The organism is Mesorhizobium calcicola (assembly GCF_042682105.1).
Lineage (GTDB): Bacteria > Pseudomonadota > Alphaproteobacteria > Rhizobiales > Rhizobiaceae > Mesorhizobium > Mesorhizobium calcicola.
In genome coordinates this window covers 1-113,037 of record NZ_JBHUGY010000035.1, presented here as the reverse complement: position 1 = coordinate 113,037, position 113,037 = coordinate 1, and the positions used below count along the sequence as shown (strand labels likewise).

The 113,037-nt window shown below is 62.2% G+C and carries 104 protein-coding genes and 4 pseudogenes (1 of these 108 only partly in view); 61 read left to right on the top strand and 47 right to left on the bottom strand.

From position 1 onward, the window contains the following. Positions 1–300 (bottom strand): annotated as a pseudogene (locus ACFSQT_RS23675) (NAD(P)-dependent oxidoreductase) (its annotated part extends 113 nt beyond the left edge of the window); the annotation flags it as partial. 114 nt (positions 301–414) lie between these two features. On the opposite strand from ACFSQT_RS23675, the gene ACFSQT_RS23670 reads away from it, so the two are divergent. The 3 genes from ACFSQT_RS23670 to ACFSQT_RS23660 all read left to right on the top strand — a co-directional run bounded on the left by ACFSQT_RS23670 (position 415) and on the right by ACFSQT_RS23660 (position 3,447). Next, positions 415–1,179: an HpcH/HpaI aldolase family protein gene (locus ACFSQT_RS23670; RefSeq protein WP_379022687.1), complete on the top strand. Its 765-nt coding sequence runs from the start codon at positions 415–417 to the stop codon at positions 1,177–1,179. A 14-nt stretch (positions 1,180–1,193) separates the two neighbouring features. Next, positions 1,194–2,411: an NAD(P)/FAD-dependent oxidoreductase gene (locus ACFSQT_RS23665; RefSeq protein WP_379022685.1), complete on the top strand. Its 1,218-nt coding sequence runs from the start codon at positions 1,194–1,196 to the stop codon at positions 2,409–2,411. Between the two features lie 790 nt (positions 2,412–3,201). Further along, positions 3,202–3,447 (top strand): type 2 periplasmic-binding domain-containing protein, encoded by a 246-nt coding sequence (locus tag ACFSQT_RS23660; protein ID WP_379022683.1) that lies wholly within the window; start codon positions 3,202–3,204, stop codon positions 3,445–3,447. Positions 3,448–3,709: 262 nt separating this feature from the next. Here the strand turns inward: ACFSQT_RS23660 and ACFSQT_RS23655 are convergent, their stop codons facing one another. The 8 genes from ACFSQT_RS23655 to ACFSQT_RS23620 all read right to left on the bottom strand — a co-directional run bounded on the left by ACFSQT_RS23655 (position 3,710) and on the right by ACFSQT_RS23620 (position 12,232). Continuing rightward, entirely contained in the window at positions 3,710–4,585 is an 876-nt protein-coding gene (locus ACFSQT_RS23655; protein WP_379022681.1) for an aldose 1-epimerase, read from the bottom strand. A gap of 5 nt (positions 4,586–4,590) precedes the next feature. Then, positions 4,591–5,391, bottom strand: coding sequence for a FadR/GntR family transcriptional regulator (locus ACFSQT_RS23650; protein ID WP_379022679.1), 801 nt, complete (start codon positions 5,389–5,391; stop codon positions 4,591–4,593). A 2-nt stretch (positions 5,392–5,393) separates the two neighbouring features. Beyond that, positions 5,394–6,395 carry an ABC transporter permease gene (locus ACFSQT_RS23645; RefSeq protein WP_379022677.1) on the bottom strand — a complete coding sequence of 334 codons (1,002 nt, stop codon included), beginning with the start codon at positions 6,393–6,395 and terminating at the stop codon, positions 5,394–5,396. After that, positions 6,392–7,912 (bottom strand): sugar ABC transporter ATP-binding protein, encoded by a 1,521-nt coding sequence (locus ACFSQT_RS23640; protein WP_379022705.1) that lies wholly within the window; start codon positions 7,910–7,912, stop codon positions 6,392–6,394. The genes ACFSQT_RS23645 and ACFSQT_RS23640 overlap by 4 nt, the downstream gene beginning before the upstream one ends. Before the next feature lie 107 nt (positions 7,913–8,019). Then, a complete protein-coding gene (locus ACFSQT_RS23635) occupies positions 8,020–9,003 on the bottom strand; it encodes a substrate-binding domain-containing protein (RefSeq protein ID WP_379022675.1) in 984 nt (327 codons plus the stop codon). 22 nt (positions 9,004–9,025) lie between these two features. Next, positions 9,026–9,802: an SDR family oxidoreductase gene (locus tag ACFSQT_RS23630; protein ID WP_379022673.1), complete on the bottom strand. Its 777-nt coding sequence runs from the start codon at positions 9,800–9,802 to the stop codon at positions 9,026–9,028. Between the two features lie 5 nt (positions 9,803–9,807). Further along, entirely contained in the window at positions 9,808–10,980 is a 1,173-nt protein-coding gene (gene dgoD, locus ACFSQT_RS23625; RefSeq protein WP_379022671.1) for a galactonate dehydratase, read from the bottom strand. 301 nt (positions 10,981–11,281) lie between these two features. Beyond that, positions 11,282–12,232 (bottom strand): LysR family transcriptional regulator, encoded by a 951-nt coding sequence (locus tag ACFSQT_RS23620; RefSeq protein WP_379022669.1) that lies wholly within the window; start codon positions 12,230–12,232, stop codon positions 11,282–11,284. Between the two features lie 93 nt (positions 12,233–12,325). On the opposite strand from ACFSQT_RS23620, the gene ACFSQT_RS23615 reads away from it, so the two are divergent. From ACFSQT_RS23615 to ACFSQT_RS23485, 27 genes and pseudogenes are all read left to right on the top strand, one after another. Then, the gene (locus ACFSQT_RS23615) at positions 12,326–13,231 is read left to right on the top strand and encodes a dioxygenase family protein (protein WP_379022667.1); all 906 of its coding nucleotides are present in this window, start codon (positions 12,326–12,328) and stop codon (positions 13,229–13,231) included. 3 nt (positions 13,232–13,234) lie between these two features. After that, on the top strand, positions 13,235–14,194 hold the full coding sequence (locus ACFSQT_RS23610; protein ID WP_379022665.1) for a VOC family protein: 960 nt from the start codon (positions 13,235–13,237) through the stop codon (positions 14,192–14,194). Next, positions 14,191–14,850 carry an alpha/beta hydrolase gene (locus ACFSQT_RS23605; protein WP_379022663.1) on the top strand — a complete coding sequence of 220 codons (660 nt, stop codon included), beginning with the start codon at positions 14,191–14,193 and terminating at the stop codon, positions 14,848–14,850. The genes ACFSQT_RS23610 and ACFSQT_RS23605 overlap by 4 nt, the downstream gene beginning before the upstream one ends. Then, positions 14,847–15,911, top strand: coding sequence for a maleylacetate reductase (locus tag ACFSQT_RS23600; RefSeq protein WP_379022661.1), 1,065 nt, complete (start codon positions 14,847–14,849; stop codon positions 15,909–15,911). The genes ACFSQT_RS23605 and ACFSQT_RS23600 overlap by 4 nt, the downstream gene beginning before the upstream one ends. A gap of 25 nt (positions 15,912–15,936) precedes the next feature. Then, on the top strand, positions 15,937–17,208 hold the full coding sequence (locus ACFSQT_RS23595) for an ABC transporter substrate-binding protein (RefSeq protein ID WP_379022659.1): 1,272 nt from the start codon (positions 15,937–15,939) through the stop codon (positions 17,206–17,208). A gap of 59 nt (positions 17,209–17,267) precedes the next feature. Beyond that, positions 17,268–17,984, top strand: a complete 717-nt coding sequence (locus tag ACFSQT_RS23590) for an ABC transporter ATP-binding protein (protein ID WP_379022657.1) — start codon at positions 17,268–17,270, stop codon at positions 17,982–17,984. Beyond that, entirely contained in the window at positions 17,981–18,688 is a 708-nt protein-coding gene (locus ACFSQT_RS23585; protein ID WP_379022703.1) for an ABC transporter ATP-binding protein, read from the top strand. The genes ACFSQT_RS23590 and ACFSQT_RS23585 overlap by 4 nt, the downstream gene beginning before the upstream one ends. Positions 18,689–18,755: 67 nt before the next feature. Then, a complete protein-coding gene (locus ACFSQT_RS23580; RefSeq protein ID WP_379022655.1) occupies positions 18,756–19,619 on the top strand; it encodes a branched-chain amino acid ABC transporter permease in 864 nt (287 codons plus the stop codon). An 8-nt stretch (positions 19,620–19,627) separates the two neighbouring features. Next, positions 19,628–20,677, top strand: coding sequence for a branched-chain amino acid ABC transporter permease (locus tag ACFSQT_RS23575; RefSeq protein ID WP_379022653.1), 1,050 nt, complete (start codon positions 19,628–19,630; stop codon positions 20,675–20,677). Continuing rightward, entirely contained in the window at positions 20,677–22,431 is a 1,755-nt protein-coding gene (locus tag ACFSQT_RS23570) for an FAD-dependent oxidoreductase (protein WP_379022651.1), read from the top strand. The genes ACFSQT_RS23575 and ACFSQT_RS23570 overlap by 1 nt, the downstream gene beginning before the upstream one ends. Positions 22,432–22,440: 9 nt before the next feature. Then, complete coding sequence (locus tag ACFSQT_RS23565) at positions 22,441–23,331, top strand: intradiol ring-cleavage dioxygenase (protein ID WP_379022649.1); 891 nt, start codon at positions 22,441–22,443, stop codon at positions 23,329–23,331. A gap of 67 nt (positions 23,332–23,398) precedes the next feature. Continuing rightward, a complete protein-coding gene (locus ACFSQT_RS23560; protein WP_379022647.1) occupies positions 23,399–24,217 on the top strand; it encodes an SDR family NAD(P)-dependent oxidoreductase in 819 nt (272 codons plus the stop codon). Between the two features lie 74 nt (positions 24,218–24,291). Continuing rightward, positions 24,292–25,596: an ABC transporter substrate-binding protein gene (locus ACFSQT_RS23555; protein ID WP_379022645.1), complete on the top strand. Its 1,305-nt coding sequence runs from the start codon at positions 24,292–24,294 to the stop codon at positions 25,594–25,596. Positions 25,597–25,621: 25 nt separating this feature from the next. Beyond that, on the top strand, positions 25,622–26,350 hold the full coding sequence (locus ACFSQT_RS23550; protein WP_379022643.1) for an ABC transporter ATP-binding protein: 729 nt from the start codon (positions 25,622–25,624) through the stop codon (positions 26,348–26,350). Continuing rightward, positions 26,347–27,075 (top strand): ABC transporter ATP-binding protein, encoded by a 729-nt coding sequence (locus tag ACFSQT_RS23545; RefSeq protein WP_379022641.1) that lies wholly within the window; start codon positions 26,347–26,349, stop codon positions 27,073–27,075. Before ACFSQT_RS23550 ends, ACFSQT_RS23545 begins: the two co-directional genes overlap by 4 nt. After that, positions 27,062–27,922 carry a branched-chain amino acid ABC transporter permease gene (locus ACFSQT_RS23540; RefSeq protein WP_379022639.1) on the top strand — a complete coding sequence of 287 codons (861 nt, stop codon included), beginning with the start codon at positions 27,062–27,064 and terminating at the stop codon, positions 27,920–27,922. Before ACFSQT_RS23545 ends, ACFSQT_RS23540 begins: the two co-directional genes overlap by 14 nt. Beyond that, on the top strand, positions 27,919–28,947 hold the full coding sequence (locus ACFSQT_RS23535) for a branched-chain amino acid ABC transporter permease (protein ID WP_379022637.1): 1,029 nt from the start codon (positions 27,919–27,921) through the stop codon (positions 28,945–28,947). The genes ACFSQT_RS23540 and ACFSQT_RS23535 overlap by 4 nt, the downstream gene beginning before the upstream one ends. A gap of 14 nt (positions 28,948–28,961) precedes the next feature. Then, a complete protein-coding gene (locus tag ACFSQT_RS23530) occupies positions 28,962–29,978 on the top strand; it encodes a zinc-dependent alcohol dehydrogenase (RefSeq protein ID WP_379022635.1) in 1,017 nt (338 codons plus the stop codon). 54 nt (positions 29,979–30,032) lie between these two features. Next, positions 30,033–30,836, top strand: coding sequence for an alpha/beta fold hydrolase (locus ACFSQT_RS23525; RefSeq protein WP_379022633.1), 804 nt, complete (start codon positions 30,033–30,035; stop codon positions 30,834–30,836). 12 nt (positions 30,837–30,848) lie between these two features. Then, a complete protein-coding gene (locus ACFSQT_RS23520; protein WP_379022631.1) occupies positions 30,849–32,069 on the top strand; it encodes an acyl-CoA dehydrogenase family protein in 1,221 nt (406 codons plus the stop codon). Positions 32,070–32,129: 60 nt separating this feature from the next. After that, positions 32,130–32,678, top strand: a complete 549-nt coding sequence (locus ACFSQT_RS23515; RefSeq protein ID WP_379022629.1) for a flavin reductase family protein — start codon at positions 32,130–32,132, stop codon at positions 32,676–32,678. Between the two features lie 244 nt (positions 32,679–32,922). After that, positions 32,923–33,030 (top strand): annotated as a pseudogene (locus ACFSQT_RS23510) (N-alpha-acetyl diaminobutyric acid deacetylase DoeB); the annotation flags it as partial. 111 nt (positions 33,031–33,141) lie between these two features. Continuing rightward, complete coding sequence (locus ACFSQT_RS23505) at positions 33,142–34,068, top strand: ArsR/SmtB family transcription factor (RefSeq protein ID WP_038653432.1); 927 nt, start codon at positions 33,142–33,144, stop codon at positions 34,066–34,068. Between the two features lie 104 nt (positions 34,069–34,172). Further along, positions 34,173–35,678, top strand: a complete 1,506-nt coding sequence (gene arfA / locus ACFSQT_RS23500) for an arabinosylfuranosidase ArfA (protein ID WP_379022626.1) — start codon at positions 34,173–34,175, stop codon at positions 35,676–35,678. 114 nt (positions 35,679–35,792) lie between these two features. Continuing rightward, positions 35,793–37,067, top strand: coding sequence for an extracellular solute-binding protein (locus tag ACFSQT_RS23495; RefSeq protein WP_379022624.1), 1,275 nt, complete (start codon positions 35,793–35,795; stop codon positions 37,065–37,067). Positions 37,068–37,125: 58 nt separating this feature from the next. Next, the gene (locus tag ACFSQT_RS23490) at positions 37,126–38,010 is read left to right on the top strand and encodes a carbohydrate ABC transporter permease (protein ID WP_379022622.1); all 885 of its coding nucleotides are present in this window, start codon (positions 37,126–37,128) and stop codon (positions 38,008–38,010) included. Continuing rightward, entirely contained in the window at positions 38,007–38,849 is an 843-nt protein-coding gene (locus ACFSQT_RS23485) for a carbohydrate ABC transporter permease (protein WP_379022620.1), read from the top strand. The genes ACFSQT_RS23490 and ACFSQT_RS23485 overlap by 4 nt, the downstream gene beginning before the upstream one ends. 64 nt (positions 38,850–38,913) lie before the next feature. Here the strand turns inward: ACFSQT_RS23485 and ACFSQT_RS23480 are convergent, their stop codons facing one another. From ACFSQT_RS23480 to ACFSQT_RS23470, 3 genes are all read right to left on the bottom strand, one after another. Next, positions 38,914–39,987: an ABC transporter ATP-binding protein gene (locus ACFSQT_RS23480; protein ID WP_379022618.1), complete on the bottom strand. Its 1,074-nt coding sequence runs from the start codon at positions 39,985–39,987 to the stop codon at positions 38,914–38,916. 111 nt (positions 39,988–40,098) lie between these two features. Continuing rightward, positions 40,099–40,350, bottom strand: coding sequence for a hypothetical protein (locus tag ACFSQT_RS23475; protein WP_379022616.1), 252 nt, complete (start codon positions 40,348–40,350; stop codon positions 40,099–40,101). A gap of 2 nt (positions 40,351–40,352) precedes the next feature. Then, the gene (locus ACFSQT_RS23470) at positions 40,353–41,114 is read right to left on the bottom strand and encodes an SDR family NAD(P)-dependent oxidoreductase (protein WP_379022614.1); all 762 of its coding nucleotides are present in this window, start codon (positions 41,112–41,114) and stop codon (positions 40,353–40,355) included. A 101-nt stretch (positions 41,115–41,215) separates the two neighbouring features. On the opposite strand from ACFSQT_RS23470, the gene ACFSQT_RS23465 reads away from it, so the two are divergent. Continuing rightward, a complete protein-coding gene (locus ACFSQT_RS23465) occupies positions 41,216–42,499 on the top strand; it encodes a class-III pyridoxal-phosphate-dependent aminotransferase (RefSeq protein WP_379022612.1) in 1,284 nt (427 codons plus the stop codon). 117 nt (positions 42,500–42,616) lie between these two features. Then, the gene (locus tag ACFSQT_RS23460; protein WP_379022610.1) at positions 42,617–43,624 is read left to right on the top strand and encodes a phosphotransferase enzyme family protein; all 1,008 of its coding nucleotides are present in this window, start codon (positions 42,617–42,619) and stop codon (positions 43,622–43,624) included. 6 nt (positions 43,625–43,630) lie between these two features. Here the strand turns inward: ACFSQT_RS23460 and fabG are convergent, their stop codons facing one another. From fabG to ACFSQT_RS23430, 6 genes are all read right to left on the bottom strand, one after another. Next, the gene (fabG, locus tag ACFSQT_RS23455; RefSeq protein WP_379022608.1) at positions 43,631–44,395 is read right to left on the bottom strand and encodes a 3-oxoacyl-ACP reductase FabG; all 765 of its coding nucleotides are present in this window, start codon (positions 44,393–44,395) and stop codon (positions 43,631–43,633) included. Between the two features lie 80 nt (positions 44,396–44,475). Beyond that, the gene (locus tag ACFSQT_RS23450; RefSeq protein ID WP_379022606.1) at positions 44,476–46,002 is read right to left on the bottom strand and encodes an APC family permease; all 1,527 of its coding nucleotides are present in this window, start codon (positions 46,000–46,002) and stop codon (positions 44,476–44,478) included. 99 nt (positions 46,003–46,101) lie between these two features. Next, positions 46,102–46,800 (bottom strand): cysteine hydrolase family protein, encoded by a 699-nt coding sequence (locus ACFSQT_RS23445; RefSeq protein ID WP_379022604.1) that lies wholly within the window; start codon positions 46,798–46,800, stop codon positions 46,102–46,104. 8 nt (positions 46,801–46,808) lie between these two features. Further along, positions 46,809–47,228, bottom strand: a complete 420-nt coding sequence (locus ACFSQT_RS23440) for a diol dehydratase small subunit (protein WP_379022602.1) — start codon at positions 47,226–47,228, stop codon at positions 46,809–46,811. Then, the gene (locus ACFSQT_RS23435) at positions 47,225–49,495 is read right to left on the bottom strand and encodes a propanediol/glycerol family dehydratase large subunit (RefSeq protein ID WP_379022600.1); all 2,271 of its coding nucleotides are present in this window, start codon (positions 49,493–49,495) and stop codon (positions 47,225–47,227) included. The genes ACFSQT_RS23440 and ACFSQT_RS23435 overlap by 4 nt, the downstream gene beginning before the upstream one ends. A gap of 171 nt (positions 49,496–49,666) precedes the next feature. Next, positions 49,667–50,575 carry a LysR substrate-binding domain-containing protein gene (locus tag ACFSQT_RS23430; RefSeq protein ID WP_379022598.1) on the bottom strand — a complete coding sequence of 303 codons (909 nt, stop codon included), beginning with the start codon at positions 50,573–50,575 and terminating at the stop codon, positions 49,667–49,669. Between the two features lie 92 nt (positions 50,576–50,667). On the opposite strand from ACFSQT_RS23430, the gene ACFSQT_RS23425 reads away from it, so the two are divergent. The 3 genes from ACFSQT_RS23425 to ACFSQT_RS23415 all read left to right on the top strand — a co-directional run bounded on the left by ACFSQT_RS23425 (position 50,668) and on the right by ACFSQT_RS23415 (position 54,701). Next, positions 50,668–52,218 carry a trimethylamine methyltransferase family protein gene (locus ACFSQT_RS23425; RefSeq protein WP_379022596.1) on the top strand — a complete coding sequence of 517 codons (1,551 nt, stop codon included), beginning with the start codon at positions 50,668–50,670 and terminating at the stop codon, positions 52,216–52,218. Between the two features lie 45 nt (positions 52,219–52,263). Beyond that, the gene (locus ACFSQT_RS23420; protein WP_379022594.1) at positions 52,264–53,913 is read left to right on the top strand and encodes an ABC transporter substrate-binding protein; all 1,650 of its coding nucleotides are present in this window, start codon (positions 52,264–52,266) and stop codon (positions 53,911–53,913) included. A 92-nt stretch (positions 53,914–54,005) separates the two neighbouring features. Beyond that, entirely contained in the window at positions 54,006–54,701 is a 696-nt protein-coding gene (locus tag ACFSQT_RS23415) for a corrinoid protein (RefSeq protein ID WP_379022592.1), read from the top strand. Here the strand turns inward: ACFSQT_RS23415 and ACFSQT_RS23410 are convergent. Genes ACFSQT_RS23410 through ACFSQT_RS23400 form a run of 3 tightly spaced genes read right to left on the bottom strand, consistent with a single transcriptional unit; the run spans position 54,696 to position 58,169 of the window. Beyond that, positions 54,696–56,681 (bottom strand): oxidoreductase, encoded by a 1,986-nt coding sequence (locus ACFSQT_RS23410; protein WP_379022590.1) that lies wholly within the window; start codon positions 56,679–56,681, stop codon positions 54,696–54,698. The two genes, ACFSQT_RS23415 and ACFSQT_RS23410, sit on opposite strands and share 6 nt — an antisense overlap. Positions 56,682–56,729: 48 nt before the next feature. Continuing rightward, positions 56,730–57,524: a pyrroline-5-carboxylate reductase family protein gene (locus ACFSQT_RS23405; protein WP_379022588.1), complete on the bottom strand. Its 795-nt coding sequence runs from the start codon at positions 57,522–57,524 to the stop codon at positions 56,730–56,732. A 15-nt stretch (positions 57,525–57,539) separates the two neighbouring features. Continuing rightward, positions 57,540–58,169, bottom strand: coding sequence for a TetR/AcrR family transcriptional regulator (locus tag ACFSQT_RS23400; RefSeq protein ID WP_379022586.1), 630 nt, complete (start codon positions 58,167–58,169; stop codon positions 57,540–57,542). A gap of 148 nt (positions 58,170–58,317) precedes the next feature. Between ACFSQT_RS23400 and ACFSQT_RS23395 the strand changes: the two genes are divergently transcribed. After that, the gene (locus ACFSQT_RS23395) at positions 58,318–60,354 is read left to right on the top strand and encodes an oxidoreductase (RefSeq protein WP_379022584.1); all 2,037 of its coding nucleotides are present in this window, start codon (positions 58,318–58,320) and stop codon (positions 60,352–60,354) included. 136 nt (positions 60,355–60,490) lie between these two features. Here the strand turns inward: ACFSQT_RS23395 and ACFSQT_RS23390 are convergent, their stop codons facing one another. Continuing rightward, positions 60,491–63,067 carry a glycosyltransferase gene (locus ACFSQT_RS23390; RefSeq protein ID WP_379022582.1) on the bottom strand — a complete coding sequence of 859 codons (2,577 nt, stop codon included), beginning with the start codon at positions 63,065–63,067 and terminating at the stop codon, positions 60,491–60,493. Between the two features lie 87 nt (positions 63,068–63,154). Here ACFSQT_RS23390 and gmd point away from each other — a divergent pair, with 87 nt between their 5' ends. Next, positions 63,155–64,195 carry a GDP-mannose 4,6-dehydratase gene (gene gmd, locus ACFSQT_RS23385; RefSeq protein WP_379022580.1) on the top strand — a complete coding sequence of 347 codons (1,041 nt, stop codon included), beginning with the start codon at positions 63,155–63,157 and terminating at the stop codon, positions 64,193–64,195. 15 nt (positions 64,196–64,210) lie between these two features. Here gmd and ACFSQT_RS23380 read toward each other — a convergent pair whose 3' ends face one another. Then, entirely contained in the window at positions 64,211–65,002 is a 792-nt protein-coding gene (locus ACFSQT_RS23380; RefSeq protein ID WP_379022578.1) for a sulfotransferase family protein, read from the bottom strand. Between the two features lie 141 nt (positions 65,003–65,143). On the opposite strand from ACFSQT_RS23380, the gene ACFSQT_RS23375 reads away from it, so the two are divergent. From ACFSQT_RS23375 to ACFSQT_RS23365, 3 genes are read left to right on the top strand one after another with little or no spacing between them, the layout of a single operon-like run. Continuing rightward, positions 65,144–67,891, top strand: a complete 2,748-nt coding sequence (locus ACFSQT_RS23375; protein ID WP_379022576.1) for a hypothetical protein — start codon at positions 65,144–65,146, stop codon at positions 67,889–67,891. 50 nt (positions 67,892–67,941) lie between these two features. Further along, positions 67,942–68,802 (top strand): UbiA family prenyltransferase, encoded by an 861-nt coding sequence (locus ACFSQT_RS23370; RefSeq protein ID WP_379022574.1) that lies wholly within the window; start codon positions 67,942–67,944, stop codon positions 68,800–68,802. 52 nt (positions 68,803–68,854) lie between these two features. Next, positions 68,855–69,625 (top strand): glycosyltransferase family 2 protein, encoded by a 771-nt coding sequence (locus ACFSQT_RS23365; protein WP_379022572.1) that lies wholly within the window; start codon positions 68,855–68,857, stop codon positions 69,623–69,625. Positions 69,626–69,768: 143 nt separating this feature from the next. Here the strand turns inward: ACFSQT_RS23365 and ACFSQT_RS23360 are convergent, their stop codons facing one another. Then, positions 69,769–71,865 (bottom strand): sulfotransferase family protein, encoded by a 2,097-nt coding sequence (locus ACFSQT_RS23360; RefSeq protein WP_379022570.1) that lies wholly within the window; start codon positions 71,863–71,865, stop codon positions 69,769–69,771. Positions 71,866–72,085: 220 nt separating this feature from the next. On the opposite strand from ACFSQT_RS23360, the gene ACFSQT_RS23355 reads away from it, so the two are divergent. Further along, complete coding sequence (locus ACFSQT_RS23355) at positions 72,086–72,799, top strand: class I SAM-dependent methyltransferase (RefSeq protein WP_379022568.1); 714 nt, start codon at positions 72,086–72,088, stop codon at positions 72,797–72,799. 223 nt (positions 72,800–73,022) lie between these two features. Further along, complete coding sequence (locus tag ACFSQT_RS23350; RefSeq protein ID WP_379022566.1) at positions 73,023–73,559, top strand: hypothetical protein; 537 nt, start codon at positions 73,023–73,025, stop codon at positions 73,557–73,559. 65 nt (positions 73,560–73,624) lie between these two features. On the opposite strand, the gene ACFSQT_RS23345 is transcribed toward ACFSQT_RS23350, so the two are convergent. The 11 genes from ACFSQT_RS23345 to ACFSQT_RS23295 form a co-directional block, all read right to left on the bottom strand. Then, positions 73,625–74,221, bottom strand: coding sequence for a hypothetical protein (locus ACFSQT_RS23345; RefSeq protein ID WP_379022564.1), 597 nt, complete (start codon positions 74,219–74,221; stop codon positions 73,625–73,627). Continuing rightward, positions 74,218–74,808, bottom strand: a complete 591-nt coding sequence (locus ACFSQT_RS23340) for a L,D-transpeptidase (protein WP_379022562.1) — start codon at positions 74,806–74,808, stop codon at positions 74,218–74,220. Before ACFSQT_RS23340 ends, ACFSQT_RS23345 begins: the two co-directional genes overlap by 4 nt. Further along, the gene (locus ACFSQT_RS23335) at positions 74,792–75,955 is read right to left on the bottom strand and encodes an AAA family ATPase (protein ID WP_379022560.1); all 1,164 of its coding nucleotides are present in this window, start codon (positions 75,953–75,955) and stop codon (positions 74,792–74,794) included. Before ACFSQT_RS23335 ends, ACFSQT_RS23340 begins: the two co-directional genes overlap by 17 nt. Then, positions 75,952–76,575: a TadE/TadG family type IV pilus assembly protein gene (locus ACFSQT_RS23330; RefSeq protein ID WP_379022558.1), complete on the bottom strand. Its 624-nt coding sequence runs from the start codon at positions 76,573–76,575 to the stop codon at positions 75,952–75,954. The genes ACFSQT_RS23335 and ACFSQT_RS23330 overlap by 4 nt, the downstream gene beginning before the upstream one ends. Before the next feature lie 2 nt (positions 76,576–76,577). Then, complete coding sequence (locus tag ACFSQT_RS23325; protein ID WP_379022556.1) at positions 76,578–77,099, bottom strand: TadE/TadG family type IV pilus assembly protein; 522 nt, start codon at positions 77,097–77,099, stop codon at positions 76,578–76,580. Between the two features lie 5 nt (positions 77,100–77,104). Then, positions 77,105–78,604: a TadE/TadG family type IV pilus assembly protein gene (locus ACFSQT_RS23320; RefSeq protein WP_379022554.1), complete on the bottom strand. Its 1,500-nt coding sequence runs from the start codon at positions 78,602–78,604 to the stop codon at positions 77,105–77,107. A 77-nt stretch (positions 78,605–78,681) separates the two neighbouring features. After that, positions 78,682–78,966 carry a hypothetical protein gene (locus ACFSQT_RS23315; RefSeq protein WP_379022552.1) on the bottom strand — a complete coding sequence of 95 codons (285 nt, stop codon included), beginning with the start codon at positions 78,964–78,966 and terminating at the stop codon, positions 78,682–78,684. A 4-nt stretch (positions 78,967–78,970) separates the two neighbouring features. Continuing rightward, positions 78,971–80,416, bottom strand: coding sequence for a type II and III secretion system protein family protein (locus ACFSQT_RS23310; protein ID WP_379022550.1), 1,446 nt, complete (start codon positions 80,414–80,416; stop codon positions 78,971–78,973). 54 nt (positions 80,417–80,470) lie between these two features. Next, positions 80,471–81,532 carry a Flp pilus assembly protein CpaB gene (cpaB, locus tag ACFSQT_RS23305; RefSeq protein ID WP_379022548.1) on the bottom strand — a complete coding sequence of 354 codons (1,062 nt, stop codon included), beginning with the start codon at positions 81,530–81,532 and terminating at the stop codon, positions 80,471–80,473. An 83-nt stretch (positions 81,533–81,615) separates the two neighbouring features. Further along, a complete protein-coding gene (locus tag ACFSQT_RS23300) occupies positions 81,616–81,795 on the bottom strand; it encodes a Flp family type IVb pilin (protein WP_379022546.1) in 180 nt (59 codons plus the stop codon). Between the two features lie 43 nt (positions 81,796–81,838). Next, positions 81,839–82,018: a Flp family type IVb pilin gene (locus tag ACFSQT_RS23295; RefSeq protein ID WP_379022544.1), complete on the bottom strand. Its 180-nt coding sequence runs from the start codon at positions 82,016–82,018 to the stop codon at positions 81,839–81,841. 671 nt (positions 82,019–82,689) lie between these two features. On the opposite strand from ACFSQT_RS23295, the gene ACFSQT_RS23290 reads away from it, so the two are divergent. The 7 genes from ACFSQT_RS23290 (at position 82,690) to ACFSQT_RS23260 (ending at position 88,931) form a co-directional block, all read left to right on the top strand. Beyond that, a complete protein-coding gene (locus ACFSQT_RS23290) occupies positions 82,690–84,072 on the top strand; it encodes a CpaF family protein (protein WP_379022542.1) in 1,383 nt (460 codons plus the stop codon). After that, positions 84,072–85,043: a type II secretion system F family protein gene (locus ACFSQT_RS23285; protein ID WP_379022540.1), complete on the top strand. Its 972-nt coding sequence runs from the start codon at positions 84,072–84,074 to the stop codon at positions 85,041–85,043. The genes ACFSQT_RS23290 and ACFSQT_RS23285 overlap by 1 nt, the downstream gene beginning before the upstream one ends. A 12-nt stretch (positions 85,044–85,055) precedes the next feature. Further along, on the top strand, positions 85,056–86,012 hold the full coding sequence (locus ACFSQT_RS23280; RefSeq protein WP_379022538.1) for a type II secretion system F family protein: 957 nt from the start codon (positions 85,056–85,058) through the stop codon (positions 86,010–86,012). Positions 86,013–86,072: 60 nt separating this feature from the next. Next, complete coding sequence (locus ACFSQT_RS23275; protein WP_379022536.1) at positions 86,073–86,618, top strand: tetratricopeptide repeat protein; 546 nt, start codon at positions 86,073–86,075, stop codon at positions 86,616–86,618. 1 nt (position 86,619) lies between these two features. After that, positions 86,620–87,144, top strand: a complete 525-nt coding sequence (locus tag ACFSQT_RS23270; protein WP_379022534.1) for a prepilin peptidase — start codon at positions 86,620–86,622, stop codon at positions 87,142–87,144. 131 nt (positions 87,145–87,275) lie between these two features. After that, on the top strand, positions 87,276–88,022 hold the full coding sequence (locus tag ACFSQT_RS23265) for a methyltransferase family protein (protein ID WP_379022532.1): 747 nt from the start codon (positions 87,276–87,278) through the stop codon (positions 88,020–88,022). Positions 88,023–88,499: 477 nt separating this feature from the next. Then, positions 88,500–88,931 (top strand): hypothetical protein, encoded by a 432-nt coding sequence (locus tag ACFSQT_RS23260; RefSeq protein ID WP_379022530.1) that lies wholly within the window; start codon positions 88,500–88,502, stop codon positions 88,929–88,931. Between the two features lie 78 nt (positions 88,932–89,009). On the opposite strand, the pseudogene ACFSQT_RS23255 reads toward ACFSQT_RS23260, so the two are convergent. Then, positions 89,010–89,180: pseudogene (locus ACFSQT_RS23255) on the bottom strand (KTSC domain-containing protein); the annotation flags it as partial. A gap of 122 nt (positions 89,181–89,302) precedes the next feature. Here ACFSQT_RS23255 and gspD point away from each other — a divergent pair. The 3 genes from gspD to gspG are packed head-to-tail and all read left to right on the top strand — an operon-like array spanning position 89,303 to position 92,435. Beyond that, positions 89,303–91,426 (top strand): type II secretion system secretin GspD, encoded by a 2,124-nt coding sequence (gene gspD, locus ACFSQT_RS23250; protein WP_379022528.1) that lies wholly within the window; start codon positions 89,303–89,305, stop codon positions 91,424–91,426. A gap of 2 nt (positions 91,427–91,428) precedes the next feature. Beyond that, entirely contained in the window at positions 91,429–91,923 is a 495-nt protein-coding gene (locus ACFSQT_RS23245) for a prepilin peptidase (RefSeq protein WP_379022526.1), read from the top strand. Beyond that, positions 91,923–92,435 (top strand): type II secretion system major pseudopilin GspG, encoded by a 513-nt coding sequence (gene gspG / locus ACFSQT_RS23240; RefSeq protein WP_379022524.1) that lies wholly within the window; start codon positions 91,923–91,925, stop codon positions 92,433–92,435. Before ACFSQT_RS23245 ends, gspG begins: the two co-directional genes overlap by 1 nt. Before the next feature lie 24 nt (positions 92,436–92,459). Here the strand turns inward: gspG and ACFSQT_RS23235 are convergent, their stop codons facing one another. From ACFSQT_RS23235 to ACFSQT_RS23195, 9 genes are read right to left on the bottom strand one after another with little or no spacing between them, the layout of a single operon-like run. Continuing rightward, on the bottom strand, positions 92,460–93,191 hold the full coding sequence (locus ACFSQT_RS23235; protein ID WP_379022522.1) for a hypothetical protein: 732 nt from the start codon (positions 93,189–93,191) through the stop codon (positions 92,460–92,462). Next, positions 93,188–93,559: a PulJ/GspJ family protein gene (locus tag ACFSQT_RS23230; RefSeq protein WP_379022520.1), complete on the bottom strand. Its 372-nt coding sequence runs from the start codon at positions 93,557–93,559 to the stop codon at positions 93,188–93,190. Before ACFSQT_RS23230 ends, ACFSQT_RS23235 begins: the two co-directional genes overlap by 4 nt. Then, positions 93,556–94,029, bottom strand: a complete 474-nt coding sequence (locus tag ACFSQT_RS23225; protein WP_379022518.1) for a GspH/FimT family pseudopilin — start codon at positions 94,027–94,029, stop codon at positions 93,556–93,558. Before ACFSQT_RS23225 ends, ACFSQT_RS23230 begins: the two co-directional genes overlap by 4 nt. After that, positions 94,026–95,243: a type II secretion system F family protein gene (locus tag ACFSQT_RS23220; protein WP_379022516.1), complete on the bottom strand. Its 1,218-nt coding sequence runs from the start codon at positions 95,241–95,243 to the stop codon at positions 94,026–94,028. The genes ACFSQT_RS23225 and ACFSQT_RS23220 overlap by 4 nt, the downstream gene beginning before the upstream one ends. After that, a complete protein-coding gene (locus ACFSQT_RS23215) occupies positions 95,243–96,910 on the bottom strand; it encodes a GspE/PulE family protein (protein WP_379022514.1) in 1,668 nt (555 codons plus the stop codon). Before ACFSQT_RS23215 ends, ACFSQT_RS23220 begins: the two co-directional genes overlap by 1 nt. Beyond that, a complete protein-coding gene (locus ACFSQT_RS23210) occupies positions 96,907–97,830 on the bottom strand; it encodes a hypothetical protein (RefSeq protein WP_379022512.1) in 924 nt (307 codons plus the stop codon). The genes ACFSQT_RS23215 and ACFSQT_RS23210 overlap by 4 nt, the downstream gene beginning before the upstream one ends. Then, positions 97,827–98,417 (bottom strand): hypothetical protein, encoded by a 591-nt coding sequence (locus tag ACFSQT_RS23205; protein ID WP_379022510.1) that lies wholly within the window; start codon positions 98,415–98,417, stop codon positions 97,827–97,829. The genes ACFSQT_RS23210 and ACFSQT_RS23205 overlap by 4 nt, the downstream gene beginning before the upstream one ends. Beyond that, positions 98,414–99,013, bottom strand: coding sequence for a type II secretion system protein GspM (gene gspM / locus ACFSQT_RS23200; RefSeq protein ID WP_379022508.1), 600 nt, complete (start codon positions 99,011–99,013; stop codon positions 98,414–98,416). The genes ACFSQT_RS23205 and gspM overlap by 4 nt, the downstream gene beginning before the upstream one ends. A 2-nt stretch (positions 99,014–99,015) precedes the next feature. Then, positions 99,016–100,065: a PilN domain-containing protein gene (locus ACFSQT_RS23195; protein WP_379022506.1), complete on the bottom strand. Its 1,050-nt coding sequence runs from the start codon at positions 100,063–100,065 to the stop codon at positions 99,016–99,018. A 595-nt stretch (positions 100,066–100,660) separates the two neighbouring features. Here ACFSQT_RS23195 and ACFSQT_RS23190 point away from each other — a divergent pair. The 9 genes from ACFSQT_RS23190 to ACFSQT_RS23150 all read left to right on the top strand — a co-directional run bounded on the left by ACFSQT_RS23190 (position 100,661) and on the right by ACFSQT_RS23150 (position 112,230). Then, entirely contained in the window at positions 100,661–101,263 is a 603-nt protein-coding gene (locus tag ACFSQT_RS23190; RefSeq protein WP_379022504.1) for an ANTAR domain-containing response regulator, read from the top strand. A 2-nt stretch (positions 101,264–101,265) separates the two neighbouring features. Continuing rightward, positions 101,266–102,504: a CmpA/NrtA family ABC transporter substrate-binding protein gene (locus ACFSQT_RS23185; protein WP_379022701.1), complete on the top strand. Its 1,239-nt coding sequence runs from the start codon at positions 101,266–101,268 to the stop codon at positions 102,502–102,504. A gap of 345 nt (positions 102,505–102,849) precedes the next feature. Then, positions 102,850–104,178 carry a CmpA/NrtA family ABC transporter substrate-binding protein gene (locus ACFSQT_RS23180; protein ID WP_379022502.1) on the top strand — a complete coding sequence of 443 codons (1,329 nt, stop codon included), beginning with the start codon at positions 102,850–102,852 and terminating at the stop codon, positions 104,176–104,178. A 103-nt stretch (positions 104,179–104,281) separates the two neighbouring features. Continuing rightward, positions 104,282–105,172 (top strand): nitrate ABC transporter permease, encoded by an 891-nt coding sequence (gene ntrB / locus ACFSQT_RS23175; protein WP_379022500.1) that lies wholly within the window; start codon positions 104,282–104,284, stop codon positions 105,170–105,172. Between the two features lie 10 nt (positions 105,173–105,182). Continuing rightward, positions 105,183–105,980 carry an ABC transporter ATP-binding protein gene (locus ACFSQT_RS23170; protein ID WP_379022498.1) on the top strand — a complete coding sequence of 266 codons (798 nt, stop codon included), beginning with the start codon at positions 105,183–105,185 and terminating at the stop codon, positions 105,978–105,980. A gap of 4 nt (positions 105,981–105,984) precedes the next feature. Further along, the gene (nirB, locus tag ACFSQT_RS23165; RefSeq protein WP_379022496.1) at positions 105,985–108,435 is read left to right on the top strand and encodes a nitrite reductase large subunit NirB; all 2,451 of its coding nucleotides are present in this window, start codon (positions 105,985–105,987) and stop codon (positions 108,433–108,435) included. Positions 108,436–108,595: 160 nt separating this feature from the next. Continuing rightward, the gene (nirD, locus tag ACFSQT_RS23160) at positions 108,596–108,925 is read left to right on the top strand and encodes a nitrite reductase small subunit NirD (RefSeq protein WP_379022494.1); all 330 of its coding nucleotides are present in this window, start codon (positions 108,596–108,598) and stop codon (positions 108,923–108,925) included. 3 nt (positions 108,926–108,928) lie between these two features. After that, positions 108,929–111,799 (top strand): nitrate reductase, encoded by a 2,871-nt coding sequence (locus ACFSQT_RS23155; protein WP_379022492.1) that lies wholly within the window; start codon positions 108,929–108,931, stop codon positions 111,797–111,799. Positions 111,800–111,963: 164 nt separating this feature from the next. Further along, positions 111,964–112,230, top strand: a complete 267-nt coding sequence (locus tag ACFSQT_RS23150; RefSeq protein WP_379022488.1) for a BrnA antitoxin family protein — start codon at positions 111,964–111,966, stop codon at positions 112,228–112,230. A 13-nt stretch (positions 112,231–112,243) separates the two neighbouring features. On the opposite strand, the gene ACFSQT_RS23145 is transcribed toward ACFSQT_RS23150, so the two are convergent. Both ACFSQT_RS23145 and ACFSQT_RS23140 read right to left on the bottom strand, forming a co-directional pair. Continuing rightward, a complete protein-coding gene (locus ACFSQT_RS23145) occupies positions 112,244–112,600 on the bottom strand; it encodes a cupin domain-containing protein (RefSeq protein ID WP_379022486.1) in 357 nt (118 codons plus the stop codon). Positions 112,601–112,659: 59 nt separating this feature from the next. Continuing rightward, positions 112,660–113,037 (bottom strand): annotated as a pseudogene (locus ACFSQT_RS23140) (FAD-dependent oxidoreductase); the annotation flags it as partial.

Below are 113,037 nucleotides of genomic sequence, written 5' to 3'. Positions count from 1 at the left end.
ACTCGGCCGTGGCGATCGGCTGATCGAACTCATGTCGATATCCAGCTTGCCAGCCGATATCCCCTCCAGCACGCCGTCCTGCCCAAGCAGGACTCGCTCACGTCGGGCGTGTCGGGCAGCATGGTCACGATGATCTCGGATGTCCGCGCCACTTCGGCTGCTGACGCGAACGACCGATGCGGTCAGCTCCTTCGGGAGAGGGGAACAGTTCAGCACGGTGACGATCTCATGCCCGGCATCGGCGAGATGACGCGCCATCGGCGCTCCCATGACGCCAAGCCCGATGAAACCGATCTTCATTTTCAACTCCCTTGCGGACCTCGCGTAACTGGCCTTGCAGCCAAAGTCAGCCATATGATATAGGACATCATACAAATTTCAATGGACCTTCTCTCACGGGAGACCGATCGCAAAATGCAGGAGCGCCGCAACACGTTGAAGACCGCCGTGACGGCCGGTCGGGCTCACATCGGCATCTGGTGCTCGCTGGCTTCGGCCCTCACCACCGAGATCGTCGCCGGCTCCGGAGCCGGCTGGGTGCTGATCGATGGCGAGCACAGCCCCAACCATCTGCGCAGCATCATGGCGCAGCTGCAGGTGATGGGCGGCTTCGACAGCGAGGCGGTGGTGCGGCTGCCCTCCGACGACGCCAATCTGATCAAGCAGGCGCTGGACATCGGCGCGCGCAGCCTGATGATCCCGAATGTGCGGACGGCCGATCAGGCCCGCGCCATCGTTGCGGCGATGACCTATGCCCCGGGCGGCTTCCGTGGCTTCTCCGTTGGCCACCGCGCCAACGCCTTCGGCCGCATCGCCGGCTACCATGCCAATGCGCGCACCCAGCAGCTTCTCGCGGTGCAGATCGAGGACGAGACGGGCGTGCCGAACGCCGCCGAGATCGCCGCGGTCGACGGTGTCGACGTTCTCTTCGTCGGCCCCGGCGACCTCTCGACCAATATGGGCGCCATGGGCAATCCCAATGCCCCCCATGTGCAGGAAGCCATCGCCTCCGTGCGCAAGGCGGCAGCAGGCGCAGGCAAGGCCAGCGGCATCCTGGCGCCGGCAAAGGCAGATGCCGACCGCTATCTCGCCGACGGCTTCACCATGGTGGCGGTCGGTTCGGACCTCGGCCTGCTGGCGCGGGGCTCGGATGCCCTGATCGCATCATTCAACCAGTAGACCGGAGACAGACCGTGGCAATCCCCTCTTACAAAGCGCCGTCACGCAGCGCCTACGATATCGTCATCGTCGGTGGCGCGGTCATCGGTTCGTCGACGGCCTATTGGCTGAGCCAGGCGCTGGGCAGCGGCGCCTCGATCCTCGTCGTCGAACGCGACTCAAGCTACGAGTTTTCCTCGACGGCGCTCTCCACTAGCGCCATCCGCCAGCAATATTCCAACCCGATCAATGTGAAGATCAGCCAGTTCGGCATCGAGATCATCCGAACCTTCCAGGAGCGGATGGCGCCCTTCTACAAGGACGAGCCGGCACCTGACCTCGGCTTTCGCGAGCATGGCTATCTCTACTGCTGCTCGCCCGAGGGCGTGGAAGCGGCGCGTGAGCGTGTCGATCTGCAGCGCAGTCTCGGCGCCCATACGGTCTTCCTCGAGCCGGGTCCGCTGAAGGAGCGCTTTCCCTGGCTGAATGTCGAGGATCTCGGCGGCGGTTCGTGGGGCTCCCGCGAAGAGGGCTGGTTCGATTCCATGGGCATGATGAACGGCTTCCGCCGCGCTGCCCGCGCCAGCGGCGTCGAGTATATCGACAATGCCGTGACCGCACTGGATCTTGCCGATGGGCGAGTCGGCTCGGTGCGCCTCGCGACGGGCCAGACGGTCGCATGCGCCACATTGGTCAACGCCGCCGGCCCCCGCGCGCAACAGGTCGCGGCCATGGCCGGTCTCTCCATCCCGGTGGCACCCTACAAGCGCTACAGCTTCGTCTTCGCCAGCGCCAATCCGATTCCCGGCCGCATGCCCAACGTCATCGACCTTTCCGGCACCTTCGTGCGTCCCGAAGGCGAGCTCTTCCTCACCGGTAACACGCCGCAGGGCGACGGGCCGGCCGGCTATGACGATTTCGAAATGCACTTCGAGGAGTTCGACGACTACATCTGGCCGGCACTCTGGCACCGCATCCCGGCCTTCGATGCGCTGAAGGTCCAGACCAGCTGGACCGGTCACTACGAATACAACATGCTCGACCACAATGGCATTGTCGGCTTCCACCCCGGAGTGACCAACTTCATGTTCGCCAACGGCTTCTCTGGGCACGGCCTGCAGCAGTCGCCGGCCGTCGGCCGGGCGGTGTCGGAACTGATCGTCCACGGCGCCTTCCAGACGCTCGACCTGTCGCCATTCTGCTACGAGCGCATCCTGCGGAACGCACCGTTCCTGGAAGAAGCTGTGATATGAGAAGGCGAGGAACCGCTGATCGTCTAGTTGCCTAGTTCGGGCTCGGCGACGTCTTCAGTCGGACCTAGCATTACGTGTCTGAGCAAGGCATATTGGCTTGGCATATTGGCCTGCATTTAAGGGGTCACCAATGAAAACTCCCCATCATATCCAATTGATGACGGACAGGATGGTTGAAACGGGTGCCCTTGCGCGAAAAGCGTCGGCAGGCGCACCAAGTATTCGTGCGCCATCGTTTGATACACTAAGCTGGACCACTCTCTTTTTCTCCTTGTTCTGCCGATGGGGTCGCTGATCGCTAGCGTCGAGGCGTAGTGATTTGGACCAGATCGTTGGGCTCACCTTCTGTCCCAGCTGAGCCATTGCTCCCACAGCGGATGTCCGAATCGAGTCAGGTCACGACGACGTTCGCGACGATCCTGAATGTCCGCTCTCGTGTATCCCAGCCTAAGCGGACCGTCCGCAATCGGCCCAAACCGGCCGCGTGTTCATCGCTATGGTCAACACCCGCTCATAGACCCTCGTTGTGGGAAAGGCACAGACAACGCTTGCAGGGAAACTAGGCCTCGTCATGGTCCTTAGGTTCGCCAGACCATACGAGAGAATACGAAGGAAATGGGTTGGCGAACCATTCGCTAACGTATTGATTTCCTATAGGAAACGCCGACCCTCCGGGCCTACCATGACTTATTGATTTTATTGGTAAAAATGTGGCTTTGCCTACGGCTTGCCCACGGGTCACACGGAATACGACCAAAGGCGCTTCCCCGGCGTCAAGCCCGACATACTGGTGGAGTTCGATTGCAACGGGCATGAAGCCGGATACGTTTCAGTTGGCCTCGGCATTTCGATAACCAACGAAATCATTGCGCGTGAATACGCTGCGTTCCACCTCGAAGCAAAGCCGGTGGAACCGTCCGCGCTCTATCACTACGTTGCGATCTGGCAGAATGGCAGGACCTTCTCCAACGCGTTGAATGTATCGCTTGAGGCGATCGTCGCCGCGTTTTCAAAAATGAAGGCTGCGACAGGGTGATAGCTATCATCATGGGCTGGTGCCCCTCGACGGAAAGCTGTCTCTCTAGGCAATCCGAAGCCTCCGACACGCGCACTGGTGTCAGACAAGACTAACCCAGTTTGGTCCTCACTCCCGCCGGCTAGATGCCGCCGGCGACTAAGCTGGTGCACGCGCGAGCGGGCATAGTGCGCGACGGTCCGCTGGGGCCGGTCGTGCCAGCAGATCGCGGCAACACCTTCCGAGGCGCCTGCTTTTGGATTTGTTGGTGAGGGTAGTCGCTCTACATGACAGCGAAGCTGCAACCGGCCACCAAGCTCTCGCCAGGGCCAAGCACCGACAATCCGTTCCACTTGTCGACCGAACCGCGGTTGTGGGCATCTACGACATGACTGACCGGCTCGAAACAGACGAAGTCGCTCACCTGCGATGGCGAATAGACCAGATAGAAGCTCAGGGCCGGGGATGCTTCGATCCTGAGGCCGCAATTTTGCTCTGGCCAACAGATGGAAGCGACGCCGGCCCAGCCGGCAAAAGCATTGTTGATCCAACCGCTGGGCAAGGCGGCCGGCGTGGCGAAATCCCAATTGGGACAGGTTCCGACATCCTCGAACCTGTCGGGGAGATGGCTGGGCAGTTCGAGGCAAACCTGTGACGCTGGGGCGTGAAGCGTTGTCAGGGCCGTTCTTGGGAACCACGGATGGATGCCAAGCCCGAACGGCAGCCTGATCGGCGCCCTGTTGAGGACCTGAAGCTGCAGATCGAGCGCCTGTCCGGTCAGGGCGTAAGCCACCTCGGCGCGATACCGATATGGACCGGGTCCTTCGCTAACGAGCGACAGCCTGGCTTTATCCGGCATCAAGCTGTCGACGTCCCATTCGCTTGAAAATCCATTGCCGTGAATGGGAAAGGGCTCGCCGGCAACGTTGGGGAGCAATTCGTGGAATTTGTTGTCGAAGGTGAAGCCGCCACCCGAGATGCGATTTGACCATGGCAGCAGCAGGTTGCAGGCGAGATCGAATGGGTTCGTGCTGCCGCCGTCAGGCCATGGCCTGAACAGCGGCGTGCGGCCACGGTCGAACCGCGCCAGACCGGCGCCAAGCGACGGAACGATTTCGGCGGACAGGTCGCCATTTCGAATTTCAATGGTCCGGGTCATCAAACTCAGATGGGATCGGCACTGGCAGTGGAGACCGGCTGTTGGTGGCGGCCCTTGCGAGCGACAGCGAGAAGGTCGTTCGAGGCGATGCCGATCAGCGCTTTCATCTGGTCGTGAGCGTCGTCGACCCTACGCATCCGGATTGCTTCCAGCACATCGCCATGGGCGCTGAGCGTCTGCTGATAGTTGGCGGTGGCCGATGTGGTCAGTCGGAAAGAGAAGCTGAGTGCGGCTGCCAGCATATTGCCGAGATTGGCGAAAACCGGGTTGCGGCTGGCGCGCAGGATGGCGGTATGAAAGCGGACATCGGCATCGAGACAGGCCGCGAGGTCGTCCTCCGGCGCAATGCGCATGGCCTCATAGGCGGCTTCGATCACCGCGAGATCGCCCGAGGTCGCCATCCTGGCCGCTAGCTGGGCGGCAGCCGGCTCGATGACCAGCCGCGCCTCGATCAAGCCGCGGACGAAATCGAGATCAGGCTCGATATCGCGCATCCATTCGAGAACCTGCGCATCAAGCCTGTTCCATTCGCTCGACACGCGCACACGCGTGCCAGCCCGCTTGCGCGCCTCGATCAGTCCCTTGGCCGAAAGCGTCAGCAGCGCATCGCGTAGCGCCGTGCGGCTGGCGCCGTAGATGACGCACAGTTCAGCCTCCGTCGGCAGGACCGCGTGCTGCGCGTAGGTGCCGACGAGAATGCGCTGTCCAAGATCGCGTGCGATGCGATCCTTCAGGGACAAATTGGCGCCATCCCCGGCAGGAAGGTCCTGCTTGCCTTGATCGATTGCAGCGGTCGCCGCGTCCATCGTCATGTCCTGTTCAAGTGGTACTCGGCAATGACCACAGCAAGGATCAGCAGTGAGCCTTTTGCCAGCAATTGATAGAAGGTTGGCACGGACGTCAGTATCATTCCGTTGTTGAGCACGCCAATGATGGCGACACCGAGCAGCGCGCCGACAATCGTGCCCTTGCCGCCTTGCAAGGCACAGCCACCCAGCACGGCCGCCGTGATAGCCTCGAGTTCCAGGCCCTGGGACCCGGATACGGGCTGACCCGAACCGGTACGGGCAGCCAGCAGGATCCCGGCCAATCCGGCGGCAACACCACTCATGATGTAGATGCCGACGCGGTAGCGGTTGATGTTGATGCCGGAGAAGCGGGCGACAACGGGATTGCCGCCCAGGGCATAGATGTTGCGGCCGACAATCGAACGCGCGAGGAAGAGGTGGAATACGATCGCGGTCAGCACCAGAATCCAGACCAGCAACGGCAGGCCGAGGATGCGTCCAATGCCTATGAACCGGAACGTGTCGCTGAAGATGGCGATCGACTGGCCGTCGGACATGATGAAGGCGATGCCGCGAAAGATCGCCATGGTGCCGAGCGTGGCAATGACCGCGTTGACTCGCCCGTAGGTGATGATGATGCCGTTAACGAGACCGGCAAGACCACCGAGCACCAGGCCGGCAACGATGCCGGCCGCCGGCGACCCGGTCGCCTGGATGGCCATTGCCGTCGAGACTGTGGTCAGACCGACAGTGGCGCCGACGGCGATATCGAGACCGCCGCCGACGATGACCACAGTCTGGCTCATCGCCAGCACGCCGAGAATGGTGATGCCGAGACCGATGTTGAGCAGGTTCCGGCTGGAGAAGAACACATCGCCGCGTAGCGAACCGAAGATGACAACGAGAATGGCGAGCGCCACCAGAAGGCTGATGTTGTGAACGCCAAGGCGCTCCACAAGGCGCGTGAAAGCGCCCCTGGGGTCGGTCTGCGCTTTCGATGCGCGAAGCTCGAGGCTGTTCATTGAATGTGGTCTCCGGGCGATGGTGCGGATTGCGGCATGGCGTGTTTGAGGATCGTCGCTTCGTCAATGTCGGGGCGGGACAATTCGGCCGTGATGCGGCCTCCTGCCATGACAAGAACCCTGTCGGCGAGACCGATCAGTTCCGGCATTTCCGAGGAAATCAGGATGATACCAATGCCGCTTGCCGCGAGTTCATCGATCAGCCGATAGATTTCCGCCTTGGCGCCGATATCGATGCCGCGCGTCGGTTCGTCGAGGATGAGCAGCATCGGCTGCCGGGCAAGCCAGCGCGCCAGAACGACCTTCTGCTGATTGCCGCCCGACAGTTTCGAAACCTGCTCGTCGAGGTTGGGTGCCTTGATCGACATCTTGGCTGCCAGCGGCGAGACAATCTCCAGCGCCTTGCGCCGGTTGAAGAAGCCGAAGCTCGACGTCTTGTCGGGCACGCAAAGCGCAGCGTTGTCGAGAATGCTTCGGAACAGGAGCAACGCCTCGTGCTTGCGATCTTCGGGAGCAAAACCGATGCCCGCGACGATCGCCGCATGCGGACTGTTGGGGAGAACGGGCACGCCGTTCATGGCTATGGTGCCGGCGATGCGCCGGTCATAGCCGACAATCGCCTTTGCCAGTTCGGAGCGGCCCGCACCCATAAGGCCGGCGATGCCGAGTACTTCGCCGCGACGAACCCTGAGGCTGACATCGCTGACGCGGTCGGTGGTCAATCCCGCCACGTCCAGCAATTGTTCCCCAGACCGCCAGGTCTCGCGGGTGAACAGATCGTCGATGCCGCGGCCGACCATGAGCTTGGCGATGGTCTGCTCGCTTGCGCCGGCCGCCGGCGAATCGTCGACCAGCCTGCCGTCGCGCAAAACGACAATGCGGTCGGCAAGGTCGATGATCTCGTTCAGCCGGTGCGAGATGTAGATGATCGACGTGCCCTCCTCGCGCAGCCGGCGGATGACGGAAAACAGGCGACGCGCTTCATCATCGGTCAGCGACGAGGTCGGCTCATCGAAGGCGATCAGCCGGCCGCCGGCACGGATGGCGCGCATGATCTCGATCATCTGGCGTTGCGCCGGGCCGAGCGTGCCGCAGAGTTGGCGTGGCCGCATGTCCTGCTGCATGCCGAAGGTCGCAAGCACCCGATCGGTCTGCTCCTCCAGCTTGCGCCAGTCGAGCAGGACGCCTGCCAGGCGCGGCAATTCGCCGACGAAAATGTTCTCGGCCACCGTCAGGTTCGGAACGATCTCCGGCTCCTGATGGATGACGCGTATTCCGGCCCGGTGGCTGTCGCGCGGTTCGCCGAAAACGATCGGCGTAGAGCCATGCCGCACGGTGCCGGTGTCCGGGCCGAACACGCCCTCGAGAATGCGCATCATCGTCGATTTGCCGGCCCCGTTCTCGCCGACCAAAGCGAGCACCTCGCCTGGCCGGAAGGCGATCGAAACGTTGTCGAGCGCCTGCACGACGCCGAAGCGTTTCGATATGCCGTCGAGCGAGAAGAAGTCCGATTGCATCAAGGCTCACTCCCAAGGATCGATCCGTGTTCGGTGGCGTGGCAGCCAGCGAACCTGCCGACTGGAAAGTGTCATGCGACCTTGGGGACGCATGACGCAGGTCCGGCTCAGTGGCAGAGCTTGGCCTTGTAGTCCGATGCAAAATTGTCGGCGGTGATGTATTCCGGGTCGGTGAAGGACTGAACGGGCAGCTTCGTTCCGTCCTTGATCGAGGCCAGCAGGATCTTCACCGCCAGCGCGCCATGGTTTGCCGAATTGAGCCACATCGTACCACGGAATGCCGAAGGCTTTCCTGATCCGAAGGCTTCGCAGGCGCGGCTGCCGTCAATGCCGATGCCCATGCCCTGGTCCGGGGCATAGCCGGCGTTTTCCAGCGCTCGCGCCGCACCCAGCACGCCGTCATCGTTGCAGGAATAGAAGATCCAGTTGGTGACGCCGGGATTGGCCGTCAAAGTGGTGGTCATGACGTCGATGGCGTTGACCATCGTGTTGTCGTAGGGGACGCGAAGGATGTTTGCCGGCTTGAAATCGGGCACCGCCTTCAGGAACGCTTCCCCGGCACCCTTGTTGCGCTGCATGCAAGTGTCGGCTTTGCGGTCCTCTATCGAGGCGATACGCACCTCCTTGCTGGCCCAGCCGCCGGCCTTGTAGAGCTTGGCCAGTTCGTCGCCTACCCGCGCACCGATATTGTAGGCATTCATGCCGACATAGGGCACCTGGGTGCCATCCTGGTAGTAGATATCGTCATCGACCGCCACCAGGGGGATTTTCGCCGCCTTGGCCTTCTCGGCGATGACCGGCCCCAGCGCCTTGTCGGGAACGACGATGGCGATTCCCTTGACGCCGTCGCCGACCATCGTGTCGAAGGTGGTGATCGTCAGATTGGAGTCGAACTGGACGTCTTGCGACACGAAGGTGGCGCCGGCAGCCTCAGCCGCTTTCTTGGCGCCGCCGACTTCGGCGACGAACCATGGATGCTCGCCCATCTTGTTGATGTAGCCGATCTTGATGTCGTCGGCGCTTGCCGCGCCAGCCATCAGTCCGGCAGCCAGTATCGCCAATGTTGCCAGAGCCTTTGTCGTCGTTTTCATGTGGATCCTCCCTGCTTGGTTGTCAGTCGTGGTAGAGAACCGAGCGTCCACCATCGATGGTGATCGTCTCGGCATTGATGAACGGCGCTTCGTCCGAAGCGAGGAAAACCGCCGTCAGTGCAACTTCGTCCGGCCGGCCAATGCGCTTGGGCGGATGAAGGTCGTAGGCCCGCCGCTTCTCCTCGGCAGGGTCTGGAAAGGTGTTCCAATAGGCTTCCGCGATCGGCGTCTCGACGTAGCCAGGGGCGATCGCATTCACGCGGATGCCGCGCGCCGCATATTCGATGGCGAGCGAGCGGGTCAGGCCGACAAGCGCATGCTTGGCGACCGGATAGGGAAATGTGTGGGGAATGATCTTGAAGGCGTGGCAGCTGGCTATGTTGACGATCGACCCCGAACCGTTAGCCAGCATCGTCGGCAACACCGCCTTGGCGCAGAACCACGCGGCCTGGAGGTCGAGCCTGAGACAGCGGTCCCATTCCTCGTCCGGCATCAGCAAAGGTTCGTGGAAGACATTGGCGCCGGCATTGTTGACGAGAACATCGACGCCGCCATAGGTCGCGATCGTCTTTGCCACCATGTCGGCCACTGCCGCTGTGTCGGTGACGTCGGTTTCGACGAAAAGGGCGCCGGCGCCCTTGGCACGCAATTCGTCGGCGATCGCCTTGCCGGTTGCCGCATTCAGCTCGGCAATCACGGTCTTTGCCCCCTGCATCGCAAAGGCTCGGGCGGTGGCGGCACCAATGCCCTGGCCGGCGCCGGTGACGATTGCGATTTTTCCCTGAAGCCTGCCTGTCATGGCGCTCACCAATCGACCACAGTGCCGTCGGGCATGACGGCGTTGCGAGCATGCAGCACTTCCTGCTTGAAGGGATGGCGCGCGATGACATCTTCATTCACGGTGACGCCAAGGCCCGGCAGATCGGGCACGTCCCAGCGGCCGGGTTTGCGATCGATCGGCCAGGTGACGACGTCGTCGTACCAGGCGACCGCGCCCGACATCTCCTCCTGGATGATGACGTTCGGCGTCGATATGCCGAAGTGAAGCGCTGCGACGCCGGCGATCGGGCCGAGCGGGTTGTGCGGCGCAAGGCCGATGCCAGCGGTTTCCGCCAGAGCCGCGATCTTCTTGGTCTCGAGCAGACCGCCAGTATGGCAGATATCGGGCTGGGCTATGTTGAACGCACGCGCCGCGATCGATTGCGTGAACTCGCGGCGTCCGATCAGCCGCTCGCCGGACGCTATGGGGACCGCCGATCGTGCGGTGATATGCGCCAGGCCGGCGACATCTTCGGGCGGCACCGGCTCTTCGGCGAACATGATGCGGGCCGGTTCGATCGCCTTGAGATAGTCCATCGCCGCGTTGACGGAGGCCGGGCGTCCGTGAAAGTCGACCATGATGTCGATATCGGGACCGACGGCCTCGCGCAGCGCGCCAACCATGTTGGCAACGGAGTTGACCGCCTTCGCCGGCGAGACATAGTGGGTATAGGGAATGCAGACGACCTTGACCGCGTCGTAGCCGGCCTGCGCGACGATGCGTCCGCGTTCGACGATCGTGTCCGCCGACCCGCTCTCATAGACCGCCTTCATGTCGCCGAGGCCGAGATGCGTGTAGGTGCGCAGATAATCGCGGACCTGGCCGCCGAGAAGCCGCCAGACCGGGACGCCCAGCGACTTGCCCAGAATGTCCCAGAGCGCGATCTCGATGCCGCTGACGGCCGACATTCCCTCGACGCCGAGACGCCAGAAACCGTGGCGCGTCAGGATCTGGTAGCACTGCTCCACATTGCGCGGATCCTGCCCGATGAGCAGTGCCTCAAGATCCTGAAGCGCGCCAACGACGGCACGCGTCTTCCATTCCAGCGTTGCCTCGCCCCAGCCAAACAGACCGGCCTCATCCGTTTCGACCCGAACGAAAACCCAGTTGCGCATCTCCGCATTACAGACGAGCGCCTTGATGGCCGTAATTTTCACAGGTGCTCCCCGACGTTCTGTCTTTTTTACCGTTATTATGTATGATTTATTATGAATAATATGAGCAAGTCAAGCCGACATCGGGCTGCACCGGCTTCGCGGTCGTATTTCTGCTGCCCGTGCCTGCGGCTAACGACCGTTGGATAGATTCAGAATGGTCAGGTCCGCCATTCGCTTCCGCGCCGGGAACCCCCGATATGACTGTGTCGCGAAGTTCGTAGGGTTCCTGAGCGGCCGAGTTGAGAGGCTGGTGAATACTTCCGACCAGATGAAGGAACCAAACGAAAGCGTACGAGCGAGACTAGCGCCCCCAGACCACGGCATTCTCGTGCCGCTTGATGATGTGCTTCAGATTCTCGAAGGCGGTCGTGACATGGCCCGCGAAGCGCTCTGCCGCAGGCGAGCGTGGCCCGCTGACCCGGCGCAGGATGCCGAGTGAGCGGCTGGGTTGGGGGATTTCATAGGGGAGCACGGTCACCCGGTTCTCCTTGCGCTGCGCAAAGACCACGGAGAATGGCAGCACGGCCAGGGCATCGGTTTCGGCGAGGAAGTTGATCACGCTCATCAGCGAGCCTCCCGAATAGCGCACGTTCAGGTCAGACATGCCGATGCTCATCAAGATCATCTGCAGGTCCGACATCAACGGGGAGCCGGGCAGGGGCGCCACCCACGGAAAATTGGTCAGGTCATGCGCCCTGAGGCGGCGATTCCGCAGCAGAGGATGGTCCGGCCGGCAAGCCACGACATTGCGTCCGGGCAGGATCTCGGTGAATTCGAAGCCGGGTCCCAGGTCAAGCACGCCGATCGGCACGATCCCGAGGTCGATCTGGTTGCTCTCCAGCGCAGCGACCATCTCGGGCAGGTTCATATAGCTTTGCTGGACTGTCACCTCGGGTTCGAGCTTCTGGAATTCTCCGATCATCCGGCTGATCATCGCATCCATGAAGAAAGGCACGCCGCCGACACGGACGACACCCTTGGTGCCTTTCATGAAGCCCTGCACTGCATCCGACGCCTTGCGCGAGGCTGTGATGATCGTGCGCCCTTGCGCCGCCAGTTGGAAGCCGAGTGGCGTCGCCTGCAGCGGCCGGCGGCCCTTGAGGAAGAGTGGCTCGCCGACCCGTGCCTCCAGCATTGCCAGCGATCGGCTGACCGCGGGCTGGGTCAGGCCCAGCATGGCGGCTCCTTCCGATACGCCGCCGGCATCCAGCACCGCGGCGAGCTGCATCAAGTGGCGCTCGTTCAGCTTCATAGCAAAACGCTATACAAGGGACGTCACATCTCATCAAGCATCGCGTCGGGGCGTGCTATCCCGCTTGGCAAGGGGAAGGGAGGCCCCGGTGGAATGGACGGTCAGCACGACCCCCAGAGGGATCAACTCCCCAAGGCGATCTCGACGCAGGCCGGGGAATTCTCCCGGCGCCTGGCGGCAATGGACCAGTCCCGCCTGGCAGCGGCGGCGCAGGCTGCCGTCGATGGTTTGCACGCGCTGATCGTGGAGTTGCGACCCTCTGGCGACGAATTCCGGCTGGCGATCGACTTTCTGACCGAGGTCGGCCACTACGCCGATGCGCGGCGCCAGGAATGGGTGCTGTTTGCCGATGTCCTGGGCGTGTCCTCGCTGATCGAGGATCAAAACACCCCGCGCCCCCCTGGTGCAACCCCCAACACCCTGGCGGGACCTTTCTACCGAGCCGACGTGCCGGAGATGCCGCTCGGCGGGAGCATCTCGCGCGATCATAAGGGCGAGCCGCTGGAGGTTACGGGCCGGATCGTCGCGCTCGACGGGGAGGGGATCGGCGATGCGATGGTCGAGATTTGGCAGGCCAATGCCGAGGGTCTCTATGAGAACCAGGAACCGGACAGGCAGCCGGAATTCAACCTGCGCGGACGCTTCCGTTCCGATCCGCAGGGACGCTTCCGCTTCATGACGGTGAAGCCGAAGGGCTACACGCTGCCTGCGGACGGCCCGGTCGGTCAATTGATGTCAGCGCTTGGCCTTGGCCTTGAGCGGCCGGCCCACATTCATTTTCGCATCTCGGCGCAGGGCTTCGAAACGCTGACGACCCACATCTTCGACCAGTCGGACCCTGCGATCGGCCGGGATGCCATTTTCGGGGTCAAACCCGAACTCATGGCCGAGTTCCGCGCGCTGCCGCCCCATGGAGGAAAGCGGAAGCACGCGCTCGACCTCAATCTCGTGCTCTGCCCGCAGCGGCGGGGCGAAACCGAAACCTCTGGGAGGAGATGACCGATGGCCCGTGTCAGCGGCTACCACCATCTGACGCTGTCGACTGACGGCGCTCAGGAAGATTTTGATTTTTATACCAAGGCACTGGGCCTGCATTCGGTGAAGCGCACCGTCTTGTTCGATGGCGTCATCCCGGTCTATCACCTCTATTACGGCTCACCCAACGGCGATGCCTCGACGATCATCACCACCTTCCCGTTCCGCAAGCCAGGCGTCTATGGCCGCCGCGGCACCAACCAGTCGCGCACCATCATGCAATCCATCCCCAAGGGGGCTGCGGATTTCTGGGTGGACCGGCTGAACGCGCGCGGCATCGAGGCCACCAAGGTCACACGCTTTGGCGCCGACCGGGCAGCTTTCGCACATCCCTGCGGCATTTCGCATGAGCTGGTGGAAAGCGACAGCGATCCGCGCGCGCCCATCACCAACGAGGCGCAGGGCATCGGCAAGGCTCACGGCATCAAGGGCATCTACGGCGCCGTCGTGGCGGTGATGGATCGCACCGCAATGGACGACTTCTTGACCGTCGCATTGCCGCTGGAGAAGGAGGCTGACAATCATGAGGGGCTCGTGTTCCGCGTGCCGGACGCGACCGGTGTCAATCAGCGGGTCGAGGTGATCGTCGATCGCGACAGCGCACAGGGCACCTGGACGCTGGCTGGCGGGACGATCCACCACCTCGCCCTCAACACGGGCGACGAAGAGAACCAGCTGAAGTTGCGCGCTCATATCGAGGGCCTCGGCTTCACCGACATCTCGGAGCAGAAGGACCGCAACTATTTCAAGTCCTGCTATGTCCGCTCGCCCGGCGGCGCGCTGTTCGAACTTGCCTGGACCACACCGGAAGGCTGGGCCAAGGACGAACCCCCGGGCCAGATCGGCAAGACGCTGGTCTTCCCGCCATGGTTCAAGGACCGCGAGGGCGAATTGCAGACCGGTCTGGAACAGGCGGATTTCGCGTGAGCTCAGGCATCGGTCCACTCCGGCTCGGGCCAAAGGGCGCGGAAGCGAAGGCGATTTGCGTCTTCGTCCACGGCCGCGGCCAATCGCCGGAGGAGATGCAATCCCACGTGCTGTCGCGGCTTTCCGCGCCGTCCGTGGCATTCGTCCTGCCGCGCGCGCCGCTCGGCATGTGGTGGGAGGCGCGTGCTGTCGACCCGTTGACGCCGGTCGCCCGTGCCCACCTTTCCGACGCGCTCGACCACCTGGCGACCGCTGTGGTGGCGGCACGGGCGGAATTGCCCGGACTGCCGCTGCTTCTGGCGGGCTTCTCGCAAGGGGCGTGTCTGTCGATCGAGTATCTCTGCGCGGGGCTGCCGCCGCCGGACGCACTGGCGGCCTTCACGGGCTGTCGCGTGGGTGTTCCAGCGGACGGGCGATCGGAAGCCATGCCAGCCGGCGTGCCGGTCTATCTTTCCGGCAGCGACTCCGATCCCTGGATTCCGGTTTCGGCCTTTGCCGACACGGCGCAGTCGCTGGGCCGCGGTGGCGCGAGCCTGCGGGCCGATCTGTTCCCTGGCCGGAGCCATGAGGTTTCGGATGCCGAGATTGCAATGCTGGGCACCATCATCGCCGACCTGGAGGCCGGCCGGGGCGCACGCATGGGGGCGGCGCGATGATGGACAGTTTCACCTTTCCGGGTCTGACGACACGGGTGGTCTTCGGCTCAGGCACCATGGGGCGTGCCGAGGAGGAAGTCCGGCGACTTGGCCATGACAAGGTGCTGGTGCTTTCGACGCCGCATCAGAAGGCCGATGCGGAAAAGCTGGCCGATAGCCTCGGCGGCCTCGCCGCCGGGGTCTTTGCCGGCGCGGTCATGCATACCCCCGTCGAGGTTACGGAAAAGGCCGTCGATGCCTTCCGCGCCAGCGGCGCCACGGCGGTCGTCAGCCACGGCGGTGGCTCGACCACCGGGCTGGGCAAGGCCATCGCCGCCCGCACCGGCGCCGATCAGGTGGTGATCCCGACCACCTATGCCGGCTCGGAAATGACCGACATCCTCGGCGAGACGGCGGCCGGCGAGAAGACCACCCGCCGCTCGCCGGACATCCGTCCCGAGACGGTGATCTACGACGTCGATCTGACACTGAGCCTCCCGGTTGGTCTCACCGTCACCTCGGCGATGAATGCGATCGCCCACGCCATGGAGGCCTTCTACGCCCCCGACCGCAGCCCCGTGATCGTGCTGATGTGTCGGGATGCCATGGTTGCCTTCCGTGACGGCATTCCACGGCTGATCGATGATCCACGGGATCGCGGGGCGCGGACGCAGGCGCTCTATGCGGCCTGGTGCTGCTCGACCGCGCTCGGCTATGTATCGATGGCGCTGCATCACAAGTTGGCGCATGTCTTCGGCGGCTCGTTCGACACGCCGCATGCCGAAACCCACGCCATCCTGCTGCCCTACACGACCGCCTTCAACGAAGTGGTGGTGCCCGATCTGCTGCGCCCGATCGCCGAAACATTCGGTGGTGGCTCGGCGGGCGGCGGGCTCTGGGATTTCGCGCAGTCCGTCGGCTCACCGCTGAGCTTGAAGGAGATCGGCATCAAGGAAGCCGATCTCGACCGCGCGGCGGCGATCGCGGTGAAGAACGCCTATGCGAATCCGAGGCCAATCGACCCGGGATCGATAAGGGAACTCCTCCAGGTGGCGTTTGAGGGACGCCGCCCGGGGGACTGACAGAGGCAAGAGGGAGGAAGAGCAAATGATTACGAGACGGAGCTTACTGAAAGCGTCGGCGGCGACAGGCCTTGCGCTTGCTGGTTCTCGGCTGGCGACGCCGGCCCTCGCGCAGGGCGCCAAGATTCGCCTGGGCTATGTTTCGCCGCAGACGGGGCCGCTCGCCGGCTTCGCCGAAAGCGATGCCTACAACATCAAGGCTTTCCTCGCGTCCGAGGCGGGCAAGAATTTCGACGTCATCGTCAAGGACAGCCAGTCGAACCCCAATCGCGCGGCTGAAGTGGCGAAGAGCCTGATCGTCGATGATGAGATCAACCTGATGCTGGTTGGCTCGACGCCCGAGAACACCAACCCGGTCGCCACGACCTGCGAGGCGGAGGGCGTGCCGGTCATCTCGACCATGGCGCCGTGGCAACCCTGGTTCATCGGCCAACAGGGCAATCCGGCCGATCCGTCGTCGTGGAAGCCTTTCAACTTCGCTTACCATTATTTCTGGGGTCTCGAAGATATCATCGCCGTCTATACCGGCATGTGGAAGCAGCTTTCCACCAACGGCAAAGTGGGCGGCCTGTTCCCCAACGATGCCGACGGCAATGCCTGGGGCGACGCGAGAAATGGGCTCAAGCCCGGCCTTGGTGCCGCCGGTTTCAGCCTTGCCGATCCAGGTCGCTATCAGAACCTCTCGGACGACTTCACCGCGCAGGTCAACGCCTTCAAGGCGGCCGATGCCGAGATCGTCACCGGCGTGGTCATCCCGCCCGACTTCACCACCTTCTGGAACCAGGCCCGCCAGCAAGGCTTCAAGCCCAAGGCGGTGACGGTGGCCAAGGCCATCCTCTTCCCGCAATCGGTCGAGACGCTCGGCGACACCGGCCACAACCTGTCGTCCGAGGTCTGGTGGTCGGCCTCGCATCCGTTCAAGTCGTCGGTGACGGGCCAGAGTTCGGCGGACCTTGCGGCGGATTTCACCGTCAAGAACGGGCGTCCGTGGACCCAGCCGATCGGCTTTGTCCATTCGCTGTTCGAGGTGGCGGCCAATGTCATGGGCCGCGTTTCGGATCCGACGAATGCCGAGGCGATCGCGGCAGCCATAGCGGCCACCGACATGACGACCGTGGTCGGCAAGGTGGCCTGGAGCGGCGCGGGGCTGCCGCCTTTCGCCGCGAAGAACGTCTGCAAGACGCCGCTCGTCGGCGGCCAGTGGCGCAAGAAAGCCGGCGGCTTCGATCTGGTGATCGTTGAAAACGCCGGCGCGCCCGAGATCCCCACCGCCGGCAAGATGGAAGCCCTGGCCTGACGCTTCCGGGGCGGCGAATGCCGCCGCCCTCGTTCAGCGCGACCCCGAGGATGACCGTGATGATACTCAGGCTGCAAAACGTCTCGAAGTCCTTCGGCGCCATGAAGGTTGCGGATCGCGTGACCGTCACGGTGCCGCGTGGCGAGGCACTGGGCATCATCGGTCCGAACGGGGCAGGAAAGTCGACGCTGTTCAACCTGATCACCGGCAATCTGCTCGCGAATGAGGGCCGCATCGAATTCCTCGGCCGCGACGTAACCCGCGCACCCGCTATGGAGCGGGTGCGCATGGGCATCGGTCGCAGCTTCCAGATCCCACAGCCTTTCGAGGGGCTGACCGTGTTCGAGAACCTCTTGACCGCCGCCGCCTTCGGCCGGGGTGGACGCGAGGCCGAGATGGTCGACGATTGCGCGCGTATCCTTGCGGAGACCGAGCTTCTCAGCAAGGCCAATGTCCTGGCCGGATCGCTGAGCCTTCTCGACCGCAAGCGCCTGGAACTCGCTCGCGCCTTGGCGACGGGACCCGAGCTTCTGCTTCTGGACGAGATCGCGGGCGGGCTGACCGAGGGCGAATGCAAGGCGCTGGTCTCGACGATCAAGGCGATCCACGCCAGGGGCACGACGATCATCTGGATCGAGCATGTCCTGCATGCTTTGACCTCGGTGGTCGAGCGGCTTCTCGTGCTGGATTTCGGGCGCGTGATCGGGATCGGCGCGCCGGACGAGATCATGGCCTCGAAGGAGGTTCGCGAAATCTATCTGGGGCTCGAGGTCTGATGCTGCTGGAAACGCGCGCCCTCACAGCGAATTACGGCCAGTTCCGGGCACTGTTCGGCGTGGATATAGCCGTGGCGGCGGGCGAATGCGTGGCGATCATCGGCGCCAATGGCGCCGGAAAATCCACGCTGATGCGCTCGATCACGGGCGTGATCCGCAACGGGGCCGCCATGGTTCTGCACCGGGGCGAGCCCATTGGCGTGCTGTCCTCGGCCGAGGTCATGAAGCGCGGCATCGCCATGGTGCCGGAGGGGCGCAAGCTCTTTCCTTCGCTGAGCGTCGAGGAAAACCTGTTGGTCGGCGGGCAGGCGCGCAAGGCGCCAGGGCCGTGGAGCCTGGAGGCGGTCTACGACCTCTTCCCGATCCTGCGCGAGCGGCGCAAAAGCCCAGGCACGGCGCTCTCGGGCGGCCAGCAGCAGATGGTCGCGATCGGCCGGGCGCTGATGTCGAACCCGGAATTGCTGCTTTGCGACGAGATCAGCCTCGGCCTCGCGCCTGTCGTCATCCGCGATATCTACGCAGCACTTCCCAGGATCCGCGCAGGCGGCGCCGCGATCGTGCTGGTGGAGCAGGACATCGGCAAGGCGCTGGCCGTGGCCGACCGCGTCTACTGCATGATGGAGGGTCGCGTCACGTTGGTCGCCAAGGCGGCCGAGGTCACGCGCGAAGAAATCCATTCTGCCTATTTCGGAGTGGCGGCATGACGATGGAATCGAGGCACCATCGTTTGCCCGCGCAGCGTTGTTGTGGCCCAACAGAGGTGGCGCGGCGATGATCTGGCTGGACACCCTCGTTCAAGGGATTCTGCTGGGCGGGCTCTACGCCCTGTTCGCCGCCGGGCTAAGCCTCGTCTTCGGAATCATGCGGCTGGTGAACCTTGCCCATGGCGACCTCATCATTTTTGCCGCCTATCTGGTGCTGCTGGGCGTCACGCTGCTCGGCCTGTCGCCCTGGGTCGCCGCGCTGATCGCCATGCCGGCGATGTTCGCGCTCGGCTGGCTGCTGCAGGCCGCCGTGCTGAACCGGGTGCTGGGCAAGGACATCCTGCCGCAGCTTCTCGTCACGTTCGGCCTGTCGGTTGCCCTGCAGAATGGGCTGCTCGAGGCCTTTTCCGCCGACAGCCGACGCATTCCGGCAGGCGCACTGGAGGGGGCATCGCTCGACCTCGGGCTCGTCTCGGTGGGGGTGATGCCGCTGATGACCTTTGCGTCCGCGATCGTCGCCATCGTTGCCTTGAACGGGCTCTTCTATCACACCGCCCTCGGCCGTGCCTTCCGCGCCACCTCGGACGACGCCGTGACGGCGGGTCTGATGGGGATCGAGCCGAAGCAGGTGTTCGCCATCGCCACCGGTATCGCGATGGTCGTGGTGACGCTGGCGGCGCTCTATCTCGGCATGCGGGCGAACTTCGATCCCTCGATTGGACCGGCGCGGCTGATCTATGCCTTCGAGGCGGTGATCATCGGCGGTCTCGGCAGCCTGTGGGGAACGCTTGCGGGCGGGATCATCATCGGCGTGGCCCAAACGGCCGGCGCGGCGGTGAATCCGGAATGGCAGATCCTGACGGGCCACATCGCCTTTCTGGCCGTTATGCTGCTCAAGCCGCGGGGCCTGTTCCCGCGGGCAGTGGATTGAGGGGCGGCATGTATCGGCTGACAACCCGCACCCGCGCCGGAACTGCCACCGAGATCGCAGTGCTCGTTCTCGTCGTGGCCGGGCTCGCCTTGCCCGCCGTGACCTCGCGCGGTGTCATACAGGATCTGTTCTTCATCCTCACCATGCTGACGCTGGCGCAGATCTGGAACTTGTTGGCGGGTTATGGCGGCTTGGTCTCGGTGGGCCAGCAGGCCTTCGTCGGCATCGGCGCCTATGCGATGTTCGCGGGCGTGATCCTGCTGGGCTGGAACCCGGTTGTGGCGATCCTGCTGGGCGGTCTTGCGGCGCTGGCTCTGGCCGTTCCCACGGCCTTCTTCGCCTTCCGTCTGCAGGGCGCCTATTTTGCCATCGGCACCTGGGTGATCGCCGAGGTGATGCGCCTGCTGATCGCGCAGTGGAAGGCGCTCGGCGGCGGCACCGGCACCTCGCTGCCACGCGAGGCGACCAGCAACATCATGGGCACGGATGCGATCCGGGCGCTGTTCGGTGTGCGCGAAGCAGCCGCGCGCGACATTCTCGCCTATTGGCTGGCGCTGGCGCTGGTCGTGGCCGTCACAGCCTGCATCTACTGCCTGCTGCGCAGTCGCCTCGGGCTGGCGCTGGCGGCTGTGCGCGACAATGTCGGGGCGGCCCAATCGGTCGGCGTCAATGCCGGGCGGCTCAAATGGGCGGTGTTTCTGATCGCCGCGGCCGCCACCGGACTGACTGGCGCGCTGATCTTTGTGCAGACGGCCCGCATCTCGCCGGAAGCTGCCTTCGCCGTCACCGACTGGACGGCCTACGTCATCTTCATCGTCGTCATCGGCGGCATCGGCACCATCGAGGGCCCCATCGTCGGGGTGCTGGTCTTCTTTGTGCTGCGTTCGGCGCTGGCTGACTACGGCAGCTGGTACCTGATGACACTCGGCCTCGCCGCCATCGCGGTGATGCTGTTCGCACCGAAGGGGCTGTGGGGGCTGATCTCGGCCCGTAGCGGCCTGCACCTGTTTCCGGTCCGCCGCAGGCTGGCCGGTCCGAATATTAAGGGAGGAGATTGATGGCGGATATCGAAACCGACGTGCTGATCGTGGGCACAGGCCCGGCCGGCTCGGCCACGGCGGCGCTTCTATCCAGCTCCGGCGTGGCCAACATGGTCGTGAACCGCTACCGCTGGCTGTCGAATACGCCGCGCGCCCACATCACCAACCAGCGCACCATGGAGGTGCTGCGCGACCTCGGGCCGGAGGTCGAGGCCGAGGCCGTGATGCACGCCTCGCCGCAGGAGCTGATGGGCGAGAACGTGTTCTGCGAAAGCCTGGCCGGCGAAGAGCTTGGCCGGATGAAGAGCTGGGGCACGGACCCGCTCTCCAAGGCTGAACATCTCCTGTCGTCGCCGTCCTTCATGAACGATCTGCCCCAGACCTTCATGGAACCGATTCTGTTCAAGACGGCATGCGCGCGAGGAACGCAGGCACGCATGAGCACCGAATACGTCAGCCATGTTCAGGATGCGGACGGCGTGACCACGACCTGCCGCGACCGGCTGTCGGGCAAGGACTTCACCGTACGGTCGCAGTTCCTTGTCGGTGCCGATGGCGGCAATTCGCTGGTGGCCGAGCATCTGGGTCTGCCGTTCGAGGGCAAGATGGGCGTCGGCGGGTCGATGAATATCCTGTTTCGAGCCGATCTTTCGAAATACGTCGCTCACCGGCCAAGCGTCCTCTACTGGGTCATGCAGCCCGGTGCCGACGTCGGCGGGATCGGCATGGGACTCGTTCGCATGGTGCGGCCGTGGAACGAGTGGCTGATCGTCTGGGGCTACGACATCAACCAGCCGCCGCCGGACGTGACGCCGGAACTGGCCACCGGTGTCGCGCGTCAGCTGGTCGGAGATCCCGAGCTCGAGATCGAGCTTCTGGGCGCCAACACCTGGACCGTGAACAACTGCTTCGCCACCCGGATGCAGAAGGGGCGGGTGTTCATCATGGGTGACGCCGCGCACCGGCATCCTCCCTCGAACGGGCTCGGATCCAACACTTCGATCCAGGACGGGTTCAACCTCGCCTGGAAGCTTGCCAATGTCGTCAAGGGGCAGGCGGGCATCGGGCTTCTGGACAGCTTTTCGGCTGAGCGTGCGCCGATCGCGCGCCAGATCGTGACGCGCGCGAACCAGTCCATCGCCGAATTCGGACCCATCTTCGAGGCGCTCGGCATGGATGGCGGCGTGGATCACGACAAGATCCAGAGGAACATGGAGGCCCGCGCCGACGCGACCCCAGCGGCCGAGGCGCAGCGCGAGGCACTCCGCAGGGCCATTGCCTTCAAGAGGTACGAGTTCGATGCCCATGGCGTCGAGATGAACCAGCGCTATGCGTCGGGAGCGGTGGTGACCGACGGCCAGCCCGAGCCGGCTTTCGAGAAGGATTGCGAGCTGCACTATGCGCCGACGACCTGGCCCGGCGCGCGCTTGCCGCACGTCTGGGTCTTTGAGCGCTCCGGCAGGAAGGTCTCGACACTCGACCTTTGCGGACGTGGCGAGTTCACGCTGTTGACCGGCATTGGCGGCGAGGCGTGGGTTGCCGCTGCCGGGACGGTGGCCGCGGAACTCGGTCTGCCGATCCGCACGCATGTCATCGGCCCGCGTCGAGCGATCGAGGACCATACCGGCGACTGGGCGCGCCTTCGCGAAATCCGCGACGCAGGCTGCCTGCTCGTGCGTCCCGACCAACACGTCGCCTGGCGCTCGCAGGCGCTGGCCGCCGATCCGGCGGGCGAGTTGCGCCGGATCCTCAAATCCATTCTCGCTCGCTGAGGAATGTCCATGATCGACGAACACGAATACGGCTACTTCACGGAAGCGAACTCGGCCGAAGTCGTCGTGGCGCGCAACAAGAACGCCAAGGACCAGCGGCTCATCCAGGTGATGGAAGTCATCACCCGCAAGCTGCATGAGGCGGTGAAGGAGATCGAGCCGACACAGGAGGAATGGTTCGGCGCGATCATGTTCCTCACGCAGACGGGCCAGATCTGCAACGAATGGCGCCAGGAGTACATCCTGCTGTCGGATGTCCTCGGCGTCTCGATGCTGGTCGATGCGATCAACAACCGCAAGCCATCGGGCGCCTCGGAATCCACCGTGCTGGGGCCATTCCATGTCGCCGATGCGCCCGAACTGCCGATGGGCTCGAACATCTGCCTCGACCAGAAGGGCGAGCCGATGTTCGTGCACGGCCGCATCCTCGACACCGAGGGCCACCCGATCGCGGGCGCCAGGATCGACGTCTGGCAGGCCAATGACGAAGGCTTCTACGACGTGCAGCAGAAGGGCATTCAACCCGACTTCAACCTGCGCGGCGTCTTCCGTACCGGCGCGGACGGACGCTACTGGTTCCGCGGCGCAAAGCCCAAATACTACCCGATCCCGGATGACGGGCCTGTCGGCAAGCTGCTCGGCGCGCTGGGACGCCATCCCAATCGCCCGGCGCATCTGCACTACATCATCGAGGCCGCAGGCTTCGATGCGCTGACCACGCACATCTTCGATCCGGACGACCCGTACATCGATTCGGACGCCGTCTTCGGCGTGAAGAAGAGCCTGCTCGCCGAGTTCCGCAAGGTCGAGGATGCCGAAGCCGCCGCCAGGGCCCAGGTCTCGGCTCCGTTCTACGACGTGGAGTTCGATTTCGTGCTGTCGCGGAAGAAGACCAAGTGACCCTGCGCCGCAGGTGCCGCGAAGGCGCCTGCACGCAGGTCGGTATTGCGCAAACGGGAGGAAACTGATGGCCGCACTTGAGAAGATGTTCGATGTCAGAGGCAAGTCGGTGATCGTCACCGGCGGCGCAAGCGGCATCGGCCAAGCCTATGCAGAGATCATGGCCGAGCATGGGGCGAAAGTCTGCATCTTCGACCTGAATCCTGCCGGGCTGGAGAAAACCGTGGCGGCGATCGGTGCTGCCGGCGGCGAGGTCTGGGGCCAGGTCGTCGATGTCGGCGACCGTGCGGCGATGGCTCGAGCCTTCGACAAGGTGGCTGAGAAGACGGGTTCGATCGATGTCGTGTTCGCCAATGCCGGGATCGACGCCGGACCGGGCTTCAACACCCCGACCGGCGAGAGGAATCCCGAGGGCGCCATCGAGAACCTTCCCGACGAGCACTGGGACAAGGTGATCGAGATCAACCTGACTTCGGTCTACACCACCATAAAGCACGCCGTCCGGCACATGAAGCCGAATGGCGGCGGCCAGATCATCGTCACTTCGTCCATCGCCTCGCTGATCAACGAGAGCATCGTGGGCACGCCCTACATGCCCGCCAAAGCCGCGGTGAACCATCTCGTGCGCCACATGGCGATGGAACTCGGCGCCTACAACATACGCATCAACGCCATCCTGCCCGGTCCGTTCATCACCAACATCGCCGGTGGCCGGCTGCGCAACCCGGCGGACCGCAAAGCCTTCGAAGCCCAGTCGCTCGTCGGCCGGATCGGCGATCCGGAAGAGATCAAGGGCCTTGCGCTTTATCTGGCGTCGCCCGCCGCGTCCTACGTGACCGGCTCGCTGATCGTCATCGATGGCGGCTCGCTGCTGCGGATGACCTGAACAATGAACAAGCTTTGAACTGACGCCGGTCTCGTCGAGGGGACGGGCCGGCTTAACCAAGGGAGGAAATGACGATGACCTACTACAACAGACTTGTGAAATCGGGCTTGCCCAGCCGCCGGACCGTGCTGAAGGGGCTTGGAGCTGGTGTTGCCGCCAGTACGCTGGCCATGCCGCGCTATGCGCGCGCCGCGACCGCCGGGAAGATCAAGATTGGCTATCTCAGCCCGACGACGGGACCACTCGCCCTCTTTGGCGAAACGGATGGCTATACCTTGCAGAAGATCCGCGCCTTGCTCGGCGGCCAGCTAAAATGCGCCGACGGCAATACTTACGAGATCGAGATCCTCGATCGCGACAGCCAGTCCAATCCGAACAAGGCATCGGAAATCGCCGGCAACCTCATCCTGAACGACGAGGTGCACCTGCTCGTTCCGGCGTCGACCACCGACACGATCCTGCCCGCGGCCGAACAGTGCGAACTCTATGAGACACCATGCATCTCTTCCGGCGCGCCCTGGCAGGCGGTGATCATGCCGCGCGGCGGCGGCAAGCAGACCTTCGAATGGACCTACCATTTCTTCTGGGGCCTCGACGAGGCGCTGAATACCTTCGTCGGGCTCTGGAACCATCTCAAGACAAACAAGAAGGTCGGGATGCTGTTTCCTCAGAACATCGACGGCGAGACCTGGGGCAATGACGAATACGGCCTGCCGGCGCCGACCCGCAAGGCCGGCTACGAGGTCGTGGTGCCCGGCTACTTCCAACCGCGTACCAATGATTTCTCCGCCCAGATCGCCGAGTTCAAGAAGCAGGGCTGCGACATCATCGGCGGCATCACCTATCCGGACGATTTGAAGACCTTCGTCACCCAGTGCAACCAGCAGGGCTTCAAGCCGAAGGCAGTCACGGTGGCAGCGGCGCTGCTGTTCCCAAGCGGCGTCGAGGCGATGGGTCCGCTCGGCAACGGCATGTCCTCGGAGGTCTGGTGGACGCCGGCCTTCCCGTTCAAGTCGTCGCTGACCGGGCAGGTCAGCCGCGACATCGCCGACCAATGGGAAGTCGACGCGAAGCGGCAGTGGACTCAGCCGCTGGGCTATTCGCATGCCCTGCTCGAGGTGGCGCTGGACATCCTGAAGCGCTCTTCCAATCCACTCGACCGCCAGGCCAACCGCGATGCGCTGGTCGCCACCGATCTGCAGACGCTGGTCGGCCACATCAAGTTCGACGGCTCGCCCCACAAGAACATCTGCAAGACGCCGATCTTCGGCGGCCAGTGGGTGAAGGGCGAGAAATGGCCCTACGACCTGAAGATCGTCGACAACACGGTCAATCAGCTCTTCGCGCCTCAACAGCCGATTCAGCCGATCGCCTGGTGACATGAGCGAGGACGCGGGGGGAGTCATGGACAGAGAAATCCTGCTCAAGGCACGCAGCGTATCGAAGTCCTTCGGCGCCGTCCGCGTCCTGCATGAGGTGAGTTTCGACGTGCATCGGGGCGAGGTGCTGGGCATCCTCGGCCCGAACGGGGCGGGCAAGACGACGCTGTTCAATATGATCAGCGGCGATTTGAAGGCGTCGGCCGGCGAGATCCAGCTCAGCGAGACGGCGCTCCGCGGCGAGCCGCCCTTCCGGCGCTGCCAGATGGGGATCGGGCGGACCTATCAGATCCCGCGTCCCTATTCCGGCATGACCACCTTCGAGAACCTGCTGGTCGCCGCCGCTTTCGGCGGCGGCCGCTCCGAGAAGACAAGCTATGCCTTCTGCGCTCAGGTTCTGCGCGATTGCGAGCTCTCCGACAAGGCCAATGTCTCGGCGGGGGCTCTGACGCTCCTCGATCGCAAACGGTTGGAACTGGCGCGCGCGCTGGCTTCGGATCCGAAGCTGCTGCTTCTGGATGAGATCGCGGGCGGGCTGACGGACGATGAATCGAAGGCGCTGGTGGCGCTGGTGCGCCGCATCCGCGACCGCGGCATCACCATCGTGTGGATCGAGCATGTGCTGCACGCGCTGCTGGCGGTGGCCGACCGGCTCTTGGTGCTGAATTTCGGTGAGAAGATCGCCGAAGGCGTGCCGGCCGAGGTGATTGCACTGCCCGAGGTCCAGCGCGTCTACATGGGGATCGAGGTATGACGGCCGTTCTTTCCACCCACGGGCTCCTCGCCCGCTATGGGGATTTCCAGGCCCTCTACGGCATCGACACCGAACTGCACCAGGGCGAGGCCGTGGCCCTGATCGGCGCGAACGGGGCAGGAAAGTCCACCCTCTTGCGTTCGATCATGGGCCTGCTCCCGGTTGGGCGCGAGATGGTGCGGCTGCACGGCGAGCCTGTCGGCGGTACCGCGACCGATCGCATGGTGCAGAAGGGTGTCGCCATCGTGCCAGAGGGCCGTCGCCTTTTCACCGGCATGTCGGTCGAGGACAATCTGCGCGTCGCCATCGACCAGGCCGCGCGCGTGGGCGCCAAGGGTGGATGGACGCTGCCGCGGTTGCACCAGCTGTTCCCCATCCTCAAGCAGAAGGCCCGCACGCAGGTGCAGAGCCTCTCGGGCGGGCAGCAGCAGATGGTGGCCATTGGCCGCGCGCTGCTGTGCCAGCCGCGCGTCCTGCTCTGCGACGAGATCAGCCTCGGCCTCGCACCGAAGGTGATCCGCGAAATCTATGCCGCCTTGCCCGAAATCCGCGCCACCGGCACGGCGGTGATCCTGGTTGAACAGGATGTGAGCCTCGCCCAGTCCGCCTCCGACCGCCTCTACTGCATGCTGGAGGGCCGCGTGACCCTCTCCGGCAAGTCCGCCGAAGTCACGCGAGAGCAGATTGGCAAAGCCTATTTTGGAGCGGGCCATGGAGTGGTTTGACGCATTGGTGCAGGGGATCCTGCTGGGCGGCATGTATGCCCAGTATGCGCTCGGCATGGCGCTGATGTTCGGCGTCATGCGGATCGTCAACATCAGCCATGGCGATCTGGTGATCCTTCTGTCGCTGATCGGCATCTCGATGTCCACGGCCTGGGGCCTGGGGCCGCTGCCGGTGCTGATTGTGCTGGTGCCGCTCGCGGTGCTGATGGGTTGGGTGCTGCAGAAGGTCGTCCTCAACCGCGTGGTGGGCAGCGATCCGCTGCCGTCGCTGATCGCGACCTTCGGGCTGTCGATCGCGTTGCAGAACCTGATGCTTCAGATCTGGTCCGCAAACAGCCGGTCGTTGCCGGGCCGCGGGCTGGAGAGCCAGTCCATGGAGATCGCCGGCATCTATGTCGGCGTCCTGCCGCTGATCGTGCTCGCGGTCGCCATGGGGCTGACCTGGGGCCTCGACCTGATGCTGAAGCGCACGCGCTTCGGCCGGGCGCTCCGTGCCGCTTCGGCCGATGTCGAGGCAGCAGCGATGACCGGCATCGATCCCCGCGCCGTCTACGCGATGGCAACGGCGGTCGCGGTCGGTATCCTCGGCTTCGCAGCCGTCTTCCAGGCACTGCGGTCGACTGTCGCGCCGGCCGACGGACCCGCGCAACTGATCTATGCCTTCGAGGCGGTGATCATTGGCGGCATGGGTGCGGTGTGGGGCGCCTTCATCGGCTCGATGGTCCTCGGCATCTCGCAGGCCATCGGCTTCCGCGTCGATCCAGGCTTCGGCGTGCTCGCCGGCCACATCGTCTTCCTGATCGTGCTGGCGACGCGCCCGCAGGGCCTGTTCGGAAAGGCCTCATGATGAGCGCAATCGCCTATGCCGCAACCGAGGTGCGCGAGGTCCTGGTCCAGCGCCAGACCCAGTCGGGCCGCATCGCGATGATGCTCTCGGTGCTGGCGCTGATCGGGATCGCCGCCATGCCGTGGTGGGCCTCGACCGGAACGATCCGGTCGATTCTTGTGCTGTGTTGCTATGTCGCCGTCGCGCAGATGTGGAACCTGCTCGCCGGCTATGCCGGCCTCGTCTCGGTAGGCCAGCACGCCTTCATGGGCGCCGCGGGCTATGCGCTTTTCGTGCTGGCGCAGACTTACGGCATCAATCCGTTCGTGGCGGTCTTCCTTTCACTCCTGGTGCCTGCGGCGCTGGCTGTGCCGATCTACCTGCTGCTTCATCGCCTGGACGGCCCGTATTTCTCGATCGGCACCTGGGTCGTGGCCGAGGTCTTCCGGCTGACTGCGTCGAACCTGCCCCTCGTCAACTCTGGCGCCGGCATGTCGCTTCGGGTGATGAAGGACTACTCATCCTTCGAACGCAATGTCGCCATGTCGCTGCTCTGCGCGGGCATGCTGCTGGTCACGCTGGGCGGCAGCTACTGGCTGCTTCGCTCGCGCTTCGGCCTTGCGCTGATCGCCATGCGCGACAATCCGGTCGCAGCGGCCAGCCAGGGCGTGAATGTCGCAAAGCTGCGCTTCCTGATCTATGTCGCAGCGGCGGTGGGCTGCGGCCTGGCGGGCGCGATCTACTTCATGGCGCAGTTGCGCATCACCCCGGGCTCGGCCTTCGATCCCATGTGGGCGAACATCGCGATCTTCATCGTCATGGTCGGCGGGATCGGATCCATCGAAGGCGTTCTGATCGGGTCTTTGATCTTCTTCGTCGCTGACCGCTGGTTTGGAGAGTACGGCGCAACCTATTTCGTGATCCTCGGCCTGATGACGCTGCTGGTGGCGCTATACGCCCGCACCGGCATCTGGGGCCTGATCTCGAAACGATGGGATGCGCCCTGGTTCCCGATTCGGCGCAAGCTCGTCGATCCGAAGCACTGAGAGGAAGGGATCTCATGAAAGCAGCCATCTTCGATAGGGTCGGCAGTCCGCTGCGGATCGGCATCGTGCCCGAGCCGGCACCAGCGCCCGACGAAGTCCTGCTGCGCGTTGCCGCCTGCGGCATTTGCGGCAGCGACCTGCACATCACGGAGGACCCGGTCCCGTTCGGCATCGGCGGCGGCTTCGTCCTTGGTCACGAATTCGCAGGTGACATCGTCGCGGCCGGGTCGGAGGTGACCGGCCTTCGGATTGGTGATCGCGTGGCGGTCGTGCCGATGCGCGGCTGCGGGCATTGCGAGGCCTGCGGGCGAGGCGATCCCGGGCGCTGCCCCGAGATGGTGCTGATCGGCGGCGGCTATGCGCAATACGTCACTGTCGCCGCGCGCCAGTGCCATGTCCTGCCCCACGACGTGGCGCTCGAGGATGGCGCGCTGGCCGAGCCGCTCTCGGTCGCGCTGCATTGCGTTTTCCGCTCGGGCATGAAGCCGGGAGACCGGGTCGCCATCCTGGGTGCCGGACCAATCGGCCTGCTCGTCGCCTTCTGGGCGCGGCGGATGGGGGCCTCGCGCGTCGTCGTCGCGGACCTTCATGACCATCAGCGCGAGCGTGCGCTCGCTCTCGGCGCGACCGGCTTCGCGCTTTCGGGCGAAAGGCTGGCCGAAAACCTCGCCGATCTCTGCGGTGGGGCGCCTGATATCGTCTTCGAATGCGTCGGCAAGCGCGGTCTCATCGGCGCCGCGGTCGAGGCGGTCCGGCTGCAGGGCACGGTGGTCGGCGTCGGCCTCTGTATCGGCGGCGATCAGTGGGACCCGTTCATGGCGCTGATGAAGGAAGTGAACCTGCTCTTCTCGGTCTTCTTCCATCAGCGCAACGAATTCGGCGTCGCGCTCGATGCACTGCGCGGCGGACCTTTCAAGCCACAGGCGCTGATCACCGATCGGATCGACCTGTCGCCGGTTCCGCAGATCTTCGAGAGCCTTCGCCACCGCACAACGCAATGCAAGGTGCTGATCAAGCCGGACCTTGCCTAAGGAGGCCGGAACTTTGTCTGAGGAGGCCGGAATTTTGTCTGAGGAGGAAATGAGATGACAGTTCAGTTCGAAACACTCGAATACAATCTCGGCGGCACCAAGACGGTGGTGAAGGCCATCGGCAAGGGCAAACCCGTGCTGTTCCTGCACGGCGCCTCGACACTTGAAGGTTTCGATTTTGCAGAAGGTCTCGCCGACCGTTTCCGCGTTCTGTGCCCCAGCCATCCGGGCTTCGGCTTTTCCGGCCCGGCGCCGCATGTGGCTGGCATGTCCGACATGGTTCTGCACTATCTGAATCTGCTCGATGTCCTGGGCCTGCCGGAGAAGCCTCATCTCATGGGCTTTTCCATGGGTGGCTGGATGGCGACCGAGCTCGCCGGCGTTGTGCGCGAACGCTTCGACAAGGTGGTGCTGATTTCGCCGGCAGGGCTCAACGATCCCGAGCATCCGGCCACCGATCTCGGTGAGATCGCGCCACAGGAGCTGCCGGCCTATCTGGCGCATGACGTTTCGGTGGCACTCCGCTACTTCCCGGATGGTTCGGATACCGCCTTCGCGCGGGCCTTCGGCGCCGATCGCGCCCGTGAGGGCGAGACGCTCGGCCGGCTGCTGGCGCCATTCGGCATGGGCCACCCGAATTTACGCCGCTTCCTGGCACGCATCACCAATCCGACGCTGGTCGTCTGGGGCACCAAGGACCGTCTGCTGCCCGTGAGCCAGGCGCCGCTCTTCGTCGAGGCGCTGCCAGACGCACGGCTGATCCTGGTCGAGAACGCTGGCCACTTCGTCATGCAGGAAGAACCCGGAACCCTGACCAAGGTCGGCGATTTCCTCGCAGGCTCAAACCGATTTCAATGAGGAGGAGAGATCATGAACAAACCCATCAAGCATGGCTCGTGGGGAACGACCGTCGACCATCGTGACTTGCTGAGGAAGATCGCGGAGATCGGGCCGATCCTGGAAGCCAACGCCGCCGCCGATGAAGAGAACGGCGAACTGACCCCGGCTACGTTCGAGGCGCTGAAGCCGTTGCGGATGTCGCACATCTTCGCCGCGGAAAGCCTTGGCGGCGCGCAACTGCCACCGACACAGGGCCTCGAACTCATAGAGGCGATCACCTGGCATTCGGGATCGGCGGGCTGGGTTTCCATGGTGCACTGCTGTATCGGCGCGATGTCGGCGGCCTTCCTGCCCGACAGTGCGGTCGAGCGGCTTTTCGCACCCGGCACCGACAACCGTTTTTCGGGGCAGGGCGCACCGCTCGGCATGCTGAAGAAGGTCGACGGCGGCTACAGGCTAAACGGCAAGTGGAGCTATGGCAGCGGTTTCAGCCACGCTACCTACAGCCACAGCGCCGCCTTCGTCGACGATGGTGCCGGCAAGCCCGCCAAGGATGAAAAAGGCAATGTTATCGTCATGTGCGCCCATGCGCCGATCTCCGAGCACAAGAAGCTCGGCAACTGGGACGTGCTGGGCCTCGGTGGCACGGGCAGCATCGACTATGCGGCCGAGGACGTCTTCATCGCCGACGATCTCGTTTTCCCGATCCTGACAGCGCCGCCGCTGCGCCAGAAGGAGTTCTTCAGTCTCGGTGTGGTGGGTCTCGCCGCCATCGGCCACACTGGCTGGGCTCTGGGCACCGGGCGGCGGATGCTGGACGAGATCGCCAAGTTCGCCCGCTCGAAGTCGGGCCGCGCCGGACTGATCGGCGAGAGCGAGAAGTTCTGGCACGACTATGGCCGTGCCGAGGCCCGCTATCGCGCTGCCCGCGCCTTTGTCTTCGAAGTCTGGCGCGACATCGAGGGGACGGTCGAAGCCGGCAATAGGATGTCGACGCGGCAGATCAGCCTTGTCCATCTGGCCAAGTCCGAGATTCACGAAGTTGGCGTCGATATCTGCAACTTCGCCTACCGCGCGGGCGGCGGCGCGTCGCTGCGCGCCGGCGTGATCCAGCGCACCTTCCGCGAGATGATGGTGGCGGCCAACCACTTCACGATCGCGCCGTCGATCGTCACATCGGCAGGCCGCGACATAGGCGGTATTTGGAGCAACCATGTCTGGCAGTTCTACGATCTGATCGAGAAGAAGTAGTCCGAAGGGCCGGGCGGGGACGCCGCCCGGCCTCCTTCAAAGTGGAGATGAGATACGTCGATGAGCTTTCCGCATCCGATGACCAACGCCTTCCGCGAAGCCTTTCGTCGCCATCCGGCGGGTGTCGCTGTGATCACGGCCGACCCTGGTGATCAACCGGTGGCGATGACCGTGTCCTCGCTGATCTCGGTAAGCGCCGCGCCACCGGTCGTCGCCTTTTCACTTTCAATGAAGTCCACCTCGTCCGGACCCATGCTGCGGGCCGAGACCATGGTGATCCACCTGCTCCGCTTCACCGATATTGACCTGGCGCAACTCTGCGCGTCGAGCGGCGCGGAACGCTTCCCGCCCGGGGGCGCCTGGGCGCGGCTACCCACGGGCGAACCGCGCTATACGGGCGTTTCGACCTGGTTCCGTGCGCGTCGGCTCGGCCTCCTGCCGATCGAGGGAGCGACGCTGGTCGCGGCGGAGCTGCTGGAAGGCGACGTGCAGCCGGACGAAGTCCCTCCAGAGGCGCATTCGCTGGTCTATCTCGACCGTCGCTGGCATCGCCTGCACAAGGAACTGGACGGCGTGGCCGAGCTTCTTGATTCGTCGCGTTTTCTTTAAGCGAACCGGTTCCTAAGCGCTCGAAAGGCGTCGTGGCGAGTATGGAGGCCGAGACTGCGCATCGGACAGCCGCGCCGGCTGTCGGGCCATGGACCTTCCATCCTGACACGAATGCGCAAACCCTCGTGTTACGCTCTGATGGTGTTACGTCACCGATCTGATAGCCATCAAAGCAAATGGGAGAGGTCGCCACGTCGGGGGTGCCGATACCGGCCTGCGCATCCAGACGGCGGATGAGAAGTTCCGCGAAGCTTTTGCCAAGTGCGTAGGCATGCTGGCGGCCAGGCATTTCCCCGGACTGGTCAAGGCGGGCGACTGCGCCGCCGTGGTGGCCGTGCTGGTCAACTGCTGAATGACGAAGTCGCTACGAAAGATATGCCAGCCAGGCGGTTCAATTCATAACGCCGTCTTTATTTGTATCTGATCTGCTGATACATAACCCCGTGTGACGAGTGCGGGCCATATGTCGAATGAAATCATGGTTGTCGATCCGCTTGAGCGGCTTGACTTGTTGAAGAGCCTCGCGAGCGAGGTCCGGGTCCGGATTCTCGATCTGCTGCACCGCAAGGGGCCGAAAAACGTCAATCAAGTGGCCGAAGAACTGGGTCTTCCGCAATCGACAATTTCCGCAAACATCCAGGTTCTTGTCGATGTCGGATTGATCGAGACGAAATCACAGAAGGCGCGCAAGGGAAGCCAGAAGGTCTGCTATTCGACCTTCTCCGAGTTGGTTGTCGTCTTTAAGGACCGCACCCCGGCGCAGGATCTCGGCGTCATAGAAGTGGCGATGCCGCTTGGACTCTATACAAGATGCGAAGTTTCCGCTCCCTGCGGCCTGTGCTCAAAGGACGGCGTCATCGGACTGCTCGATGTGCCCGACACCTTCCTCGATCCTGACCGTATGCGGGCCGGGCTGCTGTGGTTCACGCGTGGCTTCGTCGAATACCAGTTTCCCAACAATGCGACGCTTGCCAATGCCAAAGTCGGCGGGTTGGAGCTGGCGATGGAGCTTTCGTCCGAGGTGCCGGGCACATCGAAGGATTGGCCATCGGACATCACGGTCGCGATCAACGGACACGAGATAGATACCTGGACGGCGCCGGCCGACTATGGCGACAAGCGCGGGAAGCATACGCCCGGCTGGTGGAAGCTGGCCGGATCTCAGTATGGCGACCTCGCACACTGGCGCGTCACGAATAACGGCACCTATCGCAACAATGACAAGGTTTCGAAATGCTCGCTGGCTGATCTGGAGCTCGAGCGGCACCGCTCGATCCGGATACGAATCGGCGTGAAGGAAGATGCGCGTCACCCCGGCGGCATAAACATCTTCGGCAGCGGCTTCGGCAATTACAGCAACGACATCGTTCTGCGCCTGCTGAAGGCTTGAGAGCATATTAGGCCCTTGACGGGCGAACGAACTCCGCCCTTAACTGACCCGCGGCCCGGATATAGACCGGAAAGTCGGATTGATAGTCCGCAGTGGGAGGGATCATGAAGGCCAGAGTCACGGCGAACGCGGCCTATACCGTCGCGGATATCGACAAACGTCTTTACGGCTCGTTTCTCGAGCATCTTGGCCGGGCGGTCTATACGGGCATCTACGAACCCGGACATCAGCAAGCGGACGCAGAGGGAATGCGCAGGGACGTGATCGAGTTGGTGCGTGCGCTCGACACTCCGATCTGCCGTTACCCGGGTGGCAATTTCGTGTCCGCCTACAATTGGGAAGACGGCATAGGCCCAAAGGAGAACCGCCCGCGGCGGCTCGATCTTGCCTGGCGTACCACGGAGCCGAACCTGGTTGGAATCCACGAATTCGCCGACTGGGCCGAAAAGGCCGGCACCGAGATGATGCTTGCGGTCAATCTCGGTTCCCGCGGCCTCGACGAGGCGCGGGCCTTCGTTGAATACGTCAACCACCCGGGCGGCAGCTACTGGTCCGACCTCAGGGCCAAGAACGGACGCGCGCAACCCTGGAACTGCCGTCTCTGGTGTCTCGGCAATGAAATGGACGGTCCCTGGCAGGTCGGCCACAAGTCGGCGAGCGAATACGGCCATCTCGCCAACGAGACCGCCAAGGCGCTGCGTGGCCTCGACCCAACGGTGGAACTGGTCGTCTGCGGCTCGTCGCATTCCAATATGCCGACCTATCCGCAGTGGGAAGCAACCGTGTTGGAAGCGACCTACGAGCAGGTCGACTACATCTCTCTCCATATGTATTTCGAGAATTACGAGAAGAATACGGCCGAATATCTCGCTCTTCCGGCCAAGCTCGACCGCTACATTGGCACGGTCGCGGGCATCATCGACTACGTGAAGGCCAAGACCCGCTCGAAACGGGACGTGAAGATCTCCTTCGACGAGTGGAACGTCTGGTACCATCAGCGCAAGCAGGACGCTGAGCGCATGCGCGGCTGGGACTGGCCGGAAGCGCCCAGGCTTCTGGAAGACATCTACAATTTCGAGGACGTGCTGCAGGTCGGCTGCATCATCAACACCTTCATCCGCCGGTCGGATATTGTTCGCATCGCCTGCATTGCGCAACTGGTGAACGTTATCGCGCCGATCATGACCGATCCCGGCGGCAGCGCCTGGCGGCAGACGATCTACTGGCCTTTTATGCTGGCTTCCAAGCACGGCCGCGGCACCGCGCTGCAGCTCGCGGTCGAGGTGCCTACCTATGACGCGGCCGCGGCCGACAAGGTGCCATGGCTCGACATTACTGGCGTGCATGATTCGAACGCCGGCACGCTGACCTTCTTCGCAATCAACCGGCATGGGTCCGAGACGATAGAGGCCGACGTCGCCCTCGAGCGGTTCGCCGCCAAGTCCATCGAGCATACGATCATCCGTCATGACGATCTCGAGGCCTGCAACACGAAGGACGCGCCGGACAACGTATCACCGGTCAAAGGCAACGGGGCAGCGCTCAGCGGCAAGGGAATGACGCTGAACTTGCCGCCGCACTCCTACTCGATGGTGCGCGTGACACTCTGAGTTAATATCCGACTATCAGATATATACCGTAAAATCCGTTGCAGGCGGATTGGTTTGGTGTAGCATTGAAACGTTCAAGGCGGATCTAACCGCCGTACTCGGGAGGAAGCTGAGATGAACTTTCGCAGGATGATGGCCATAGCGGTGGTTGCGGCCGGAGGATTCTGGGCCGTCGCGGCCCAGGCCGAAGAAACCGTCATGTGGTGGGATTTCCTCGGCGGCGGCGACGGTGTGCGCATGAAGCAGATGATCACTGACTTCAACACCGCCCATGCCGGCAAGATCAAGATCGACGCCACGACGCTGGAGTGGGGCACGCCCTTCTACGCGAAGGTGCAGACCTCGGCCGCGGTCGGTGAGGCGGCAGACGTCATGACCTATCATGCCAGCCGCATCCCCCTGGCGGTGAGCCAGGACATACTCGAAGAAATCACCGCCGACGACATGAGCAAGATGGGCCTCTCGGCCTCGGACTTTGCCCAGACGACGATGGACGCGGTGACGGTCGACGGCAAGCAATACGCAGTGCCGCTCGATACCCATCCAATCGTCCTGTACTACAATCGCGTCCTCCTGAAGAAGGCAGGCGTGCTCGGCGACGACGGCCGTCCCGTGGGCATGGGCAACAAGGAGGAATTCACCGCGACACTGCAGAAGTTGAAGGATGCCGGCGTCGAGTTCCCGTTGGGCAGCGTCACCGCCGACGGCAACTTCATGTACCGCACCATTTATTCGCTGGTGTGCCAGCAAGGCGGCGAGCTTCTGACGGGCAACGAGTTCCTCGCCGGCGACAACGGCAAGAAGTTGGCGAACGCGTTGGCGGTTCTGCAAGGGTGGACGAAGGCCGGGCTGCAGTCGACCTATACGGACTATCCCGCAACCGTCGCCCTATTCACCTCGGGCAAGGCCGCAATGATGATCAACGGCGTCTGGGAAGTTCCCACGATGACCGACCTCGCCAAGCAAGGCAAGCTGTTCGACTGGGGCGCCGTCGAGATCCCGGTGATCTTCGACAAGCCATGCACCTATGCGGACAGCCATTCGTTCGCAATCCCGAAGAACAAGGGCAAGGAGATCAGCCCGGAAAAGCGTGCCGCCGTTCTCGAGGTGATCTCATGGATGGACAAGCACTCGCTGTTCTGGGCCACGGCAGGCCACATCCCGGCATACAAGCCAGTCACTGAGACGGCCGAATACAAGGCAATGCAGCCCAATGCGACCTACTCGACGCTGACGGCCAACATGATCTTCGATCCGAAGTCGCCCAAGGCTGGTGTCGCCGGACCGATCTTCGACATCATGTCCAATTATTTCGTGCCGACCCTCAACGGAGAGATGGACCCGGGCGAGGCGGTGAATTCCATCAAGGAAGAGTTGAACAGCATGTAAGGCTCAAGGCTGGGGCCGCCCTGCCCAGAACGGCCCCAGCCATATCTAAGGAAGAGCCATGCTTCGCAACTCCCGCACTGAACGTCTTGTCGCACTGGTGCTGGTCGCTCCCTTCCTGGCGATCTACTTGCTGGCGTTCGTCTATCCGACGGTCCAGATGTTTCGCATCTCCTTCACCGATGCGCCGCTGATCGGCGCGGGTCGGTGGGTTGGTCTCGACAACTATCTGCGGCTCGACAACGACCCGATGTTCCGGCGCGCGGTCTGGAACACCGCTTACTTCGTGCTGATGACGGTCGTCCCCGGGACGCTCATCGCCCTGTTGATCGCGCTTGGCGTGTCGCGCCTCAAGGGCCGGTTCCAGGCGATCGTGCTGGCGCTGTTCTTCCTGCCCTATATCCTGCCGGTGTCCGTCGTTTATCTGATCTGGGACTGGACGCTGAATTTCCAGTTCGGGATCGCGATGCATGTACTGGACTGGCTGGGGATCCCGCGCGTACCGGTCTTTAAGTCGCGCGTCTGGTTCTTGCCGGCGGTGGCTGGGGTGACGATCTGGTGGACCGCGGGCTTCTCGATCCTCCTCTTCCTCGCCGGATTGCGGTCCATACCACCGGAGATCTACGAAGCCGCGGCGCTCGACAACTCGACGCGATGGACCACGTTCCGGCGTATCACCTGGCCACTGCTATGGCCGATCACCTCGCTGGTATTAACCATCCAACTCATCCTGCAGCTCAAGATCTTCGATCAGGTCTATCTGTTCTCGATCGGCGGCCGGCCGAACGACAATATGGTGCTCGTCTACTACGTCTTCCAGAAGGCCTTCCAGCAGAACCAGGGAGGCAGGGCGGCGGCTGTCGCCGTCACCCTCTTCATGCTTGTGGTCGTCGTCTCGGTCCTGCAATTCCAACTGCTCCGGTTCGCCGAAAGGCGGCGCCGATGAACGCCATGGCTGCGCAACGCTGGAACTTTTGGGGCGGGATAATCACGGCATTGACGCTCGTCTGGGCCATCCTATGGGCGTTCCCGCTCTATTGGGGTGTGATCTCGTCGCTCAAACCGGACGACGAGGTGGTCCGGCCTTACGTCGAACTCTGGCCCGAGACGCCGACGCTGGAGAACTACATTGACGCCCTGACCACGACACAGATCGGCGCCTGGTACGTCAATTCGGTGGCTGTCGCGGTCGGCGTGACAGTCATCACCATCTTCATCTCGATGCTGTGCGGCTACGCAATCTCGCAGTTGCGGTTCCCGGGGCGGATCGCGCTATGGTGGCTGATCCTCGCTTCCTTCATGGTGCCAACTTCGGCGCTGATCATCAATCATTTCGTGCTGGTCGCCAACCTTGGCCTGCTCAACACCTGGGCCGGAATCATGTTGCCGCAGCTTATCCACCCCGTCATCATCATCGTGTACAAGCAGTTCTTCGATCAGGTCCCGAAGGACTTCCGCGAGGCTGCGGTCATGGACAATGCGTCTGAATTCGGGATCCTCTTCAAAATCTACATGCCGATGAACTGGGGGGTAACGACGGCGCTGTCGATCGTCTGCTTCATCTGGACGTGGAACGCGTTTTTGTGGCCGTTCCTCTCGGTGACCCGTACCGAGATGATGACGATCACCGTCGGTATCACGCAGGTCAATGATGCCTTCGGTGTCTACTACGCGCGCCAGCTGTCGGCAGCCGTACTGGCCGGCCTTCCGGTGGCACTAGCCTACCTCTTCTTCCAGCGCCGAGTAACCGAAGCGATAACGCTCTCGGCCGGTATCAAAGGCTAGCCTCGGACCGCAAGCGAACCGCAATGGCGGAGGGCACGAACCCGCTCGGCGGGCTCAGGCCCCGTCAGCGCGCGTGCCAGGTCGATCCGTCCGCGGCGAAGAGATGCAGGGCGGCGGTGTCGAACTTCAGCCGAACGGCGTCGCCCGGTTTGACGCTCGAAAGCCCGCGATCTTGTGCCGTCACCTGCGTCCCATCCGCGAGCCGCGCATAGACGAGCGTTCGCTCGCCAAGGCGCTCGACAACGGTGGCCGTGGCGGATGTTTCACCGCCTTCGGAGACGACAGTCAGCGATTCCGGCCGCACTCCGAGTTCGCGCCAATCCATGTTGACCGGCGCGCCAGGAAGTCCGACGAGCGATCCATCAGTCAAGCGCGCATTGAGCCTGTCGCCTGAGCCCGAAACCGAAACAGGCAGAATGTTCATCGCCGGAGACCCGACGAAGGTCGCGACGAATCGCGACGCCGGACGTGCATAGACCTCGTCGGGTCTTCCCATCTGCTCTATCCGGCAATCGTTGAGGATCACAATACGGTCGGCGAGCGTCATCGCTTCCACCTGGTCGTGGGTGACGTAGATCATCGTCGACTTCAAACGCTGATGCAGTTCGGCAAGCTCGACGCGTGTACGGGCTCGAAGCGCCGCATCTAGATTGGAGAGTGGCTCGTCGAACAGGAATGCCTTAGGCTCCTTGACGATCGCACGCCCGATGGCCACGCGCTGGCGCTGCCCGCCGGAGAGCTGCGACGGGCGACGGTTGAGCAGCGCTTCGATCTCCAGGATACGCGCGGCCTCAGCGATCCGTTGGCGTATAACATCCGGCGCGACCCGAATGTTCCTTAGCCCAAAGGCCATGTTCTCCGCGACTGTCATATGTGGGTAAAGCGCATAGTTCTGGAAGACCATCGCAACGTTGCGCCTGCCAGGCGCAAGGTTCTCCGAGCGCACCCCGTCGATCGTCAGCGTGCCCTCGTCAATGCTTTCGAGGCCGGCGATCATCCGGAGCAGCGTCGTCTTGCCAGAACCGGACGGACCGAGAAACACGACCAGCTCTCCTGGCTCAATGTCCAGGCTCACGTCGCGGATCACTTCGACAGCGCCAAAGTGCTTTGATACGCCCGACAGCGCGATTCCCGTCATGCTTTGCGATCCTTCTTTCCTGCATAATTTCGGATAAATACCCGATGTCAAGGATCGTGGGGCTACGGCACAATGAGCGGCCTCATCCCTGGTCCCCGGAACAGTTACCAGCTACCCTGCCAAAAGCCGACGATCTGCTGTCAGCCAATAGCCGCGGACAGCTTCGCGCCGCGAAATTGCCATTCCCCAGCTGGGCCGCAGCCGATCGACGTGATCCACAAGATCGACTTTGCGGTCGGCGAAGGATCGGCTTTCGTCGGGATGCGGCAAGGCGCCCCTGCTCCTGAAATCTGAATCCGCCTCTAACTCAAAGAGATAGAGCATGATGTCGTCCGAAAACCGCTTCACGCTTTTCGGCATCATGCTCAGATCACCGTTTCTCCTCCATCGACAACCAGAATCTGCCCCGTCATGTATGAGGACCGGTCGGACACCAGAAACAGCACTGCCTCCGCGATTTCCTCGACGCTTGCCCAACGGCCAAGCGGCACCCTTTCGCGGATGTAGGCTTCGATGGCTTCCCGGCCTCCCATCTGGGCGATGAAAGGTGCATTGAAGGGCGTGTCCACCCAACCGGGGCAAAGCGCGTTGACGCGAACGCCGAAGCGGCCAAAGTCGCCCGCCATCTGCTTCGTCATCGCGATCACCGCGTGCTTGGTCGTGGTATAGGCGATCATCTCACGGTCGTAGAGCACGCCGGAGCTCGACGATGTGTTGAGGATGACCCCGCGACCTGCCTCTTTCATAAACGGCATGACGATGCGGGCGCCGAGGAAATGAGCCCGCACGTTGAGCGTCCAGGACGTGTCGAAGCCTTTGACACTCACACCAAGCACGTCGCCCTCGACCTGTACGCCGGCATGATTGTGGAGGATATCGATCCTGCCTTGAGTGTGGATGAAATCGCGAAAGCCGGCTTCAAGGGCCTTGTCGTCTGTTAGGTCGAACACAAGCGCTTTCGCCTGGCCACCCGCCGCACGGATCTGTTCGACGGTCGCGTTTGCGCCGTCAGCACTGCGATCCGCGACGCCGACCATCGCACCCTCGCGCGCGATGATCAGCGCTGCCGCCTTGCCGATGCCAGATCCTGCCCCGGTCACGATCGCCGTCCTGTCCTTCAGGATCATGCTTCACCACCCTTTCTCCCCGGCTCGTAATCCTGCATCATCCGGCGGGTGAGCTCGCCCGCTTTGTTGCGCGCCGATCAACCTCTGAGGAAAAGACAGGCATGTACGACTTCGGCCCCTTCAAGTTCGAGTCGAAGCAGGATTTTTTCGACAAGGCAATCCGTTTCTGGAATCCCGACAAGACCAGGTTCTGGCAGAAAGCCGGGATCGATCTCGTGATCGGCAGGCGGGAGGGCTATTTTCTCTACGACATGTCGGGGCGCCGCCTGATCGACCTGCACCTGAATGGTGGCACCTACAATCTCGGTCACCGCAATCCGGAGCTCGTAGAGACGCTGAAGAGCGCGCTCGACTATTTCGACATCGGCAATCACTGGTTCCCGTCCGTCGCGCGAACGGCTCTGGCCGAATCCCTCGTCAATGTCTCGCCGGGAATGAGATACGCGATCTTTGCGCCAGGCGGCGCGGAGGCGGTGGACATCGCCATCAAGAGCGCTCGCTATGCCACCAAGCGGCGCAAGATCGTGTCGATCATCAAAGGTTATCACGGACATTCGGGGCTCGCGGTAGCGACCGGCGACGATCGCTTCACCAAGATCTTTCTCTCCGACCAACCGGAGACGTTCATCCAGGTTCCCTTCAACGATATCGATGCCATGGAGAAGGCGCTCAAGGGCGAGGACGTCGCGGCGTTGATTGTCGAGACGATCCCCGCCACTTACGGCTTCCCGATGCCGAAAGACGGCTATCTCAACGCCTGCAAGGCGCTGTGCGAAAAGCATGGCGCGATGTACATCGCCGACGAGGTCCAGACCGGCCTGATGCGGACCGGCAGCATGTGGGGCTGGCAGGCCTATGGCGTCCAGCCGGACATCATGGTGACGGCAAAGGGCCTGTCCGGCGGCCTCTATCCGATCAGCGCGGCGCTGGTGAACGACAAGGCCGGCGGCTGGCTCAACGAGGATGGTGCGGCCCACATCTCGACCACCGGCGGGGCCGAGCTCGGCTGTGTCGTTGGCCACAAGGTCATCGAGATGCTGCAGCGGCCTGAACTGGTGGCCAATGTCGGCACAGTGACCGAGTTCATGGCACAGGCCATGCGCGAGATGCTGGTTCGTCACGGCGACATCTTCACCGGGGTGCGGCAGAAAGGCGTGATCCTCGGTCTGGAATTCAGCAATCACCCGGAAGGCGCTGTCTTCGTGTCGCGTGCACTCTACGAGCAGGGGGTCTGGGCGATCTTCTCATCGCTCGACAAACGGGTGCTGCAGTGGAAGCCCGGTATTCTTCTGGATCACGAAACCTGCCGGGACATCATGGATCGCTTCGACGCGGCAATGCCGCGCGCCCGGGAGTTGCTGCATCAGGCAGGCAAGGCGAGTTGACATGTCCCGAACCTGGTTGAAACTGCCAGGCGTCCAGTTCGAGCTGGCGGCCGGGCTTGCCGTGATCGCGCGGGTACTGGCAGGGGACAAGGGTGCAATGATCGGGCAGGACGGACAGTGACGGATTTCGACGCACTCACGCACGACCAGCAACTGGGCATCCTGCAGGAGACGGCGGAGACGGCCACCGCCAACTACGATCTGCCGGCGGACGTTTCCGTCGAGATGATCAACCTGTCGGAGAACGCGACCTACAAGATTGCGGCTCGCGACGGCCGGCGGTGGGCGCTCCGCATCCATCGCGACGGCTACCATTCAAGGACAGCCATCCAATCTGAACTGGCCTGGCTGGCCGATTTGCGCCAGACCGGGATCGTCCCCACACCCGTGCCGGTGGCGGGGAAGGACGGTGAGCAAATCCAGCTTGTCGGCCATGCCAGACTGGCGCAACCCCGCCATGTCGTGTTGTCGCAGTGGGAGACCGGTTCGGAGCCGGGCATGGGTGAGGCGCTCGCGGAACCTTTCGAGGTGCTGGGCGAGGTCACAGCCCGCATGCACATCCACGCCCGGCAGTGGCGGCGCCCTTCGTGGTTCAGCCGCCACGTGTGGGATTTCGATACGAGCCTCGGCGAGGAGAGCCCCCATTGGGGGCGCTGGCGTAACGGCATGGGCGTCGACGCCTCGAAAGCCAAGCTCTTTGGCCGCACCGCGGACCTGATCGGCCGCAGGCTCGCTGCCTTCGGCAAGGGCCATGACCGCTTCGGCCTTATTCATTGCGATCTGCGGCTCGCCAACCTGCTGATCGACGGCAAGACAGTGAAGGTCATCGACTTCGACGACTGCGGCTTTGGCTGGTATATGTATGACGCCGCGACGCCCATCTCTTTTTACGAGCACGAGCCGCAGGCTGCCGATCTTATCCAGTCGTGGACGACCGGCTATCGCCGCGTGCTTGACCTGCCCAAGGCGGACGAGGACGAGATCCCGACCTTCGTGATGCTGCGCCGCCTGCTGCTGATTGCGTGGATCGGCTCGCACGCGGAGACGGACCTCGCCAAGTCGATGGGCCTGCCCTATACCGAGGCAACGGTCGGGCTGTGCGAGGCGTATCTGAGCAAGTTTTGAACCACTCTATGCCAGTGCCTCCAGGCTCTCCGGCAGGATCTGGCCGCCATCGACAATGATTGTCTGTCCTGTCACGTAGCCTGCTTCCTTCGACGCAAAGTAGAGCGCGGCGTAGCCGATGTCCTCCACCGTCCCAAGCCGCTTGAGCGGGATCGAGGCTGCCATGGTCTTCTGATAGTCCTCGCCCAGGCCGGCAAGGCCCTCGGTGATAATGTTGCCCGGCATGACGGCGTTGACGGTGATGCCGTATTTCGCCAGCTCGATGCAGGCCGTTCGCATGAAGCCGAGCTGCCCAGCCTTGGTGGCGCCGTAGTGCGACCACCCGGGAAAACCGGTGACTGGGCCGGTGATCGACGACGTCAGCACGATGCGGCCCTGATCGGATTTCTTGAGATAGGGAACCACGGCCTTGACCGCATGGAAGGTGCCCTTGAGGTTGGTGTCGACAACCTCATCCCATTGTTCCGAAGTCATGTCTTCGAGCCGCGCCTGCGGGAAAATTCCAGCATTGGCGCACAACACATCAATGCACCCGTTTCTTGTGGCCACTGCCGCAAGCGCGCTCTCGATGCTTGCGAGTGAAGTCACGTCGCCAGCAACGCCGAAGGCTCCGTTGCCAATCTCGGCGGCCGCGGCTTCGGCCTGATCGACATGGCGCGCAATGATGGCGACCTTGGCGCCCGACAGCGCGAACACTCGCGCTATGCCCTTGCCGATGCCTTTCGATCCGCCGGTAACGACGACGGACCGACCCTTCAAAGACTGGGTCATGACTTGAAGCTCCAAAATGAGACGGGGACAGAGTGATGCTCCGTCCCCGTTGATGCAAGAAATCCAGGGCGAGGAATGCCCTAGCCTTCGTTCACCATGTGACCGATGTTCTCGTAAGCTTTGGGGTTGGCGGACTTCAACACGAAGCCCCAGATCAGGCCGACGACAAGGATCGCAAGCCCCACATAGGGGATGCTCCTGGCAAAGCCGTTGGTGCCGCCCAGGGTCGCCAGATTGGCCACCAGCGTGTAGACGAGGACCAGCTGGACAACCAGCGAGATCAACGGCGCGATGACAGTCGTCAGCACGCCGCCGCCGCCGTTCTTCTTGAACCACATGAAGATGGCCAGCGAGACAACTGCCTGTAGCACCAGCAGCAGTCCGGTGCCTAGCACCGCAAACAGCGTATAGACACCGAGCCAGGCCTGTCCCGACGGATCGTCGAAGCCGTAGCCCAGACCGTAGAGCAGGACCCAGATCGCCGCCAGCACGGACTGCAGCGCCGAGGCCTTGTGGGGGCTCTTGTGGTGATCATGCGTCTCCGCGATCACCTGTGGCAAAACGCCCTCGCGTGCCAGCGAGTACAGGTAGCGGGAAGCGGTGTTGTGGAAGGCCATGCCGCAGGCGAAGGAACTGGTCAGGATGAGAAGCGACATCAACTGGTAGCCCCAGCCGCCGACAAAATTCTGAATGGGTGTCAGGAAGAAGTTCACTCCGTCGGAGAATGCCTTGGCCACCATGTCGGCCTCGGTGGGATAGGCTGCCACCGCGCACCAGCTGACGAAAGTGTAGAAGACTCCAAGGCCAATGACCGAAATCAGTAGCGATTGCGGAATGATGCGCTTCGGATCGCGGGATTCCTCGGCATAGTTCGGAGCCATCTCGAAGCCGACCCAGGACCAGAACGCCATGAAAATGCCGACGGCCGCCGCGCCCGCCGGTATGGCCACGGTTCCGACTGTCTGCTCGGCGACAGGCGTGAACACCTTGAACACATTCAACGAGTCACCGGAAAAGCTCGTCCCGCCGTTGGCGAAAAGCACACCCAGCGAGAAGATCATGAGCATGATCACTTCAAGAACGAGAGCTATGCCGAGCAGCCGTGCCGACACTTTCACGTCGCGGTAGGCAAGCGCCGCGATGACCACGATCATGGCCAAGGCGAGGACGATCCACGGCACGTTGATGCCGAAGTGCTGGGAAATCCACAAATTGCCGAAAAATGCGAACAGCCCGGTCAGCGAGGCCTCGAACAGCGAGTAGCAGGCGAGCGAGCCTATGCCCGCCGACATTCCGACCTCACGGCCGAGCCCCTGGCTGATGAAGGAGTAGAAGCCGCCGACGGACGAGACCCTCGATGCCATCGCGGCATAGCCGACCGAGAAGATGGTCAGCACGATCGTCGCCATCAGGAAGGCGGCAGGGGTATATTTGCCGATGCCGTAGCCCGCGGCGAACGGGACATTGCCTAGCATCGCCGACATCGGCGCCGCGCCGGTGACGGCGAGAAAGAGCACTCCGGCGAGCCCCACGGCCTTCGAGTGCAAAAGGTTGATGCTGTTACTTTTCGAGACGTCGATCGTCCCGCGTGCAGTTTCTATGGCCATGAAGCCCTCTCCATTCGTGACAGCTGTATGCAGGTCCCCGCACATGGCGGCCGATGTGTCCCGGCCTGCGCGTGCAGCCATGACACTACGGACGCAGCGTCACTTTGCCAAGGCCATGATTTTGCAAAGCTCGCCGCTCGACATCACGTGGCAGTAGATCATGTTGATGATTTCGAGCTCCTTGCGATGAAGCTCCTCGGTCGCCGCCGCGCAGCAATCCTCGAGCACGATGACCGCATAGCTTTCATCCGCCAGGCTGCGCACAGTCGAAGACACGCACTGGTCTGTGAAGATACCGCAGCAGATGACATTCCTGACGCCGAGATTGTGAAGGATCAGGCGCAGATTCGTTCCCGTCAGCGCGGAATCGGTGGTCTTGGTCACCACGATCTCGTCACCGGCCGGCTGAAGCTCGGCAACCAGCTGCGACGGTGCGTCGTTCTTTGGCAGCAGCAAATTGTTCCAGCCCGGCATTTTCTGAGAGAGCGAGCGGTCGCGCCCGTCCTTGGTGTGGCAGGCGATACGGGCAAAAAGGCATTCGATGCCATTTTGCCGTGCCAGCGCGAGCAATCGCGCCGTGTTCGGTATGACCGTGCCGTGCATGCGCTCGTGGAACGGTGTCCACAGATCGTAGCGGTGCTGTTCCTGCGGCGAAAGGGACGCGCGATCCGGCCGCTCCAGGTAGGTGTTCTGAACGTCGATGACCAGGATGGCGGTTTGCCCCGGCACCAGCACCGGATCATCCGGCTCGGGTGCACCAATGTAATAGAGTGAACGGAATCCGGTTTTCCAGCTCATGCGATCCTTCAGAAACGGAACGTGAAGAGGCCTCGCGCCGCATAGGTCTCGGCGGCCTCTTCGATGAAACGGGCGATACGTTCGGCCTGGTAGGTGCCGCGCATCGTGGCGGCGGCCTCGAGCAATTCTTGCTTGGATTTGGCGCGGCCGGGGCGCAGCAGTTCGTATACCTGCATGATGAAATCCTGCGGCACCTCGACAAGCTCTGCCCCCCGCTCGAAGTTGAGGGCCAGTGTCGGCCGTCCGACATCGCGCGCCACATCGGCCTGCGCCTGCAGCGCTTGTGGTGTGATGCGAAGGTCTTCCATCGTCACGTCGCCCGCAAGCACCGAATCCAGCGTTATCTCAGCAAGCGACTTGCCGCGCTTGCCCGTCACGGCGCCGGGTTGTGTTTCGGCGAGCGGATAGTCGGCGCGTGTGTGGGTCACGATTTCACCCCCGTCAGGGTGACGTCGACCTCTTCGGGAGCCGCACCGGCCTCCGTCAGTCCGGTTTCGATGGCGTAGATGAGGGCGACGCGGGCGTGGTAGCGAGACCCCATGGCCTCGCCCCGCTGCGGCACGACGATGGGCTCCGGCATTTCACCCAGCGCATAGGCCGCCGCATTGGCACCCAGCGCGCGATAGTGCTCGAGCCTGGTGATCGGCGCATTGGAAAACAGTTCCAGATTGTTGTGCGGCTGGCGGTCACGCTGATGGATGACGGCCGTGCCCTTGGCCTGGATACCGATACCGATGCCGCTGCCGGCAAGCCGCGCGGCGGACAGACCGAGGAAGGACGTATCCGCCGTGTGGCGGAAGCGAACGACGCGCGCCTTGAGCCCGCGCGCGCGGATCGCATCCAGCATGGCGCCAAGCACCTCGGACAGCCGATGTCCGGCCGTCGTTCGGTAAAGCTTCAAGCCGAAGGCCGGGCTGATGCCGATGACCACGTCGTCGTTTGCCGACCCGGTGGCTGCCGGTCCAAGGTTGCGATAGCGGATGTGCCTTGCCTCGTCCTTCTCGTGCAGGGCTTCGGAGCGCAGCACTTCCTTCTGATCCAGCACATCGCGGATGTCGTTGAGTTGCAGGCGCCGTTCTTCAGAGACGCGATAGCCGGAGCCGGGACCGAGATAGTCGTTCGGATCGTTCACCGCGCTTACGATCCGCCCGTTGCGGATCATGGCCGAGGTCTGGAGATAGTCTCCGGACAGGCGCAGCTTCACCACGTTCAAAAGATTCTCTGCCTCTTCGCGGAAACCGCGGTTGGCCAGCGCCTTGACCACGTCGATCACGGTGATCCCGCGCTCCTTGATGGCCTCGCTGACGAATGTCACGTCGCGCGGCATCAGGCTGCGTGTATCGTCGGACCCGGACGCATAGACCACACTGGTCTTCATGTCCTCGGTCGGCGTCGAAAGGCCGAGTTCCTCGAACACGGCGGCGATCGCCTCCACCGCCCGCTCGCGCAACTCGATCGCGCGTGACTCGGGCAGTGGCGTCAACCCGCCATCGGCCTCGAAATCCCGCTGCAGCACAAGATAGTCTTCCAATTCCTCGCCGTTGATCAGCGACGGGTTGAACGAATTGTCGTATTTCAGGATCGATCCCATCCCGGAGCAGATCAGGTCCGAGCCGGCAATGAGGTAGGGAAGGATCTTGGCGCCGACGCGAATTTCCGATTCGGTGGAGCGCGCGTCATTGCCAGACGCGCATTCGAGATCGAGCCAGACGGCGATGAGGTTCTCGGCCATCAGCTCGCGAACACCACCTGGAACCGTGGCGGTCAAAGGCGCTCCGTCGATGCCGCCATTCTGCGTGCCTTGCACCCCCATGCCACGCTGCAGGCAGAGGCAGCGCGCCTCCAGGTAAAGCAGCGATTTTGCCTCATGGAAGCCCATCAGCAACTCGGAGCCGGCACCCGACGTGCAGCGCATCTTGACGCCGCGCGAGGCATAGGCGGCCGCGAGAAATGCCTTGGACCATGGCGTGTCGTCACCATCGGTGAACGATTTCTCGGTGCCGTAGACGGAAACGGTTTCGGCATAGGACGTGAAGCCGGCCATGGCGATGCGCAGTTCCTCCGCTTCCTCGCTGGAGCACTGGAACAGCGTTCCCCAGCGGCCCACCGCGCCGCCTACCGCACACGCCACCGCGTTGGACCAGGCATTGCGCGATACGCGCATCGTTGTCTCGATCTCGTCGAAGCCAAAGGCGACGGCGGTTGCGGCATCCGCGGCGAGCTGGAGCGGGTCGTCCTTGGCGTTGGTGACATGTGCCTGGTTGCCCGGCGTCTTGCGGGCTCGCATCTTCGAGTAGGCGAAGGCGATCTCCAGGGCGTTGAGCTGCGACACGACCTCAGCGAGTTTCGCAGGTGTCATGCCGTGGGCGAGCCGCACGAGCTTTTCGCGCGGAACGTTCATGTCGACCAGCCAGCGCGCAACGGTCGCTGACTCCAGGGCCATCGCTTCCGGCGCCACTTCCGGGTCGATGTGATGGCGAGCAATGAAGCGATCGATCATATCGTAGTCGTGTTCGAGCACGCCATCGAGCGACACGACGCGCCCGCCTTTGATGCCGATGCCAGGTTTCGGATCGGCCGGGCTGGAGAAAGCGGAGAAGCCATTGGCGGGGTCTTCCGCCGCAAACTTGTCCAGACGCAACGGCCGCTCGTCCCAGTCAGCGAAGCGCTTCCAGCGGTTCAGTTTCGGTATCATGCGTGCGTTTCCCGACCTGACGGAAAGACTAGTGAATGCCCACTCGTCACACAATGGCCTGGATCGAACGTTGCAAAACCTGAGCGCTTCGATCCGTCTTCGAGCGTTCGGCCCGCTGCTCTCCGTAGAGAGGTTCACACGCTCGCTCGTCCAGGTCATCTTCGGCAGAGTTTAGTGCGCACTTTGCTTGACCAGCCAATCTCTGACAGATGCCACATGGCCGGTAACTTCCAGGGTCTTGGGCCAAGCGACATTGAATGACTTGCCGGTGCGATGAATGTGATTGGTTAGTCGTATCAAGGTTCCAGTGCTTACCAGTCGATCGGTCAGATGTGCCCAACCGAGCGCTATCCCGTGTCCTTCCACGACGGACTGAATGACCGAGACATAGTCGTTGATGCGAAGACCTTGTGGGGCAAGGGTCCCGTCAACCCCGGCGGCGGCCAACCAGTCAGGCCAGGTTACGGCCGGCCTATGCGGTTCATCCAAGTGGATCAGGCGGTGCCTGCATAAGTCTTCGATCGTTTGCGGCGTTCCGTAGCGGGCGAGATAGGAAGGGCTGCACAAAGGATATATCTCCTCCGGTGCCATCGGCAGCAGGCGGTAATCCGGCCAGTCGTCATCGTCTCCGCCACGAATTCCGAGGGGGATGCCTTCAGCGGCAAGATCGAGATCACGATCGCTGGTTTGGATGCGTAACTCTATTCCTGGCAACTCTTCTCGAAAACGTTGCAGCCTGGGTACGATCCACAGAGTGGCGAATGCGGTCGATGCCGACAACGTGACGTGATTTCCGCCGGCGGATGCTTTCAAGCGTTCCGCGGACTTCTGAATATGAGAAAGGCCGAAAGTCACGTCGGCAAAGAAGCGGGCGCCCGGTTCGGTGAGTTCGACTTTTCGATGCCGGCGGACAAAAAGCTTTGTACCGAACTGCTCCTCAAGGCGTATGATCGAGAGCGAAACCGCTGCTTGCGACAGGCCGAGTTCCTTGGCTGCTGCCGTGAAATTGAGCAAACGTCCCGCTGCCTCAAAAGCCACGAGGCCGTTCGCAGACGGGAGCAGATGACGCAAGCTAGCCATAACTCCAGCTTATTGCATTGATTAGAAATTTCCAGCGTCACAGCCGTTTTCCGTCGCGCTAAGTTGACTGGCCACAGGAGGATAGAGTTGCCATGAACGCACCGGCCGTCGAAGTGACCGAACACGCCAACCGACGAGGCGGCGGCCGCCTGGGGCGCAAGGCGTTGCGGGGAATTCCCATGGCGTCTTTTCCGACCCTGGTCCGCAAGATTCCCGTGTACGAGATGGTCCCGGATGAGGCGGTGGAATTGATCCACGAGGAATCGCTCTTGATCCTCGAAGAGGTGGGATGCGAATTCCGCGATGACGAGGCCATTGCGCTGTGGAAGGCGGCGGGAGCCGATGTTTCCGAGACACGCGTCCGTATCGACCGGGCGCTCTTGATGGAACTTGTCTCCAAGGTGCCGCCGGAATTCACCCTCAATGCCCGCAACCCCGAGCGCACCGTCCGCGTCGGCGGAAAGAATTCCATCTTTGTGCCGATGTATGGCGCACCTTATGTTCGCGACCTCGACAACAACAGGCGCTATGGCACGCTTGCCGACCTCAACAATTTCCACAAGCTCGCCTACATGGCGCCGGCGCTGCACTCGTCGAGCTCGGTCATCTGCGAGCCGATGGAAATTGCGGTGCCAAAGCGCCACCTCCACATCATCCATTCGGCGCTGAAGCATTCCGACAAGCCGTTCATGGGCATCGTGACATCCAAGGAACGGGCCGAAGACACGATGGCTATGGCAGGTATCGTGTTTGGCGAGGACTATGTCCGCGACAACCCGGTGCTGGTTTCGATCACCAACTGCAATTCGCCGCTGGTCTGGGATGCCACCATGCTGGACGCCATGAAGGTCTATGCGCGCCACAATCAGCCGCTGATCCTCGCGCCCTTCGCGCTGTGCGGCGCCTCGACCTCGGCCTCGGCCGTCGGCGCTGTTGCGCAGGTTAATGCGGAAGCACTCGCCGGCGTCGCGTTCACACAGCTGCTGCGCCCAGGTTCGCCGCAGCTCTACGGCCAGTTCATGGTTACGGTCGACATGAAGACCGGCGCGCCAATGGGCGGCACGCCGGAGGCGGCCCAGATGATGTATCTGATGGGCGCACTGGCGCGGAAATACCGGCTGCCGTGGCGCACCTCGGGTTTCCATGTCGGGTCGAAGCTGAACGACGCCCAGGCGGGCTACGAGGCGAACATGCTGATGCATGCCGCCATCCTTGCCGGCGCCAACTACATCTGGCATTCCGCCGGATGGCTCGAGGCCGGCTTGAGCTGCGGCTATTCAAAATTCGCGACCGACTGCGAACAGCTCGTTGGCTGGTACAAATATGCGGGAGGGCTGCCGTTCGACGATTTCAAGGAGGCGATGGCGGCAGTCCGCGAGGTGGGACCGCAGGGCCATTTCCTCGGCACCAAACACACGCTCGAACATTTCGAGTCCGCCTTCTTCATACCCAGCATCATGGACTTCAATTCGTACGAACAGTGGAAGGCTGAAGGCGCAAAAGACCACGACACGCGCGGTCGCGAGAAGGCGCGCAACATGCTCGCGGATTATGAGGAACCGAAGCTCGACGAGGGCATCGCCGAAGGCTTGAAGGATTTCATCGCGCGCCGCGAGGAGGCGCTGCCAAACAGCGTCAGTTGACGCGACGGACGAACAACTAACGGGAACAAAAAAGGGAGAAAAAAAATGACACTGTTCAGAAGCAATGGCGACCGTGTGCCAGGCGCCATCGAGGCAATGGCGAAAGAGACGCGTGCAGGCAAGATGGACCGGCGCGAATTCCTGGCGCTGGCCAGCGCCTTCGGCGCATCGACGGCTTTCGCCTACGGCATGATCGGCCTTGCCGCGCCGACCAAAGCCCTGGCCGATGAACCGAAAAAGGGCGGAACGCTGCGTGTCGCGATGTCGGTCAAGGCACAGAAGGATCCGCGCACCTATGACTGGACGGAGATGGCGAACGTCACCCGTTGCTGGCTGGAGCCGCTCGTCCGCTATACGCACGAGTTCACGTTCGAGCCGGTGCTGCTCGAAAGCTGGGACGTCAATGACGACGCCACCGAATACACACTGCACCTGCGCAAAGGCGTCACCTGGAACAATGGCGATGCCTTCAACGCCGATGACGTGGTCTCCAATCTGAACCGCTGGTGCGAGAAGGGTGCTTCCGGCAATTCCATGGCGGCACGCGTCGGCGCGCTGATCGACACAACGACCGGCAAGGCCAAGGATGGCGCTATCACCAAGGTCGATGACCTCACGGTCAAGCTGAAGCTCAACGAACCCGATATCGCGATCATACCGGGCTTCACCGACTATCCGGCGCTGGTCGTGCATCGCGACTTCGACAAGGATGGCGCCGACCCGATCAAGAAGCCGATCGGTACCGGACCTTTCGAACTGGTGTCCTACGCAGTGGGTACGAAGGCGGTCGTCAAGCGTCGCGAGAACGGCAAGTGGTGGGGTGGTGAAACGCCGCTCGACGGTGTCGAGTTCATCGACTACGGCACTGACTTCAACGCCACACTGAATGCCTTCGAGTCCGGCGAGATCGATCTCGATTTCGAAACGCCGGCCGACTTCATCGACGCCCTCGACAAGATGGATCTGGTGAAATCGGAGGTCGCGACGGCGACCACGCTCGTTGCCCGCACCAACATCACCCACAAGCCCTATGACGACCAGCGGGTGCGCAATGCGCTGCAGATGGCCGTCGACAACAATGCCGTCATGCAGCTCGGCTACGCCGGGCTCGGCACGGTTGGCGAGAACCACCACGTCGCCCCGATCCATCCCGAATACTTTCCGCTGCCCAAGAAGACACGCGATGCCGCCGCCGCCAAGAAGCTGATGGCGGATGCCGGGCAGGCCGACTTCGAGCATGAGCTGATCACCGTCGAGGACGAATGGCAGAAGAACACCGGCGATGCGATCGCCGGCCAGCTGCGCGACGCCGGCATCAAGGTGAAACGCACGGTGCTGCCTGGCTCGACCTTCTGGAACGACTGGACGAAGTATCCATACTCGATGACCATCTGGTACATGCGCCCGCTCGGCGTCCAGGTGCTGGCGCTTGGCTATCGCTCGGGCGAGGCCTGGAACGAAACGGCCTATGCCAACCCGGATTTCGACGCCAAGCTGAAGCAGGCGCTCTCGCTGGCCGATCCTGCCAAGCGCAAGGAGGTGATGAAGGACGTCGAGCAGATCCTGCAGGATTCCGGCGTCATCATCCAGCCGTTCTGGCAGAAGCTCTACTGCCATATGAGCAAGAAGGTGAAGAATTACGGAATGCACCAGACCTACGAAATGGACTTCCAGAACGTCTGGCTGGACGCCTGATTTAGCTCCCAAGGCTAGATCTGCCGGCACCTGTGGCGGGACAGGTGCCGGCGCAAGCAAACACACTTTTGAAAACAGCGAGCGCGTCAAACATGGCCGACGACGAGATCATCCTTTCCGAGCTTTCCGACGACGAGTTGGTGCAGCAGATGCACGACGACCTCTATGACGGGTTGAAGGAGGAGATCGAGGAAGGCACCAACATCCTGCTCGAGCGCGGCTGGGTGCCTTACAATGTGCTTACCGAGGCACTGGTCGAAGGCATGCGCATCGTCGGCGAGGACTTTCGCGACGGCATCCTGTTCGTTCCCGAAGTGCTTTTGTCCGCCAACGCGATGAAGGCCGGCATGTTCATCCTGCGGCCGTTGCTTGCCGCCACCGGCGCACCGAAGCAGGGCAAGTTGGTGATCGGCACCGTCAAGGGCGACATCCACGACATCGGCAAGAACCTCGTCGGCATGATGATGGAGGGTGCGGGTTTCGACGTCATCGACCTCGGCATCAACAATGCGGTCGAGAAATATATGGCAGCGATTGAAGAGCACCAGCCCGACATCATCGGCATGTCGGCGCTGCTGACCACGACCATGCCCTACATGAAGGTCGTCATCGACACGATGAAGGAAAAGGGCATTCGCGACGACTATGTCGTGCTGGTTGGCGGCGCGCCGCTCAACGAGGAATTCGGCAAGGCCGTCGGCGCCGATGCCTATTGCCGCGACGCGGCCGTGGCGGTCGAGACCGCCAAGGACTTCATGAAGCGCAAGCACAACGTCCGCGCGTCATAGCCGCAAGGCAATCTTGCGTCCTTCGTGGAATGCGTAGGGCGCCTGGCGGGGAGCGACACCGTCCCCGATCTCCAGGAATGTCTGGGACGTAGGTTCCAACTCTTTCGCCAGCCAATTGGCCGCCATGTTGGTGGTTGCAAGAACAAGGCTATCGCCTGGCAAGAAGCTTTCTTCACGAGTGTTGTGGTCGACGAGGGTCACCCCGTCCCCGTGCCACTCCAGGACGCTGACATCAACGACCCATTTGACGCCAAGCAGGCGCAATGTCCGGCGCAGCGGGAAATCGGCAGCCGTCCGCTGTAGCTCCTTGCCGACCAGCGGATCGGGCGTGAGAATGGTCACTTGATGGCCATCCTCGGCAAGTTTCCAGGCTGTGCCACCACCGCGCCAGCCTCCGCCCTCGTCGAGCAAAAGCACGCGCTTGCCTGGTCGCGCATGGCGGGCCATGACGGATTCGATCGAGAAAACATTTCCCTTTTCGATGCCTGGCAGGCTTGGCATTGCCGGTAGCGCTTTCTGAAATCCGGTTTCGGGAGACACCGACCCCGTGGCCAGGATAACGGTATCAGCCTGGAACGAGGGAATTTCCGACGCTTCGACATAGGTGTTCAGCCGGACGTCGACGTTCAGCTTGTTGAGTTGCCGCTCATACCACCCAATAAGGTCGAGGATCTGCCCTCGGCGCGGCTGCAGCCCGGCGAGCAGAAAGTTCCCGCCCAGCCTGCTGGAAGCTTCGGCCAGCACCACGTCGTGACCCCGTTCGGCGGCAACGCGTGCCGCCTCCAGGCCGGCGGGGCCGCCGCCGACGACAAGCACCCGCTTTTTGATGGCGGCGGACGTGAACCGGTCACCACCCCATTCGAACTCGCGCCCTGCCGAGGGATTGATAAGACAGCTGATCCAGTAGTCGCGCGAACGACGGCCCCAGCACATCTGATTGCAGGATATGCATCCGCGCACATCGTCCGGCCGGTCTGCCGCGGCCTTGCTTGCCAGATGCGGGTCGGCGATCTGGCCCCGCACGATCGAGACAAGGTCGGCAGCTTTTTCGCCGAGCACCGTTTCGGCGTTCTCTGGCGTCCTGATATGGCTCTCGGCCACCACAAGGGCCGTCTTGACCACGCTTTTGAGGGTTGCCGCGAGATCGGCGCCAAGCTTCTCCGGGTAGAGGAAGGTCGGCATTATCTTGTAGAAATCGAGGTAGCTGCCGGTGCCGCAGGTCACGTAATCGATCAAACCCTGCTCATCATGCAGCCGAATGATCTCCGCCAGTTCCTGGCGACTGAGCGCGACGGCGTAATCCGGCTCATCGCTAATCGACAATCCAACGATAAAATCTCGGCCGCATGTTTCGCGGATGCGGCTCAGGATTTCGCGCGATATCCGCGTGCGGTTTTCGAGCGAGCCTCCCCATTGGTCGTCGCGTTGGTTTGTCCATGGTGTCCAGAACTGATCGATCAGTCCGAGATAGGCAGCCCAGACTTCGACACCATCGAAACCGGCTTCCTGGCAGCGGCGCGCGGCCTGAACGAAGCCGTCGATGGTCTGCCAAATCTCATCCTGCGACATGGCATGGGAGCCGTCGCTGTCGTGATAGCTTGGAAGGCCCGAGGGCGACCAATGCGCATGAAACGAGTTGTCGGAATCGCCATGCGCACCGACGTGATAGAGCTGCTGGATGGCGATCGCTCCGTGGTCCTTGATCGCGCGCGTGACCCGCTGGAAATGGGGAATGACGCTATCGTCGCCAGGTCGAAAATTGCCGCGTGTCAGTACGGCGGCCTGATGGACCGGCATGGGTTCGACAACAATCATGCCGGCCCCGCCGATCGCTCGTTCGGCATAGTAGGCAACGTGGCGCTCGGTCGGCACCCCGTTTTCGGCCATGTTGGCGGTATGAGCCCCGAACACGATCCGGTTTCGCAGGGTGCGACTGCCCAGTTTTGCAGGTGAAAACAGATGCGGAAAGAGTTTTGACATAGGTATCTCACAGCGGGTCGGAGGGCGGCAACCCGCCTGGTGCGGCAGTTAGGAGGCTTGTCCCATACTCACGGATTTCTGAAGCGCTGCGGCCAGGCCGTCGCGCACGGCGGCTTCAAACCCAGCCGCGCGCATAGCCTCGATTGCTGCCGCGGTGGTGCCGCGGTAGTCGAGGAAAGTCTGGACAATGTCTTTGGGATTGTCTTTGCGGGCCTCGAGGAGTTTTCCCGTTCCAATCAGCACCGCGCTGACGCTCCTTCGGGCAATGTCCGGGCTTATCCCCCGGCTGACGGCATCGTCCATCATCGCCGCCGCCAAAAGCGCCGGAAACGCCGGGCCGGATCCGGTGAGGCCGGTGAGATAGTCGATATCCGCTTCGCTTTTGACCTCATCGGCGGCGCCACAGGCCTCCAGAATTCGGCGAACGGCATTGCGGTCATCGGCGGTGATCCCCTGAGAGCCTATCCAGGGCGTATAGGAGGTCCGCACCTCCGCCGCTGCGTTCGGAAGTGTGCGGACGACACGGTCGGTCTTGAGACGACCCGCCAATTGGTCGAGAGGGATTCCAGCCATGACCGACAGGACGAGCTTGCCATGCGCGGAAATGTCGATGGCCGGCCAATCCTGGGGTCGGACCGATACGATGATGACGTCAGATCGATCCGCCAGTTTCTGATTGTCGCTGGTCCATCGAGCGCTTGGCAGAAAGCCGGGTTGCCCGCTTCTATAAGAGAGCGAGAGGTGCTCAGCGGACACTATCTGCGCATCGATGACTGCTTCGGCGATGGCGCGTCCGAGCCAGCCACCACCGCCGATTATTCCGATCCTCATGGGTTCGCCCATTGTCGAAACTTTTCCTCAATCCGCCGAATAGCCATGTCTGGCGAAGAACCGGTCAAGCTCGCGGTTCTGTGGAGCCTCACCTGTAAAAATCTCCACGTAGCCGGGAATGCGCTTCATGCGGACCGCGAGATCTTCCTTGGTCTGCATCGAGATGTAGCCGATCTGCACCAGGTAGATGGTGCGCGCGCGAACGTCGGCTGAGCTTTCTTCGTAACCGAAGCGGACGAACATTTGGCTCATGGCGTCGAGTCGCGTCTGATCGGCTTTCTGGACCTCGGCCAGAATGTCGGGAGACTGCAGCGCCCAGCTTCTGACTGCGAATTCGAACTGGGAATCGAAGAGGGACTTGTCGAGCCAGCAGTCGAAAACATTCAGCATCGCTTCGGCGACCGTCTCGGCATATGCCTCGGCCTGCTTGACGAGGTTGCCGGTGTTCTTGTCCCGCCATCGGGTCAATAGGGCAACCAACAGTTCTTCTCTGTCCTTGAAGAACCAATAGAAGCTGGTGCGCGACAGGCCCAGCTTCTTGGCCAATGGCGAAATTCTCACCGTGTCGACGCCGGATTCGAGAAGCAAATCGTAGGCGGCTTCAAGCCACCCCTCCGGCGATCCGCGCCATCCGCTGTCGTTCGAGATTTGCTCCATCAGCAACATCCCTAACAAAATGTCGAAGCGAAAACCAGCAAAATGTACATCTATGTCGAGTTAGCCGACTTGGATGCACTCAAATTTGACACATATGTACATTTTCGAATAGCCTCCGCACATACCGCCCCGTCCCGGAGTCCGTCAGATGTCGAACGATCCCCTTCTGCAGCCGTACAAACTCAAGCATTTGACACTGCGCAATCGCATCATCGTGACGTCCCACGAGCCGGCGTATCCGGAGGACGGAATGCCGAAGCAGCGCTATCTCGCTTACACGGTAGAGCGGGCGAGGGGCGGTGTGGCGATGACGATGACAGCCGGGTCTGCGGCGGTCTCGAAGGACAGTCCTCCGGTTTTCAATAACCTGCTCGCCTACAAGGACGAGATCGTGCCGTGGATCAGGCAGATGACCGATGCGGTGCACGAAGAGGGCGCCGCCATCATGATCCAGCTGACCCATCTTGGACGGCGTACACGCTGGGACAAAGGCGATTGGCTTCCCGTTGTGGCTCCCTCCCATCACCGTGAAGCCTCACACCGCGCGTTTCCCAAGAAAATCGAAGACTGGGATATCGAGCGCATCATCAAGGACTTCGCAGACGCCGCCGAGCGGATGAAGGCAGGCGGAATGGATGGCGTCGAGCTCGAGGCCTACGGCCACCTGCTCGAACAGTTCACGTCTCCTCTCACCAACGAACTCGACGGTCCTTATGGCGGTTCTCTCGATAACCGCATGCGCTTCTGCATGGATGTCTTGAAGGCGATCCGGTCCCGGGTGGGCGAGGACTTCATCCTGGGCGTCCGATATACCGCCGATGAATGTCTCCCCGGCGGCACTGGCAAGTCGGAGGGCCTCGAAATCTCCAGACGTCTCAAGGAAAGCGGACTTGTCGACTACCTCAACGTGATCCGCGGCCACATCGATACCGATGCGGGCCTGACGGACGTCATTCCGATTCAGGGAATGGCGAACGCACCGCACCTTGATTTTGCCGGCGAGATCCGCGCCGCGACCAACTTCCCAACCTTCCATGCGGCGAAAATACCGGACGTGGCGACTGCGCGCCACGCGATCGCGTCGGGTAAGGTCGACATGATCGGCATGACGCGCGCTCACATGACCGACCCGCATATCGTGCGGAAGATCATCGAAAAACGCGAAGACGAAATCAGGCCCTGCGTGGGCGCTAACTATTGCCTTGACCGCATCTATCAGGGCGGTGCGGCGTACTGCATTCACAACGCGGCGACCGGTCGCGAACTGACTATGCCGCACGTTGTCGCCAAGGCCGAGACCCGCAAGAAGATTGTCGTGGTCGGTGCAGGTCCGGCTGGCCTCGAGGCCGCCCGCGTCGCCGGCGAGCGGGGACATGAGGTTGTCGTCTTCGAGGCCGCCAGCGGTCCGGGAGGGCAGATCCGCCTGACGGCGCAGAGCCCGCGCCGCAAGGAGATGATGAGCATCATCGATTGGCGCATGGCTCAGTGCGAAAAATACGGAGTGGCCATCCGGTTCAATACCTGGGCGGAAGCCGAAACCATCGAGGCTGAAAATCCGGACGTCGTCATCATCGCCACGGGAGGAGTGGCGCATACCGACGTTCTTTCCAAGGGCAATGAGTTCGTGGTGTCTTCATGGGACATCATCTCCGGGGACGTGAAGCCGGGAACCAATGTCCTCATCTTCGACGACGCGGGTGATCACGCGGCACTCCAGGCCGCGGAATTCCTCGCGGGCGCCGGAGCGAAGGTTGAAATCATGACACCGGACCGGTCCTTCTCACCCGAGGTCATGGCTATGAACCTTGTGCCATACATGAGGTCGCTTCAAAAACTCGATGTGACCTTCACGGTCACCTATCGGCTCGAGTCTGTTGAAAGGAACGGCAACCAGCTCGTCGCACATGTCGGCAGCGACTACGGCGGCGTCTCCAAACAACGCGTCGTGGACCAGGTTGTCGTCAATCACGGCACCATTCCGCTTGACGACATCTATTTCGAACTGAAACCGAAATCGACCAATCACGGCGAGGTTTCGCATGACGAGCTCATCGCCGGACAAGCGCAATCGGTGATGCGGAATCCGCAGGGCCAATTCCAGCTGTTCCGCATAGGAGATTCTGTTTCGGCTCGCAACACCCACGCGGCGATCTACGACGCACTTCGCTTGGCGAAAGATATCTGATTGCCTGGAGCTGACGACAGCGTTGGCTCGGCGTCACTTTGATGGCTCCTTGCCATCCTGACAGCGTCAGGCATCCATGAGTGTGGCGGAACCATACGGAACAATAGCTATTGCGCCTGGCCATCGCCACGGCTGTTCAGTATTTCAAAATGGAATTCCTGTATCCTTGGATGTCTTGAAGGCGATTTGCGATCACTTTGCCGACCGCCTCGGGGCCGTGCACTGCAGCCATGTAAGTCCGAGCCCGCTCGCCGACCGCGGTGACGGTCTCACTATTATCCGCTAGTTGCGCCATGATCCGAGCAGCTTCATCTATGTCTGGATCGGCCCATTTCTGCGCTTCGATGTAATAGGGGTATTGATCGGGCTCCACACTGATCAATCGGTAGGGAACAGGAAAACCAGTTTGCGCGCCGACAAAGTCCTTGCTTCCCGAAAAGTCCGTTGCAATGACCGCTTTGCCCATGGCCATGGCTTCGGCAATTCCCAATCCGAAGCCTTCCGAGCGATGCAACGAGACGAAGACATCGCACGATTTCGTCAGGCAATAGGTTTCGGTTCGAGTGAGAACCTCGTCAATCAAGACAACCCGCTTGTCGGTCTGCGCAAGGCCACGAATTGAATTCAGAATTGCTCGTTTGTGCGGGCTATTGCCCATTGTCTTGATAATCAAGGAAACAGGTCGATTGCGGTCTTGTCCGAACGCGCGAAGATAGGCCTGTAAAACGGCATCCGGGTTCTTTCGGTCCGGGTAGGACGAAAAATCGAATGCAAACAAAAATGCGGTAGAATTTTCTGGAATCTGGAAGCGCTCCCGGTCCGCCTCGACATCGGGCGGAATGGATATAGCCACTGGAATGTGCACGACGGGGCGATCGGTACCGGCTGTGAAGGCGTCGCGGACGAAAGCCGTCGGCGCCCAAATCTCGTCCACGTGCTGCAAGCTATCCAGCCATTGCGGGTGGATCAGAGGCAGTTCCCAGAAAGGCCGGACGATGTTGTATCTGTTCCGCAGAACACCGGTGCCGACTCCATGAATGGTGGACCCCAGCATGTCGGCGTTCACGCAGAAAACGTTCACCATTTTGGACGGTCGGGCAGCGATGCGGTGCGTCAGGGCTCTGTCCCTGTGCGACGAAAGAACCTGCTCGTCAAAATTCGTGACATCGTAATTGATGCCCACACTCTCAATCGATCGGGCCAGCGAGCGCATGGCTTCGCCGACGCCCGTCTCTGAAAAAGGGTAACCGATGAGGGATAGCCCAGGCGCAAGCGAAGCCTGGGTTGTTGCATCGAAATTCGCGGGCCATGCACGCCTGAACATCGCATCGAGAAATTGCTTTCGCCTGGCCGGTGGCACCATTCTATAGAGCCAGCGGATATGAGGCTGAGCCTTTAGGAGAGTTCGATAGGCACGGCGCGCGACACGAGTTGCAATCATCGAGGCTTCTTTAGCGGAAACGTCCGCCATTCCATTCGGGCTGGTCCTCGAAGGGTCAAGTTGGCTCATTCTTTTGGCGACCGTTTGCGTGAACCTGGAAGGAATCCCGGCCGAAATTGCGCCACCGGACATATACCAGTCGGCGTAGTTTATCTGTGCCCCCCCCTCCTGGAGAGGGAAGTAAGATTGCAGATCGCGCCTCGCCGTCCAGAGCGCGTGCGCAAGCTGCGTGACCACACCACCAGGATTCGGATCAATGTCAGCCTGACGGTCGAGATTATCGGGCATCAGGGTGAAGGGATCGCCCTGGAAAGGCTCGAGCTTCTCGCGATAGAGAATTCGCGCAAGGTTCGGAATATCGGTGCCGTCAGAAAACGTCCCGAAGCCATAGGGCACTGTAGAAAACCTGCTCGCTCCGAAAACTTCCAATTGGTCATGATAGTCGGCCGTGAGGCTTGCCAACGCCTCGGTAGACGTTGGCTTCCACCGCTGCTGGTGCTTTGACAGGACGCTCCGGTCGCCGGGAGTGATCCCGCTAAAGTGAAAGAAGGCGAGTGGAGAGCCGTTGACCTCGTATCTCTCACTCGTCTTTTTGATCGTGCGGGTATCCAGGTTCCAGTACGCCACGTTGTAGGCTGGATCGCGCAAGATGTGCGTGCCCGAGCAATAAGCGGGCCACAGATCCATGAACTTCTGGTCAACGAAAATCCCGTCGCTCAGGCGATTGGCGACGCACTCGTTTCGCAGGCGCGTCTCCCACCATTCCAGCAAAGCCGACGTCTCGTCAGTCTTGGCCAGGGCCAGAAATCCCAGATTGTAGATCCCGGATCGCATAAAGGTCAGGTCGTTTGGGCTTTCGGAATGCAGGTTGGGAGCCAGCGCATGCGGCGTCAGGACGGAGGTCGCGCCTTCATCGAACGCCTGCAAGATCTCGTCAAAACGACGATAGGCAAGGATGTCCGGATCAAGATAAATGACGCGATCAAAACCTTCGGCGAAAAGTCGCCGAAATACTGTCGGCTTGATCGCCGTATTCAGTTCCATGACGTCGTAGCGAAAACTGAAGGCGCGGCGATCGGGCAGATCGAGATCGTCGAAGAAAATATGAGCGTCGAACTCAGGAAAGGCGTCGCTTTCCAGGTTCTCCCGACGTGTGTCAGCGATGGCAAGTATGCATGAAAAGTCCGGATGGTGACGAGCAAACGAAGACGCAAGCGCCCGGGAATAGTGGAGATAGTTCCAGGACGAAATCGTAAAAAACGCATTCCTCATGCTTAGCCCGAATCTTCCTTTGCCTTCGCCCCAAAACGTTGCCATAGCGCACGATAAGGGGAATCCACAATCGCAAGGGAACGGGCCGTGGCAAATAAGACTGCATTGATAACGGGCATCACCGGACAGGATGGAGCCTATCTATCGAAGCTGCTGCTTGAGAAGGGATACCGTGTGGTCGGCTCCATGCGCCGTACGTCGGGCATCGGCACATGGCGCCTGCGAGATCTGCAAATTCTGGACGATATCGAATTCGCGTCGATGGAACTGACCGAAGACTCAAACGTGCGTGGGGTGCTCGAGAAAATCAAACCAGACGAGATATACAATCTCGCGGCTCAAAGTTTTGTGGGCGATTCTTTTACCCAGCCCATCTACACGACCCAGGTCACCGCAGTCGGTGCATTGAGATTGCTCGAAGGCGTCAGGACCGTCGTCCCCACGGCTAAATTCTATCAGGCTTCAACGTCCGAAATGTTCGGAAAAGTGCAGCAGGTTCCGCAGACTGAGGAAACCCCTTTCTACCCACGCAGTCCCTACGGGGTCGCCAAACTGTTCGCGCATTGGACAGTTGTAAACTACCGAGAAGCATACGGATTGCATTGCTGCAGCGGCATCCTCTTCAATCACGAGTCACCTCTAAGGGGTATAGAGTTTCTGCCTCGAAAAGTGACGCTTGGCATGGCCAAATACGCGTTGCGGGGCGAAGGACCTCTGCGGGTCGGAAATCTGGAGGCGAAAAGAGATTGGGGCCACGCCAGGGACTACGTCGACGCCATGTGGAGGATGCTGCAAACGGCGTCGGTGACGGATTTCGTTGTGGCGACCGGCAGAACACATACCGTTCGTGATTTCATCGAAATGGCGGCGAGTGCCTGCGGCATCGCCTTGGATTGGCAAGGAACAGGGCACAACGAGCTGGCCACCGAACGGGCTACCGGCAAAGTCGTCGTATCTGTTGATCCAGCTTTCTACAGACCATCGGAGGTCGACCTCCTTGTCGGAGACCCTTCTCTTGCGAAAGAGGCACTAGACTGGAGCCCGACGGTCCGACTGGAGGAGCTGGTCGCCGAGATGGTCGAGGCCGATATGCAGCGGGTCTCTTCGAACCATGTTTCCGGGTTTTAGCAGACTGGCTGACGTCTAGTACCCCCACAGCTCGACCAGATCGCGACCGGCCAGGTCGCTGGCTGTGGAAACCTCAGCCGCGAACAGCCTTTTCAAATCGCCCGCTACGTCATCGGCTATTTCTGTTTCGAAGCCTTCCGCGCGATTGTCCCAGTACTCCTGGCTCACTTTGACGCCTAGAAATCGCTGTAATTGCTGCTCCCATGCCCCCTTCTCGCGGAAAGGGTGCGGGCGGATCAGGTCTTCATAGATCAAGACCAGTATTTGGTTGCGGGGAAAGGACCGATAATAACGGCGCAAATGCCTGCCGTAGAACGAATGTTCAATGTTCATGGATGCAGAATACCATGAATTATCCTGCGCTCTATGACTGGCGATCCCAATCAAGCCATTCCTGATATACGAATTTATGTCCAGACTCAGCTCCGGCCCCAGCGATGCGTCGATCTTTCCCTTCATGTGCCGGTACTGTGAAATCACACGGCTGACCGGCTCTCTCAGAGTCGCTATGATTTTTGCTTCCGGATTGTAAGATCTTATGCGCTCCGCCACCGGCGCGCTTGAGAGATAGACGGGCGAGATGTCGGCGAGATAGCGGTGGTCGACCGCCGCCTCCGCGAAGTGCGTATCGTACCGGGCCTCGGTGACGTCATCATCGATGCCGAAGCCATTAACTTCCTTCTCTTCGGGGACAAAGACTTCTCGCGTAGCGCTCAGCATCCTTGCCAGGCTGCTCGTGGCAGTCCGCGGCGCACCGATACCGATCAGATTTGCCCGCCTCGATGTGGGCGTCTTCAGTGCTGGCAATTTTGCCTCCCGGGAAAGCCGGCGACCAGGCGTGGCTTCAACATTCCTAATGTTCCTGTTGACGCGCCAAGGCGATCATTGTCGAGCGCCGCGCGCGCCACTATGAGCTTCGATAGAAAGTCTGAATGGGGAAAATCATTGGTGACCGCCGCAATCACGGCCCACGTCCCGGCGGTATCGGAGCCGGCTTTCCGGCGCATTCGCGCTCGCGATGTCGCGATGGCTTTGCTGCTTGGGCTCCTCTCTTTCCTGGTCTACAACGCGAATCTGCGTTCGATCACCGCAGCGGACAGCTATGCGGCGCGCTACCTGCCCTTTTCAATCTGGCAGAATCACAGCCTGACCCTGAATCCAATTCTAACCACGGTGGCTCAAGGACGAAAGCCTCCGGCAACGCCAGAGAACGATGGCACTGCTCATTGGATCCTGAAGGTTGGGGGAGACCGATATGTATCAAAATTTCCCATTGCCGTTCCCGTCATCCTTTCCCCGTTCTATCTGCCGGCAGTCATTTATCTGAACCACCATGGTTCCGATCCGCTGCTGTTCGACAAAGTCGCCCGGATCATGGAAAAGCTTTGCGCTTCTTCGCTGGCGGCGGTGTCCGTCGGCTTGCTCTATCTGCTCCTGCGGCGGCGGACAGATGAAGGGTTGGCCGCCATTCTGAGCCTGCTTTACGCATTTGGCACGACCACATGGGTCATCAGCAGCCAGGCGCTTTGGATGCATGGGCTTGCCCAGTTGCTGATCGTGGCCACAATGCTTTTGCTCACCGGACCAAGCACGGCATTGCGGGTCGTCCTTGCAGGACTGCTTTGCGGGCTTATCGCGGCCAACCGCCAGCCCGATGCCATATTGGCGGCAGGTCTGGGTATTTATGGCTTGTGGTGGTCTGGCCGCATGAGACCATTGCTCGTTTTGTCGGGCATGCTCCCCGTCGCTCTGACCCTGGCCTATAATCTCATGATCGTCGGCAATGTCGCGGGGGCTTATGCGCTGCATGTTCGGCCCGGCGATTTCAACCACGATATAGTGGGCGGCATCGCAGGCCTTCTTGTCAGTCCGACCCGAGGGCTCTTCGTCTTCTCCCCGTTCCTGCTGTTCGTCCCCATTTTTTGTCGTCGCGTCGCGGCTGAGCGCTCGGAGCGAGGCCTTACAGTGGCCGTTGGCTGCGCCATGATCGTGCAAGTGGCGTTCTACGCCATGATCGATTGGAGGCAGGGCATCTCCTGGGGGCCTCGATGGCTCACCGACATGCTGCCCATGCTGATGTGGATGCTTCCACCTGTCGTGAAGACCCTGTCCCGGAACGGACGCGTGGCATTCGGATTCGCATCGCTCCTGGCGATCTCGATACAGGCGATCGGTGCTTTCTGGTACACCGGCGCTGCCGACATTGCCATCGTCTCCACCCATGGCCCAGGCAGAATGCGACCTGCCTGGGACATACAAAACGCAGCCTTCATCGCCGAACTCAGTCACCCACATGTCCAGGCCGACCTGATCGTCGATCTGCGTGGCAACATCGATGCGGTCAATGTTCTTCCCATCGCTCAAGGCGCTGGCGACGAAGCAGGCAGGCAGATCGAGATTCTCGGATGGGCGCTCACCAACAACCACTCTCCAAGCGACGTCGCCGTGCTGGTCGATGGCCAATGGGGCGCTGCAACGCGGGAACTCTTTGCCAGGGCCGACGTGGAGAAGGCGCTGGGCCAGGCGAGCCCGGCCGGTTGGCGCGTCGCCATCCCGATCGGCCAGTTAACTCCGGGAGAGCATCTGTTGGCGGTGTTGGTGCGCGCCACGGAGGGTGGCGAACCGCGTCTGCTGAAGCAGATCTCTTTCTCCCTGGCGCCGGACAATGAGGCACTTGAGCACGTCACGGATCTGCCAAGCGCGGCGCGGCGTGCCCGGCAGATGCTCGCAAGCCATCAGCAGGCCGCCGGCTATTGGCTGACCTCCTATACGAGCGCAACGCGGTTCGAGCAGCCGCGCCAGGAACTGAACACCTATCTCAACGCCATCATGCTTGATGTCGTGAGCCCTGTCGCCGAAGCCGCCGGAGCGAGCGACATGCTTGCAAAGGCACGACAGTTCCTGGCTGCCCAGATCGAGCCGAGCGGCCTTGTTCGATATCACGGCCGGCCAGATGCGCCGACGATCGGCACGCTTGGCTGCGCCATCACGCCCGATTCGGATGACACCGCCCTGGCTTGGCGGGTCGCGCCCAGCGAAAAGAAGGAACTGCTGCAACCCGCGCTTGCCACCATAACGCAGTTCAGGCGGCCTGACGGACTCTACCAGACCTGGCTCGCACCACGGGACAAATACCAATGCCTCGATCCCGGACGCGACCCCAATCCGGCGGATGTTGGGATCCAGATGCATCTATTGCTGTTTCTCGAACAGGCGGACAAAGCGGCCGCGCGTTCGCTGTGCGAAGCGCTCTCGAAAAAAGCGGGCGACGACGATATCTGGGTCTACTACGCCGGTGCGCCGCTCATGATCACTCTGCGGTTGGCAGACCTGGAAAAGGCCGGCTGCTCGCCGCGGTTCCCACAGGCGCGATTGCGCACTGAAATTCCCGGACAGGAGATCTGGCTGCGCGTCGCCGACCAGCTCCGGCAGGTGGAAAGCCAGGCTGGTTCATATGCTGCCTATCAGCGTACGACCGAACTGCTCACCGATATTGCCGCGCATGACTTTTCCTTGATGAGCGATACGCCTCCGCTTCTGTATCACAATGACCTCACCGCAACGGTGAAACGATTCTATTGGTCGCAAGATTTCGGATATGCGCTCTGGTTGCGGCTCTATTTCGAGAACGAACGTATGCTATCAAAGCTTCCTTGTGGTTCCGGCGGCCCGGACCAAAAATGTGGTGAGAAGTGACGCAAATCGCGAGCGACATGGTCGGTCAAAGTCGCCCCCGGGCGACACAGATGCTGTCGCGTTGGTTCTCTTGCATCCGTTTCGATGAAGTCGTAGCGCTTCAGGCCACTCCGATCATCGGTGCGGTCCTTTCGATCGGAGCGCTGTCGGCAAGCCATGCCCTGACGGTAGCCATTTTGATAGCCGGCAATTTCTGCCTGATGGCTCACGTGTTTGTCCTCAACGACTGGTCTGGAATCGAGGGCGATCTCAAAGACCCGGATCGAGCCAGCCGAACATTCGCGGCAAAAGGCCTGACGCGCAGGGAAGTCGGCTATCTTGCCGGCTCATTGCTGGCGATCAGTCTGCTCCTGTTTGGGCTGATAAACACGAGGGCACTTGTTGTCGCGATGACGATAGCAGGGCTAAGCGCCTTGTATTCCAGCCCCACCCTGCATTTGAAGGGAGTTCCACTTTTCAACTCGGCCCTGCATTTTGTCGGCGGTTGCATGCACTTCCTGCTCGGATATGCGGTTTTTGGCGCGATAAATGCACAAAGCCTCGTCGTAAGTTGTTTCTTTGGGTTGGTATTCACCGCCGGCCATTTCACGCATGAAGCGCGCGACTATGACGTTGACCTGCTCAACGGCATTCGGACGAACGCCGTGGCGTTTGGCAAGACCAGAAGCTTTGTCGCAGGTCTCGTCCTTTTTGTCTCGGCATATGCGTTCATGGTTGCGTTGGCTGCGTTCGGGTTCGTTCCGTTCGCCCTCGTCTTTGCCGCTGCACTCATTCCGGTACACCTGTTGGCTTCCCGCCGTGCCATGCGGGCCGGCTTGGCGTCCGGGAGCCTCCATCGACTGCAACGGTGCTACCGGGCTCTCTTCGCCACCATTGGTATCGTTATGATCATGGTGGTCGCTTTGTCCTAGCCGGCAGTGTCGGGCTCCACCGCAACAGCTGACATGACGGCTTCGAGGTTCCATGCTTTCCGTAATCGTACCGGTCTTCAACGAAGCAGCGACATTGCCACATGTGCTGGCGATGGTGAGTACAGCGCTTCCCTCGGTGGCGAAGGAAATCATCATCGTGGACGACGGTTCCTCCGACGGCACCCGCGAGTGGCTGCGGGCCAATTTTCCGACCGGCACCCGCTGCGCCACATCTCTAACCGTCGGCGTCGACGGAGCTCTCGTCTTTACGCAGGAGCCGGCGATTGCCCCGGTCACGGTGCGGCCGTTCTATCACGAAAGAAATAGCGGAAAAGGCGCCGCATTGCAGACCGGGCTGGCGGAAGTGAACGGCGACGTCATTGTCATCCAGGACGCCGACCTTGAATACGATCCTGCGGATTGGACCGTTATGTACGACCTCATTGTCAGGCGAAAAGTTGCAGACGTCGTCTACGGCTCACGTTTCTACGGCCGGCCCCATCGCTCTCTCTATTTCCACCACTATTTGGCCAATCGCTTCATCTCACTGGTGTTCAATCTTCTTTATAACCAGACGCTTACCGACATCGAGTGCTGTTACAAGATGTTCACGCGAGAGGTCATGAGCGGGTTGCGCCTGACCTGTAACGACTTTGGTTGCGAAATTCAGCTTAGCGCTCAGATCGCGCTTGCTGGCCGCTGGCGTATCTACGAGATGGGCATCAGCTATTTCGGCCGCACCTACGAGGAAGGCAAGAAAATCGGATGGCGCGATGGCGTCAAGGCAATCTGGTATCTCGCCCGCTTCCGGCTCTTTTCTTGAACCTCCGTTCGAGGCGAAACAACGCGGAAAGCAGCGTGCCAAGCGGGTAACACAGGGGAGGGGCGTCGGCTCGCGGCTGCGATATATGGGTGGCTTAGTCCCGGTCTAATCAAGACACGCGGCGAACGCTTAGCTTTCTGCCGTCAGCTCGTTGCACCTGATTTGATCTTCTCCAGTTCTGCCTCGAGCGTCTTGGCGTACTCCTCGATCTGAGCCCGGGACTGCTCGAGGCTTCTGGCGTATTCGACCGCGGATTCGTTCGCTTCCCGCAATTGGACCAATGTCTCTTCCAGGGAGCTGGCATAACGCGCGGACTCCTCGGCATTTCGCGATCGCTCTTCCAGGGCGGCCTGCAAGCTGTGCACATATCGATCAACCTCGCCCTTCAGGGCATCGCCGTCGGTGGCCTCCTCGACCTCAGCCCGCGACTGTTCGAGGCTTCTGGCGTATTCGGCGGCGGCTTCGTTCGACTCCCGCAGCTGCGCCAGGGCCTCTTCCAGGGCGCTGGCGTAACGCGCGGACTCCTCGGCACTTCGCGATCGCTCTTCCAGGGTGACCTGCAAGCTGTGCACATATCGACCAGCCTCGCCCTTCAGGGCATCGCTGTTGGCGGCCTTCTCGATCTGAGCCCGCGACTGTTCGAGACTTCTGGCGTATTCGGTCGCGGTTTCATTCTCCTTCCGCAACTGGGCCAATGTGTCTTCCAGGGAACTCGCGTAACGCGCCGCCTCCTTGGCTTCTCTCGATCGCTCTTCCAGGGCGACCTGCAGGCTGTGAACATATCGACCGACCTCGCCCTTCAGCGCATTGCTGTTGGCGGCGATGATCGCCTGGGCGGTGCTTCGCTCGAGCGTCATTTTTTCCAGATGCTCGATGCCGATCGTCACCAGGCTTGATGGAAACTCGCCATTCTGCTGCCTGATCCAGCCGGAGCTCCCGGCGGCCACAACGCCCAGGGACACACCGTCGAAGGCCATTCCGGTCTGCTTTGCCACGGCGCTGGCATAGCCAAGGCCATCTTGGTCCTGAAAAAGAATGGCGTCGAAATACTGGGCGCGGACGTGTCTCAACAACTGGATTGTTGAAGCCAGAAAGGACGGCTGGATCAGCGGCCCGTCTGCGTCGAAATACTCGACGTCGAAGGAATGGCTTTTGGCAAAATCCGCGAAGGCATTCTCGTCCGCCTCGGTAAACGCGCCGATGTCGACGATGGAGACGTCAATGTCGGCGGCTATGGCGGCGTCGACCGCGGCTCTCGCCGCGCCATCACCATGGATAGGCTTCCAAAACAGGTCGCCGACAAGGCACAGTTTCCGCCGGCCCGTACCCCGGCGCATGACGCGTAGGCGAGGACGCCCTGACGATCGCTGCGGAGGAGGAGGATGCTGAATGGAGGCATAGACATCGTCGAACGACTGCTTCACTGCGCCGAAAACGGCCGGATCAGGCGCACGGCCTGCAGCGGCACCACGCAGTTCGGAAAAGATCGGCGCGATCCATGCAGACCATACGCCCTGACGGCAATCCAGGTCCTCGGGCTCTTGATGGTGCCACAGTTCCCGCGACAGAAAGCCGTCGATCTCGGCAGCGGCATCCGGGATGGATTTTGGCCACGCAATATTGAGTTCATCGCCCAGGCGGCGCGCGACCGATCTCCAGTCGTCCAGCAACGTCGAATAGTCGCAGAACGCCCTGTCGACGTCGCGCGTGTGTTCCTCGGCTGCCAGATTGTACCGCAACCACAGCAGGCCGCCCCGATCCAGGGGCCAGGATTGCCAGTCGCCTCCCTGGCCCTGGCGCTTCGCCAGCGAGAGCGCGACTTCCACCGGGTTGCGCGAGATGACGACCGCGACGCACCGTATTTCCAGTTTGGCCAGCGCGGCGCGCCACAAGGGAAACAGCAGCGAGATCCGCGGATCCTTCAGCACGAAGAGTGGATCGTCGCCGTATTCCTCGACGATCAGATCTTTCAGCCGGTCGACGAAGGCCTGTGCCGCAGGCCGTTGCAGCCATTCGCCGGACGGTCCCTGGACATCGTTTACGGGCGATTCGGCCAGACCCAGAATCTCGTCGTTGAGGCGAACAGCGGCTTCCGGCTCCCAATGGCCGGTCTCGTTGCCCAATCCCGCAGGATTGAGGTTGCGCGGCAAGGAGGCACCGAGAAGACTGAACATGCGCGCCAGCGCGGACGTGCCGCTGCGGTGCATCCCGACGACGATTATGGCGGTTCTGCCGGTCATAAGACTTCCAGGGAAACGTGCTTGGCGCTTGGCGGCGCTCGAACCTCAAGGACGGGCGGGGCCAAACGCTCCCGATCGCAGGCGTTGGAAATCCGCTGAACTGTTGGCAACGATCGCACCCACATGCATAGTCGTCGCTTGGCGTCGTAGCCGACATATGACGTTTGGGTCAAACTTTCATCTCCTGATTGAAGCAGGACTTGGATCGGAGGTTAGAGAGATGCACAACCGAGCACCAGTGACCTCCGGTGATCGAGACAGAGCCCGGGCGATCGTTTCGACAGTGCGGCATTGGCACCATAAATTTGAAGTGTTCCCCGGCGTGGTCACTCCGGGCTCTTACGATCCCCAGTTCCTGCTCGAAAAACTGCGGTTGCCCGACGACATGACCGGCCTGCGAGCATTGGACATAGGCCCCTCGGACGGCTTTTTTTCGATGCACATGGCTCGTCGTGGCGCGCGGGTGACGGCAGTCGACTATCGGGCCAAAAGTGGCCATGGATTTGAAGCCATGGAGCAACTTACCGGTTTGGAATTCGATTACAGGCAGATGAACCTGTACGACATTCCTGGCTCGGATATTGGTGAGTTCGATCTCGTGCTGTTTCTGGGCGTTCTCTACCATCTGCCCGACATGATGCGCGCACTGAACATTGTTTCCCAGCTTTGCCGGAGTCGCCTGCTTGTTGAAACGCAGTTCGAACCGGAGCTGATGCCCGGCGTCGCGGTTGCCCAATATTACGAAGCAAGCACGCTTGCTGGCGACATCACCAATTTCTGGGCCCCCAACAAGGAATGCCTCTTTGCCATGTTGCGGGACACCGGCTTTCGGATCGACCGGGATGACAATTGGGGCAAGCGCCTCATGGTGGACGCTTCCGTTGACGGTCAGGCAAAAGGGAAAAAGACAAGACTGGCTTATGGCCTGATTTGAGACACGACTGTTTCCGGCAAGGCAGTCTCGTTTAGCATTTTGAAGTGATCCCGCTGCGACACTGGTGAAGGATAGCAGCAACCGTCGACCCGGCCGCGTCCGAGCCGCAAAGACATCTCGCTCACTCGACGACGCCGATCAGCTTTACTGCCTGCGGCGGCGAGAGCCGTTAAGCCTTGCGCAATCTATGCAGTCTAAGCTGACTGGCAGATTGCGAGGGGACATGAAACGCAAGCCGCTTCTGCTTTTTGCCTTCCCGTTTCTCATTCTTGCGATCCTGGCAGGGGAGCGCATGGCGACATTCTTGCTGGGAACCTATCCAGCCAGCCCCGCCGTATGGTGGATATGGCTTGAGCTGCGCCCGTTGTCGACGATGCTCTGGCAGCAGATCGATTTCAATCTCGGTGACTCGATGGCTGCCGACGCCGCCGTCCTTGCTGCCGTATCGATCCTCTGCTGGATAGCATGCCACACCAGAAGGTCGGCTTTCTTCTTTCTCACCAACCACGTCGCCCTGATCCTCGCCGGGCTGATGATCGCGGTCGGCAGCCACTCGGAAACGGCGAGCACGATCGCTACATTCACGTCGCCCAGCGGTCTTCCGTTCTCGCTGGCGGTTGATTTCGCCTTGAAGAGCAGCCTGGTGCTGCTTCTGGGCGTTGCAGCCTGTGCATATTGCCACGTCGCCTTCCTCGCCGAAGCGCGGGCGCGGTCCGAAGCCCGGACCGTCCGCATTCTGGCCCTGCGGCGCGATCTCTAAGCCGTCCAATCGGCGTCACCTGGCCCTGCCCAATCAAGGCCTGCCAAGTCCATGCCCTACAAGGTCTAGTTGATCCTCCGGTAAGTGACCTTGCCGTCAGGTTGCTGGATGCGCTGGTAGTTGGAGCTTGGGGGAGGGGGCGACGCCGGCGCGGCCCTTTTCCTGGGCGCACGCGGCGCCTCGATGACGCCGGCTTCGCTCGCGCTCTCGCCGTCGAGAGCTTCGGGGGCTTCCGCCAGTGTGCTGGTGGTGATCTGGGGCGGTTGCGCCGCACTCGGCATGGGCTCGGCGCCGGCAACCGGCATATTCTGTTCCAAGCGGGTGATGTTGCCATTGATCTCGTTGAAGCTGCCTTGCAACTGGCTGTCCAGTTTCTCGAACCGGCTCTGGAAGCCGTTGTTGACCGTGTCGAGCCGAGCCGCGATCCGCTGCTCGAACGCTCCGAGCTGCTCCAGCCGCGCTTCGACGAAACGCAGGTCGCTCATGCCGCGGTAGAGATAGATGGCGGCCGCCGTGTTGATCACCGTGATCAGCAAGGCGCCGCCGGCGACGAGAATGCCGATCGTCTTTATCTTGCTGGGTTTGCCGATGGCGTCCTTTTCGCGCTGTTCCTGGTTCCCGATATCGATCGCCGGCATGTCCGGTTCACTGATCATCGTCATTGGACCACCACCTTTGCGCCCACCGCGACGCGCTTGAAGAGATCGATCACATCGGTGTTGGTGAGCCGAAAACATCCCGATGTCCCGTCGAAGCCGACGCCCGACGGATCGTTGGTGCCGTGTATCCGGTAGAGCGTGTCGCGACCGTCACGAAGCAGGTAGAGTGCCCTTGCGCCGAGGGGGTTGTAGGGGCCGGCGGGCACCATTTTCGGCAGCTCCGGCTGGCGGGCCCGCATTTCCTGCGGCGGGCGCCACTCCGGCCATTCTGTCTTCGCCCCCACCTTAACGACGCCCGTCCAGCCGAACCCGTCGCGCCCGACGCTGATCTGGTAGCGGAGCGCCTGGCCCTGGCGGGTCACCAGGTAAAGCGCCTTCTCGTTCTTGCGGATGATGATCGTCCCGGTCGGCTCCGCGGTCTCGAAGGCAACCGTCTTGCGCAGGCTGGGGCCCATCGCCGGCAGCGGCGGACGATCCGAAAGCCCCGATCGCGCGTCGGCGAAGTCCTGGACGGACATCGCCAGCGCAATGCCGAGCACGCAGGCACCGGCCAGCCTGGGGGCGATCCGATATCTATCGGGCAGCGTCATCGAGCCGTTCTTTGAACATCCGCTTCAGGTCCTTGTTGAAGCGCGCGCGCGCATCGACCTCGGAAGGCAGGATCGCACGGTTCAAGGCGTCGGTCACCAGCGCATTGTCCAGCGCGACCGACTTGATGTGCGGCGCCTTGAATATCTTTTCGAGCTCGCTGCGCGAGAAGTGGTTTCCGAACCATTTGCGCTTGTGCTTGTTGGCGACGAGCGTGATGCTGACCGCATTGCCGCGCAGCTCGCGGATCTTCCTGTACAGCCGCTTGCCTTGCCGCAGCGAAGCGACGTTGAGTTCGAAGACGATGAAGATCTCGTCGCTCGTCGAAAGCACGGAATTGTGCCAGGGCGTTTCGAGATTGGGCAGGTCGATGACGATGTCGTCGAAGCGGTAAGCGACGAGGTCCAGAAGCCGGAAGACGAAATCGCTTCCGTGCGGCTCGAATGGCAGTTGCGGCCTCTCGAATGCATAGAGAGTGAGGCCGGACGGGCGGGACAGCTTGATCACATCCATCAGCTCGACATCCAGCCGTTCCGGCTGGCCGATGATGCCGGCAAGGTCGAACTGGTTGAACAGATTGAGATAGGCGCCGCAATTGGCGCTCTGGAAATCGAGATCGACCAGGCAGGTGGACGCCGCGCGTTCGGTCGATTTCGAGGCCAGGAATTCGGCCGCAGACAGCGCCAGCGTCGTGGCGCCGGCGCCACCGCTGGCGCCGATGAAGGTGATGATCCGGCTTTTCGTGCCCTGGTTGCCGGTGTCGTGGAAGGTCACCGCGTTGAGCAGCTCCTTGCCGTCGAGCGGCTTGTGCAGCCAGTCCGAGGCGTTCATGCGCACCAGCACGCGCGTCTGTTCAGAGGTCAACTCGTCGGAAACCGCGATCAGCGGCACGGCCGCCCAAAGCGCGCGCGCCTCGACAATGCCGGGCCTGCCGAGCAACTCGCCATTGCCGAGATCGAGGATGACGATGCCGGGGCGCGTTTCGGCGGGCGGGCCCTTGAGAAAGTCACCCGTCTCGGAAATCCGGACATCGTAGATCGCCAGCGCATCGAGCCGCGTCGCCACCTCGCGCTTGAAATTCGGATCCGACGAGAACAGCGCCACTTGCTTTCGCTTGGTCGGCGTAACCTTGGTGTTGATGGCATTCATGGGAAGGAGGCCTTCAGGTCTTCGCCCGTAACCGTGCTCAGCATAGAGGGCATGGCAATGCTGGTGAACCTCAGGAAGAAGAAGTTGAATGTCAGGTTTTGCAGATTGACGGTGATTGTCGGCACCGGTCCACCCAAACGGGTCTGGTAGCCGAGACCGGTTGCCGCGTAGGTGACGACGACGTTGTCGCGATGTAGTCCCGCGAAGAAGTGACACATGCCAGGGCGTTGGTTGGCGCCCAGCAGCGGACAGACGTCGTCGGCGGTGTTGGCGGTGTCGCCGCGGAAGATAAGGCTGAAGGCGGCAGCATCGAATGTGCCGCCATTGCTGCATGCACCGGTGGTTCCGGTGTATTTGCAGACAAACGGACCATAGGCGCCAGCCGAGACGGGGGCACCCGGTGCCGCAGTGGGGGCGGCGGCCGTCAGATTGCTGACAACCGGATCGGAGATCGACGCCAGCCGCGCACCGATCTGTACGGCCTTGGTCGCCTCGTTCCATTGATAGAACGCATAGCCGAAATCGACGAAGCCGAGGACAAGCGTGAACAGCAGCGACGAGACGATGGTCATTTCCACCATCGCCGCGCCGTCTTCCGATTTTGCAAAACGCTTGAGCATGGTCAGAACCGGATCAACCGCTCGTCGTGGGAGCCATGAAGCGTGAGCGGCCCGATGCCAATGAACGACAGCATCCCGACATCTGGGTATGCGTAGGTGCCGGACGCGCGGACGGTGCAGACTTGTGCTGTGGTGGAGCGGTATTGGATAACGCCGCCCGATACGGTGTCCTGGCAGGAGTAGTTCGTGGTTACCGTCACATCCGATGCCTGCCAGCCGGCGACACGCGCGGGTGGTGTCCCGGCCGCGTTGCCGAACGCCGCAATATTCGCGGCAATGGTGGCACAGTTGATCGCCCCCAGCCCCGAGTCGGTATACAATTGACTGTTGCAGCGCGCGGCAAAGCGAGCGGCGTCTGTAAGCCCGGCCTCCATCAGCAGCTTGTCATGGATCAGGTTGCCGAACTCGAACACTCCTGCCGATAGGATCAGCATCAGCGGCGTGATCAGTGTCATCTCGACAATGACCGCGCCGCGCTGGTCGCGTCGAAATCGACCGAGATATCGGGACAGCACCTTGAACATGGCGGTCACCGGTAGAGCTGCGCTTCGTCGCGCAGGTAGTTGTCGAGCGTGCCACTGCCGCCCTTGCCTGTGATGTCGACGAGTTCCACCATGATGTCTTTCCCGTCGAAGATGGGCTCCGTGATGAAGAAACTGGCAAACCTTCTGGCCGGAACATTCGCGCGGCCACTGAATTTTACGCCCGAAGCCTGAAGCGCATTGCAGTCCAGGACTGCACCGTAAAGCAACCGGCGATCTGGGGTCGAGATCGGCGTGCCGGCCCCAGCCGGAGGGTTGCCTTGTTCGCCGCCGACGGACGCGTCCTGGACAATGTTGTTGTCGATCTCGTAGCGATAGACCTCATACCGCGTCGGGAGATCGGCGCCGGTTCCTGATAGAGCCGCAGGCACGGCACGTGTCGGATGATTGGCAGCCCAGTAGCGCGCGAAATTCCAGTCGCCGGCGCCCATGCGACCGCTCATCATGGTGCAGGTGCCTGAGATCTGACACGAGTCGCGTTCAAGCCCGATGCCATTGGTCGGGTCTGTTTGGTAGTCGACCTTGTTGCTCGTGACGTACTGATCCCAGTTTATGGCGCCCTTGCGCACGTTGACTGCAGGCCCATCCGAGAACGAGGACGAGTTGATACCGAAGCGCGAGTTGATCCCATCTAGCACCGGACCGGAATTCTGTCCCGGCTCCGTGTCGACGCCGTCGCGCGAATAGCAATTCTGCGGCTTGGAGTCGGCGAGCATCTTTTCGAGCTGCTGTGCACCATTGCCAAACGGCGAAGCCAGGAAAGCGAAGTTGCCGGGAGCATAAGACCCGTCTCCGCGCAGCTTGATTTGGCGGCGACGGTATTGCCTGCTTTGTGCCGCCTGTTCCAGCGTGACGCCGCCGGTGAGGGTTGTGTCCTCATAGGGGTTGCACATGAAAACGGGCGTGTAATCGCAGACGCCCGACGTGAACCCGGCGACCGCCTGGGCAGCAACGTTGAAGCCGTTACTGGCCGAATTGCCCGTCAGAAACGACGCCGGGAATATCGCGGCGAAACCGGTCGGTGCCACCTTTACTTCAACGAATTTGGTCTCATCTTCGCCAACGGATTGCGTTGCATCGGCATAGTTTGCGCTGGTGACCGGAGTTCCGTCTGACGCGGGTATGGACTTCAGGAAACACCACGAAATGTTGCCGGCGCTGTTGCATCGTGTGGTGCCCCCTGGTTGCCCGGAATTCAAAGTGAACCGGCCGTTAGCGCCAACGGTTGAGAAAGTGGCCTCGTTGGTAACCAGTGTTGCCATGGCGCGTTCGGCTCTGACCCATGAACCGGGCAAGCCATCAAGCTCGGCGGCTCCAGCCAACGCAAAGGCATCCGCCGCCTTCTGCAAATCATTGTGCAGGTTATTGACCCGGCTCATGTCGATCGCCAGCAGCGAAAAACCGATGATCGCCGGCAATGTGACGCTGACGAGGATCAGCGCTATTCCTCTCTGATCGTGCCAGAACGCGCGAATGGTCCGCAGCATGGCCTTACTCTTTGCTCCCCTGACGCCAGGTTCCCTCGTATGGCCTGGCGCACTAAGACCGCATCCTTCTGTTCAATTCACGGCGTCGTCGTTACAGCCGACCCAGCCCCGCCGACATTGACATTGATGGCTGGCGGCGGCGGCGGTGGCGGCGGAAATTTGTAGTTGTTTGCAACAGCGGCGGCGCGCGTGCCGTCGCCTTCGATCCTGGTGTTTTTGGAGGCCGGATTGAACGGATCGACCGTCTGCAGCAGCGAATTGAACTTCTGCGTGTCGCCGGCGGCCAAGGTCACCGAGTCGTAATGGTTCAGATAGTCCGCGGCGCAGCCTGACAGCAGGCCGGTGCACACAATGAGGATCAAGGCGCTATTTCTTGACATAGAGCATCTTGTCCTTCGATTTGAAGTCCAGCATGTGGCCATAGGGGCCGGTGACGCCGTCGCCCGTTTCATATTTTCGGATCATGTCCTTGTTCACTTCGAGCTGGCCCAACACGAAGAATTCCGGGTCGTTGGCCGGCCGTGTCTTGTCGAACGGCGTCGCCAGTTGCTCGCCGGGCTTCACCGGCCGCACGAGATGCGGCGTGACGATGACCACCAGTTCGGTTTCTTCCTTCTGGTTGCTTGAACTGCGAAACAATGTCCCGATAACCGGCACCTGGCCGAGCCATGGCACCTGGTCCTGGAGCTTGCTGGTCTTGCTCGACAGAAGCCCGCCGACCGCGAAGCTCTGGCCGTCGCGTAATTCGACGACGGTTTCCAGCTTGCGGTTGGTGAAGATCGGATCGCCGGCGCTGGTGAAACCGGTCAGGTCGCTGACCTCCGGCGCCAGCCGCATGTGGATCTTGCCGTCGTCGAGTACGACCGGCGTGAACACCAGATTGACGCCGAATTGCTTGTACGTGATGAATATCTGGCCATCCTTGTCGAGAGTGCGGATAGGCACTTCGCCGCCGGCGTTGAAGCTGGCTTCCTCGCCGGAAAGCGTGGTGAGGTTGGGGTTCGCGAGCATGCGCACCGCGCCCTTGGACTCCAGCGCCTCGATGATCAGATCGACCTTGATGTTGTTGTCGATAACGCGGGTGATCAGGGCTCCGAAGGGACTGGAGTTCGACAGGAGGCCGCTGAGCAGGTTGCCCGGTCCGAGCACCACGTTGTCTTCGTCGACGGCAGCAACACCAGTACCCGTACGGGTCGTGCCTCTGCTGTTGGTGCTCTTGATCGACACGCCGAGGTCGCGGCCGGTGTTGCGCTTGGCTTCCAGCACGCGCACTTCCAAATTGACCTGCTGGCTGTCGTCGACGATGACGGAATTGATGATGGCGTCGGGACCATATTGCTGCGCAACCGCCATGATCGCCGCCAGCGTGGCGCCGTCCTTGACATGGCCGCCGAGCCTGACCCTGCCGTTGACCGAGCCAACTTCGATGCGCGACTTTGGCGCCACCTGGCGGATCGCCTGCGCCATGTCGCTGACGTCGACGCCGACCTCGATCTGGATGACGCCGAGCGAACGCTTGTCCGTGGAAAACAGATTGACCGTGGTGGTGCCGGCGCCCTTGCCGATGACATAGAGCGTGCGGTCGGTCATCGGCTGGGCATCGGCGATTTTCTCGTCGCCGACGACGATGTCGCCCAGGGTGGCATTCACCTGGATCGTCACAGATTGCGACATAGGCAGGAAAATACGATGGACGCTGGGGTTCGACACGTCAATGAAGCGGTCGGCAGCGAGAGCCGCGGGGCCTAAAAGCGATGCCGCCGCAGAACAAGCCAGTACGGCTACCGCCAGTAGTCCCCGGAACGCACGCATCTACGCTACCCCCTTGCAGGCTGATTCGGTCCCCTTGACCTTAATATGCCAGCGTTATTTTTGTCGTGGCACATCATATGTTTCGAGCTTTATACCTCGAAAGACACCGATTGTCGCCCGCGCAGGTGGCTCCGGCTGCACGTATTTGACCACTTCCTTGACAACTTCTTTCACCTGCGGCGCAGATGCCACAGCTGGGGCCGGCTTGAGCTTGCTCAGATCGTCGAGCTTGTTTCCGACTCGGTCGACTGCCTGCGCCAATCCCGCGATCTTGTCGTCGGCACGCTTGCGCTCGTCCTCCGCGCGCTGGCGTTCGGCCGCGGCAGCAGCGTTAGCAGCAGCCTGCTTCTCCAGTTCGGCTTGCCTTTTGGCGACGTCAGACGGCAATTCTCCGGTCAGGTCGGAAAGCGTCACCCGCTCGGTCGTCTCGCCCTTGCTGGCAGCCGCCTGGCGCAGCGCCAGGGACAGCTGGCCGGCGCCGGCGGCCAAGGTCAGCTTTTGTGCATCCTTGGTGCTGGCCTCGAGCGTTACCGATTTGACGACGGTTGGGCTATCCTTGCTTTCATCGGCAACCTGATCGACGGCAAGCACCTTCATGCTCTGCAGCAGCACGTCGACAAAACTCTGGTCCGCACCATCTTGGCTGCGCACCGTGCGCGTCAGCAACACGTCGACCCGATCACCCGGAAAGACGAAGCCGGCAACGCCAAGCACGTCGTTGACGCGGATGGACACCGCCTTCATGCCTTCGCCGAGCACCGCCGATAGCGTGGCGCGCTGACCGGGGCCGGTAATTTTGGTGGCGAGGATTGGTTCGTTGACGCCGATCGCCTGCAACGCCTGCTTCGAGCCGTCACCGGCGAGCAGTTCCTTCGTCGTCTTGAAGGCGCCGGCCGGAACCGCGCCAGATGGCCATGCAACTTCTCGCAATTTGTCGGCGTCAAGCGTGTCGCCGAACTTCAGTCCCACCGCGGCGACGACGACCGTATCGCGCGGGACTTCACTTGTTTGAGCCATCGCATTTCGCTGATTGGCAAGCCAGATGTTGGCGAGCACAACCGCAAGAACGCCGAACACGCCGGCGAGGACAATCATGATAATGGTATTTGCGCGCATGGCCTAACCCCTTGATTCCCCAGGCAAGCACTCGTCGTCCCTTGTAGAGCCTTGGGCCCGGACCAGCCGGGCCCAAATTGTTGTTAGCCCAGATTGAGCACGTTGGTCAGTGTGTTCCAGGACGTGGACACATAACCACCAACCAGAACAATCGCCGCAATTGCCGCGGCGCTGATCAGACCGATCAGGATCGAGTATTCGACCATGGCAGCGCCGTTTTCGTCGTTGCGGAACTGCCGGGTCATCGCCATGAGCTTCTTCATGTCAATTTTTTCTCCCTTTGGGCAAGCCCAGGCCCAAATGGCGCTAGCCCAGGTTGAGCGCGTTGGTGAGCTTGTTCCACGACGTGGACACATAACCACCGACCAGAACAATCGCCGCAATTGCCGCGGCGCTGATCAGACCGATCAGGATCGAGTATTCGACCATGGCAGCGCCGTTTTCGTCGTCGCGGAACTGCCGGGTCATCGTCATGAGCTTCTTCATGTCAATTTCTCCCTTTGGAGTTGAACCCGACGAGACAGAGCAAAGGATGAAATCCATACCCAAGCATCCCCCGTCATCTCAATCCTAGGTCCCACGAAAAAGCGAAGTCAAATGCGATTAAGCGTTCGTTAACGTTTCAATACCTGATCCACCAAAGGTTCGAGCCGATTTAAGTTTCAACAAGACCTTGATTCGACTAATTTTTCAAGCGTTCTTAACCATTCGTTCACAATTACGCCCCACCTCCCAATGAGGTATCACTAAATTAGCCATCTCGCATATCCCTTTATATCTAAGGGGTTACAGATTGTTTTCGGCGCCACACCGCGTGTTGCGGTTCGCAACGTTTCGTGAGGCTGGGTGGAAGGGCGCTCGGGCAAAAATAAAACGATATTTTCGGCGGAGGGGCCTTAACTATGTTGTAAGTATTGACTTGCAGATTGTCGCCAGGCGCTTGCCCCCTCCCGTGGTTAATGGTTAGTTTATGTCTTACGAATTTAGCGGGGGCTAACTTTTGTGTTGAGCCTATCGGAAACGGTGCAGGCAGGGGAGCGGTTCGCGAGACCGCGGCAGGGTCGCGCATGCGACGAGATCCGGCTGCGTCTGGTCGGCGGTGCCCGCACCTCGCGGTCAACAAATAATCTCCAGGCACGGGAATTCGGGGGCACAAAATGCTAGGCCGCTTCCTCAAAGGGCCAGCCGAGCCGCTGGCGCAGCAAGCAACCCAACGGGCGCCACTACCCCTTGCAGCGCCGCCGCCCGTTCCGGATCTCGCGCCGCACGGCGACGAGTTCCTGGCGCTGAAAGTCGATCTCCATCGACATCTGATCGACCGGTTCAACCTTACGGCACTCGAAAATTCGTCGAAGGACGAGATCCTGAACGAGATCCGCCCGATCGTGCGTGAGTTCGTTCGTGGTCGCAACGTGCCGCTGAATGCTCGCGAACTCGACCAGTTAACCAGCGACACCGCCGACGAGATGCTGGGCCTGGGGCCGATCGAGCCACTGCTCAAGGATGATTCTATCGCGGATATCCTGATCAACACCCACAAACGCGTCTTCATCGAGCGGCGCGGCGTCATCGAGGAAACGTCGATCCGTTTTCGCGACGAGGCCCATCTGATGCGCATCATCAACAAGATCGTCTCGGCGATCGGCAGGCGCGTCGACGAATCGGCGCCGATGGTCGATGCGCGGCTGGAGGACGGCTCGCGCGTCAACATCGCGGTACGGCCGATCTCCGTGGATGGGCCCCTGGTGTCGATCCGCAAATTCTCGAAGAATCCCTATTCGCTCGAGCGCCTGATGGCGTTCAATTCCATCCGCCCGCAGATGGTAGATCTCCTGCGCATCGCCGTGCAGTCACGCAAGTCGATCCTGGTTTCGGGCGGCACCGGCAGCGGCAAGACGACCTTGCTCAACGCGCTGTCGAGTTACATCCCTTCGAAAGAGCGACTGATCACCATTGAGGATGCGGCCGAACTGCAGCTGCAGCAGCCGCATGTCGGCCGACTGGAGACGCGGCCACCCAATGTCGAGGGCAAGGGCGAGGTTCGCCAGCGCGAGCTGCTGAAGAACGCGCTGCGCATGCGGCCCGATCGCATCATCGTCGGCGAGGTGCGCGGCGAGGAAGCCTTCGACATGTTGCAAGCGATGAACACCGGCCATGAGGGGTCGATGACCACCATCCACGCCAACACGCCACGCGACGCGATCTCGCGGCTGGAGCAGATGGTCGGCATGGCCGGCATGCCGATGAGCAACGATTCCATCCGCGCGCAGATTGCGTCGGCCATCGATATTGTCGTGCAGACGCAGCGTCTTTCGGATGGAGGTAGGCGCGTAACATCCATATCGGAGCTGACCGGCATGGAAGGCAATGTTATCCAGCTTCAAGAAATCTACCATTTCGTGCGCCGCGATGTCGGCGCAGACGGCTCCATTGTCGGTGACTTTCGCGCCACGGGTGTTCGACCGCGCTTTGCCCAGGAGGCGGCAACGCTTGGCCATCAGTTCGCCAAGGACGCCTTCAATCCTCAGGTTCCACTCTGATGCCGACCGGACAGACCTTACTCTACTTCATCTATGTTCTGGCAGCGGCCTCGGTCATTCTCGCCGCGGAATCGCTCTACGTGTCATTTTCAGGGCGGCGTGCGCGCATCACCACCGTCAACCGGCGCATCAAGCGGTTGAGAGAGGACGCCCCGGCCGAACAGACGTTGCAGGGGCTGTTACAGGAACGTGGCCTGACGGCGAGTGGCGACTTCATCTTCGGCGCAGTCGCGCTCAACCGACTTTATACGCAATCGGGCATAACCGGTAATCCGTTGGCATTCGCCGTGGTATTCCTGTTGGCCGGTCTGGTGGTGGCTCTGATGCTGCCATTGCTTCTGGGTTATTCGGTCCCGGTTGCGATAATTGCCTTTCTGCTGGTTGGCTTTGCCTTGCCACTTCTCGTCTTGCGCCGTGCACGAAACAAGCGAATCCAGAAATTTGCTGCCCAACTTCCCAACGCACTCGACATGATCGTGCGTTCGTTGCGTGCTGGTCATCCGACATCGGTGGCAATTGGGCTTGTGGCGCGTGAGATGCCCGACCCGCTCGGCACCGAATTCGGCATCGTCTCCGACGAAATCACCTTTGGCCTCAGCCTTGAACAGGCCGTGCGCAAACTCTCGCAACGCGTCGGCTTCGACGGTCTCCATCTCCTTACCATATCACTCTCCATTCAGGCCAAGACCGGCGGCAACCTGACCGAGATGTTATCGAATCTTTCATCTTCGCTCCGCGAGCGGCAGAAATTGAGGCTGAAGATCAAGGCGCTTTCCGCCGAGGGCCGAGCATCGGCGTGGATAATCTCTCTATTTCCCTTGGTCATGTTTGGAATACTTTTTCTAGTTGCCCCTAGCTATTATGGAGATGTTTGGGGTAGCCCGCTGATAACGCCGGTATTCCTGATATTTGGAATATTGGCGATTTTTGGCGATTTCATCATGTTTCGAATGGTCAATTTCGATTTCTGAGGAGGGCGCGCCATGACCGTTTTTGCAAGCCTTCAGAATTCGGGGCTGCTCATCTCGCTCGCCGTTTTCATGGCGGCGATGGCGCTTTTCCTGTTCGGCGCATTCATAATCTTGCCGGCGATGCAGACACGGAAGCTGGTCGCGCAAAGCCTGTTGGCCGAGGGAATTGCCAGCCGTCGCTCGCTGATGGGTCAGGATCACCTGGCCAAGATTTCGGCGCAGCGTCCAGTCGAGGCGTATTTTCGGTCGATAGAAAAGGAGCGGGACGAACCCAGCGCCCTGGACGCGAAGCTTTTCCGCGCCGGCTTCTATCAACCAACCGCGCCGGCGGTTTACACCTTGTCGCGTCTGGCCGCGGTCTGCATAGGCTTCGCGGTGACGTACGCGATCCTGTCGCATATATTGCCGTCTCAAGTGCCAGGGGTCATAGCCTTTGCCATCGCTGCCGTGTTCGGGTTGGCCTGCATAGTGATCCCAAGTATCGCTCTCGATCGGTTCGAGAATGCACAAAAGCAGGTCTATCGCCGTGGCTTTCCCGATTTCATGGACATGATGATCACCTGCGCCGACGCCGGCATGAGCCTCGAGGCGGCAGTGGAGCGCGTCGGAACAGAACTTGCCGCCACCCACAAATGGCTCGGTATTCAGCTGTCGATCATGAATTTGCAGCTACGCGCCGGCAAGCCGTTGCGGGATGCACTGCGCGAACTGGCGGACCGAATCGGCCTCGAAGAGGCGAGATCGCTGGCGGTGCTGTTCCGGCAATCGGAAGAGCTCGGCACCAGCCTGACAGACGCTTTGCGGGTCTACAGCGACGAAATGCGCAGTCAGAGAATCCTGCGTGCGGAGGAAATCGCCAACGCTCTTCCGGTCAAGATGATGATTCCGTTAGGCCTTTGCATCTTTCCGGTGGTTATGATGATTGTCATGCTGCCGGTTGTTATCCGAATGAAAGGCGTTTTCTTCTAGTTTCATATATGCTTTGATTCTAAGAATGGAGTCGGGGGCTGTTGGGGATAAGGGGATAAAATGACAGGGCCAATGCGCCTCGCAGCCGTAGCCAGTCTGTTGATGGTGCTTGGCGGCTGTCAAACGAACGACACCCTCGATGGTGTCGTTCGCACCAATGAGCCGTCGAAAGGCGACGTAACGTCCTTTGGCGATGCCTTCGACGGGTTGAAGACGGTCGGCGATGTCGAATATTACGCCTCGGACCAGGCCGTGGCCGAAGCCAAGAACCAATTCCGCGCGGAAAATTACGGCAATGCCGGCGCCTTGTTCTTCAAGGCGACGCAACTGGCCCCCAACGATGGTAACGCCTGGATGGGGCTGGCTGCCTGCAGCGACCGGATTCACCGCTTCGACCTCGCCGATCGGGCCTATGCCCGAGCCTACAAACTGGTCGGCGCGACGCCCGAATATTACAACAATGTCGGTTATTCCTACCTGCTGCGCGGCAAGCTGCAGGACGCGCGCAGGAATTTCCTCAAGGCCTATGAACTGGCGCCCAAAGATCCGACCGTCGCCAACAATCTGAAGCTGCTATCGTCGAGCGTGCAGAATATCGAGCGCTAGCATGTTGCTTGTCGAGTCGCTGCTGCTAATGGCGCTTGCCGTCCCCCTGCTGGCAAGGATTGCGTGGCTCGACTTCACCACCCAGGAGATAGCCAATCGCGACGTGCTGCTGCTGCTCTGCCTGGGGGCGGGGTCGCAGTTGCTGCTGTCGCTGCAGTCCGGATCTTGGTGGGACATGGGGTTGAGTGCCACTGCCGGGCTTCTGTTGTTTGTCGCGCTCTTCCCTTTCTGGGCGCTGCGCAAGGTTGGCGCCGGCGATATCAAGCTGATGGCGACCGTGCCTTTTCTGATCGGTGGCAGCGCGCTCGTCATCTTTTCCTTTCTGATGCTGCTTTTTGCTCTCGTCACGGCGCTGGTTGTGAAAAACCCAACGCTGCTGCCGGAAGGCGCATTCCGCGTATACATTCAGCATTTGGATCGCAAAGGTGTGGTGCCGTTTGGAGTACCGATTTCCTTGGCGTCGATATGCACGATCGCATTCCAGATCGTAAGCAGCTTTATCGCCCCTGGTAGTCTATTCGCCTAACGGGTGTAATTCACTAAATCATTCGGCGGATTTCGAGGAAGCTTCGATAGCCAGATTAACCTTCTGGAAACCAATAACTTGCCCCAGAGCTGGCAAAATGCTTGAATTGCATCTTGTCGGTGGGGCGCCAAATGAACATTTCCGATCGCATATCCGTTCGTTCTAAGACGCAGCCGGAAAGTGTTCGGGAAGGCGTTCTTGGATCCATGCGCTTGCTCCCGCCACCAACTGTGCGTGATTTTGTCGGCCGCGCAACGCTGACATTTTACTTCGCGTTCGGCGCGGCCATCAAGGTGGGAGCTCTGATGTTGGCTCTGCCCCATATTGCGTGGACGCCAGCATCCAGCGTCGACTTTGCGGCGGACGTTGCCTCTCTCGGCTTCCTGGTGCTCATGGTTGTGTCAACCGTGACCCGTCTTCCACCGGTAAAGACAGCTCAGGGAATTGAGCCCCGGATCGCGGCGCTGCTCGGATGCTTTGCCACGGTGACTTTGATAGTTGTTCCTCGTGTCCAGATCCTTCCGCAGCTTGAACTTTTTGCGGACCTCATCATCCTCTGCGGTTTCACGCTTTGCATTTTGTGCCTGTGGTGGCTCGGCAGATCTTTCAGCATCACCGCCCAGGCCAGGCGACTTGTCACAGCAGGGCCATATCGGATTGTGCGGCATCCTCTCTATGTCTGCGAAGCGATCGTCCTGGTCGGCATCGTCTTGCGCAATCCGACATGGGCAACAGTTGCAATTTGCGCGGTTGCTCTCACCTTCCAATACCGGCGGCTGGTCAATGAGGAGAAGGTCCTACAAGCGGCTTTCCCCGAATACGAGTCCTATAAGCGTACGACCCCGATGCTGTTTCCTTCCTTTTCTTCATTTTGGTGATCGACGCCGCCGCGCCATGTGAATACCTGGCCCTGCGATCTGAAGCGCAGAAAAGCGCGCCTTCATCAGGTCGGCGATGCTGGGGATAACCAGCAAAGTGGCCGTGTATATCTGTATTAGTTTGTGCTAATATACAGTGATCGCAGCCCCCAAAGACCCAACAACCCCCGGTGCTGCGATCACCGAGCGTCGGCAAACTTGCGCTCACCAGACTCTCCGGTTTGCCGGCGCTCGGTCTCTGGTCCCTCGATCCGCTTTGCGATCTCTTCGCCGTCAAGCTGTATGGCGTTTCCTTTCATGACCGATCACGCCACTTGCCGGAGGTTTCGGCGGCGCAGACGCTCATGGCCTCGACCGGCCCGGCCTGGTGGCGTCGAATATAGGTTCCTTCCCGCGGCTTCCGGCTCTTGTCGAAGCATCACCGCGCGATAATTCCCTTGAAGGGGTGGGCGTCCCCCCTGTCAACAGGAGCCGGCCATGAAACACCAGACACTTGATGAACTGCATGCGGTCGCCAAGATTGAATCTTCGGCCGCATATTCGGCAATGACACGGAACCAGCGTATCGAGCGCTGGGCTGAACTTCTGGAGCAACATCCCGAGCGATGCCTTGCCGCGTTTACAGGCACCGAATATTTGCAAATGGAGGAACGTGCCAGCGTGCGCGGGGACGGATCGGCAATCGCCGTTGCCTTCGACGATCCGGTATTGCGCGCATCGGGCCTGAAAGATGACACGTATGGCGAGGCCAGGCGTTTCTTCAAACTGAGCGACTGGCAACTGCACGAGATCGTTTGCGATTGTCACGTTGGCGCTACCATGAGAGCGCACTGGGCTGCCGCGCGCGTTCGCGCGACACTTGACGGAAAAGGATTCTTTGCCTGGTTGAGGCAAAGGATCATGTACTGAGTTGGTTGAGGTGAGGATCGTCACCTGTCCTCACCCGACCTCGGCTTGGAAGCTGTCGGGACAGTAGCCTGAAGCGCTCTATCCCCCGGCTTCCTGTTTTTCCCGCAAACGACGATATCTGTGGCGATCCCAGATGAATTCACCGAAGAAACGGCCCTTTGAGGAGGCTCTTCGGAAAGCGGCATAGGTTGCCAGGGCAACATCCTCATAGTCATGGCGATTGCCGCTCGGCACAAACCAGACGCAGAGCGTTCCGGTTGCCCGGCACGCCCTCCGCCACCAACCCTGTGGATAGACCCCCCAATACCAGCATCATTCCCGACATCCGCTTGCAAGAAGCCCTAGATTGGGACCCTAGGGGAATCGGGTGGATGTGGATCAAGCCGAGTCATCGCTTCGTGTTGTGCACGCTGCTGGCGATTGCCGGCTGCACGTCCGCGCCCGGCAAGGACTTCTTCACCGAAACCATCGACAGCCTGCATGCCAAGAACTCGCCGTTGCGGGCGGGATACACCGGACCCGGCGCCGTCACGTCGGCCGCCGGCCAGGCGCAGCGCTTCAACGGCGCGCAATATCAGGGCTCGGGTCAGTTCGTCTCCTCCGGCGCGCCCGTCACCAAGGTGACGACCGATGGCTCGGGCCAGTTCGAGCTCAATCTGGTCAATGCGCCGATCACCGAGGCGGCCAAGGCGGTGCTTGGCGATGCCCTGCACCTCAACTACATCGTCGACCCGCGCGTGCAAGGCACGGTGACGCTGCAGACATCGCAGCCGGTGTCGAAGGATGCGCTGGTCGACATCCTGCAATCGGCGCTTGCGGTGAACGGCGCCGGCATCACCAACCGCGCCGGCACCTACCAGGTCGTGCCGCTTTCCGAAATCATGTCCAGCACACCGCCGGTCAGCGTGCCCTCGACTTCACCGTCCGGCCCCGGCGTCAAGGTGCAGGTGCTGCAGCTGCAATTCATCGCCGCCGACGAGATGAAGACCATTCTCGAACCGATCACCCGCCAGGGCTCGGTGCTGCGGGTCGATTCCACCCGCAACCTGATCACCGTCGCCGGCAACGACAGCGACCTCAATGCTATCAGAGAAGCGGTTTCGGTGTTCGACGTCGACTGGATGCGCGGCATGTCGGTGGCGCTGCATCCGCTGAAAACCTCCAAACCGGAAGCGGTTGCCGCCGAACTCGATTCGATCTTCGGCACCAAGGATGGACCGGGCGCCAAGCTCATCCAGTTCATCCCCAACGACAGGCTGAATTCGGTGCTGGTGATCACCTCGCGCCCGGCCTATCTCGCCCGTGCGGCGAGTTGGATCAACAAGCTCGACAGGCTGGCCGAGACCAATGAAAGCCAGCTTTTCGTCTACCAGATCCAGAACCGCCCGGCCAAGGAACTGGCCGGGGTGCTGAGTTCCGTTCTCGGTACCACGGTCAAGACCGAAGGAGACTCTGGCGGCTCGAACGTGTCGCCCGACCAGACGCCGATCGCCATGCAGTCGGATGGCGTCACGCCGGTGCCATTGACCGGGCCGTCGCCTTCGCTGCCGCCGCAGGACGGACAGCCGCCCGCCCACGCCACGGTCGTCGCCGATGTCGAAAACAATGCGCTGCTGATCCAGACCACGGCGCGCGACTACGAACGCATCGAGCAGATTCTGGCGAAGGTCGACGTTCTGCCGACGCAAGTCATGCTGGAAGCCGTCATCGCCGAAGTCACGCTCAACGACGACCTGAAATACGGCCTGCGCTGGTTCTTCGAGAATGGCGGCACGAAGATCTCGGTGTCCGACGTGGCAAAGGGCGTTGCCGCGGCAGCACTCCCCGGCTTCAGCTGGAGCTACGCAACCGATAACATCCAGGTGACGCTGAACGCCTTGTCCAGCATCACCGACGTCAACGTTATCTCGGCGCCAACCATCATGGCCCTGAACAACCAGAAAGCGATCTTGCAGGTCGGCGACCAGGTGCCGATCGCCACAAGACAGGTGGTGGACCAGACGTTCGGCAGCTCGCCGGTCGTCTCGGTCGAGATGAAGGACACCGGCGTCATCCTTACGGTGACGCCACGCATCAACAATGCCGGCAGGGTCATGCTCGACATCGAGCAGGAGGTCAGCAATGTGACCAAGACGACCAGCTCCGGCATCGATTCGCCGACCATCCAGCAGCGCAAGATCCAGACCCGCGTTCTGGTCAACGATGGCGAAAGCCTGGCGCTGGGCGGCCTCATCCAGTCGCGCAACAATGTCGACCGCACGCAAGTGCCTATCCTCGGCGATATTCCGATTATCGGCAACGCGTTCAAGCAAAAGACGGACAGTATCGGACGCACCGAACTGATCATCTTCATCCGGCCGCATGTCGTGCGTGACATCAACGAAGCCCGCGAAGTGACCGACGAATTCCGCGGCAAGATCAGCCTGCAGACGCCGATCCAGAAGCGGCGCGGCGGCACCAAGCTGCAACAGGATCTGAAGAGGCTGGCGTATTGACGATGGCTGCGCACCCCTCTCTCGTGCTGGCCGCCACAATCGCCATGGCGGCTGTTCTCGTCGCCATTTCGATCGCCGATTTCCGCAGGCAGATCATCCCCGACGGGCTCAACCTGGCTCTGGCCGCCATCGGGCTTTTCTATCAGATGGCGACGGATGCAGATGGCGTGCCGGTGCGCCTCCTGTTCGCCGGCGCTACCTTTGCCGCCGCCTGGCTGATCCGGCGCGGGCATTTCCTCATGACCGGCCGGATCGGTCTCGGCCTCGGCGACGTCAAGATGCTGACTGCTGCCGCATGCTGGATCAGCCCGCTGCTTTTGCCGGTGCTCCTGTTCATCGCCAGTGCCAGCGCACTGCTGTTCGTCGGCGGGCAGGTGCTGGCGACAGGGCCGGCAGCGGTGCGGGCGCGTGTTGCCTTCGGTCCGTTTATCGCCATCGGCCTCGGCTGCAGCTGGGCGCTGGAGCAATTTGCAGGTTTGAACATGGGACTGCTCTGATGATCACTCCGCACTTCACTCGACTTTCCGAAAGACCCGGCCGCGCCAGAAAATCCGTTGGCGCCAGAAAATCTGTCGGCGCCAGAAAATCTGTCGGTGAAAGCGACGATCGCGAAGGCGGCTTCACGCTGGTCGAGCTTCTGGTCGTGCTCGCCATCATCGCGCTGATCGCGACGCTGGCAGCGCCGCAGGTCCTGCGCTATCTCGGCTCGGCCAGGACCAACGCCGCCAAGGCGCAAATCCGCAACATCGAAAGCGCGCTCGAACTCTACTATGTCGACAATGCGAAATACCCGACCGCGGAAGAGGGGCTCTCGGCCCTGGTCACGGCACCCACCGGCGAAGCGCGCTGGAACGGGCCCTATCTCAAGGGAACAACCGGCCTGAAGGATCCGTGGGGGAGGCCCTATTCCTACGAGGTGAAGGCCGATGCGAGCGGCGTGGTCATCCGCAGCCTCGGAAAAGACGGCAAGCCCGACGGAACGGGCGAAGACCAAGACGTCTCCAACTGACCCATTCCGACAGGCGCGAGGCGTTCAGTTCGCGCGTGGCAGCTGGGGATTTGCCAGATCGAGGCGTGCAAAACCTCTTGACGAATAGGCGGCACCATCGCGCAGCACCGAGATGGTGAACCGCACGGCGGCGGGCAGGCGTCGCGCTGCGGTCCAGCTTGGCGACCACAGTGAGGCGGCCGCCGCATTGTCGAGATATTCGAATCTCACTGCGCTCACACCGCTGATCAGCCGCACCGGTTCGCTCTGCGTCGACACGCCGGGTTCGCTGCCGCGGCGCGTTCTCTGGACAATGCCGAGCGCACCTCCGGCCTGGCCACCATCGCCAAGCGAAACAGCAATTTCGCGCAGCGCCGAGGATTTGAAACCGATCGCCTGGACGGCGTTGAACTCAATCTGGGCGCTGTCGCCGTTGAGATAAAGCACCTGGTCCGGCGACGATTTGGACAATGGCAACGGCTCGGCGTGGCTGATCGCCGTTTCGAGGAACCGCGATGCGGCATCGACCTCCATCTGGAACTCGGTTGCCTTTTCGATGCGCACCATCGTTCGGGCCTGGCCGAGGAAGACCATCATCAGCGATGTGATCACGCCGATCAGCGCCAGCCCGACCAGGACGTCGATGAGCGCAAATCCCTCAACCGACGCCGATGGTCCCGGCGACGATTTGCGGCCTGGCGGACGGGCGCCTGAAAGACATTCCTGCGGCCTGCCGGCGCGGACCTTGCAATGAGTGCGGAAGGACAGGCCGCTCATGGAACGGCCGGGTCCCGTACGGGCACGAAGGTCAGAAACGGTCCGCCAGGAAACGCTCCCCCCGTCTTCTCGATGACAACAGCGGTGACCTTCGCCTTTGCCACGTCTATCGTGCGGGTCTTTAGGGTCCAGCCGGGTTGCGTCGCGGTTTGCGCCATGGGTTGGACTTGGGCTTCGTAGTCGGCCAGCATCACACGCACGGTCCGGGCGGCTTCGGCCTGGCGCTTGGCCGCGGCGATGCTGCGGCTCGCCAGCACGATCGACTGGCTGGCGATGCCCAGCACAAGCGCCAGGATGGTCATGGCGACGATCATCTCCAGGATCGAAAATCCGTCTTCGGGGGAGGGCTGCGACGATGCCCCCGTCATGGCAGCGCGCGCCAGGTTGGAAGCCCGGTCAGCCAGTTGACCGCGATGCGCGTGGCCCGACCGTTTCGTTGCAGGGAGATGTCCATGCCTGAAGCGCTGCCATCGGGAAGGAAGGTCAGGACCGTCTGCCGGCCGGCGACCACGGTCTCCTGGCCGGTGACCACGGTCATTTTGACATCGTCCGGCAGGGCGACGATGTCCCGCTCGCCAAAGCGGATGGTGCGGGTGCCGAGATCGACAACGACCTGCTTCGGCCTGGCGGTGGCGATTGCCGATGTGCGCGACAGGCGCAGGCGCATGGTGATCTCGCCGGCCAGCGTCTCCAGGTTCTTGGTGCGATAGTTGCTGACGAGCCCCGGCGCGGCGATCGCCGCGACGAGGGCCATGATCGCCAGCACGACCAGCATTTCGACCAGTGTAAATCCGGCCGCAGCATTCGCCGGCGCGCTGGTTCCCGGCGCTGCGGTCATTGCAGCGCCAGATCGTTGATGCTGAGGATCGTGGTCATCACCGAAATGACCAGGCTGCCGACGAGAAAACCGAGCGAAATCGTCAGCGCCGGCGTCAGCAGCTTCAGCACCGTGTCGATCCGCCGCGTCAGCGTCAGCTGAAGCATCTTCGCGGCGCGATCCAGCACCACCGGAAGTGCATTCGCCTCTTCGCCGAGCGAGACCAGCGACATCGTCGCGTGGTCGAAAATCCCAGCCTTGACGATCGCGCCATGCAGCCGGGCGCCGTTGGCGACGGTTTCTTCGATCGTGGCAAAGCTTGCCGCCAGTGAACTCTGCCTCGAAACGTTGGCGGCCAGGCCAAGCGCTTCGGTCATCGCCACGCCATTGCCGAGCAGCAGCGCAAGCGTCTCCAGGTAGCGCGCGACCACGGCGTCCCTGACCAGCGCGCCGATCAGCGGGATCTTCAACAGCCAATGCGAAAACTGTTTTCTGGCGCCGGTGGACCGCGACAGCAAAAGATAGCAAAGCAGGCCGATCACCGCCGCCAGCGGGAAAACGAACGGGTAGTCCCTGAACACCGTGCCGAACGCCGAAAGCATCGTTATGGTGAACGGCTTGGGGGCGGATGAGCCTTCGAAGATCGGTTCCAGTGCCGGCACCAGAACCGTCGCCAGGATGACCAGCGCGCCGCTCATGACCAGCAGCAGGAAAGCCGGATAGGCCAGGGCCTCGACGATTGCCGCACGGCGCTTGGCCGTTGCCTCGAACGTATCCGCCAGCCGCTGGCATATATAGGCCATCTTGCCGCTGCGCTCGCCGCTGGCGAGCAAGGCGGCAACGTCGGAGGTGATGCCCGGCAGGCCGGCAAAGGCTTCGGCGATCGGCCGGCCGCCTGTCGTGAGATCGAGCACCGACTGCAGCTGTTGGCGCCGCTGACGGTTGGCTTCGCCCGAGATAACCGCGTTCAAGGCACGGTCGACGGTGAAACCGGCGTTCAGAAGCACCGAAAGCTCGGAAAACAGGCGGCTGAGATCGACCTTTCGGGTAAATGTCAGCGCGCTGCGCCCCGGCAGGCGAAGCGTCTGCCTTTCGCCGTTCACAAGGGCAAGATGATAGGAACGGCGGCCCTGCTGCGCCAGTTTGCGGGCGGCGTCCTGCTTGGTCGACGCATCGAGAACGCCGGTTTCCGTGCTGCCGTCGACGAGGTAGGCGCGATAGGCGAAGGCCGGCATCAGCCATCTCCTGCGAGATCGATGACACGCCGGACTTCGTCCATCGTGGTGACCTGCGACCGGGCAAGCGCGGTTGCGTGGACCGACATCGGCACGAGGTCGTCCTCGGCCGCAATTTTCCCGATCTCCATTTCACCGGCACCCTGGTCGATCAACTCGGCGATGCGCGGTGACACCTGCAGCATTTCGTAGGTCACCGTGCGCCCGCTGTAGCCCGAGCCATTGCAGGTGCGGCAGGCCGGAACGGTTTGGTCCGCACCGCCGCAGGTCGGGCAGACACGGCGCAACAGCCTCTGTGCGATGACCCCTCTGATCGTTGCGCCGAGCAGATAGCCGTCGATGCCCATATCGCGAAGGCGGGTCAGGGCGCCGGCGGCACTGTTGGTGTGGAGTGTCGAAAACACCAGATGGCCGGTCAGGGCCGCCTGGACGGCGACCTGCGCCGTCTCACGATCGCGAATTTCACCGAGCAGGATGATGTCGGGATCCTGCCGCAGGATCGAACGCAGGGCGGCGGCAAAGTCGAGGTCGATCGCTGGATTGACCTGCAGCTGGGTGATGCCGGCCATGCGGTATTCGACCGGGTCCTCGACGGTGAAAATCTTGACATCCGGGCGCGAACGCTCGGCGAGGATCGAATAGAGCGTCGTCGTCTTGCCGCTTCCGGTCGGCCCGGTGATCAGCACGATGCCATTGGCGGACTGCGACATGTTGCGGATCTTCGCTTGCGCGGCACCATCGAAACCCAGTTTCTCCAACTTCAATTCGACGCCGACGCGGTCGAGAATGCGAAGCACGATGGCTTCGCCGTGAATGGACGGAATGACCGAGACGCGCAGGTCGACGTCACGGCCGCGCACGGCAATGCGCATGCGGCCGTCCTGCGGCAGGCGCCGTTCGGCAATGTTGAGCCGCGACAGGATCTTGATGCGGGTGGAGATGCCGGACAGCATCGCAATCGATGCGGTGTCGACGGTGGACAGCATGCCGTCATGCCTGAAGCGGATGCGGACGTGATCCTCGAGCGGCTCGATGTGAATGTCGGTGGCTCTCGCATCGACCGCCTTGTGGATGGTCTCGGCGACGAAACGAACGATCGGCGCCTCACGGGCGAAATCCTTCAGCCGCTCGAGGTCGTCGGGGCCGAAATCGACGGTCTCGCCGCCGTTGCCGCCGTTTGAGACGGCCGCCATAGCCGATTGCTCGATGCGGTCGATGCATTCGCCAATCATGCGCCTGGGCAATATGCGCAGCGCCAGTGTCCGCTCATAGTGAAAGGCGAGCGCGTCGATGGTTGCCGACGAGAAGGGATCGGCCACGGCGACCACCAGCCGCTCGGCATCCATCTGCAGCGGCAGGATCGCGTTTTCACGCAGATAGGCCAGCGGCACGCCTGCCAGCATTTCGGGGCTGACCTGTTCGGGAATCTCGACCGGCATCGGCGCGTCCAGGTAGCGGCTGAGGCTGTTGGCAAGCTCCTGCTCGCCGATCAGCCCGAGTTCGGTCATCACCGTATCGAACGGATGTCCCGATGTTCGCGACGCCCCCAGAGCGCGCTGGGCCGCATGTGCGGTCAACACCTTCTCGCCCTCGAGAAAGGCAAGAAACGCTTCGATCCCCTGGGTCTGGCCCCGGTTCTGGCCAAGGGTCTGCGAAGAAGCGTTCATGAGCTCCACCCGCGCAGGATCTGCGCCGCTTCGGCGCCGAAAAGCACCTCGCAGCCGGTGGTGGCTGCGGCTCGCGGCAATGCGGTGGCCGCGGTGACCGGGCTTCGGGAGAGGCGCTGGAATGTAGTGGGACTGACCGGAGACCTCTCGATGATGAACCCGGCTTCGCCTGCGATCCCGGATTCGTCCCGTCTCACCACCACGTCGACCGTGTAGGCCGACGCATCGGCCGCCGCTTCAGTGACCGACGCGCTGCTGCCGCCGGCAAGGGCTGCGCGAAGACGGTTCGGCGCACGATCGGCACTGATCGTGCCGCGTTTCGAGTTGACCGTGAAAACGGCATGGAGGGCCTGCAGGGGCGTCGACGCCAGTGCCGAAAACTCCTGCAGTTCGGACACCGATTCGAACGGCGCCTGCTTGTCTTCGGGCGGCCCGACAGGGCTTCTGGACTGTGGCTGGCCAGCGAACAGCTTGTCACTGTCACGAAACCGGATCGCGGCCTTGGCCAGAGCTTGCGCCGTCGGCCGCTCGAAGCCTAGCGATGCGAAACCAAGCGCCAGCAATTGGTCGTCCGCGGCATTGAGATCGATCAGCCCGTCATGATCCTGGACGCGTATGTCGAAGCTGAGATTTCCCGCCCGGCACGCTGCCGGCGTGGAATCCAGCGGTATTTTTTTCGTCCCCGAGCCACCGGTCAATTCGCTCGCAACCACATTGCCCAGGCCTTCGGCAAGCAGCGACAGGCGTTCCTGTTCGACCTCGTTGTTGGCGATCATCAGCCGCGTTTTTGCCGTCACGGCGAAGGGAACGACGATCGCGGAGACAATCAGTATGAACACCAGCACGGCGACCAGCGAAAAGCCGCTGCCCGCGCTTTCGTCCCCTGCGCTTGTGCCTTCATGAGATGTGCGGTCGCTCATAATTGCGGTTCGTTCGGGGGTGGTGGGGCATTTGCGGGTGAGGGGGTATTTGCGGGTGGCGGGGCATTCTTCCACGGCGGATAGAGCGGGATGCGCGCCACCTTGCCATCCCGCTCCAGCACGGCCTGATCCTTGTCGATCGAAGAAACTGTCCAGCCGTCGATCGTCTCGCCGCTGCCATACCAGATCGCGGCATCCTTGCCGGCGACGCGTAGCAGCGCCTTCGCCTCTCCGCCGTGAATGCTGATGCCCAGAAGCGATGGGGCGGCGGCGGGTGCAGCCTCGGGCGGTGCCGGCGCCGGCGGTTGTTCGACTGCGGCCGCGACGACCTGAACCGGCGGTGGCCCGGCCGGCGGGGCCACGAATTTCCGGCGCGTCGGCGTGAACAGCGGACGCTCGAACGTCTCGCTGAAATTGCCGGCCTCGGGAAACTGCAGCGATCCCGCCGCCGAGGCCAGGCTGCCGTCGTGCCCCTTGCCGGAGGCGACCGGCGAGATGTCGACCGGCGTGTCGTAGAGCGCGACATTGACCAGGACGAGGCCCGCGATCAGACCCGCAACGGCCAGGCCGGCGAATTTCCGGGTCATGGCTTGACCCCACCTGGCGCCGGCGCCACCGGCGTCTGCATTGGGCCGTAAAACAGGATCTCGGCAAAGATCTCTGGGTCGCCGCTCCGCCCGGCGACCGGTCCGACATCGGTCGTGCGCAAGGTGGCCTCGCGAATGAACAACACCGGCAGCGACGTCTCGATGGCGAGAACGGCGTTGTGAATGCCCTCCAGCGGCCCTGAAAGATTGGCCCGCAGCCCGATGAAATCGACGCCCGCCTCGCTGAGCACCGGCGCATTGCCGGCCGACAGCACGTTGACCCCGTTGGCGGTGGCAATCGCGTTCAGGCGGGTCTGCAGCCCACCGCGAATGATCGCCTCGCTCTCGCCGGTGAGAAACTCGGGATTTGCCGCAGCCACCGGGCTGGTGGCGCTGTCGAGGCGCTTCGCCAGCGCCGCCACGCTCTGCAACTGGCCGAGAAGCTCGCGCTTTTCCTCGATCCCGGCTTGCGCCGAGGCGACGCTGTCGAGCGCCGCGAACACCCCCCATGCCAGGACACAGGCCGTCACCGCCGCCAGCGCGAGCGCGATCAGGCGGCGGACCAGCGGGCTGGTGTTAAGGATGGCGGAGAGCACGGTCAGAGCGCCCCGATCTTTGCCGAAATGGTGAAGTGTTCGCCGTCCTGGCCGGGAACCCTGACCACGGGCGAGGCGAATTCGGGTGCCGAAAACAGCGGCGAATCGTCGATCGGCTTGATCAGCTCCGCGGCGGAGGCGGAAAAGCCTGTGATGGTCAGGTCGTCGCCCTTGGCCGAAAGATCGGTCAGCCAGGCCGAGTCGGGAAGCAGGTGCGTCAGTTCGGCCCAGACGCGCACCAGCGACGCCGTCGTTTTCTTTTCCGTGCGGATCTTTTCGATTTGCTCGATGCCGGTCTGGCGCTTCTGCAGCGAGGTGCGTGCCGCCTTGGCCAGCACCTGTGCGTCGGCGATCTGCGCATCCAGTTCCGCGCCGGCCTGCCAGGTGCGCCAATGCGCATGAGCGAAGGTGACCAGCGCTGCCGCGGCGAGCACCGAACAGGCCGTCACCCAGACGGTTCTGGCGCGCCGGTCGCGCGCGGTCGGTGGCCAGATGGCGGCGAGGCTGAGCGGATCGGCCCGCAGGGTGCTGTCCGGTTGCGCAAGCGACAGGCACCGGACCGACCCGCCGGCCCGGCGGACCGTGTCAAGCACCGCGGCAAGCGTCTTCGCCTTGACGACATAGTAGAAGCAGTCCTGCCCGACCTGCCTGGCGAAGACGACATGCACCTGCGCCGGGTCGATCGGCGTCGAGGCCAGAAGGTCGAGCTCGGCCATGTCGCGCGCTTGCCGAAGCGGCAGCCGCCGCGCCGCCAGTTGCCGGGTCAGGAACAGGCCGGGCTGGATCACGATATCGAAGGTCGGCCGCTTGCGCCGAGACCCACCCTGGAGAAGTGCGAGAATTTCGTCCGAAGAGGCGGCGAGTGCCAACGGGATCGACTGGAATTCTGGCGCGTTGGCCTCGCGGGCGCGAATGCCGTCATCGGCCAAGCTGACGATCCAGTCGCCTGTGGAAGATCGCTTTTGTCTGGGCGCGACCCGCGACCAGACCCCTCGCAGCTCATCGAGCCACCAGTCGAAAAAATCCAGAACCTGCGCGTTGAGTGTCGCCACAGTCAGCCGCCCGCCACTCCCGCTGATTCTCAGCCGAGGTTTTCGGTGCGAGACTACTACAATTGCCGATGTGATGCGGATATTCGCGAAGGCGAGGGAGGGCGGTTAGCCACAGCTTTTGTTTTGGGGTGGGTGCCAGGGAAGGCGTGCCATGCAGTTAATCTACACGCTGTGACGGTCGGGCGAACGAGTAAAAAGTGCACTGTCACCGTAATTCCCGCGACCGGAAGGACACGGAAAAAAGTGCACTGTCACCGTAATACCCAGGTTTTCTGTAACCCTCTAATTCAATTGGCTCACAGATTAATGGTGAGAACTGGTATTGATTTATTTCTTATTTTCTGACCGAACTTTTAATCGTCTTATCCATTCGTTTGAATCTTCTTTGAGCGCTTCAAATATTGGCCAGGCTGCCGCCGGGCGAGCCAGTCTATCACAGCCAGCTTCCGAGCGTGCGGGCACAGGCCGCGAACTCCAAGGAATGAACGCTGGCGAGATAGTCGCCCGTCGCCATCGGATTGCAGAGATCAGCGAATGTCGGGATTGTCGGATCATACCGCATTGCACAATTGCTTCGCTTGGTGACAATGCAGGCATGGTCCGAACCGCACTCGCCGTCCTGGTGATCGATGAAAACCGCATCCGCGCCGCGATCATCGAGGCGGGGTTGCGCGAGGCCGGCCATGAGCGGGTCACCGTCATCCATGACGTGACCGGCATTGCGCGGCGCATCGCCGAGATCGAGCCCGACGTCATCGTCATCGATCTCGAAAATCCGAACCGCGACATGCTGGAAAACATGTTCCAGCTGTCGCGCGCGGTGAAGCGGCCGATCGCCATGTTCGTCGACCGTTCAGACCAGGCATCGATCGAGGCAGCGGTCGATGCCGGCGTTTCGGCCTATGTCGTCGACGGCCTGCGGCAGGAGCGCGTCAAGCCGATCCTCGACATGGCGGTCAGCCGCTTCAACGCATTTTCGCGCATGGCGCGCGAACTGGAAGAGGCCCGCAGCGAGCTCGAAAGCCGCAAGGTGATCGACCGCGCCAAGGGCATCCTGATGAAGTCGCGCGGCCTGAGCGAAGAGGCGGCCTACACGCTGCTGCGCAAGACGGCGATGAACCAGAACCGCAAGATCGGCGATATCGCCCAGAGCCTGGTGACCGCCGCCGGGCTGCTGGGACCGGCGGAGGACGAATGAAGATGGGCGCCGAGCACCAGATCACCGCCGGCTTCATGCCGCTGTTCGACAGCGCCGTGCTGGTCGCGGCCGGCGAGCTTGGCTTCGCCGCGCGCGAAGGCATCGACCTCACGCTGCACCGCGAGACGTCCTGGGCCAACATCCGCGACCGCATCGCCATCGGCCATTTCCATCTCGCGCATATGCTGGGACCGATGCCGCTCGCCTGCAATCTCGGACTGACGCCGCTTGCTTCAGAGACCATCGTGCCGTTCTCTCTCGGTCTCGGCGGCAATTGCGTCACCATTTCCAATGCCGTCTGGGCCGGGATAGTGGCGCATGGCGCAGAGCCCGATCTCGATCCGGCGCGCGCCGGTGCGGCCCTTGGCGCGCTCATCCGCGAGCGCGCCGCTGCCGGCCGCGACCCGCTGCGCTTCGCCGTGGTGCATCCGCATTCCGGGCACAATTACGAACTGCGCTACTGGCTTGCCGCCTGCGGCATCGATCCGACGCGCGAGATCGAGATCGTCATCGTGCCGCCGCCCTTCATGGCCGACGCGCTGGCCACTGGGCGGATCGACGGCTACTGCGTCGGCGAACCCTGGAACAGCGCCTCGGTCGCCGCCGGCACCGGCCATATCGTCACCGTCAAGGCGCTGTTGTGGCGCAACAGCCCGGAGAAGGTGATCGGCGTGCGCAAGGCCTGGGCCGAACAGTCCCCCGACGCGTTGGCGGCGCTGCTGCGCGCGCTGCATCACTCGGCGCGCTGGTGCCAGGATCCGGCCAACCATGGCGAATTGGCCGCAGTGATGGCGCAGCCCGGCTTCCTCGGCCTGCCGCCTGCGGTCCAGATGCCGATCCTGACCGGCCATCTCCAATTGGGCGGCGGGGCGGAGCTAGATATCGAGGACTTCTTCCTGCCCTTCGACAAGGCGGCGAACTTTCCCTGGAAGAGCCATGCGCTGTGGTTCTACACGCAGATGGTGCGCTGGGGACATGTCGAACACACGCCGGAAAATCTCACGATAGCCCGCGACTGCTACCGGCCCGACCTCTACCGTTCGGCGCTGAAGCCGCTTGGCGTCGCACTTCCCGGGGCCAATTCGAAGGTCGAGGGCGCGCTTCGTGTGGCCACCGCGGTCGGCGCGACCGGGGCCGGCCTGGTGCTTGGCCCCGATGGTTTCTTCGACGGCCAGATCTTCGATCCCGATGAGATCGACGCCTACATCGCCGGCCAGAAATCGGTCCGCGCGGAAGCCTGATCATTTCTGCGCCATTCTTGTGCATTGCACAAAAATTGTGCGCGCGATTGCACCAATGAACAATCTTTGGCCTGCCCGCTCTGTCTACCGGTGCGCCAGTGAACGGCCCTCACGACTGATTTCATTGATGTTTTTGCTTTCATTCCGAACTGGCACGGTTCCTGCTTTGAAACAGCCAGGCCCTTAGCGGGTCACGGAACAGGCGTCCAATGGCGGGCGCTACAGGCAAAGCTGCCGCTCAGGTCAAGACGTGATCCGGATTTTCGGACGCGAGGGCCTGGCCGGCGGCTTTTTTGTTTTGGCCCAACAATCGACGGCGCGGACCGCGTTCAACCGGAGACCACGATGAAGAAAACGATGAAGACATGGATCGGAACTGGAACATCGCCCAGGGATGTGACGCGCCGCGATTTTCTTGTCAGCAGTGCGATGACGGCGGGGCTGTTCATGGCGGCCCGCAAGCTCTTCCCCTCCGGCGCTTACGCGGCCACGACCGCACCGGAAGTCACCGGCGCCAAGCTCGGCTTCATCGCGCTGACCGATGCGGCGCCGCTGATGATCGCCAAGGAGAAGGGGCTGTTCGAGAAGTTCGGCATGCCCGATGTCGAGGTGCTCAAGCAGGCTTCCTGGGGCGCGACGCGCGACAATCTGATGCTCGGTGGTGCCGCCAACGGCATCGACGGCGCCCATATCCTGACGCCGCTGCCCTACCTGATGCACACCGGCAAGGTGACGCAGAACAACCAGCCGATGCCGATGGCGATCGTGGCGCGGCTCAACTACGACTGCCAGGGGATTTCGGTCGCCCAGGAATATGCCGGAACTGGTGTCGGCCTCGACGCCTCGAAGCTGAAGGATGCCTTCGCCGCCAAGAAGGCTGCCGGCAAGGAGGTCAAGGCCGCCATGACCTTCCCGGGCGGCACCCATGATTTGTGGCTGCGCTACTGGCTGGCCGCCGGCGGCATCGATCCCGACAAGGATGTCTCGACCATCGTCGTGCCGCCGCCGCAGATGGTTGCCAACATGAAGGTCGGCAACATGGACGTGTTCTGCGTCGGCGAGCCGTGGAACGAGCAACTCGTCCACCAGGGCGTCGGCTTCACCGCCGCCACCACCGGTGAATTGTGGAAGGGGCATCCGGAAAAGGCGCTCGGCTTGCGCGCCGAGTTCATCGACAAATACCCGAACGCCACCAAGGCGATCCTGATGGCCGTCATGGAAGCCCAGCAATGGTGCGAGGCCAAGGAGAACAAGGACGAGATGGCCGCCATCATCGGCAAGCGGCAATGGATGAACGTGCCCGTCGGCGACATCATCGGCCGCCTCAAGGGCGACATCAACTACGGCAACGGCCGCGTCGCCACCGGCACCGATCTCTACATGAGATTCTGGAACGGCGGTGTGTCCTATCCGTTCAAGAGCCATGACTCGTGGTTCCTCGCCGAGAACGTCCGTTGGGGCAAGTTCGCGCCGACCACCGACATCAAGGCGCTGGTCGATCAGGTCAACCGCGAGGATCTGTGGCGCGAGGCGGCCAAGGACCTCGGCGTCGCGGCAGCCGACATTCCGGCGTCCTCGTCGCGCGGCGTCGAGACCTTCTTTGACGGCAAGATCTTCGATCCGGCCAACCCGTCCGCCTATCTCGACAGCCTGAAGATCAAGGCATCGGCATAGCCGGCGCAAGCGGCGCATTGCGTCGTTTGTCGCCACCAGCGCAACGGCGCCCCTTGCGGCGTTGCCGCTCGAAGGACCTGCCCACAAGGAGTTTTTCCCAGACATGTCGATCCAGACAATCGAGGACACAACGGTGAAAGCGTTCCCCGCCAAGCCAGCGGAGGTCATCGCCTTCACCGCCAAGGCGCGGCGCCGCTTCGATGCGATGGCGATCGCCGGCAGGCTGGCCAGCGCGCTGGTGCCGCCGGCCATCGTCATCGCCCTCATGCTGGTCGTCTGGCAGATCGCCTGCTCGTCGCCGACCGCCAGCCTGCCGCCGCCGAGCCAGGTGTGGAACGAGGCCTACGACCTGATCGCGCACCCGTTCTTCAACAATGGCCCGCAGGATATCGGGCTCGCCTGGCGGGTGCTGATCTCGCTGCAGCGGGTCGCCATCGGCTTTGGCCTGGCGGCGATCGTCGGCGTGGCGCTCGGCGCGCTGGTCGGCCAGTCGATCTGGGCAATGCGCGGCCTCGACCCGGTGTTCCAGATTCTGCGCACCGTGCCGCCGCTGGCCTGGCTGCCGCTGTCGCTGGCGGCATTCCGCGATTCCAGCCCGTCGGCGCTGTTCGTCATCTTCATCACCTCGATCTGGCCGATCATCATCAACACCGCCGTCGGCGTGCGCAACATCCCCGAGGACTACCGAAACGTCGCCCGCATCCTGCGGCTCAACCAGTTCGAGTTCTTCGTCAAGATCATGGTGCCGGCCGCAGCACCCTACATCTTCACCGGCTTGAGGATCGGCATCGGCCTGTCCTGGCTCGCCATCGTCGCCGCCGAAATGCTGACCGGCGGCGTCGGTATCGGCTTCTTCATCTGGGACGCGTGGAATTCGTCGCGGCTGCCCGACATCATCGTCGCGCTCGCCTATATCGGGGTCACCGGCTTCTGCCTCGACCGCCTGGTCGCGGCGGTCGGCGCCTTCGTCACCCGCGGCACAACGGCAAAGTGAGGAGAGGGCGATGACGGCCTATCTGAAGCTCGACCATATCGACAAATCCTTTGCCCGTGGCAATCAGGTCAGCGACGTGCTGAAAGACATCCGGCTGACCATCGACAAGGGCGAATTCGTCTCCATCATCGGCCATTCCGGCTGCGGCAAGTCGACCTTGCTCAATTTGATCGCCGGCCTGACCAAGGTGTCCGCCGGCGCCGTGCTGCTCGAGGACAAGGAGGTCGACAGCCCTGGACCCGAACGCGCCGTGGTGTTCCAGAACCACAGCCTGCTGCCGTGGCTGACCGTCTACGAAAACATCAATCTGGCGGTGTCGAAAGTCTTTGGCCGCAGCAAAAGCAAGGCCGAGCGGCATGACTGGATCATGCGCAATCTCGACCTCGTGCAAATGGCGCATGCCAGGGACAAGCGCCCGGCGGAAATCTCGGGCGGCATGAAGCAGCGCGTCGGCATCGCCCGGGCGCTGGCTATGGAGCCGAAGATCCTGCTGCTCGACGAGCCGTTCGGCGCGCTCGACGCGCTGACGCGCGCCCATCTGCAGGATGCGGTGATGGACATCCATTCGCGGCTCGGCTCGACGACGATCATGATCACCCACGATGTCGACGAGGCGGTGCTGCTCTCCGACCGCATCGTCATGATGACCAACGGTCCGGCGGCGACCATCGGCGAGGTGCTTGCGGTGCCGCTGGCGCGCCCACGCCGGCGCGTCGAACTCTCGTCCGACCGCACCTTCCTGCGCTGCCGCGAGGCGGTGCTGAAGTTCCTCTACGAACGCCACCGCTTCGTCGAAGCCGCGGAGTAGCAACATGAGCGAAAAACTCGTCATCATCGGCAACGGCATGGCTCCCGGGCGGATGCTGGAGCACCTGCTGGAACAGGCGCCCGGCCGTTACACCGTCACCATCTTCAACGCCGAGCCGCGGGTCAATTACGACCGCATCATGCTGTCGCCGGTGCTGTCCGGCGAAAAGGCCTATGAGGAAATCATCATCCATGGCGACGGCTGGTACATCGCCAACAACATCACCCTCTACAAGGGCCACAAGATCATCGCCATCGACCGGGCGGCGAAGACCGTCACCTCCGACCATGGCGTCACCGAGCCCTACGACAAGCTTGTCATCGCCACCGGCTCGGTGCCGTTCATCATTCCGGTGCCCGGCCATGATCTGCCGGGCGTGCTGACCTATCGCGACCTCGACGATGTCCAGGCGATGATGCTCGCCGCCCAGTCGCGGGCCAAGGCCGTGGTCATCGGCGGCGGCCTGCTCGGGCTGGAGGCCGCCGCCGGCCTCAACGCGCAAGGCATGGATGTCACCGTGCTGCATGTCATGCCGACATTGATGGAGCGCCAGCTCGATCCGGCCGCCGGCTATCTCCTGCAGCGCGCCGTCGAGCAGCGCGGCATCAAGGTCATCACCAAGGCCAACACAAAGGCGATCACCGGCAACGGCAAGGTCGGTCAGGTGGAACTGGCCGACGGCACCGTCATTCCGGCGACGCTGGTGGTCATGGCGGTCGGCATCAGGCCGAATTCGGCGCTGGCGAAAGAGGCCGGCATTGCCGTCAATCGCGGCATCGTCGTCGACGCCGGCATGCGCAGCAACGATCCCGACATCTACGCGCTCGGCGAATGCGCCGAGGTCAACGGCCAGGTCTACGGGCTGGTCGCACCGCTCTACGAGATGGCGCGCGTTGCCGCCCACCAGCTGGCCGGCAACGAGAAGGCGGCGTTCGTGCACATGGACACGCCGACCAAGCTCAAGGTCACCGGCATCGACCTGTTCTCGCTCGGCGACTTCGCCGAAGGCGAAGACCGCCAGGAGATCGTGCTGCGCGATGCGGCGGCCGGCGTCTACAAGCGCCTGGTGCTGAAGGACGACCGCATTATCGGCACCGTGCTCTATGGCGAGACGGCGGACGGCGCCTGGTTCAACGACCTCAAGAAAAAGCAGACCGACATTTCCGAAATGCGCGACACGCTCATCTTCGGCCAGTCCTACCAGGGGGGTGCCCCGCTGGACCCTATGGCGGCCGTTGCAGCCTTGCCGGATGATGCGGAAATCTGCGGCTGCAACGGCGTTTGCAAGGGAAAGATCACGGGCGCGATCACGGCCAAGGGGCTGACCTCGCTCGACGACGTGCGCGCCCACACCAAGGCGTCGGCCTCCTGCGGCTCCTGCACCGGGCTAGTCGAGAAGCTGATGGTGCTGACCATCGGCGACAAATACAACCCGGCGGCGGTCCAGCCGATGTGCGGCTGCACCACGCTCGGCCATGACGAGGTGCGCCGGCTGATCATGGCCAAGCGCCTGAAGACCATTCCCGCCGTCATGCAGGAGCTGGAATGGACGACTTCCTGCGGCTGCGCCAAATGCCGGCCGGCGCTCAACTATTACCTCGTCTGCGACTGGCCGGACGACTATGCCGACGACTACCAGTCGCGCTTCATCAACGAGCGCGTCCACGCCAACATCCAGAAGGACGGCACCTATTCGGTGGTGCCGCGCATGTGGGGCGGCGTCACCAATGCCGCCGAACTACGCGCCATCGCCGACGTCGTCGACAAGTTCGAGATCCCGATGGTCAAGGTCACCGGCGGCCAGCGCATCGACATGCTCGGCATCCGCAAGGAGGACCTGCCGGCGGTGTGGGCCGATCTCGGCCAGGCCGGCTTCGTCTCCGGCCATGCCTATGCCAAGGGCCTGCGCACCGTGAAGACCTGCGTCGGTTCCGACTGGTGCCGCTTCGGCACGCAGGATTCGACGGGGCTGGGCATCCGCATCGAGAAATTCATGTGGGGCTCGTGGACCCCGGCCAAGGTCAAGATGGCGGTGTCGGGTTGCCCCAGGAACTGCGCCGAGGCGACCTGCAAGGATGTCGGCGTGATCTGTGTCGACAGTGGCTACGAGATCCATTTCGCCGGCGCCGCCGGCCTCGACATCAAGGGCACCGAAGTGCTCGGCCTGGTCAGGACCGAGGATGAGGCGCTCGAACACATCGTGGCGCTGACGCAGATGTATCGCGAACAGGGCCGCTATCTCGAGCGCATCTACAAATGGGCCAAGCGCATCGGGATCCCCGAGATCAAGCGCCAGATCATGGATGACGATGCCAAGCGCAAGGCCTATTTCGACCGCTTCGTCTTCAGCCAGAAATTCGCCCAGGTCGACCCGTGGTCGGAACGCGTTTCCGGCAAGGACAAGCACGAATTCCGGCCGATGGCTTCGGTGGGCTTTGCGCAGGCGGCAGAGTAGGGACTTACCTCCCCCATCATGGGGGAGGTCGCGGCGAAGCCGCGGGTGGGGGTGCTACGCCGCACCCCACCCGGACCTTCGGTCCGACCCTCCCCATCAAGGGGAGGTGGGTGCCAGGCCGGTGAACGCCTCGCAACGAAATATGTTGAGGACATAGATGATGAACTGGGTATCAATAGGCTCCCTCTCCGACATCCCGCGCCGTGGCGCGCGCTGCGTCGCTACGCCTGAGGGAAGAATCGCTGTTTTCCGCACTCAGGACGATCAGGTCTACGCCATCGACGACAATTGCCCGCACAGAGGCGGGCCGCTCAGCCAGGGCATCGTGCACGGCACCGCGGTGACCTGCCCCTTGCACAATTGGGTGATTTCGCTGGAGACGGGCAGGGCACTCGGCGCCGACGAGGGCGCGGTGCGCACCATTCCGGTGCGGATCGAAGGCGAGCGTCTGTTCATCGCGCTGGAAGCGCTGGCCAGCCGCGCGGCCTGAGACATGGAGATTGACGAAGCGCGCGAGGTGAGGACCACCTGCCCCTATTGCGGGGTGGGCTGCGGCGTGCTGGCGAAGGTCGCCGCGGACGGGCAGGTGTCCGTCCGCGGCGACCCCGACCATCCGGCCAATTTCGGCCGGCTCTGCTCCAAGGGCTCGGCACTTGCCGAGACCATCGATCTCGACGGCAGGCTGCTTTATCCGGAAATCCACGGCCGCCGCACCGCCTGGGGCGAGGCGCTCGACCTCGTCGCCTCGACCTTCTCGCAAACCATCGCCGAGCACGGCCCCGAAGCCGTCGCCTTCTACGTCTCGGGCCAGTTGCTGACCGAGGACTATTACGTCGCCAACAAGCTGATGAAAGGTTTTGTCGGCTCGGCCAACATCGACACCAATTCGCGCCTGTGCATGGCCTCCTCGGTCGCCGGCCACCGCCGCGCCTTCGGCTCGGACACCGTACCGGGCACATACGAGGATCTGGAGCTCGCGGACCTGATCGTGCTGGTCGGATCCAATCTCGCCTGGTGCCATCCCGTGCTCTACCAGCGCATCGCGGCGGCCCGGGAAAAGCGGCCGGAGATGAAGATCGTGCTGGTCGACCCGCGCCGCACGATGACCGCTGACATCGCCGACATGCACCTGCCGATCGCGCCCGATGGCGACGTCGCTCTGTTCACCGGCCTGCTCGCCTATCTCGGCCAGCACAACGCGCTGGATCGCGCCTACATCACGGCGCATACGACAGGTTTCGGGCAAGCGCTTTTCGCTGCCTCCGCGCTCGACCTTGCCGGCGTTGCCGCCGCCACGGGCCTTGGCGAGGATGAGCTTGGCCGCTTCTACAGCCTGTTCGCAGCGACCGCGAAAACCGTGACGGTCTACAGCCAGGGGGTGAACCAGTCGTCGTCGGGCACCGACAAGGTCAACGCCATCATCAACTGCCATCTCGCCACCGGCCGCATCGGCAGACCCGGCGCCGGGCCGTTTTCGGTGACCGGCCAGCCCAACGCCATGGGCGGCCGCGAAGTCGGCGGCATGGCCAACATGCTCGCCGCCCATATGGAGATCGAAAACCCCGACCATCGCGAGCGCGTGCGCCGTTTCTGGAATGCGCCTGACATCGCCGCAAAGCCCGGCCTGAAAGCGGTCGAGATGTTTCGAGGCTTGGCCGACGGACGCATCAAGGCATTGTGGATCATGGCCACCAATCCGGTCGATTCGATGCCGGACGCCGATGCGGTCGAAGCGGCGATCAAGGCCTGCCCGTTCGTCGTGGTGTCGGACGTGCTGGCCAGGACCGACACCGTCCGCCACGCCCATGTCCGGCTGCCCGCCGCCGCCTGGGGCGAGAAGGACGGCACCGTCACCAATTCGGAGCGCCGCATCTCGCGCCAGCGCGCGTTCCTGGACCTGCCCGGCGAGGCGCGGCCCGACTGGCAGATCGTCGCCGAGGTGAGCAAGCGGATGGGTTTTGACGAGGCGTTTTCCTATGCGTCGCCATCGGAGGTATTCGCCGAACATGCGGCATTGTCGGGGTTCGAAAATGACGGCGCGCGGGATTTCGATATTGGTGCTTGTGCAGGGATCGATGACGACGGGTATGGGGAATTGGCCCCGTTCCAGTGGCCGGCACCGAGCCAAGGCACCCCCCTCTGGCCTGCCGGCCATCTCCCCCGCAAGGAGGGAGATCAGCTGTTGTCGTGGCCTTCGCCAATCACCAGCGGTGCAAGAGATACGCCAGCGCCAAAGCCGCCGATCTCCCCCCTTGCGGGGGAGATGGCCGGCAGGCCAGAGGGGGGTGCTCAAGCTGGATGTCAGCCAGACATGGGCATTCAGCCGAGAATTGCCTCACCCAGCATCCGCTTCTTCGCCGATGGCAATTTCTACACACCCGACCGCAAGGCGCGCTTCATCGCGGTTCGCCCCACCGTCGAGACCCGGACCAGCCCGGACTATCCGCTGATCCTCAACACCGGCCGTATCCGCGACCACTGGCACACCATGACGCGAACCGGCAAAAGCCAGCGGCTGTCCCAGCACATTGCCGAGCCCTTCGTCGAAATCCACCCGGAGGATGCGCAGCGCTTCGGCATTGGCGACGCCGACATCGTGCGCGTTTCCAGTCCGCGCGGCGAGGTGCTGGTGCGCGCGCTGGTGACGGCTCGCCAGCGCCAGGGCAGCCTGTTTGCACCGATGCACTGGACGGATCAGTTCTCGGCGAAGGGCCGGCTCGATACGCTGACCGCGCCGCTGACCGATCCGGTGTCGGGCCAGCCGGCGCTGAAACATGTCGCCGCCCGCATCGAGAAATTCGCCGCAAAAGCCTTCGGCTTCGCCGTGATGTGGCAGAGGCCGGCGCCTGATACCGCAAGCTACTGGGCCGTGGCCAAATGCAAGGGCGGCTGGCGGGTCGAGCTCGCCTTTGCCGATGACGACATCGACTGGACGGGTTTCGCCGGAGCGTTGTTCGGCACATCACCGGGCGCCGAAATCCTCGCCTATCATGACCGCGACGCCGGCCAGCATCGCATCGCCGCCTTCGACGGCGATCATTTGTCCGGCGCCTTGTTCGTCGCGCCCGGCCCGGTCGCGGTGTCGCGCGGCTGGGCGGCGGAACAATTGACCGCCGATCATGCCGACCGGCGCGGCAGGCTGGCGATCGTGGCCGGGCGGCCGGGCGGGATCGAGGTCGACCGCGGCGCCATCGTCTGCTCCTGTTTCGGCGTCGGCGCCAACCAGATCGCGCAAGCGGTGCGAGGCGGCTGCAACAGCGTCGAGTCCATCGGCGCGGCTCTTCACGCCGGCACGAATTGCGGCTCCTGCCGTGCCGAGATCCGGGTCATCGTCGACGCACAAATTCTTCAGGCAGCCGAGTGACGAGCGCCAGCGCGTGCCGGGAAGGCGGCGCGGGGATCGCACCGCGCGGAGATCGAGGCGGTCCTGGTCAAATGGGCCTGTGCGATGGCGCCAGTTGGGCTATGCTGGTGCCAAGCGTGCAGCCTCATCGGCGAGCATGAGTCGTCTTCAGTCAGGATCATCCAATGGCAAATCCTCCGCGTCGCCCGACAAATCCAATGACGGCGGCGGAAGCTGCCTTCAAGCCAGTCAAGAAGCCGGTTGCTCCGGTTCGCGAGCCCTCGGCCGCTCCCGGGGTCAGGGAGCTTGTTTCGATCAGGATCGATCGAGCCGTGCTGGACCATTTCCAGGCGGACGGGCCCGGCTGGCAGGACCGGATCAACGACGCATTGCGGCACGCCGTGGAAGGACAGCCGCTTGCCGCCGGAGCCAATCGTCCAGACGACGATTAGAGCCTACGCCGGCTCACGCCTCGAAGTGCAGGATGTAAAGCTTGCGCGTCGGCTCGTGGATCGTCCATTCGCCTTTCCAGCCTTTCGGCAACACAAGCACTTCGCCTGGGCCGACCTCCTTGCTGCGGCCATCGGGACCATGCAGCGAGACCCGGCCCGACACGATGTGGCAGGTTTCGGAATTGCCGTCGCGCGATGCGGTGAACCGGCCGGGCGTGCACGTCCAGACGCCGACTTCGAGTGTCCCGTCCGGCGACGTCCACAGTGTCTTCGACGCTTCGAGCTGATTGCCGCTGATCGAGGTCGGCTTGGGCTCGGGCTCGCCGAGATGGATCGAGGCGAGATGGGCGAAGGTCTGGAAGTCGGTCATGGGCAGGCTCCGGGCAGGCACTGAAAGCGCTTTTCGATCCGATGTGCGGGCCGCAGGGCTCAATGCCCGGTGATGCGGTCGGCGATGGCGGCCAGTTTCGACGTGTGCCGGAGGCCGGCTTCCTCGCGCTCGTCGGCGACGCGATAGAGCTGATACATCGAGTGGACGCCCAGCCAGCGCATCGGTTCCGGTTCCCATTTGCTGACCCGGCGGTTGACCCAGGGCAGGCGGGTCAGTTCGGTGTCGCGGCGCAGGATGAGATCGCGCAGCGTGCGGCCCGAAAGGTTGGAGCTCGATACGCCGAGCCCGACATAGCCGCCGGCCCAGCCGATGCCGGTCTCAAGGTCGAGGCCGGCCGTCGTGCACCAGTCGCGCGGCACGCCGAGCACGCCGCACCAGGCGTGGTCGATGCGAAGCTTGGCTGTCTGCGGCAGCAG

Bases quoted from the DNA above. Each gene is read 5' to 3' on its own strand.
- ACFSQT_RS23670 (WP_379022687.1), top strand. From the start codon at position 415: ATGCAGGAGCGCCGCAACACGTTGAAGACCGCCGTGACGGCCGGTCGG.
- ACFSQT_RS23655 (WP_379022681.1), bottom strand. From the start codon at position 4,585: ATGACCCGGACCATTGAAATTCGAAATGGCGACCTGTCCGCCGAAATC.
- ACFSQT_RS23650 (WP_379022679.1), bottom strand. From the start codon at position 5,391: ATGGACGCGGCGACCGCTGCAATCGATCAAGGCAAGCAGGACCTTCCT.
- ACFSQT_RS23645 (WP_379022677.1), bottom strand. From the start codon at position 6,395: ATGAACAGCCTCGAGCTTCGCGCATCGAAAGCGCAGACCGACCCCAGG.
- ACFSQT_RS23640 (WP_379022705.1), bottom strand. From the start codon at position 7,912: ATGCAATCGGACTTCTTCTCGCTCGACGGCATATCGAAACGCTTCGGC.
- ACFSQT_RS23635 (WP_379022675.1), bottom strand. From the start codon at position 9,003: ATGAAAACGACGACAAAGGCTCTGGCAACATTGGCGATACTGGCTGCC.
- ACFSQT_RS23630 (WP_379022673.1), bottom strand. From the start codon at position 9,802: ATGACAGGCAGGCTTCAGGGAAAAATCGCAATCGTCACCGGCGCCGGC.
- ACFSQT_RS23620 (WP_379022669.1), bottom strand. From the start codon at position 12,232: ATGAAGCTGAACGAGCGCCACTTGATGCAGCTCGCCGCGGTGCTGGAT.
- ACFSQT_RS23615 (WP_379022667.1), top strand. From the start codon at position 12,326: ATGGACGGTCAGCACGACCCCCAGAGGGATCAACTCCCCAAGGCGATC.
- ACFSQT_RS23610 (WP_379022665.1), top strand. From the start codon at position 13,235: ATGGCCCGTGTCAGCGGCTACCACCATCTGACGCTGTCGACTGACGGC.
- ACFSQT_RS23600 (WP_379022661.1), top strand. From the start codon at position 14,847: ATGATGGACAGTTTCACCTTTCCGGGTCTGACGACACGGGTGGTCTTC.
- ACFSQT_RS23595 (WP_379022659.1), top strand. From the start codon at position 15,937: ATGATTACGAGACGGAGCTTACTGAAAGCGTCGGCGGCGACAGGCCTT.
- ACFSQT_RS23590 (WP_379022657.1), top strand. From the start codon at position 17,268: ATGATACTCAGGCTGCAAAACGTCTCGAAGTCCTTCGGCGCCATGAAG.
- ACFSQT_RS23580 (WP_379022655.1), top strand. From the start codon at position 18,756: ATGATCTGGCTGGACACCCTCGTTCAAGGGATTCTGCTGGGCGGGCTC.
- ACFSQT_RS23575 (WP_379022653.1), top strand. From the start codon at position 19,628: ATGTATCGGCTGACAACCCGCACCCGCGCCGGAACTGCCACCGAGATC.
- ACFSQT_RS23570 (WP_379022651.1), top strand. From the start codon at position 20,677: ATGGCGGATATCGAAACCGACGTGCTGATCGTGGGCACAGGCCCGGCC.
- ACFSQT_RS23565 (WP_379022649.1), top strand. From the start codon at position 22,441: ATGATCGACGAACACGAATACGGCTACTTCACGGAAGCGAACTCGGCC.
- ACFSQT_RS23560 (WP_379022647.1), top strand. From the start codon at position 23,399: ATGGCCGCACTTGAGAAGATGTTCGATGTCAGAGGCAAGTCGGTGATC.
- ACFSQT_RS23555 (WP_379022645.1), top strand. From the start codon at position 24,292: ATGACCTACTACAACAGACTTGTGAAATCGGGCTTGCCCAGCCGCCGG.
- ACFSQT_RS23550 (WP_379022643.1), top strand. From the start codon at position 25,622: ATGGACAGAGAAATCCTGCTCAAGGCACGCAGCGTATCGAAGTCCTTC.
- ACFSQT_RS23545 (WP_379022641.1), top strand. From the start codon at position 26,347: ATGACGGCCGTTCTTTCCACCCACGGGCTCCTCGCCCGCTATGGGGAT.
- ACFSQT_RS23540 (WP_379022639.1), top strand. From the start codon at position 27,062: ATGGAGTGGTTTGACGCATTGGTGCAGGGGATCCTGCTGGGCGGCATG.
- ACFSQT_RS23535 (WP_379022637.1), top strand. From the start codon at position 27,919: ATGATGAGCGCAATCGCCTATGCCGCAACCGAGGTGCGCGAGGTCCTG.
- ACFSQT_RS23530 (WP_379022635.1), top strand. From the start codon at position 28,962: ATGAAAGCAGCCATCTTCGATAGGGTCGGCAGTCCGCTGCGGATCGGC.
- ACFSQT_RS23525 (WP_379022633.1), top strand. From the start codon at position 30,033: ATGACAGTTCAGTTCGAAACACTCGAATACAATCTCGGCGGCACCAAG.
- ACFSQT_RS23520 (WP_379022631.1), top strand. From the start codon at position 30,849: ATGAACAAACCCATCAAGCATGGCTCGTGGGGAACGACCGTCGACCAT.
- ACFSQT_RS23515 (WP_379022629.1), top strand. From the start codon at position 32,130: ATGAGCTTTCCGCATCCGATGACCAACGCCTTCCGCGAAGCCTTTCGT.
- ACFSQT_RS23505 (WP_038653432.1), top strand. From the start codon at position 33,142: ATGTCGAATGAAATCATGGTTGTCGATCCGCTTGAGCGGCTTGACTTG.
- arfA (WP_379022626.1), top strand. From the start codon at position 34,173: ATGAAGGCCAGAGTCACGGCGAACGCGGCCTATACCGTCGCGGATATC.
- ACFSQT_RS23495 (WP_379022624.1), top strand. From the start codon at position 35,793: ATGAACTTTCGCAGGATGATGGCCATAGCGGTGGTTGCGGCCGGAGGA.
- ACFSQT_RS23490 (WP_379022622.1), top strand. From the start codon at position 37,126: ATGCTTCGCAACTCCCGCACTGAACGTCTTGTCGCACTGGTGCTGGTC.
- ACFSQT_RS23485 (WP_379022620.1), top strand. From the start codon at position 38,007: ATGAACGCCATGGCTGCGCAACGCTGGAACTTTTGGGGCGGGATAATC.
- ACFSQT_RS23480 (WP_379022618.1), bottom strand. From the start codon at position 39,987: ATGACGGGAATCGCGCTGTCGGGCGTATCAAAGCACTTTGGCGCTGTC.
- ACFSQT_RS23475 (WP_379022616.1), bottom strand. From the start codon at position 40,350: ATGATGCCGAAAAGCGTGAAGCGGTTTTCGGACGACATCATGCTCTAT.
- ACFSQT_RS23470 (WP_379022614.1), bottom strand. From the start codon at position 41,114: ATGATCCTGAAGGACAGGACGGCGATCGTGACCGGGGCAGGATCTGGC.
- ACFSQT_RS23465 (WP_379022612.1), top strand. From the start codon at position 41,216: ATGTACGACTTCGGCCCCTTCAAGTTCGAGTCGAAGCAGGATTTTTTC.
- fabG (WP_379022608.1), bottom strand. From the start codon at position 44,395: ATGACCCAGTCTTTGAAGGGTCGGTCCGTCGTCGTTACCGGCGGATCG.
- ACFSQT_RS23450 (WP_379022606.1), bottom strand. From the start codon at position 46,002: ATGGCCATAGAAACTGCACGCGGGACGATCGACGTCTCGAAAAGTAAC.
- ACFSQT_RS23445 (WP_379022604.1), bottom strand. From the start codon at position 46,800: ATGAGCTGGAAAACCGGATTCCGTTCACTCTATTACATTGGTGCACCC.
- ACFSQT_RS23435 (WP_379022600.1), bottom strand. From the start codon at position 49,495: ATGATACCGAAACTGAACCGCTGGAAGCGCTTCGCTGACTGGGACGAG.
- ACFSQT_RS23430 (WP_379022598.1), bottom strand. From the start codon at position 50,575: ATGGCTAGCTTGCGTCATCTGCTCCCGTCTGCGAACGGCCTCGTGGCT.
- ACFSQT_RS23425 (WP_379022596.1), top strand. From the start codon at position 50,668: ATGAACGCACCGGCCGTCGAAGTGACCGAACACGCCAACCGACGAGGC.
- ACFSQT_RS23420 (WP_379022594.1), top strand. From the start codon at position 52,264: ATGACACTGTTCAGAAGCAATGGCGACCGTGTGCCAGGCGCCATCGAG.
- ACFSQT_RS23415 (WP_379022592.1), top strand. From the start codon at position 54,006: ATGGCCGACGACGAGATCATCCTTTCCGAGCTTTCCGACGACGAGTTG.
- ACFSQT_RS23410 (WP_379022590.1), bottom strand. From the start codon at position 56,681: ATGTCAAAACTCTTTCCGCATCTGTTTTCACCTGCAAAACTGGGCAGT.
- ACFSQT_RS23405 (WP_379022588.1), bottom strand. From the start codon at position 57,524: ATGGGCGAACCCATGAGGATCGGAATAATCGGCGGTGGTGGCTGGCTC.
- ACFSQT_RS23400 (WP_379022586.1), bottom strand. From the start codon at position 58,169: ATGGAGCAAATCTCGAACGACAGCGGATGGCGCGGATCGCCGGAGGGG.
- ACFSQT_RS23395 (WP_379022584.1), top strand. From the start codon at position 58,318: ATGTCGAACGATCCCCTTCTGCAGCCGTACAAACTCAAGCATTTGACA.
- ACFSQT_RS23390 (WP_379022582.1), bottom strand. From the start codon at position 63,067: ATGAGGAATGCGTTTTTTACGATTTCGTCCTGGAACTATCTCCACTAT.
- ACFSQT_RS23370 (WP_379022574.1), top strand. From the start codon at position 67,942: ATGCTGTCGCGTTGGTTCTCTTGCATCCGTTTCGATGAAGTCGTAGCG.
- ACFSQT_RS23365 (WP_379022572.1), top strand. From the start codon at position 68,855: ATGCTTTCCGTAATCGTACCGGTCTTCAACGAAGCAGCGACATTGCCA.
- ACFSQT_RS23360 (WP_379022570.1), bottom strand. From the start codon at position 71,865: ATGACCGGCAGAACCGCCATAATCGTCGTCGGGATGCACCGCAGCGGC.
- ACFSQT_RS23355 (WP_379022568.1), top strand. From the start codon at position 72,086: ATGCACAACCGAGCACCAGTGACCTCCGGTGATCGAGACAGAGCCCGG.
- ACFSQT_RS23350 (WP_379022566.1), top strand. From the start codon at position 73,023: ATGAAACGCAAGCCGCTTCTGCTTTTTGCCTTCCCGTTTCTCATTCTT.
- ACFSQT_RS23345 (WP_379022564.1), bottom strand. From the start codon at position 74,221: ATGACGATGATCAGTGAACCGGACATGCCGGCGATCGATATCGGGAAC.
- ACFSQT_RS23340 (WP_379022562.1), bottom strand. From the start codon at position 74,808: ATGACGCTGCCCGATAGATATCGGATCGCCCCCAGGCTGGCCGGTGCC.
- ACFSQT_RS23335 (WP_379022560.1), bottom strand. From the start codon at position 75,955: ATGAATGCCATCAACACCAAGGTTACGCCGACCAAGCGAAAGCAAGTG.
- ACFSQT_RS23330 (WP_379022558.1), bottom strand. From the start codon at position 76,575: ATGCTCAAGCGTTTTGCAAAATCGGAAGACGGCGCGGCGATGGTGGAA.
- ACFSQT_RS23325 (WP_379022556.1), bottom strand. From the start codon at position 77,099: ATGTTCAAGGTGCTGTCCCGATATCTCGGTCGATTTCGACGCGACCAG.
- ACFSQT_RS23320 (WP_379022554.1), bottom strand. From the start codon at position 78,604: ATGCTGCGGACCATTCGCGCGTTCTGGCACGATCAGAGAGGAATAGCG.
- ACFSQT_RS23310 (WP_379022550.1), bottom strand. From the start codon at position 80,416: ATGCGTGCGTTCCGGGGACTACTGGCGGTAGCCGTACTGGCTTGTTCT.
- cpaB (WP_379022548.1), bottom strand. From the start codon at position 81,532: ATGCGCGCAAATACCATTATCATGATTGTCCTCGCCGGCGTGTTCGGC.
- ACFSQT_RS23300 (WP_379022546.1), bottom strand. From the start codon at position 81,795: ATGAAGAAGCTCATGGCGATGACCCGGCAGTTCCGCAACGACGAAAAC.
- ACFSQT_RS23295 (WP_379022544.1), bottom strand. From the start codon at position 82,018: ATGAAGAAGCTCATGACGATGACCCGGCAGTTCCGCGACGACGAAAAC.
- ACFSQT_RS23290 (WP_379022542.1), top strand. From the start codon at position 82,690: ATGCTAGGCCGCTTCCTCAAAGGGCCAGCCGAGCCGCTGGCGCAGCAA.
- ACFSQT_RS23285 (WP_379022540.1), top strand. From the start codon at position 84,072: ATGCCGACCGGACAGACCTTACTCTACTTCATCTATGTTCTGGCAGCG.
- ACFSQT_RS23280 (WP_379022538.1), top strand. From the start codon at position 85,056: ATGACCGTTTTTGCAAGCCTTCAGAATTCGGGGCTGCTCATCTCGCTC.
- ACFSQT_RS23275 (WP_379022536.1), top strand. From the start codon at position 86,073: ATGACAGGGCCAATGCGCCTCGCAGCCGTAGCCAGTCTGTTGATGGTG.
- ACFSQT_RS23270 (WP_379022534.1), top strand. From the start codon at position 86,620: ATGTTGCTTGTCGAGTCGCTGCTGCTAATGGCGCTTGCCGTCCCCCTG.
- ACFSQT_RS23265 (WP_379022532.1), top strand. From the start codon at position 87,276: ATGAACATTTCCGATCGCATATCCGTTCGTTCTAAGACGCAGCCGGAA.
- ACFSQT_RS23260 (WP_379022530.1), top strand. From the start codon at position 88,500: ATGAAACACCAGACACTTGATGAACTGCATGCGGTCGCCAAGATTGAA.
- gspD (WP_379022528.1), top strand. From the start codon at position 89,303: ATGTGGATCAAGCCGAGTCATCGCTTCGTGTTGTGCACGCTGCTGGCG.
- ACFSQT_RS23245 (WP_379022526.1), top strand. From the start codon at position 91,429: ATGGCTGCGCACCCCTCTCTCGTGCTGGCCGCCACAATCGCCATGGCG.
- gspG (WP_379022524.1), top strand. From the start codon at position 91,923: ATGATCACTCCGCACTTCACTCGACTTTCCGAAAGACCCGGCCGCGCC.
- ACFSQT_RS23235 (WP_379022522.1), bottom strand. From the start codon at position 93,191: ATGAGCGGCCTGTCCTTCCGCACTCATTGCAAGGTCCGCGCCGGCAGG.
- ACFSQT_RS23230 (WP_379022520.1), bottom strand. From the start codon at position 93,559: ATGACGGGGGCATCGTCGCAGCCCTCCCCCGAAGACGGATTTTCGATC.
- ACFSQT_RS23225 (WP_379022518.1), bottom strand. From the start codon at position 94,029: ATGACCGCAGCGCCGGGAACCAGCGCGCCGGCGAATGCTGCGGCCGGA.
- ACFSQT_RS23220 (WP_379022516.1), bottom strand. From the start codon at position 95,243: ATGCCGGCCTTCGCCTATCGCGCCTACCTCGTCGACGGCAGCACGGAA.
- ACFSQT_RS23215 (WP_379022514.1), bottom strand. From the start codon at position 96,910: ATGAACGCTTCTTCGCAGACCCTTGGCCAGAACCGGGGCCAGACCCAG.
- ACFSQT_RS23210 (WP_379022512.1), bottom strand. From the start codon at position 97,830: ATGAGCGACCGCACATCTCATGAAGGCACAAGCGCAGGGGACGAAAGC.
- ACFSQT_RS23205 (WP_379022510.1), bottom strand. From the start codon at position 98,417: ATGACCCGGAAATTCGCCGGCCTGGCCGTTGCGGGTCTGATCGCGGGC.
- ACFSQT_RS23190 (WP_379022504.1), top strand. From the start codon at position 100,661: ATGGTCCGAACCGCACTCGCCGTCCTGGTGATCGATGAAAACCGCATC.
- ACFSQT_RS23185 (WP_379022701.1), top strand. From the start codon at position 101,266: ATGGGCGCCGAGCACCAGATCACCGCCGGCTTCATGCCGCTGTTCGAC.
- ACFSQT_RS23180 (WP_379022502.1), top strand. From the start codon at position 102,850: ATGAAGAAAACGATGAAGACATGGATCGGAACTGGAACATCGCCCAGG.
- ntrB (WP_379022500.1), top strand. From the start codon at position 104,282: ATGTCGATCCAGACAATCGAGGACACAACGGTGAAAGCGTTCCCCGCC.
- ACFSQT_RS23170 (WP_379022498.1), top strand. From the start codon at position 105,183: ATGACGGCCTATCTGAAGCTCGACCATATCGACAAATCCTTTGCCCGT.
- nirB (WP_379022496.1), top strand. From the start codon at position 105,985: ATGAGCGAAAAACTCGTCATCATCGGCAACGGCATGGCTCCCGGGCGG.
- nirD (WP_379022494.1), top strand. From the start codon at position 108,596: ATGAACTGGGTATCAATAGGCTCCCTCTCCGACATCCCGCGCCGTGGC.
- ACFSQT_RS23155 (WP_379022492.1), top strand. From the start codon at position 108,929: ATGGAGATTGACGAAGCGCGCGAGGTGAGGACCACCTGCCCCTATTGC.
- ACFSQT_RS23150 (WP_379022488.1), top strand. From the start codon at position 111,964: ATGGCAAATCCTCCGCGTCGCCCGACAAATCCAATGACGGCGGCGGAA.
- ACFSQT_RS23145 (WP_379022486.1), bottom strand. From the start codon at position 112,600: ATGACCGACTTCCAGACCTTCGCCCATCTCGCCTCGATCCATCTCGGC.